Origin of the sequence: Bradyrhizobium canariense (genome assembly GCF_018130465.1) — a bacterium.
Lineage (GTDB): Bacteria > Pseudomonadota > Alphaproteobacteria > Rhizobiales > Xanthobacteraceae > Bradyrhizobium > Bradyrhizobium canariense_C.
This window is the reverse complement of sequence record NZ_JAFCKJ010000008.1, coordinates 54488-167118: the sequence shown is the minus strand read 5'-3', so window position 1 is coordinate 167118 and position 112631 is coordinate 54488. Positions and strand designations below refer to the sequence as shown.

106 protein-coding genes, 2 tRNA genes and 2 pseudogenes (2 of these 110 running past the window's edge) are annotated in these 112631 nt (G+C 64.6%); 39 read left to right on the top strand and 71 right to left on the bottom strand.

What is annotated here, in order from left to right; all coding sequences use genetic code 11:
* On the bottom strand, positions 1-914 hold the 5' portion of the coding sequence (locus JQ591_RS21815; RefSeq protein ID WP_211398042.1) for a polysaccharide deacetylase family protein. Its footprint begins 130 nt before the window's first position; only the first 914 of its 1044 coding nucleotides appear in the window; its start codon is at positions 912-914; the stop codon falls past the left edge of the window.
* 125 nt (positions 915-1039) lie between these two features.
* On the opposite strand from JQ591_RS21815, the gene JQ591_RS21810 reads away from it, so the two are divergent.
* Positions 1040-2221 (top strand): GNAT family N-acetyltransferase, encoded by a 1182-nt coding sequence (locus JQ591_RS21810; RefSeq protein ID WP_211398041.1) that lies wholly within the window; start codon positions 1040-1042, stop codon positions 2219-2221.
* 11 nt (positions 2222-2232) lie between these two features.
* Here the strand turns inward: JQ591_RS21810 and JQ591_RS21805 are convergent, their stop codons facing one another.
* A complete protein-coding gene (locus JQ591_RS21805) occupies positions 2233-4509 on the bottom strand; it encodes a GumC family protein (RefSeq protein ID WP_211398040.1) in 2277 nt (758 codons plus the stop codon).
* Positions 4510-4711: 202 nt separating this feature from the next.
* Between JQ591_RS21805 and JQ591_RS21800 the strand changes: the two genes are divergently transcribed.
* The 3 genes from JQ591_RS21800 (at position 4712) to JQ591_RS21790 (ending at position 8929) form a co-directional block, all read left to right on the top strand.
* On the top strand, positions 4712-5845 hold the full coding sequence (locus tag JQ591_RS21800) for a glycosyltransferase family 4 protein (RefSeq protein ID WP_211398039.1): 1134 nt from the start codon (positions 4712-4714) through the stop codon (positions 5843-5845).
* 120 nt (positions 5846-5965) lie between these two features.
* Positions 5966-7516 carry an undecaprenyl-phosphate glucose phosphotransferase gene (locus tag JQ591_RS21795; protein ID WP_211398038.1) on the top strand — a complete coding sequence of 517 codons (1551 nt, stop codon included), beginning with the start codon at positions 5966-5968 and terminating at the stop codon, positions 7514-7516.
* Positions 7517-7672: 156 nt separating this feature from the next.
* Positions 7673-8929, top strand: a complete 1257-nt coding sequence (locus JQ591_RS21790) for an O-antigen ligase family protein (RefSeq protein ID WP_211398037.1) — start codon at positions 7673-7675, stop codon at positions 8927-8929.
* Here JQ591_RS21790 and JQ591_RS21785 read toward each other — a convergent pair.
* Entirely contained in the window at positions 8898-9374 is a 477-nt protein-coding gene (locus tag JQ591_RS21785) for a MarR family winged helix-turn-helix transcriptional regulator (RefSeq protein WP_211398202.1), read from the bottom strand. The two genes, JQ591_RS21790 and JQ591_RS21785, sit on opposite strands and share 32 nt — an antisense overlap.
* A gap of 146 nt (positions 9375-9520) precedes the next feature.
* On the opposite strand from JQ591_RS21785, the pseudogene JQ591_RS35690 reads away from it, so the two are divergent.
* Positions 9521-9631 (top strand): annotated as a pseudogene (locus tag JQ591_RS35690) (NAD(P)-binding protein); the annotation flags it as partial.
* A 101-nt stretch (positions 9632-9732) separates the two neighbouring features.
* Here JQ591_RS35690 and JQ591_RS21775 read toward each other — a convergent pair.
* Genes JQ591_RS21775 through JQ591_RS21765 form a run of 3 tightly spaced genes read right to left on the bottom strand, consistent with a single transcriptional unit; the run spans position 9733 to position 12532 of the window.
* On the bottom strand, positions 9733-10911 hold the full coding sequence (locus JQ591_RS21775; protein WP_211398036.1) for a saccharopine dehydrogenase family protein: 1179 nt from the start codon (positions 10909-10911) through the stop codon (positions 9733-9735).
* A 14-nt stretch (positions 10912-10925) separates the two neighbouring features.
* Positions 10926-11708 (bottom strand): DUF169 domain-containing protein, encoded by a 783-nt coding sequence (locus tag JQ591_RS21770; protein WP_211398035.1) that lies wholly within the window; start codon positions 11706-11708, stop codon positions 10926-10928.
* 56 nt (positions 11709-11764) lie between these two features.
* A complete protein-coding gene (locus tag JQ591_RS21765; protein ID WP_211398201.1) occupies positions 11765-12532 on the bottom strand; it encodes a YdcF family protein in 768 nt (255 codons plus the stop codon).
* 159 nt (positions 12533-12691) lie between these two features.
* Here JQ591_RS21765 and JQ591_RS21760 point away from each other — a divergent pair, with 159 nt between their 5' ends.
* From JQ591_RS21760 to JQ591_RS21750, 3 genes are all read left to right on the top strand, one after another.
* Positions 12692-13633: an acetamidase/formamidase family protein gene (locus JQ591_RS21760; RefSeq protein ID WP_211398034.1), complete on the top strand. Its 942-nt coding sequence runs from the start codon at positions 12692-12694 to the stop codon at positions 13631-13633.
* A gap of 199 nt (positions 13634-13832) precedes the next feature.
* On the top strand, positions 13833-14030 hold the full coding sequence (locus tag JQ591_RS21755) for a hypothetical protein (RefSeq protein ID WP_007603456.1): 198 nt from the start codon (positions 13833-13835) through the stop codon (positions 14028-14030).
* 73 nt (positions 14031-14103) lie between these two features.
* Complete coding sequence (locus JQ591_RS21750) at positions 14104-14595, top strand: GcrA family cell cycle regulator (RefSeq protein ID WP_211398033.1); 492 nt, start codon at positions 14104-14106, stop codon at positions 14593-14595.
* Positions 14596-14944: 349 nt separating this feature from the next.
* On the opposite strand, the gene JQ591_RS21745 is transcribed toward JQ591_RS21750, so the two are convergent.
* Positions 14945-16501 carry a porin gene (locus tag JQ591_RS21745; protein ID WP_211398032.1) on the bottom strand — a complete coding sequence of 519 codons (1557 nt, stop codon included), beginning with the start codon at positions 16499-16501 and terminating at the stop codon, positions 14945-14947.
* Positions 16502-16906: 405 nt separating this feature from the next.
* On the opposite strand from JQ591_RS21745, the gene JQ591_RS21740 reads away from it, so the two are divergent.
* Positions 16907-17413 (top strand): MarR family winged helix-turn-helix transcriptional regulator, encoded by a 507-nt coding sequence (locus JQ591_RS21740; protein ID WP_211398031.1) that lies wholly within the window; start codon positions 16907-16909, stop codon positions 17411-17413.
* A 65-nt stretch (positions 17414-17478) separates the two neighbouring features.
* Here JQ591_RS21740 and JQ591_RS21735 read toward each other — a convergent pair whose 3' ends face one another.
* The 3 genes from JQ591_RS21735 to JQ591_RS21725 all read right to left on the bottom strand — a co-directional run bounded on the left by JQ591_RS21735 (position 17479) and on the right by JQ591_RS21725 (position 20879).
* Positions 17479-18591: an alpha/beta hydrolase family protein gene (locus JQ591_RS21735; protein WP_211398030.1), complete on the bottom strand. Its 1113-nt coding sequence runs from the start codon at positions 18589-18591 to the stop codon at positions 17479-17481.
* Between the two features lie 264 nt (positions 18592-18855).
* The gene (locus JQ591_RS21730; RefSeq protein WP_211398029.1) at positions 18856-19827 is read right to left on the bottom strand and encodes an SDR family oxidoreductase; all 972 of its coding nucleotides are present in this window, start codon (positions 19825-19827) and stop codon (positions 18856-18858) included.
* A 143-nt stretch (positions 19828-19970) separates the two neighbouring features.
* A complete protein-coding gene (locus JQ591_RS21725; protein WP_211398028.1) occupies positions 19971-20879 on the bottom strand; it encodes a dihydrodipicolinate synthase family protein in 909 nt (302 codons plus the stop codon).
* A 331-nt stretch (positions 20880-21210) separates the two neighbouring features.
* Here JQ591_RS21725 and JQ591_RS21720 point away from each other — a divergent pair, with 331 nt between their 5' ends.
* The gene (locus tag JQ591_RS21720; RefSeq protein WP_007611067.1) at positions 21211-21450 is read left to right on the top strand and encodes a hypothetical protein; all 240 of its coding nucleotides are present in this window, start codon (positions 21211-21213) and stop codon (positions 21448-21450) included.
* A 137-nt stretch (positions 21451-21587) separates the two neighbouring features.
* Here JQ591_RS21720 and JQ591_RS21715 read toward each other — a convergent pair whose 3' ends face one another.
* Positions 21588-22472 (bottom strand): alpha/beta fold hydrolase, encoded by an 885-nt coding sequence (locus JQ591_RS21715; protein ID WP_249137438.1) that lies wholly within the window; start codon positions 22470-22472, stop codon positions 21588-21590.
* Between JQ591_RS21715 and JQ591_RS21710 the strand changes: the two genes are divergently transcribed.
* The 3 genes from JQ591_RS21710 to JQ591_RS21700 all read left to right on the top strand — a co-directional run bounded on the left by JQ591_RS21710 (position 22453) and on the right by JQ591_RS21700 (position 25486).
* Entirely contained in the window at positions 22453-23325 is an 873-nt protein-coding gene (locus JQ591_RS21710; RefSeq protein ID WP_249137437.1) for a TetR/AcrR family transcriptional regulator, read from the top strand. The two genes, JQ591_RS21715 and JQ591_RS21710, sit on opposite strands and share 20 nt — an antisense overlap.
* 173 nt (positions 23326-23498) lie before the next feature.
* A complete protein-coding gene (locus tag JQ591_RS21705) occupies positions 23499-24515 on the top strand; it encodes a hypothetical protein (RefSeq protein WP_211398025.1) in 1017 nt (338 codons plus the stop codon).
* Between the two features lie 143 nt (positions 24516-24658).
* Positions 24659-25486 carry a hypothetical protein gene (locus JQ591_RS21700; protein ID WP_211398024.1) on the top strand — a complete coding sequence of 276 codons (828 nt, stop codon included), beginning with the start codon at positions 24659-24661 and terminating at the stop codon, positions 25484-25486.
* 526 nt (positions 25487-26012) lie between these two features.
* Here JQ591_RS21700 and JQ591_RS21695 read toward each other — a convergent pair.
* The 7 genes from JQ591_RS21695 to JQ591_RS21665 form a co-directional block, all read right to left on the bottom strand.
* Positions 26013-26090, bottom strand: a tRNA-Pro gene (locus JQ591_RS21695).
* Positions 26091-26200: 110 nt separating this feature from the next.
* Positions 26201-26776, bottom strand: a complete 576-nt coding sequence (locus JQ591_RS21690) for a MerR family transcriptional regulator (RefSeq protein ID WP_211398023.1) — start codon at positions 26774-26776, stop codon at positions 26201-26203.
* A gap of 27 nt (positions 26777-26803) precedes the next feature.
* Positions 26804-27145, bottom strand: a complete 342-nt coding sequence (locus JQ591_RS21685) for an integration host factor subunit alpha (protein WP_179950105.1) — start codon at positions 27143-27145, stop codon at positions 26804-26806.
* A gap of 133 nt (positions 27146-27278) precedes the next feature.
* The gene (locus tag JQ591_RS21680) at positions 27279-28259 is read right to left on the bottom strand and encodes a beta-ketoacyl-ACP synthase III (RefSeq protein WP_211398022.1); all 981 of its coding nucleotides are present in this window, start codon (positions 28257-28259) and stop codon (positions 27279-27281) included.
* A complete protein-coding gene (gene plsX / locus JQ591_RS21675; protein ID WP_211398021.1) occupies positions 28256-29317 on the bottom strand; it encodes a phosphate acyltransferase PlsX in 1062 nt (353 codons plus the stop codon). The genes JQ591_RS21680 and plsX overlap by 4 nt, the downstream gene beginning before the upstream one ends.
* 298 nt (positions 29318-29615) lie before the next feature.
* Positions 29616-30179, bottom strand: a complete 564-nt coding sequence (locus JQ591_RS21670) for a YceD family protein (RefSeq protein ID WP_211398020.1) — start codon at positions 30177-30179, stop codon at positions 29616-29618.
* The gene (locus tag JQ591_RS21665) at positions 30176-30727 is read right to left on the bottom strand and encodes a ubiquinol-cytochrome C chaperone family protein (RefSeq protein ID WP_211398019.1); all 552 of its coding nucleotides are present in this window, start codon (positions 30725-30727) and stop codon (positions 30176-30178) included. Before JQ591_RS21665 ends, JQ591_RS21670 begins: the two co-directional genes overlap by 4 nt.
* A gap of 98 nt (positions 30728-30825) precedes the next feature.
* Between JQ591_RS21665 and JQ591_RS21660 the strand changes: the two genes are divergently transcribed.
* Positions 30826-31311 (top strand): outer membrane protein assembly factor BamE, encoded by a 486-nt coding sequence (locus tag JQ591_RS21660; RefSeq protein WP_211398018.1) that lies wholly within the window; start codon positions 30826-30828, stop codon positions 31309-31311.
* Between the two features lie 96 nt (positions 31312-31407).
* The gene (locus JQ591_RS21655; protein ID WP_211398017.1) at positions 31408-32409 is read left to right on the top strand and encodes a Bug family tripartite tricarboxylate transporter substrate binding protein; all 1002 of its coding nucleotides are present in this window, start codon (positions 31408-31410) and stop codon (positions 32407-32409) included.
* Positions 32410-32584: 175 nt separating this feature from the next.
* Here the strand turns inward: JQ591_RS21655 and JQ591_RS21650 are convergent, their stop codons facing one another.
* The 12 genes from JQ591_RS21650 to JQ591_RS21595 form a co-directional block, all read right to left on the bottom strand.
* On the bottom strand, positions 32585-34705 hold the full coding sequence (locus tag JQ591_RS21650) for a sodium-translocating pyrophosphatase (protein ID WP_211398016.1): 2121 nt from the start codon (positions 34703-34705) through the stop codon (positions 32585-32587).
* 235 nt (positions 34706-34940) lie between these two features.
* Positions 34941-35939: a thiamine-phosphate kinase gene (thiL, locus tag JQ591_RS21645; RefSeq protein WP_211398015.1), complete on the bottom strand. Its 999-nt coding sequence runs from the start codon at positions 35937-35939 to the stop codon at positions 34941-34943.
* Between the two features lie 138 nt (positions 35940-36077).
* Positions 36078-36575 (bottom strand): transcription antitermination factor NusB, encoded by a 498-nt coding sequence (gene nusB, locus JQ591_RS21640; protein WP_211398014.1) that lies wholly within the window; start codon positions 36573-36575, stop codon positions 36078-36080.
* A 2-nt stretch (positions 36576-36577) separates the two neighbouring features.
* A complete protein-coding gene (gene ribH / locus JQ591_RS21635; RefSeq protein WP_027518327.1) occupies positions 36578-37069 on the bottom strand; it encodes a 6,7-dimethyl-8-ribityllumazine synthase in 492 nt (163 codons plus the stop codon).
* 72 nt (positions 37070-37141) lie between these two features.
* Positions 37142-37765, bottom strand: a complete 624-nt coding sequence (locus tag JQ591_RS21630) for a riboflavin synthase (RefSeq protein WP_211398013.1) — start codon at positions 37763-37765, stop codon at positions 37142-37144.
* A 1-nt stretch (position 37766) separates the two neighbouring features.
* A complete protein-coding gene (ribD, locus tag JQ591_RS21625; RefSeq protein ID WP_211398012.1) occupies positions 37767-38915 on the bottom strand; it encodes a bifunctional diaminohydroxyphosphoribosylaminopyrimidine deaminase/5-amino-6-(5-phosphoribosylamino)uracil reductase RibD in 1149 nt (382 codons plus the stop codon).
* Positions 38912-39394 (bottom strand): transcriptional regulator NrdR, encoded by a 483-nt coding sequence (gene nrdR, locus JQ591_RS21620; protein WP_007603426.1) that lies wholly within the window; start codon positions 39392-39394, stop codon positions 38912-38914. Before nrdR ends, ribD begins: the two co-directional genes overlap by 4 nt.
* A gap of 41 nt (positions 39395-39435) precedes the next feature.
* Positions 39436-40734 carry a serine hydroxymethyltransferase gene (gene glyA, locus JQ591_RS21615; protein ID WP_211398011.1) on the bottom strand — a complete coding sequence of 433 codons (1299 nt, stop codon included), beginning with the start codon at positions 40732-40734 and terminating at the stop codon, positions 39436-39438.
* 260 nt (positions 40735-40994) lie between these two features.
* Positions 40995-41216 carry a hypothetical protein gene (locus JQ591_RS21610; RefSeq protein ID WP_211398010.1) on the bottom strand — a complete coding sequence of 74 codons (222 nt, stop codon included), beginning with the start codon at positions 41214-41216 and terminating at the stop codon, positions 40995-40997.
* A 61-nt stretch (positions 41217-41277) separates the two neighbouring features.
* On the bottom strand, positions 41278-41514 hold the full coding sequence (locus tag JQ591_RS21605) for a hypothetical protein (protein WP_211398009.1): 237 nt from the start codon (positions 41512-41514) through the stop codon (positions 41278-41280).
* A 201-nt stretch (positions 41515-41715) separates the two neighbouring features.
* Positions 41716-42234, bottom strand: coding sequence for a transcriptional regulator LdtR (gene ldtR, locus JQ591_RS21600; protein ID WP_007603420.1), 519 nt, complete (start codon positions 42232-42234; stop codon positions 41716-41718).
* A 501-nt stretch (positions 42235-42735) separates the two neighbouring features.
* Positions 42736-43245 (bottom strand): DUF6163 family protein, encoded by a 510-nt coding sequence (locus JQ591_RS21595; RefSeq protein WP_211398008.1) that lies wholly within the window; start codon positions 43243-43245, stop codon positions 42736-42738.
* A gap of 136 nt (positions 43246-43381) precedes the next feature.
* Between JQ591_RS21595 and hemB the strand changes: the two genes are divergently transcribed.
* The 3 genes from hemB (at position 43382) to JQ591_RS21580 (ending at position 46222) form a co-directional block, all read left to right on the top strand.
* Complete coding sequence (hemB, locus tag JQ591_RS21590; RefSeq protein ID WP_211398007.1) at positions 43382-44443, top strand: porphobilinogen synthase; 1062 nt, start codon at positions 43382-43384, stop codon at positions 44441-44443.
* A gap of 329 nt (positions 44444-44772) precedes the next feature.
* Entirely contained in the window at positions 44773-45312 is a 540-nt protein-coding gene (locus JQ591_RS21585) for an RDD family protein (RefSeq protein ID WP_211398006.1), read from the top strand.
* 133 nt (positions 45313-45445) lie between these two features.
* Positions 45446-46222, top strand: a complete 777-nt coding sequence (locus JQ591_RS21580; RefSeq protein WP_211398005.1) for an arginyltransferase — start codon at positions 45446-45448, stop codon at positions 46220-46222.
* Between the two features lie 127 nt (positions 46223-46349).
* Here the strand turns inward: JQ591_RS21580 and JQ591_RS21575 are convergent, their stop codons facing one another.
* Positions 46350-47702, bottom strand: coding sequence for an Nramp family divalent metal transporter (locus JQ591_RS21575; protein WP_211398004.1), 1353 nt, complete (start codon positions 47700-47702; stop codon positions 46350-46352).
* A gap of 166 nt (positions 47703-47868) precedes the next feature.
* Here JQ591_RS21575 and JQ591_RS21570 point away from each other — a divergent pair, with 166 nt between their 5' ends.
* On the top strand, positions 47869-49113 hold the full coding sequence (locus JQ591_RS21570) for an MFS transporter (protein ID WP_211398003.1): 1245 nt from the start codon (positions 47869-47871) through the stop codon (positions 49111-49113).
* Positions 49114-49267: 154 nt separating this feature from the next.
* Here the strand turns inward: JQ591_RS21570 and JQ591_RS21565 are convergent, their stop codons facing one another.
* A complete protein-coding gene (locus JQ591_RS21565; RefSeq protein ID WP_211398002.1) occupies positions 49268-50527 on the bottom strand; it encodes an adenylate/guanylate cyclase domain-containing protein in 1260 nt (419 codons plus the stop codon).
* Positions 50528-50704: 177 nt separating this feature from the next.
* Between JQ591_RS21565 and JQ591_RS21560 the strand changes: the two genes are divergently transcribed.
* Positions 50705-51862 carry an MFS transporter gene (locus tag JQ591_RS21560; protein ID WP_211398200.1) on the top strand — a complete coding sequence of 386 codons (1158 nt, stop codon included), beginning with the start codon at positions 50705-50707 and terminating at the stop codon, positions 51860-51862.
* Between the two features lie 31 nt (positions 51863-51893).
* A complete protein-coding gene (locus JQ591_RS21555; RefSeq protein ID WP_211398001.1) occupies positions 51894-52085 on the top strand; it encodes a hypothetical protein in 192 nt (63 codons plus the stop codon).
* On the opposite strand, the gene JQ591_RS21550 is transcribed toward JQ591_RS21555, so the two are convergent.
* The 3 genes from JQ591_RS21550 to dmeF form a co-directional block, all read right to left on the bottom strand.
* Positions 52082-52960, bottom strand: a complete 879-nt coding sequence (locus JQ591_RS21550) for a DMT family transporter (protein ID WP_211398000.1) — start codon at positions 52958-52960, stop codon at positions 52082-52084. The two genes, JQ591_RS21555 and JQ591_RS21550, sit on opposite strands and share 4 nt — an antisense overlap.
* A gap of 82 nt (positions 52961-53042) precedes the next feature.
* Positions 53043-53888, bottom strand: coding sequence for an N-acyl homoserine lactonase family protein (locus tag JQ591_RS21545; RefSeq protein ID WP_433995210.1), 846 nt, complete (start codon positions 53886-53888; stop codon positions 53043-53045).
* A 124-nt stretch (positions 53889-54012) separates the two neighbouring features.
* On the bottom strand, positions 54013-54957 hold the full coding sequence (gene dmeF, locus JQ591_RS21540) for a CDF family Co(II)/Ni(II) efflux transporter DmeF (protein WP_211397998.1): 945 nt from the start codon (positions 54955-54957) through the stop codon (positions 54013-54015).
* A gap of 195 nt (positions 54958-55152) precedes the next feature.
* Between dmeF and JQ591_RS21535 the strand changes: the two genes are divergently transcribed.
* Positions 55153-55971, top strand: coding sequence for a chromate resistance protein ChrB domain-containing protein (locus tag JQ591_RS21535; protein WP_211397997.1), 819 nt, complete (start codon positions 55153-55155; stop codon positions 55969-55971).
* Positions 55971-57356 carry a chromate efflux transporter gene (gene chrA, locus JQ591_RS21530; protein WP_211397996.1) on the top strand — a complete coding sequence of 462 codons (1386 nt, stop codon included), beginning with the start codon at positions 55971-55973 and terminating at the stop codon, positions 57354-57356. The genes JQ591_RS21535 and chrA overlap by 1 nt, the downstream gene beginning before the upstream one ends.
* A gap of 330 nt (positions 57357-57686) precedes the next feature.
* On the opposite strand, the gene JQ591_RS21525 is transcribed toward chrA, so the two are convergent.
* The 13 genes from JQ591_RS21525 to rpoZ all read right to left on the bottom strand — a co-directional run bounded on the left by JQ591_RS21525 (position 57687) and on the right by rpoZ (position 71910).
* Positions 57687-59231: a GMC family oxidoreductase gene (locus JQ591_RS21525; RefSeq protein ID WP_211397995.1), complete on the bottom strand. Its 1545-nt coding sequence runs from the start codon at positions 59229-59231 to the stop codon at positions 57687-57689.
* A gap of 4 nt (positions 59232-59235) precedes the next feature.
* On the bottom strand, positions 59236-60786 hold the full coding sequence (locus JQ591_RS21520; RefSeq protein WP_211397994.1) for an ABC transporter substrate-binding protein: 1551 nt from the start codon (positions 60784-60786) through the stop codon (positions 59236-59238).
* A 255-nt stretch (positions 60787-61041) separates the two neighbouring features.
* Entirely contained in the window at positions 61042-63300 is a 2259-nt protein-coding gene (parC, locus tag JQ591_RS21515) for a DNA topoisomerase IV subunit A (protein ID WP_211397993.1), read from the bottom strand.
* Between the two features lie 60 nt (positions 63301-63360).
* Complete coding sequence (locus tag JQ591_RS21510) at positions 63361-63636, bottom strand: hypothetical protein (RefSeq protein WP_211397992.1); 276 nt, start codon at positions 63634-63636, stop codon at positions 63361-63363.
* 100 nt (positions 63637-63736) lie between these two features.
* Positions 63737-64489, bottom strand: a complete 753-nt coding sequence (recO, locus tag JQ591_RS21505; RefSeq protein WP_211397991.1) for a DNA repair protein RecO — start codon at positions 64487-64489, stop codon at positions 63737-63739.
* A gap of 125 nt (positions 64490-64614) precedes the next feature.
* Positions 64615-64995: a hypothetical protein gene (locus tag JQ591_RS21500; protein WP_211397990.1), complete on the bottom strand. Its 381-nt coding sequence runs from the start codon at positions 64993-64995 to the stop codon at positions 64615-64617.
* 21 nt (positions 64996-65016) lie between these two features.
* Positions 65017-65943, bottom strand: a complete 927-nt coding sequence (gene era, locus JQ591_RS21495) for a GTPase Era (protein ID WP_007611165.1) — start codon at positions 65941-65943, stop codon at positions 65017-65019.
* Positions 65933-66799: a ribonuclease III gene (rnc, locus tag JQ591_RS21490; RefSeq protein ID WP_211397989.1), complete on the bottom strand. Its 867-nt coding sequence runs from the start codon at positions 66797-66799 to the stop codon at positions 65933-65935. Before rnc ends, era begins: the two co-directional genes overlap by 11 nt.
* On the bottom strand, positions 66796-67560 hold the full coding sequence (gene lepB / locus JQ591_RS21485) for a signal peptidase I (RefSeq protein WP_211397988.1): 765 nt from the start codon (positions 67558-67560) through the stop codon (positions 66796-66798). The genes rnc and lepB overlap by 4 nt, the downstream gene beginning before the upstream one ends.
* 249 nt (positions 67561-67809) lie before the next feature.
* The gene (gene acpS / locus JQ591_RS21480) at positions 67810-68229 is read right to left on the bottom strand and encodes a holo-ACP synthase (protein ID WP_211397987.1); all 420 of its coding nucleotides are present in this window, start codon (positions 68227-68229) and stop codon (positions 67810-67812) included.
* Positions 68226-68978, bottom strand: coding sequence for a pyridoxine 5'-phosphate synthase (locus tag JQ591_RS21475; protein WP_211397986.1), 753 nt, complete (start codon positions 68976-68978; stop codon positions 68226-68228). Before JQ591_RS21475 ends, acpS begins: the two co-directional genes overlap by 4 nt.
* A 45-nt stretch (positions 68979-69023) precedes the next feature.
* Positions 69024-71309: a RelA/SpoT family protein gene (locus tag JQ591_RS21470; protein WP_211397985.1), complete on the bottom strand. Its 2286-nt coding sequence runs from the start codon at positions 71307-71309 to the stop codon at positions 69024-69026.
* A 208-nt stretch (positions 71310-71517) separates the two neighbouring features.
* Entirely contained in the window at positions 71518-71910 is a 393-nt protein-coding gene (gene rpoZ, locus JQ591_RS21465; RefSeq protein ID WP_007603391.1) for a DNA-directed RNA polymerase subunit omega, read from the bottom strand.
* 330 nt (positions 71911-72240) lie between these two features.
* On the opposite strand from rpoZ, the gene JQ591_RS21460 reads away from it, so the two are divergent.
* Together JQ591_RS21460 and JQ591_RS21455 are read left to right on the top strand one after the other, a co-directional pair.
* Positions 72241-72885: an NYN domain-containing protein gene (locus JQ591_RS21460; protein WP_211397984.1), complete on the top strand. Its 645-nt coding sequence runs from the start codon at positions 72241-72243 to the stop codon at positions 72883-72885.
* The gene (locus JQ591_RS21455; RefSeq protein ID WP_211397983.1) at positions 72866-73540 is read left to right on the top strand and encodes a uracil-DNA glycosylase; all 675 of its coding nucleotides are present in this window, start codon (positions 72866-72868) and stop codon (positions 73538-73540) included. The genes JQ591_RS21460 and JQ591_RS21455 overlap by 20 nt, the downstream gene beginning before the upstream one ends.
* Here JQ591_RS21455 and JQ591_RS21450 read toward each other — a convergent pair.
* Genes JQ591_RS21450 through dapA form a run of 4 tightly spaced genes read right to left on the bottom strand, consistent with a single transcriptional unit; the run spans position 73537 to position 76028 of the window.
* Positions 73537-74130: a peroxiredoxin gene (locus JQ591_RS21450; RefSeq protein ID WP_211397982.1), complete on the bottom strand. Its 594-nt coding sequence runs from the start codon at positions 74128-74130 to the stop codon at positions 73537-73539. The genes JQ591_RS21455 and JQ591_RS21450 overlap by 4 nt on opposite strands.
* A gap of 4 nt (positions 74131-74134) precedes the next feature.
* Positions 74135-74608 (bottom strand): SsrA-binding protein SmpB, encoded by a 474-nt coding sequence (gene smpB, locus JQ591_RS21445; protein WP_027567292.1) that lies wholly within the window; start codon positions 74606-74608, stop codon positions 74135-74137.
* A 59-nt stretch (positions 74609-74667) separates the two neighbouring features.
* Positions 74668-75111 (bottom strand): large conductance mechanosensitive channel protein MscL, encoded by a 444-nt coding sequence (mscL, locus tag JQ591_RS21440; protein WP_283817860.1) that lies wholly within the window; start codon positions 75109-75111, stop codon positions 74668-74670.
* A gap of 26 nt (positions 75112-75137) precedes the next feature.
* Positions 75138-76028, bottom strand: coding sequence for a 4-hydroxy-tetrahydrodipicolinate synthase (gene dapA, locus JQ591_RS21435; protein ID WP_211397981.1), 891 nt, complete (start codon positions 76026-76028; stop codon positions 75138-75140).
* 293 nt (positions 76029-76321) lie between these two features.
* Here dapA and JQ591_RS21430 point away from each other — a divergent pair, with 293 nt between their 5' ends.
* Positions 76322-78748 (top strand): transglycosylase SLT domain-containing protein, encoded by a 2427-nt coding sequence (locus tag JQ591_RS21430; protein WP_211398199.1) that lies wholly within the window; start codon positions 76322-76324, stop codon positions 78746-78748.
* Between the two features lie 537 nt (positions 78749-79285).
* On the opposite strand, the gene JQ591_RS21425 is transcribed toward JQ591_RS21430, so the two are convergent.
* Positions 79286-80896 (bottom strand): porin, encoded by a 1611-nt coding sequence (locus JQ591_RS21425; protein WP_211397980.1) that lies wholly within the window; start codon positions 80894-80896, stop codon positions 79286-79288.
* Between the two features lie 506 nt (positions 80897-81402).
* Positions 81403-84018, bottom strand: a complete 2616-nt coding sequence (locus tag JQ591_RS21420; protein ID WP_211397979.1) for a tetratricopeptide repeat protein — start codon at positions 84016-84018, stop codon at positions 81403-81405.
* 614 nt (positions 84019-84632) lie between these two features.
* Between JQ591_RS21420 and JQ591_RS21415 the strand changes: the two genes are divergently transcribed.
* Positions 84633-84725 (top strand) — tRNA-Ser (locus JQ591_RS21415).
* A gap of 444 nt (positions 84726-85169) precedes the next feature.
* Here the strand turns inward: JQ591_RS21415 and JQ591_RS21410 are convergent.
* The 9 genes from JQ591_RS21410 to JQ591_RS21370 form a co-directional block, all read right to left on the bottom strand.
* Positions 85170-85436 carry a hypothetical protein gene (locus JQ591_RS21410; RefSeq protein ID WP_211397978.1) on the bottom strand — a complete coding sequence of 89 codons (267 nt, stop codon included), beginning with the start codon at positions 85434-85436 and terminating at the stop codon, positions 85170-85172.
* A 1594-nt stretch (positions 85437-87030) separates the two neighbouring features.
* Positions 87031-88515, bottom strand: coding sequence for an Asp-tRNA(Asn)/Glu-tRNA(Gln) amidotransferase subunit GatB (gene gatB / locus JQ591_RS21405; protein ID WP_211397977.1), 1485 nt, complete (start codon positions 88513-88515; stop codon positions 87031-87033).
* The gene (locus tag JQ591_RS21400; protein WP_211397976.1) at positions 88512-89420 is read right to left on the bottom strand and encodes an FkbM family methyltransferase; all 909 of its coding nucleotides are present in this window, start codon (positions 89418-89420) and stop codon (positions 88512-88514) included. The genes gatB and JQ591_RS21400 overlap by 4 nt, the downstream gene beginning before the upstream one ends.
* The gene (locus tag JQ591_RS21395) at positions 89417-89722 is read right to left on the bottom strand and encodes a hypothetical protein (RefSeq protein ID WP_211397975.1); all 306 of its coding nucleotides are present in this window, start codon (positions 89720-89722) and stop codon (positions 89417-89419) included. The genes JQ591_RS21400 and JQ591_RS21395 overlap by 4 nt, the downstream gene beginning before the upstream one ends.
* Complete coding sequence (gatA, locus tag JQ591_RS21390) at positions 89713-91188, bottom strand: Asp-tRNA(Asn)/Glu-tRNA(Gln) amidotransferase subunit GatA (protein WP_211397974.1); 1476 nt, start codon at positions 91186-91188, stop codon at positions 89713-89715. Before gatA ends, JQ591_RS21395 begins: the two co-directional genes overlap by 10 nt.
* A complete protein-coding gene (locus JQ591_RS21385) occupies positions 91185-91397 on the bottom strand; it encodes a hypothetical protein (protein ID WP_211397973.1) in 213 nt (70 codons plus the stop codon). The genes gatA and JQ591_RS21385 overlap by 4 nt, the downstream gene beginning before the upstream one ends.
* An 18-nt stretch (positions 91398-91415) precedes the next feature.
* Complete coding sequence (gatC, locus tag JQ591_RS21380; RefSeq protein ID WP_211397972.1) at positions 91416-91703, bottom strand: Asp-tRNA(Asn)/Glu-tRNA(Gln) amidotransferase subunit GatC; 288 nt, start codon at positions 91701-91703, stop codon at positions 91416-91418.
* Between the two features lie 168 nt (positions 91704-91871).
* The gene (locus tag JQ591_RS21375) at positions 91872-92948 is read right to left on the bottom strand and encodes an NAD(P)H-dependent flavin oxidoreductase (RefSeq protein ID WP_211397971.1); all 1077 of its coding nucleotides are present in this window, start codon (positions 92946-92948) and stop codon (positions 91872-91874) included.
* Between the two features lie 19 nt (positions 92949-92967).
* Positions 92968-93945 carry an NAD(P)H-dependent flavin oxidoreductase gene (locus JQ591_RS21370; RefSeq protein WP_211397970.1) on the bottom strand — a complete coding sequence of 326 codons (978 nt, stop codon included), beginning with the start codon at positions 93943-93945 and terminating at the stop codon, positions 92968-92970.
* A 95-nt stretch (positions 93946-94040) separates the two neighbouring features.
* Here JQ591_RS21370 and JQ591_RS21365 point away from each other — a divergent pair, with 95 nt between their 5' ends.
* A complete protein-coding gene (locus JQ591_RS21365) occupies positions 94041-94931 on the top strand; it encodes a LysR family transcriptional regulator (protein ID WP_211397969.1) in 891 nt (296 codons plus the stop codon).
* Here JQ591_RS21365 and JQ591_RS35380 read toward each other — a convergent pair.
* Positions 94918-95132 (bottom strand): annotated as a pseudogene (locus tag JQ591_RS35380) (hypothetical protein). The gene JQ591_RS21365 and the pseudogene JQ591_RS35380 overlap by 14 nt on opposite strands.
* Before the next feature lie 46 nt (positions 95133-95178).
* Here JQ591_RS35380 and ruvX point away from each other — a divergent pair.
* Both ruvX and JQ591_RS21355 read left to right on the top strand, forming a co-directional pair.
* On the top strand, positions 95179-95670 hold the full coding sequence (ruvX, locus tag JQ591_RS21360; protein WP_211397968.1) for a Holliday junction resolvase RuvX: 492 nt from the start codon (positions 95179-95181) through the stop codon (positions 95668-95670).
* Between the two features lie 3 nt (positions 95671-95673).
* A complete protein-coding gene (locus tag JQ591_RS21355; RefSeq protein WP_211397967.1) occupies positions 95674-96597 on the top strand; it encodes an AEC family transporter in 924 nt (307 codons plus the stop codon).
* Here the strand turns inward: JQ591_RS21355 and JQ591_RS21350 are convergent.
* Both JQ591_RS21350 and JQ591_RS21345 read right to left on the bottom strand, forming a co-directional pair.
* Positions 96594-97364, bottom strand: coding sequence for a CPBP family intramembrane glutamic endopeptidase (locus JQ591_RS21350; RefSeq protein ID WP_211397966.1), 771 nt, complete (start codon positions 97362-97364; stop codon positions 96594-96596). The genes JQ591_RS21355 and JQ591_RS21350 overlap by 4 nt on opposite strands.
* A 47-nt stretch (positions 97365-97411) precedes the next feature.
* Positions 97412-98182, bottom strand: a complete 771-nt coding sequence (locus JQ591_RS21345) for a M15 family metallopeptidase (RefSeq protein ID WP_211397965.1) — start codon at positions 98180-98182, stop codon at positions 97412-97414.
* A gap of 203 nt (positions 98183-98385) precedes the next feature.
* Between JQ591_RS21345 and JQ591_RS21340 the strand changes: the two genes are divergently transcribed.
* The 4 genes from JQ591_RS21340 (at position 98386) to JQ591_RS21325 (ending at position 102659) form a co-directional block, all read left to right on the top strand.
* A complete protein-coding gene (locus JQ591_RS21340; RefSeq protein WP_211397964.1) occupies positions 98386-99333 on the top strand; it encodes an aspartate carbamoyltransferase catalytic subunit in 948 nt (315 codons plus the stop codon).
* A gap of 5 nt (positions 99334-99338) precedes the next feature.
* Complete coding sequence (locus JQ591_RS21335) at positions 99339-100640, top strand: dihydroorotase (RefSeq protein WP_211398198.1); 1302 nt, start codon at positions 99339-99341, stop codon at positions 100638-100640.
* Between the two features lie 65 nt (positions 100641-100705).
* Positions 100706-101302, top strand: coding sequence for a glycerol-3-phosphate 1-O-acyltransferase PlsY (gene plsY, locus JQ591_RS21330; protein WP_211397963.1), 597 nt, complete (start codon positions 100706-100708; stop codon positions 101300-101302).
* Between the two features lie 145 nt (positions 101303-101447).
* Complete coding sequence (locus JQ591_RS21325; protein ID WP_211397962.1) at positions 101448-102659, top strand: patatin-like phospholipase family protein; 1212 nt, start codon at positions 101448-101450, stop codon at positions 102657-102659.
* Here the strand turns inward: JQ591_RS21325 and JQ591_RS21320 are convergent.
* Complete coding sequence (locus JQ591_RS21320) at positions 102651-103895, bottom strand: amidase (RefSeq protein WP_211397961.1); 1245 nt, start codon at positions 103893-103895, stop codon at positions 102651-102653. The genes JQ591_RS21325 and JQ591_RS21320 overlap by 9 nt on opposite strands.
* A gap of 90 nt (positions 103896-103985) precedes the next feature.
* On the opposite strand from JQ591_RS21320, the gene dprA reads away from it, so the two are divergent.
* Complete coding sequence (dprA, locus tag JQ591_RS21315) at positions 103986-105128, top strand: DNA-processing protein DprA (protein WP_211397960.1); 1143 nt, start codon at positions 103986-103988, stop codon at positions 105126-105128.
* Here dprA and JQ591_RS21310 read toward each other — a convergent pair.
* Positions 105125-105535 (bottom strand): winged helix-turn-helix transcriptional regulator, encoded by a 411-nt coding sequence (locus tag JQ591_RS21310; RefSeq protein ID WP_211397959.1) that lies wholly within the window; start codon positions 105533-105535, stop codon positions 105125-105127. The two genes, dprA and JQ591_RS21310, sit on opposite strands and share 4 nt — an antisense overlap.
* 83 nt (positions 105536-105618) lie before the next feature.
* On the opposite strand from JQ591_RS21310, the gene JQ591_RS21305 reads away from it, so the two are divergent.
* Positions 105619-106227, top strand: a complete 609-nt coding sequence (locus tag JQ591_RS21305) for an FMN-dependent NADH-azoreductase (RefSeq protein WP_211397958.1) — start codon at positions 105619-105621, stop codon at positions 106225-106227.
* Positions 106228-106299: 72 nt separating this feature from the next.
* Here JQ591_RS21305 and JQ591_RS21300 read toward each other — a convergent pair whose 3' ends face one another.
* Together JQ591_RS21300 and JQ591_RS21295 are read right to left on the bottom strand one after the other, a co-directional pair.
* Positions 106300-106482 carry a hypothetical protein gene (locus tag JQ591_RS21300; protein WP_211397957.1) on the bottom strand — a complete coding sequence of 61 codons (183 nt, stop codon included), beginning with the start codon at positions 106480-106482 and terminating at the stop codon, positions 106300-106302.
* A 178-nt stretch (positions 106483-106660) separates the two neighbouring features.
* Positions 106661-107434: an SDR family oxidoreductase gene (locus JQ591_RS21295; protein ID WP_211397956.1), complete on the bottom strand. Its 774-nt coding sequence runs from the start codon at positions 107432-107434 to the stop codon at positions 106661-106663.
* A 119-nt stretch (positions 107435-107553) separates the two neighbouring features.
* Here JQ591_RS21295 and JQ591_RS21290 point away from each other — a divergent pair, with 119 nt between their 5' ends.
* Entirely contained in the window at positions 107554-108024 is a 471-nt protein-coding gene (locus JQ591_RS21290) for a winged helix-turn-helix transcriptional regulator (protein WP_211397955.1), read from the top strand.
* Positions 108025-108218: 194 nt separating this feature from the next.
* Here the strand turns inward: JQ591_RS21290 and JQ591_RS21285 are convergent, their stop codons facing one another.
* Positions 108219-108458 (bottom strand): hypothetical protein, encoded by a 240-nt coding sequence (locus JQ591_RS21285; protein ID WP_211397954.1) that lies wholly within the window; start codon positions 108456-108458, stop codon positions 108219-108221.
* Positions 108459-108685: 227 nt separating this feature from the next.
* Here JQ591_RS21285 and topA point away from each other — a divergent pair, with 227 nt between their 5' ends.
* The gene (topA, locus tag JQ591_RS21280) at positions 108686-111436 is read left to right on the top strand and encodes a type I DNA topoisomerase (protein ID WP_211397953.1); all 2751 of its coding nucleotides are present in this window, start codon (positions 108686-108688) and stop codon (positions 111434-111436) included.
* 7 nt (positions 111437-111443) lie between these two features.
* Positions 111444-112631, top strand: the 5' portion of a protein-coding gene (gene rnr / locus JQ591_RS21275) for a ribonuclease R (RefSeq protein ID WP_211397952.1). 1161 nt of this gene lie beyond the right edge of the window; the window shows 1188 of its 2349 coding nt (coding positions 1-1188); its start codon is at positions 111444-111446; the stop codon falls past the right edge of the window.

The window sequence follows — 112631 nt, the reverse complement described above, 5'->3', positions numbered from 1 at the left end:
CCCTCCGCATCCACGACGCCCGGGATCGTCGACACCGCGCTGGCAAAGCCGGCCTCCTCCGCCATGACGACATGGCTGCGCCGGAACGAGGCGCGATCGCCGAACGGAAAGGCGAGATGCCGGATATCGCGATGGAAGGCCGCTTCCGCCACCGCCTTGCCCATCGTCATCTCGCGCAGCGCGGCTGCATCCTTCATGTTGGCGAGAACGGGATAGTTCACGGTCGCACTGCCGATCGTCACCAGCGGATCGGCCGCAAGCCTCGCCAGATCCTCCCAATTCATCGATGCCTCGCGTGAGAGCGCGGCAAGGTCGATGCGGTAGCGCGTGCAGAGGTCTGCGATCGCAGCCGACACATCCGCCGGCGGCAGCGAGCGCAGCCAGGCCTCGACGAACGAAAACAGCGCCTGCTTCTCGGCATTTTCAGTAACGGTGAAGCGTTGCTCCTTCTCGCCCATCATCAGGCTGACACGGCTCTCGCGCGCGATCACCTGTTCGAGTCCGAGCCACCAGGCCTCTCCGACGCCATCGGGGAACGCCGTGGGCACATAGATCGTGAAGGGCACGGCGTGGCGCGCCAGCACCGGATAGGCGAAGTCGATCAGATCCTTGCAGGCGCCGTCGAAGGTGAGTGCCACGAAGCGCCGGTGTTCCGGCAGCGTCACCGCGCGCCGGCAGACCTCGTCCATGCCGCAAAAATCATACTTCCACCGCTTCAGCGCGCGAATGGCGCGATCGAGGAAATGCGGCGTGATCTCGTTCTCGCGCAGCGGCTGAAACCCGCCGCGCCGCCGCGGCCGCACATGCGCAAAGCGCAGGATGGCGCCGGCACCACGACTGCGCAGCGCAGCCTGGCCCGTGAACCAGGTCAGCTCAAGGCGCAGCCGCTCCAGCCATCTGTCGTCGGATGCCAATATCCCACCTCGCGCCCGGGATCCATTCGCTCTCCTATAGTCATTACCCTTTGTTGACATTTCTTTGCAAAGGTCGGCCACAGGCCGAATTACGCATATTTTTGATTTCTCGACAGGTTTCGCGAATGACCATGGCTGCCGCGATGCAAAGCCGGACGGCAGAAGCGCCAGCGCGGTCGAAAGCGAGCCGTATCGCGCATGTCGATATCGTCACCGATCTCGGCGCGGCCGAGGCCGTCTGGCGCGCCTTCGAGCAGCCCGGTCACCTCTTCACGCCCTATCAGCGATTTGATCTGCTGAGTCCCTGGCAGCGTCTGGTCGGCGAGCACGAACGCGCCCGCCCATTCATCGTCATTGCCCGCGACGCCGAGCATCAGCCGCTCCTGCTGCTGCCGCTCTCACTGCGCCAGAACCACGGCGTGCGCACGGCCTGCTTCATGGGCGGCAAGCATACCACTTTCAACATGGGCCTGTGGAACGCCGGGTTTGCAGCGCAGGTCGCCAGCGCCGATCTCGACGCGCTGCTCGCGCCGCTGCGCGAGCATGCCGACGTGCTCGCACTGACGCAGCAGCCGCTGCACTGGCACGACCAACAGAACCCGTTTGCGCACCTGCCGCGCCAGACCGCGATCAACGGCTGCCCGCTGCTCGCGATGGAGCCGGGCGGCCCGCCGGCATCGCGGATCAGCAATTCCTTCCGCCGCCGCCTCAAGAGCAAGGAGAAGAAGTTCCAGGCGCTCGCCGGCTATCGCTATCACCTGGCGACCACCGACGCGGACATCACCCGCCTGCTCGACTGGTTCTTTCGCGTCAAGCCGGCGCGGATGGCCGAACAGAAGCTTCCCAACGTCTTCGCCGAGCCCGGCGTCGAGCAATTCGTCCGCAGCGCCTGCCTTGCGCTCCGCGGTGAAGGCCGCGTCATCGACATCCACGCGCTCGAATGCGACGACGAGGTGATCGCGATCTTCGCCGGCGTCGCCGACGGTCAGCGCTTCTCGATGATGTTCAACACCTACACGATGTCCGAGCACGCCCGCTACAGCCCCGGGCTGATCCTGATGCGCTACATCATCGACCGCTGCGCCGAGCGCGGCTACCGCTCGCTCGACCTCGGCATCGGTTCGGACGAGTACAAGCGGATGTTCTGCAAGGACGACCAGGACATCTTCGACAGTTTTGTTCCGCTAACGTCACGCGGAAAACTCGCGGCGATGGCGATGTCCTCGCTGAGCCACGGCAAGCGGCTGGTGAAACAGAACCAGATGCTGTTCGACCTCGCGCAGCGTTTGCGACGAGCGTTCGGGTAATCTGCCTTTGCCTACGCCGCCACGACGCGCGGCACGTCCCTCGCGTCCGACGGCTGCACCGGCCTGCTCAGCATCGTCACCTCGCGGAAGCCGACTGCGCTGAGCTGCTCGCACATCAGCGCGCGCGCATCCGGCGCCATCGACATATCGGGCACCACGACGGCGCGGGCATTCGCCGTCAGGAGCTCAGCCGGAAGGTCGGAGGCGCTGCCGGCATCGAGCAGCACGTGGTCGTAGGCGCGCAGCAACGCGTCGATCGCGAGCGTCACTCGGGGCGACTGCAACAGGCTGCGATCGAAGCCGGGACGGCCGGCCATGACCAGATGCAACCGCGAGAGCTTGTCCCGGGTGATGACTTGCGCGAACGACGCCTCGCCCTGCATCAGTTCGGCAAGGCCGGGCGCGGAGGCATCGACGGACACGGCGGCCATGGTCGGCGAGGACGCGGCGAGATCGACCACGACGACCCGCGCGTCGCGCGCCAGATGCCGGGCCAGGGTCAGCGTCGACAGCGTGATGGCTTCGCCGCTTGCGGTGCCGAGCACCGTGACTTTCTTCGCCTTAGCCCCGGCGGCGCGCAGGCTATCGGCCAGATGCTCGATCTCCGCGAATTCGCTGACGTCAGCATCGGCCGTCATCTCCGGCTGAAGCGGCGCAGGTTCTGCCGTGACCGGATCGACGATCGGCTCGACGACCATCGGTTGGGCAACCGATTCATAGCGCGCCGGCGCCGGCGTCCGCGTTTGCGTTTGCGTTGACGCGAACACCGCTACCGCACGGGGCGCGGTCTGGCGCAACAGCTCTCCGGTGACGACGACGCCGGACGAGAGCAGCAGCGTCGCGATCGTCGCGATCAGCACGATCGGCAGCTTCTTCGGATAGGCCGGCATGTTCGAGACGATGGCGCGCGAGATGATGCGGCCATCCGTCGGCGCGGTGTCGATGGTCTCGCGGGTGTTCGCCTCGCGGTACTTGGCGAGGTAGGTCTCGAGCAGGTCGCGCTGCGCCTTGGCCTCGCGCTCGAGCGCCCGGAGCTGCACGTCCTGGCCGTTGGTCGACGTCGCCTGCTTCTTGAGCTGATCGAGATTTGCCGACAATTCCTGAACGCGCCCGCTGGCAGCGCGCGCATCGTTTTCGAGCGTGCGGGCAAGCTTGGCAGCCTCGTCGCGGATCTGGGTGTCGAGGTCGGCGAGCTGCGCCTTCAATTCCTTGATGCGCGGGTGGTTGCCAAGCAGCGTCGACGATTGCTCGGCGAGCTGGGCCCGCAACGCCACGCGCTGCTGGGAGGGCGTGCGCATCGATTCCGAGTTCAGCACTTCCGACGACTCGATCGGCTTGCCGCTCTGTATCATCTCGCGGATCATGCGCGACTTGGACTCGGCATCGGCCTTCAAGGCGCGCGCATTGTTGAGCTGGGTGTTGATCTCGCCCATCTGCTGGTTCGACAGCGTCGTGTTGTTGGTGCCGATGAACAGGCTCGACTTGGAGCGGAATTCCTCGGCCTTCGCCTCGGCCTCGGAGACATTCCGTCGCAGCTCGTCGATCCTGCCGGCATACCATTGGCTCGCGTTCCGAGCCTGGTCCTGACGCGCGTCCTGCTGGAGCACCAGATAGCCGTCGGCGATCGAATTGGCGACGCGCACGGCGAGATCGGGATCGGCAGACTGGAATTCGATGACAATGACGCGCGACTTGTCGACGGCGTAGGCCTGGAGGCGCTCGTAATAGGCGTCCAGCACGCGCTCTTCCGGCGTCATCGAGAACGGATCGCGCCCGATGCCGACCAGTGCCGCAAGCGACTTCAGCGGCGAAATGCCTTGCAGCACGGGATCGAACTCGGGCCGTTCCGCAAGCTTGTTCTTCTTGATGATCTCGCGCGCGAGATCGCGCGACAGCACGAGCTGCACCTGGCTGGTGACGGCTTCGGCGTCGAGTGCCTGCCGTTCCTCGGCGCGATCGCTGTTGGGGCGCAGAAACACGTTCTCGCGGCCGTCGATCAGGATGCGGGATTCAGACTTGTAGCGCGGCGTGACGAGATTGACGATCGCGAGGGATGCGACGAGCGCCAGCACCGTCGGCACGATGATCCAGCCGCGCTTGCGCGCCAATGCCGCGCCGAGCGCGTGCAGGTCGATGTCGCCGGATTCGACTGGCGCCGGCCTCGGAGCAACGGGCGCAGGCTTTGCTTCAATCCTGGGCTCGAGTTCGGCCCGCTTGGCTTCGGCCTTCGAGACAGCCCGCTCGACCACCGCCTTGTCCTTGCCGGCACGCCAGAACGCTAAACGCATCGAACACTCCCGCAGGGCAACGCCACGAACCTACCTCAACCGGGGCGATTACACTCCATTAAGGTTGCCGCTGGGTTAATCGCGACGTCCGGCAGCTCGCGCAGGCGCGTCGGTCACCGTTTGTTAACCACGAGGGCTCTTAATCCGTCTCGATATTTCGTGAGATTGTTCGAGCATTCGCCGTCGAGCGCTGGTTTTGATCATGGCCCCCTCTCCCGACCAGCCGCTTCGCATCCTGCACGCCGTGCGCGCTCCGGTCGGCGGAATCTTCCGCCACATCCTCGACGTCGCCAATGGCCAGGTCGACCGTGGCCATCATGTCGGCATCCTCGCCGACAGCCTCACTGGCGGTGAGCGCGCCGACAAGGCCCTTGCCGAGCTCGCACCGCGGCTGAAGCTCGGCGTGCACCGGATGGCGATCCGCCGCGAACCGTCGCCCGACGATGTCCTGGTCTGGCTTCGCTTGCGGCGCCTGATCGCCACGCTCAAGCCCGACGTCATGCATGGCCACGGCGCCAAGGCCGGCGCCTTCATCCGCATGCGGCGGCGCGCCGACGACGCCATCCGCATCTACACCCCGCATGGCGGCTCGCTGCATTATCCCCTCAACACCCTCAAGGGCGAGTTTTACGCGCGGCTCGAGCGTACGCTGATGAGCGCGACCGACCTGTTTCTGTTCGAAAGCGCGTTTGCCCGCGACACCTATCAGCGCATCGTCGGCACGCCGAAGGGCGTGGTGCATTGCGTCTTCAACGGCGTGACGCCGGAAGAATTCGAACCTGTTATCATTGCCGACGACGCCACCGACCTCGCTTATGTCGGTGAGTTCAGGCACATCAAGGGCGCCGATCTGCTGGTCGAGGCGGTGGCGCGCCTGCACGAGGGCGGCAAGAAGGTCACACTGACGCTCGGCGGCGATGGCGAGGAGACCGCGGCGTTGAAGGCGCAGGTCGAGAGGCTCGGCCTCTCCAGCGCCATCCGTTTCATCGGTCACGTCAAGGCGCGCTACGGCTTCTCCAAGGGGCGGCTGCTGGTCGTTCCCTCGCGCGGCGATTCCATGCCCTATGTCGTGATCGAGGCCGGCGCCGCCGGCATTCCGATGATCGCGTCCAAGATCGGCGGTATCCCCGAAATCTTCGGCGCGGAGAACCCCGCCCTGTTCGCGCCGAGCAACGCGGAGGCGATGGCGGAGGCGATTGCGGCCGCGCTCGACAATCCGCAGGGAACCGCGCAGCGCGCCTTGTCCCTTCGCGAGCGCATCTCCGCGCATTTCTCCCAACAGGCGATGGTCGACGGCGTGCTCGCGGGCTACCGCGACGCATTTACCAATCATTAACCATCCTTAAGGCCGCTTTAGAGAATCTTCCGATTTGTCCGTTAGTCCAAAGGCCAGGGGATGCTCGCCTGGGGCGCAAGGACGCGGCCCGCGGGTTTTTTGGAATGGACGTGGACGCCCGTGGAACCGCTCAACGCACGCTCGATGCTCGATGCCGCGACCAGCGCCGCGGCGAAGCCGGCTGACCAGCCCTTTGTGGAGCGCCGCCAGCGGCTCTCGCCCGCCGCGCTCGACGTCGTCAACCAGAAGGTCGCCCGCGCCTATTCACCGATCGTGATCACCGGCTTCGTGCGCCTCGCCGATTTCGCGCTGCTGAGCCTCGTCGGCATCGCACTCTATCTCGGCTATGTCATGCCGCTCGCCGGCTCCTTCAGCTGGATTTATCCCGCGCAGATCATCGCCGTCGCGGTCTCCGCCGTGATCTGCTTCCAGGCCGCCGACATCTATCAGGTGCAGCTGTTCCGCGGTCAGCTCCGGCAGATGACGCGGCTGATCTCCTCCTGGTCGTTCGTCTTCCTGCTGTTCATCGGCATCTCCTTCTTCGCCAAGTTCGGCAGTGAAATATCGCGGCTGTGGCTTGCCGCCTTCTACTTCCTCGGGCTCGCCGCGCTCGTCTGCGAGCGTCTGGTGCTGCGCTCGCTGGTGCGCGCCTGGGGGCGCGAGGGCCGGCTCGACCGCCGCACCATCATCGTCGGCTCCGACCGCAACGGCGAACAACTGGTCGAGGCGCTGAAAGCGCAGGAGGATTCCGACATCCACGTGCTCGGCGTGTTTGACGACCGCAACGACAGCCGCGCACTCGACACCTGCGCCGGCGCGCGCAAGCTTGGCAAGGTCGACGACATCGTCGAGTTCGCCCGCCGCACCCGCGTCGATCTCGTGCTGTTCGCGCTGCCGATCTCGGCCGAGACGCGCATCCTGGAGATGCTGAAGAAGCTCTGGGTGCTGCCGGTGGACATCCGTCTCTCCGCGCACACCAACAAGCTGCGCTTCCGTCCCCGCTCCTATTCCTATATCGGCGAGGTGCCGACGCTGGACGTGTTCGAGGCGCCGATCACCGACTGGGACCTGGTGATGAAATGGCTGTTCGACCGCGTCGTCGGCAGCCTCGCGCTGCTCGTGGCCTTGCCGGTGATGGGATTGGTGGCGCTGGCGGTGAAGCTCGACAGCCCCGGCCCCGTGCTGTTCCGCCAAAAGCGCTTCGGCTTCAACAACGAGCGCATCGACGTCTACAAGTTCCGCTCGATGTACCATCATCAGGCCGATCCGACGGCCTCGAAGGTCGTGACCAAGAACGACTCGCGCGTCACCCGCGTCGGCCGCTTCATCCGCAAGACCAGCCTCGACGAGCTGCCGCAGCTCTTCAACGTGGTCTTCTCCGGCGATCTCTCTTTGGTCGGCCCGCGTCCACATGCGGTGCAGGGCAAGCTCCAGAGCCGCCTGTTCGACGAAGCCGTCGACGGCTATTTCGCCCGCCACCGGGTCAAGCCCGGCATCACCGGCTGGGCCCAGATCAACGGCTGGCGCGGCGAGATCGACAATGAAGAGAAGATCCAGAAACGCGTCGAGTTCGACCTCTATTACATCGAGAACTGGTCGGTGCTGTTCGATCTCGTCATTCTGCTGAAGACACCGATCTCGTTGCTGACCAAAAACGAAAACGCGTATTGAGTTTCCGTCATGCCCCGGCTTGACCGGGGCATCCAGTACGCCGCAGCGCCAGCCGTTTCCTGCAATGCGCGCCGCGGAATACTGGATCGCCCGGTCAAGCCGGGCGATGACAGCTGTGTTTGTGGTCTACCAGTTGCGTAAACGTATGAGCATGTGATGGCGTATGCGGCAACAGCCGGGGAGATGAATGCAGCGGTTCGCGCTGCGCCCGGCGTGCTGGCCCTCCAGCGCGCGCTGGTATGGCTGGTCGGCGCCTCCGGCGCGATCGTCTTCATCGAGCCGAGCCCCTACGAGATCGTGACGCTGCTGGCCACCGTCACCTTCTTCGCCACCGGCCTGCGTCTGCGGCTCGCCCTGATGCCGCTGGTGCTGATGCTGGTCCTGCTCAATGTCGGCTACACGATCAGCGCGATTCCGCTGTTTGAACAGTCCGAGGTCGTGAGCTGGATCGCGACCTCCTGGTACATGGCGGTGACGGTCGTGTTCTTCGCGATGATCACGTCGGAAGACACCGCGGCCCGGCTCGACATGCTCCGCCGCGGGCTCGTGGTCGGCGCGATGGTCGCCTCACTGTCGGCGGTCGCCGGCTACTTCCACCTGGTTCCCGGCGGAGACGACCTCTTCACACTGTACGGACGCGCGCGCGGCACCTTCAAGGACCCGAACGTGCTCGGCGCCTTCCTGATCCTGCCGGCACTGTTCTCGCTCCAGAGCGTGGTTTCCGACAAGCTCGGCAAGGCGTTCCGCAACGTCATCGCCTTCGGCATCATGTCGCTGGCGATCCTGCTCGCGTTCTCCCGCGCCGCCTGGGGCGGGCTGGTGCTGACATCCGCCTTCATGCTGGCGCTGATGGTGCTGACCAGCCGCACCAACGCGCAGCGCTCGCGCATCATCGTCATGGCGATCCTGGCCGCGGTGCTGGGCCTCGCGCTGATCGCGGTGTTGATGTCGTTCGATTCCACCGCCGAGATGTTCAAGCAGCGCGCGAGCTTCGACCAGAGCTATGACGAAGGCCGCTTCGGCCGGTTCGGCCGGCACATCCTGGGAGCGGAGATGGCGCTCGACCTGCCGTTCGGCATCGGCCCGCTGCAATTCCACCGCTTCTTCCCCGAGGACACCCACAACTCCTATCTCAACGCCTTCATGTCGGGCGGCTGGCTGTCCGGCATCTGCTATCCCGCGCTGGTCTTCACGACCGTCATCATGGGTATCAGGCACATCTTCGTCCGGGTGCCATGGCAGCGCGCCTATCTCGCGGTGTTCTCCGCCTTCGTCGGCACCGTCGGCGAAAGCTTCGTGATCGACACCGACCACTGGCGGCACTTCTGGATGATGCTGGGCGCGATGTGGGGCATGATCGCGGCTGCACAGATCTACAGGATCAAGGCTGCCGACGAAGCTTCTTCAGCTTGAGATCGGGGCGCTTCTCCGGCGGCGTATCGAGCAGGCCCTTCAGCGCCGCGGTCGCCGCCAGCACGCCCTTGTAGCCCTCATTGGCGAAGCGCAGCAGCAGGCGCAATTCCTGGTCGGAATAGCCGCCAAAAACCTTCTCCATCGCCTGCTGCATCGGCACGTAGAACTGACCGACCCTTTCTATCGCCTCCGGCACGACGGCAATGAAGACCTTGCGGCGATCGGCATCGTCGCGTTCACGACGCACCAGCCCCGCCTTTTCGAGCCGATCGACCACGCCGGTGATGGCGCCCGTCGTCAGGCCCGTGACTTCGGCGAGCCGGCCAGCGGTGACACGGCCTTCGAGATACAGGATGTCCATGCATTCCAGGTCGGAATTGGCAATTCCGGCAACGTTCGCAACGGTCTGGCCATAGAGGACGCCCTGCGCGGACGACCTGCGCATCGCCTCCTCGAGCTCCTGCAGCAGCGCAGCGCGCGCCTTCGTCCTTGACAAGGTCGGCCTCATATCTTAGTCGATATATATCTTAGTTACTAAGAGATTTAGCAACCGTAATTCTCCTAGCACCACGGAAACGTCGGGAGCAAGCCATGTCCTATCGTCCCCGCAAGGCCCTGATCATCGGCGCCGGCATCGCCGGGCCCGTGGCAGCGATCCTGCTGCGCCGCGCCGGCATCGAGTCCGCGATCTACGAGGCCTGGGCGGGCATCCAGTACGCCGCGGCCTCTCGATTCAATCAGTGCCGTCTCTGGAATACTGGATCGTCCGGTCAAGCCGGACGATGACAGGCAAGTGACCGCCTCTACTTCTCCACCGCAAACGTCAGCCCGGCGTGATCGACCAACCGCTTGATCAGCTTGTGCTGCATCGCCGCGCCCGGCGTCCAGAAGCCGGCTGGCACGTCTGTCGTGTCGCGCAGCATGCAGATGGCGCATTCGGAGATCATCTTCGAGGTCGAGCCGTAGCCGGGATCGCGGTCGCCGGTGACACCGGCGCGGACCGCACGGCCGTCGGGCGCGATCGCGACATAGAGCAGATCGAAGCGACCGTTCTCCCGCTCCTCCTTCGATGGCCCCTCGCCCGGCTTCGGCGCGTTCGGGCCGGTCTTCTCGGAATTGGCGGCCATCACGAGCTTGGCGTTGGCTTCGCCCTTCTCGCCGGGGCCGGTCAGGACCATCTCGTCGTAGACGAAGTCCTGGCCGTAGGGGAAGCCCATCAACATGTTGGAGCGATGGACGTTGCGGGTGTTGATCAGCGCCATCATGAACGGCGCGGCCCATGATTGCAGATCCTCCTCGAAGGCCGCCCTGTTTCCCTTCGGCTGCTTCGGACCGGTGAAGCCGGGCGTCAGCGCAAAGTGATCGTTGAGAATGGCGACAAGGCTGAGGTCCTTGGAGACCGCATCGAAGGTCGCCTTCGCGCTCGCCGCGGTGCCGCCCGAGAGCGTGCCGCGCATATCGCGCACGCGGCCCTTCACGCGCGCGGCGGGCGCGCCGAACACGCGCCTGGCCTCTTCCTGCACGAAGAACGCGCCGAGCTCGAACGGCACGGAATCGAAGCCGCATGAGAACACGATGCGCGCGCCGCTCTCTTTTGCAGCCGCCTCGTACTTGTCGATCATCTGCCGCATCCAGATCGGCTCGCCGCAGAGATCGAAATAATCCGTGCCGGTGGCGACGCAGGCGGCGAGCAGTTCCTCGCCATAGAGCTGATACGGGCCGACGGTGGTGATCACCGACATCGTCTGCTCCGCCATCGCCTTGAGCGAGGCCGCGTCGGATGCATCTGCGACAATCAGCGGCGTATTCCCGGGCGCGCCGACCGCGTCGCGCACCGACTTGAGCTTGCCGAGGCTACGGCCTGCCATCGCCCATTTGAGCGAATTGTCGCTCTTGTAATGCTGAGTCAGATATTCGGCGACGAGCTGGCCGGTGAAACCGGTCGCGCCGTAGACGACGATGTCGAATTTCGCAGAGCTCATGGTCGGCCTTTACTTTACTTCTTCGCGTAGCTCACGCCCATGCCGGCACGGACGTCGCTTTGAATACCATAGGGCGGGATCGGATAACGCAGGCCGTTCTTCGCCAGCGCCTTCATGCCCACAACCGCCTTGGCGAGATGTTCCGGCTTCAGGGCCATCAGCATCTCCTCGTCCGGCACGCCGCCATAGCGCCGTTCGGCATAGCATGGCAAGGACAGGCTGGGCTCACCACTCTTGAGCGCCCTGCCCCAGGAATCGGCGCAAGCCGTCTCGCCGACCACGCCCCATTCGAACTTCTTGTAACCGGTATATTGCAGCCCGTTGATCAGGATGATCATCTGCCCAGGGGTCGCATAGACGAGACAGATGTCTGGCGGATCGAGCCGCCCGCTCGCCAGCGGACTGACCGCGAGTGCCTGATATTGCCCGAACGGAACCACATCCAGCGCCTCCTGGCGCTTGCGTGCGTCCTCTGCCGTACCGTGCCAGACCCCGACATAGTTTTCGCCGGCGAGCCATTTCTCGTCCTGCGGAGCAAGGCCGATCACCGCGCGGCACTGCGCGCCCACGAGATCGTCGGCGGTGATGCCGACGGTCCAGCCCAGACGCGCCGCCATGCTGACGATCTGGTCGGTGGTGTGGACCGCATTCGGCCGCCGGATTTTCGGGATTGCCTCCATGTCCGCGGTGCGCGCGAACAGCTTCATGCCGATCACCGTGGTCTTCAGCCGCAGCAGGGTGTTGAGATCGGCGACGAGGCCGGCAAGATCGATGCTGTCTGCACTCTGCTGTTGCATGGCGTCCTCCCGGCCGGCAGTCGCGCGCCGGCGCTGTTATTGTTTCTTGAAGGGTTCTAGTCCTTCACCGGTCCCGGGAGCAACTCGCCAGTCCGGCCCATCAGGCGGTAGGCGACGAGCCCGATCCATTCACGCACGGCGACCTCGGTTCGGCCGAGCCCGTCCCCGCCGACATTGGTGAACGTGAAGAGATCGTCACGCCCGCCCATTCGCCAGTCCACGGGATAGGCTTCGACGTCAAATCCCGCCTTGCGAAAGATCCCCATCGAACGCGGCATGTGAAAGGCCGACGTGACCAAGAGCCAGCGTTCGCCCGGCTTCGGCGAGACCAATTGCCTGGTGAAGATCGCATTCTCCCAGGTGTTGCGGGAATCGCGCTCGAGGATCAGCCGCTCCTTCGATATGCCGAGACTTTCCAGGATCGGTGCGGAATAGTCGGCCTCCCTGGAATCGGTGTCGACGAGGTTCGCCGTGCCTCCCGTGAACACGACGCGCGCGTTCGGATAGCGGCGCGCGAGCTCGGCCGGCGCAAACAAGCGATCGGCTGCGTGCGAGACGACCGGTGTGCGGTGCGCCGCCGACAGATCGGTGTCGACGGAGCCGCCGAGCACGATGATGCCGTCGGGCGCACCGCGCGCCGGGTCCCATGCCGGAAACCGCGCCTCCAGCGGATAGAGCAGCAGATTGCCGAGCGGCGAGAACGCAGCCAGCGCCAGCAGGACCAGCGTGGTCACGGCGAGCTTGCGGCCGAGCGCGGAAAAACGCGTCGCCATCAGCAGCAGCGACAGGATTCCGAGCTCGACCAGGAGATTGATCGGCAGCAGCGCGGTGCCGAGGGTCTTGGAAAGAACGAAATACAGGGGAGCCTCGCTGGATGATCGTGCCATGTGCGGGCTTGACCGGCCCGTCCATCTTCAGAAATCTTCTTGAAAGAGGATCGATCGCCCGGTCAAGCCCGGGCCTGTGAAACGGACGGACGCCACATGACCCATCACCACCTGCATTCCAGCCCCGAGACCTGTCATTGGGGCTTCTTCGAGGCCGCGCTCAGGCCCGTCCTCACCATCGCGAGCGGTGACGAGGTGACGGTCGACACCATCAGCGGCGGTCCGGACATGCTGCCCGACCGCAGCAAGTTTCACATTCCGCCCGAGATGTTCGAGGTTCATGCCAAAAACGAGCGCATGCTGCCCGGCCATATCCTCACCGGCCCGATCGCGGTCGAGGGCGCCGAGCCCGGTGACGTGCTCGCGGTCGAGATCCTCGACGTCCAGCTCCGGCAGGATTGGGGCTGGAACATGATCAAGCCGCTGTCCGGCACCCTGCCCGACGATTTCCACGAGACGCGCATCCTGAACATCCCGCTCGACCGGTCGCGGATGGTCGGGCGCATGCCGTGGGGACTCGACCTGCCCCTCAAGCCGTTCTTCGGCGTGATGGGCGTTTCGCCGCCACCGGCCTGGGGCCGCATCTCCTCGCTCGTTCCTCGCGCCATGGGCGGCAATCTCGACAACAAGGAGCTTGGCGCCGGTGCGACGCTGTACCTGCCGGTGTTCGTCCCGGGCGCGCTGTTCTCCTGCGGCGACGGCCATGGCGTGCAGGGCGACGGCGAGGTCTGCGTCACCGCGATCGAGACCGCACTCCAGGGCCGCTTTCGACTGACGCTGCGCAAGGACCTCAGGCTCGATTATCCCCGCGGCGAGACGGCGACGCACTACATGACCATGGCGATGGACCCCGATCTCGACCAGTGCGTGGTGCGGGCGTTGCGCGACATGATCGTCCTGCTCGGCGAGCGGCGCAACCTGTCGCGCGAGGACGCCTATACGCTCTGCAGCCTGGCGGCCGATCTGCGGGTGACCCAGACCGTGAACGGCTCCAAGGGCATCCACTGCATGATCGAAAAGGCGATCGTGCACGGCTGAGCCGACCCGCCCACCCCTGACCGGTCGAGCCACGCCACCGCCCGCCTGTTCGCGCGGCGCGCCCTGCCATGCCCAATTTCCTTCGCGATTCCAACGGGCTGACCAATGGCCGCAGCCGGCATTTGACTTCTGCCTCCAAACCTAAATAGAGTCTTAATCGTTACTTTTATGTACCCGAGTAAGAGGCTAGCGTTCGGCCATGGCCACCGAAAAAGCCGAGACTGACCGCATTCCCGTAACCTTGGCGCTCTCGACCATCACCTATCTGGAGAAGCTGGTGAGACAGGGCACCCACGGCACCAGCGTTCCCGGCGTCGCACGGACATTGATCGAGGAAGGCATCCGTCTCGCCATCAAGGACGGGCTTTTGTCGATCCGCGACAATGGCAGGACGTGAGCGCGCGCCGAACGTGAGGCGGACGGATCTCGAGAGGCGGATGGCCGACATCTGCAACCTGGGACCGTTACACATGCCTGTTCTCTCACCCACTTCTTCACAGACCTGGACCGACGAACGAATCGAACTGCTGAAGCGGCACTTCGCGGCCGGGCTCTCCTGCCGCGAGATCGCCGCCGACATCGGCGTCAGCCGCAATGCCGTGATCGGCAAGCTGTCCCGCCTCAATCTGACGCGCGGCCGGACCATCGACGACCGCAAGGTTCAGGACAGGGGCTTGGCGCCTGCGCGCACATCGCGGACCGTGCCGCGGCTGCAATACGAGATGCTCGTCACGATCTATGGCGAGACCGGTGCGCCAATGGCCACCGGTTCGATCGACGACGGCAATCGCTGCTCGCTGCTGGAGCTTGCCGAGAATCGCTGCCGCTGGCCGATCTCGACGCCTGGCGCAGACGATTTCTGCTTCTGCGGCAACTCCGCGTCCGACGGCCAGTCCTATTGTGCCGGCCACAGCCGCCTCGCCTACCGGCCGAATTCCCGCGCGCGCGTCATGCGCGGCTAGAGCCAAGTCTTAGAGGCGAGCCCTAGAGCCCTGTCCCAAAACGAAAAACCTCCGGCAGGGCATTGCCGGAGGTTCCTGGAGGTTTAGCATCAAGTCAAGAGCCGCAACTTTCGTCATCGGCTGAGAACCATATAGCTTAGTAACTCAGGTAAGTAAATAAGTTTGGGGCCGATCGAATCGCATGGCTCGTCTTCGTCGCCCGCACGGGCTGCCGGATTTTCCGAAAGCCCATCTCGTAAAAAGCCCCTCTCGTAAAAAGCCCCGGCGGTGTCCCGCCGGGGCTGCGTCATATCCGAAGACCCAAGTCCGAAGACCGAAGTCGGAAGACCGAAGTCGGAAGACCCAAGGCTTACCAGTTGCGCTGGGCGCGAAGCAGCAGGCTGTAGGTGTCCTGGTCCTTCAGCTCATACGTGGCCGCAGGCTTGGCAACGCTCGTGAGCGCCGGCGTCGTGATCACGCCCGAGTACTTCTGGTCGAGGTGGCTGTAGGTGAAGTCAGCCGAGAAGGTCAGGTTCTTGACCGGAGTCCAGCGGGTGATGACACCGATCTGGCCGATGTTGAAGTCCGGGTTGCAGGTGCCGGTCAGGGTCGCGAACGCGGCGCTGCCGCAGATCATGCTCTTGGCCGTGCCGCTGTAGTTGACGGCAGCCCACGCACCATAGAGCGCCGAGTTCCAGTACGGGCTCCAGTTGTGGGTGTAGGCACCACGGAAGCCGTAGGTCTTGGTCAGCTCGAGGCCGCCGCCGGGACCGAACACCGCGTCAGACACGCCGGCAAAGCCGATGCTCTGATACGCGCCGCCCGAGCCGCCGAACATCGAGTAGCTGGTCGCTGCCAGCTCCTGGAAGTTGTAACGGCTCGCGCCATCGGTGTAGACGCCCGAGATGTTGACGACGTCGCCGGCACCGGTCGGGATGTTCTTGATCGACAGGGCGAGCTGGACGGCCCAGCCCCACTTGTCTTCCGGGTGACCCGTGGCTTCGCTCGCGCCGTAGTAGCCGACGTGGTTGTCGTGCGCTGCGACCGAGGCCTGGAACAGGCCCCAGGCCTGGTCGACGCGAAGCGTGCCGACGAGGTCGGGGGCGCGGGTGCCGCCGAGATCGTTGGAGCCGTAGGCACCGCCGAGGACGCCGGCGGTGGACATGCCGGCCGTGTTCCAGATGTTGGTCTGGAAGACCTGCGTCTGGTCCTGCGCCGAGACAATCGCCGTCACGCCCTGGCCGAAATCGGCCGTGTAGGTGAACTGGGTCACACCGTTGGTGGTGCCGCTGCCGCCGACGAGCTGGTCGAAGTTGTTGCCGGGATAGTTGATCCAGGGCGCGTCGAACTGCGACACGGCCTTACCCATGGTGAAGCCGGCGAACTGGATGAAGGCGTAGTAGACGCCGAGCGAGCCGCCCGAGGTCGTCCCGTCGGTGCCGTTGACGGCGCCACCGGACGAGCCGATCAGACCCGTGCCTGCGGCGTTGAGACCGAGCGTGCCGCTGTACTGAGTGGCACCCGTTCCCGAACCGGCGCCGACATAGTTGCCGGTCGTCCAGGTGAAGACCGCATCGAAATAGGTGCGGACAACGCCGTACTCGGTCGCAGTGCGCGTGTCGATGTTGAGATCTTCACGGGCGCGCATCGAGTAATAGTTGGTCAGGCGGTTGTTTGCCGCGAAGACGTTGCTGTACTGGGCGCTGTAGTTGCCGCCGGCGTTGAGCGCCACTTCGGCACGCAGATAGCCGCCCAGCTTGATGCAGGTGTCGCTGCCCGGGATGTAGTAGAAACCGGCGCCGTAGAGCGAGCAGACCTTCACGTACTCGACCGCCTTGGCCTTGAGCGGAAGATCAGCTGCCTGGGCTCCACCGACGGCGATCAGACCCGCCGCAGTGCCGAGCAAAAGGCTCTTCACCACTTTCATTGTAAAACCTCCAAGTTGTTCATTTTACGAAGACCGGACCGTGAGGCCCCCCAGATCCCCGTCTTTCAAATCCGCTCGGCCGCTTTGCGCTTTCGGACACACCCGCTTTCGACGCGAGGGACGTGAGCGAACCACCTGCAACGGGACGATCGAGTACCCCCCACCGTCACGAAGCAATATGCCTGCGCCGTTCACTAATCAAAATACCTTATTTGGTAAGCTTTGTGGTTTCGCTAAACCTGTGCCCCGTGCGCAACACCCCGGCGAAGCGATTCTATGAGCTGATCATCTTTGTAGTTTTAGTGACAAAATTAGCCTGCTCTGCACTTGCGTCAGAGCAGGCTTGCGTGGACTATGGCTTGCACGACACCGGCCGCAAACAAGTCAGATCACGGGAGTGACGCTGTGTCAGCGACGAGGAAAGAAGGGGCGCGCCTCCGCTCCATCGGCAATCTGGATATCATCAGGCGCTTCACCTGGGAGATATCGTCGATCAACATGTACCTGGAGGAGCTGCGTCAGTTCTGGGCGAGAACGCTCGGCATCAGCGGCCCGCAATGGCTGATCCTGATGGCGATCTCCGACCTCGACAAGGACGACGGCATTCCGGTCAACGTCGTCTCCAAGCTCCTCCACGTCGATCCCTCGTTCGTCACCACCCAGTCCAAGCTGCTCGAGAAGAAGGGCCTGTTGCGCCGTCGGCCCTCGCCGACCGACGCAAGGGTGGTGCGGCTGTCCCTGACCGAGAAGACGCAGAAGCACCTGGCGAGCCTCACCGAGCAGTACAAGACGATCAAGGAATTCGTCTTCCAGGAGTTCGACGAGAAAGAACTGACGGAATTCACCACCAAGCTCGCGACGCTGAAGACCCGTCTCGAAAAGGCCTGCGTCCGCCTGACCCTCGACTTCTGACGCGGACGCTATTGTTTGAGCATGATCTGTTCGGAAAACCGCTTCACACTTTTCCGGATCATGCTCTAGATGCGCCCCGCGGCGCCGAGCCGCGATTCGAGCCAGTCGAAGATGTATTCATTGGCAAGGCTCGGATTGTCCGCATGGGCCTGCGCCGCGCCGGTTTCGGCCGCGGTGAATACCTTCAACATCACATCCGAGCTGCCGAGCCGGGACGTCTGGACGATCTGGCGCGCCCGATCGGCCTTGAGCCAGCCGTCCTCACCCAGCGTGATCAGCACCGGACAGTCGGCGCTGGAAGCCATCAGCGGAGCATGCGGCACCGGGACGATGCTGACATTGCTCATCGCGAATCGGCTGGCGAAGAAGGCCCGCTCGTGCAGGTCCCACAGGCCGCCATCGCAGACGGCGGCGGCAAGCCGCGGCTCCTGCAACACCGCGCGCGCCACGAAGGAAGAGCCCCAGCCATCGGCGACGATCGCGACGCGCTCGAAATCGACGTCGCTGCACGTCTCCAGATAGTCCATGACGCACGGGATCGCACTCTCGAGATCACGGCGCCGCAACAGCGCGTCGAGATAATCGTCGCGCTGGTCGCCGAACAGGTCCAGCGCCAGCAGCGAGAATCCGCGCTCGCGGGCATGCGGCGCGAGCTTGAACAGGAACTCCTCCTTGCGGTGGCCGGGCTCGCCGATGCAGATCACGGTCGGGGCTCGCACTCTTCCCGAAGGCGCGGGCAGGAAATAGCCCTGCAACGAATGTCCGTCGAGCCAGGGTATCGTCACGACTTCCCCGGCGGGGTCGCGCGCCGCGAGGAAGCGGCGGGCGCAATCCTGCATCGCGAGTACCGCGACCCAGCGGCGCTCGTCCGCCGGATCGAGCGGCATTGCGGTCGCACTGTAGTAATTCATGGCGCGGAGCCAGTTGCGCTGCGCGGTCGCCCTGTGCCCCTCCGCGAACGCGGCCTCTGCACGGTGCCGATTGGCCTGCGCCAGCTTCTTCCACTCGCGGTGCCAGGACTGGTCGTCGCCCCGCTTCAGCTGCCGCGCGATCATCAGGCATTCGGCGATCGTGGCGCCGCCCTCCTGCGCCGCGGTGAGGAGCCTCGTGAACTCAGCGGAGATGTCCTCTCGCTCCGGGCAAAGGATCCAGTCGTCGGAGAGGCATGCGGGTATCATCGGGAGCTACGCTCTGGTCATCGCCTTACACATGACTGAGTAAACTATTTTGGTTCCCTGACCAAGCTGCCGTGCGCCCAATGAGAGCCGTTCGAGATCACCATCGCTTGAACGCAGGGACGGGTCGCATGCGTGACATTCCAATTCGTCATAAGAGACCGAGCACTTGCAGAAAATCTGGCAAGAGGTGGCACGTGAAATTGCCTGCGCGCCTCTTGCCATGATGAGCATCATACCTATATCGGCGCGCGCTCGACGACCGCCTCAGCCGAGCCGCCAGCCGACTTCCTGCGTAAAGCTTTCGTAGAAGGATCTTTCGTAGGCCTGCTCCGGCGTAGCACGAACGCGCTCGTCGAGGCGCTTTGCGTCCTCGCCCACGAGAATGCGCCATCGCTCCGCCTTGACCCCGTCGAGGATGATCCTGGCGGCCTGTGCCGCCGTCGTCGGCGCATCCTCGAGGAAGCTGCGGGCGCGCTCGGCGAACACCGCCTGAATGTCTTCGTCCGACATCTTGTCGGCATCAGGCACGCCGGCCGCGACCATGCGTTTGCGGGTCAGCGCGACCTCGTCGGCGCTGAGCCGGTCCGAGCCGTCGGCGCTCTGCACCTTGCGCGAATTGGAGACGATCGAGGTGCCGATGTGGCCGGGCATCACCACCGAGCATTTGACGTGCGGCGCGTGCAGGCGGAGGTCGTTGATCAGCGCTTCGGTAAATCCCTTCACGGCGAACTTCGCCGAGCTGTAGGCGGTGTGGGACTGGTTCATGCCGATCGAGGCCCAGAAGCCGTTGACGCTCGCGGTGTTGACGATGTGGGCCTCGTCCGCCGCGACCAGCATCGGCAGGAAGGTGCGGACGCCGAGATAGACGCCGCCCCAGCAGATGTTGAAGGTGCGCTCCCACTGCTCGCGCGTGTTGGTGAACAGGCTGCCGCCGCCACCGATGCCGGCGTTGTTGAACAGAAGATGGATCCGGTCGGTCTTCTGCTGCGCGGCGAGCTCGTCGCGGAAGCGCTTCAGATGGTCCTCGATCGAGACGTCGGCGACGTGGGTCGTGACGCGCAGGCCCTGCGGCAGCTTCTCGACCTCGCACATCCGCTTGGTCTCGGCCATCGCGGCTTCCGAGACGTCGCACATCGCGACGTTGCAGCCCTCGGCGACGAGCTGCCGCGCGAGCTCGCGTCCCATTCCCGTGCCGCCGCCGGTGATGACGGCGATCTTTCCTGCAAAATCCTTCATGGGACTTTCGGCCCCTCCCCTTGTCGGTATGTTTCTTCGTGGCTGTGCCGCGCATCGGAGCGCGCACAAAATGTAGCAGCGCCGCATCCGCAGGTAAAAGCGGATCGGCGCTGCCATGTTCATCAGTAATTTCGGGGCGCGGACTATTCGGCCGCCTCGACGCGCGGCCCGTTCAATGCGCCGAGGCCGTCCAGCGCCTTGCGGATCGCCGCCTGCTGCGCGGGCGATGCCTCCGGCATCGGCGCGCGCGGATAAGTCCTGGGCAGGCCCTGGAGCGTCTGCGCATAGCGCGTGCAGGCCGGCAGATTGTCGGCGATCACAGCGTTCCACAGCGTCAGCAGCTTCTTGTGCAGGTCGAGCGCGCGCGGATGGTCACCGGCCTTCACCGCATCCCACAGCGCGACGGAGGCATGCGGCGCCGCGGTCAGGATCGCGGCGATCGAACCATGGGCCCCCAATGTGTAGGACGGATACATCAGCGCATCGACCGCGCTGTAGATCAGCTTGTCCGGCGCCATCATCATGAGGTCCGCGAACAGTTTGAGATCCCCCGCGCTCTGCTTGACGCCGACCACCAACGGCACCTCGGTCATGATCCGCGTCAGCAGCGCCGGCGAAAGATAGGACCACGGCACCACATTGTAGATGATGATGGGCATGCCGGTCTCGTCAGCCATGGCACGGAAATGCGCCACCATCGCCTCGTCGTCCGGCTTGAACAAATAATGCACCGGCGTGACCTGGAGGGCGGCGACATTCATGTCGCGCACGAGCTTGCCGCGGCGGATCGCGTCGCGCGTGGAATCGACGATGATGCCGGCGATCACGGGAATGCGTCCCTTCACCGCCGCGACCGTCGCCTCCATCAGGTCGCGATATTCCTCGTGATCGAGCGTGTGCCCCTCGCCGGTCGAGCCGCCGGCCGCGACGCCATGCGCGCCGGCGCCGATCATCCAGTCGACCTGGGGCGCCACGAGGGAGTAGTCGATCTCGCCATCCTTCCGGAACGGCGTCGTCATCGGCGGGATCACGCCGGTCGGTCGTGCCTTCATGGTCTGCCCTCGCGTTTCCATATCCCCTGTGGCGGTCCCGCTCTTTTGGCGGGTGCCCACGGTCCTTCCGAGCCTACCGGTTGCGCGCGGCCTGTGAAGCGCCACCGGCGCGGCGCTGCCCCCGGAATTCCACATCCCTGCGCCTATCGCTCACCCGGTTCCCCGTATTTGCCCGGCTTCGGGTTAAGGGCAATTTTTTTACAATCCGAATCTTCAATGGACTCCGGACGCTGGGTCGAGTCGGCCAGGCCAGCGTGTTGTTCGTGTCACAGGCTCTGGCACTCCGCTTGCATCCTCTTCGTGGTCAGAAACTACCGATGAGGTGACTGGAATGTTCGTGACCGTCGTTGCCGTGCTCTGCCGGCTGAGTGCAGCCAGCTCAGGCAGTTGCATCGAGGAAATCGTGACCGACAGCAACATGACGCCCGAGATGTCGATGATGCAGTGTGCGATCGGCGCACAGGCCCCGTTGGCGAAATGGATGGGCGAGCATCCGATCTACCACGCCAACTGGCGGCTCGATCGCTACAAATGCGTGCCGGGTCACTACGAGATCAAGGGCCACGCCTAAGGCCCCGCAAAACTACTGATACCAAGACGACGGACGAGGAAACGCCCCGGGGGCCGCATGGTCTCTCCGCGCGGGCATCGACAGCGCCAGACCCCATTGCGGTGGCGCGCTTTGTGACAACGATCACACCTTCCCTTTCAGGCCACCGCCCGCAGAATGATCGCACGCGCGCGTCGCCCCTCCGGCGTCGGCATCAGCGCGTAATTGTGCGGCTGGTCACGGAGCAGATGCAGCTCGACCGGCACGCCCACCGCCCTCGCCCGCTCCGCGAGCTCGACGCTATCAGGGTAAAGCAGATCGCGCGTGCCCGAGAAGATCGTCATCGGCGCAAGGCCGCGGAAGGCGCCATTGAGCGGACTGACGAAGGGGTGGCCGACATCGAGCTCGCCGGCATAGAACCGCCCCGCCGCGAGTATCCCCGGAATATCCTGGATCGGATCGCGCGCCGCGATCGCGACCTGCTCCGGACGGCTGACCGACGCATCCGCCGCCGGCGAGATCAGCATCAGCCGGGACGGCTGCCGATGCCCGCGATCGCGCAGCCACTGGCATGCGGCGAGCGCGAGGCCTGCGCCGGCCGAATTGCCGACCACCGTGACCTTTGCGGGCCCTGCGTCTTCCAGCAGCATGCGCAAAAGCTCGGCCGTCGCCGGCACGACGTCTTTCGCCGTGGCGCGCGGCGCGAGCGGATAGATCGGGACGACACACACGACGCGCGCCTCACGCGTCATTTGGCCGATGAAGCGCCAATGCGCCGGCACGATCTCGTTGATGTAGCCGCCACCATGCAGGAACATGACGTAGTTGCAGCCCTCATGACCCGATGACGGCGCCGTGTAATAGACCGGCCACCCTCCCATCTTGGTCAGCGTCGCCTCGACGCCGCGCCCGAGCCCCGTCGGCTCAAACGAGGCCGGCTGCAAGGCAAGCTTCTGCACATGCGCCTGCACCGCTTCAGCCGAAGCGAGCTGCTCCTTATACGGAAGCTGCCGCAGCAGCAGGTTGAAGGCGCGGCTTTGCAAGCTCGGTGCGGGATCGCGCCGGGACGGCGCACTGAAGACGCATCCGCCCGGACAGAAATGCAAGGCCGACACAAGTCTTGCAACGCTCATGGCCACATCCCCATCTGGCTCTTTCGACACGGCGACAAAGAGGCTTGCCGACCCGCCGCCATTTGCCGCTATGATGCGAGCATTCACTCGCTTTTCCTACTCGCATTCAGATCACAAGGCCGTGGCCCGCAAACCGCCCACAAAGCCCCGGAAAAACGCCTCGCAGGGGCGTTCGCGCGCCACCGTCGACGCACTGGTCGAGGCAACTGCTCGCGTTCTGGTCAAGGAAGGTTTTGAGAAGGCGAGCACCAACCGCATCGCCGAGATCGCCGGCGTCAGCGTCGGCTCGCTCTATCAATATTTCCCCAGCAAGGAGGCGCTGGTCGCCGCCGTGATCGACCGTCACAACGAGGAGATCATGGCCATCGTCCGCACAGCCCTTATCGAAGTCGCCGACCTCGAGATCGAGAAAGCCGTGCGCAAACTCGTCACCGTCGCGATTGAAGCCCACCGCATCAATCCGAAACTTCATCGGGTGCTCGCCGAGCAAATCCCGCGCACGGGACAGCTCAAGGACGTCGAAGCCTTCAATCGCGAAGTCCACACCCTGGTGCGCGCCTATCTCGAAAGCCGCCGCAAGGAGATGCGCAAGATCGATCCGGGACTAGCCACCTTCATCTGCGTCAGCGCGATCGAAGCGGTCGCGCACAACACGGTGCTGAACCAGGCCGAGATGCTGTCGGAGAAGATGGTGCGGACGCTGGTGGACGAGACGACGCGGATGGTGGTGGGGTATTTGAGACCGTCACCGCGGATGGGTTAGCGACCAACTGTGACGTCCTACCTTTAGCAGAACATCACCGGTTACGCAGAGGTGCGTCTGAAGGCGCCCGCTGTCTTCGTACTCACGTGCTGTGGAAAACGCGCCCTCTTTGGTTGTACATGTTGAAACCCAAACTCTCCGCTTGTAGCGTTCTGGCTTTCTGGGGGGACGGCATGTTTAAGTTTGGTTGCGCCGCATTTGGCGCGTTTTTGGTTGCTGGCTGCAGCTCTGGCCCAAAGATTACAGCGGATCCGTTGGGTTTCAGTTCACTGCAAGCCGCCGTGGGCGGCGCACCGGTTTATTATCAAGCGATCGCCGACGACTACGCCAAGAACGATGCTCAGCTTGTATTTCTTTCGGGCGGCCAGTCGTGCGATACGCTGCCATTGGCCGCCATCAAATCATATCGATCGATCAATCTCGCTGTTCCCGTCCTCGATCAGAAGGGCAATCCAAAGCGAGACAAGAACGGCCACGTCGTGATGAGGTCGGCAACTGTAAGAGAGTATGAAGAATACCGGTTTGCGATCAAGGATAGCTCGCTTGCTCTGCTGAAGCAGTATGCGGACCGTATGCTGGGATATGCTCAGGACGCTGCGAATGGAGCGGCAATTCTGGACGACGTGTCCTCTTTGACGGCAGGAGCTGCCGGGCTGCCTTTTGTCGGGCCGGAGGCGCTGGTTTACAGCACAGCAGTCAATACCATGGTGAAAGTTTTTAAGCGTCTCGGACAATATGTTCAAGACGAGCAGATCCGGGCGGCCGCGCTCGAGCTTCAACCACAGATCCGAGCGATCATCACCGCACTGAAGAAGGATTACGGCGTTCTCGGTAGAGACGCACATTTGTTTCTGAACGCATGGCAAGCCTGCACAGAAGCGCGGTTTGAGTTGATGCGCTCTCTTACTCCGGCCAAAATGGTCGGAGGGACCATGCAAACTGCCGCGATCGTGGATTTGGATCAAGCTTTCGGCGCCTATCTAGACAAGAAGGCGAACCTGAAGGCAACCATTCCTAACGTCGATACTCAGCTGGATGCTATTGCCGCAGCCAATAAGAAACTAGCTGAAGGCACTATGAGCGTGATGGATGCCGTAAAAGAGATGCAGGGATTGGCAACCGACGTCTACAACGCCTATCAGGCAGCTAGGCCTCTTCAAAATGCCCCTCGCATAACTCTCAAACTATAGCCCATGACCGACGTCTATCGTGCTCGCTGACTACGTGCATTTCTTCTGACCTTGACAGCCCTAGGACATAGGTAGGCTAGTTGTCGCAGCTAATCTATTGCCCATGCTCGTCCCTCGCGCTTAGATTGCACGGGGGGCAATCTATGAATACTTTCCCGCTTCACCTGCTCTATAACTTCATCTTCCATTTGGTCGCGGTAGAACGCGATAGCGAATTTCGCATCAACGTTCTTCGAGCCTCAGCGCCAAATGACGCTGCAAGAAGGATTTTGGCAATAGAACCATCTCTTCGCGATGAAGATCGACGAGTGATGGACGTCATAATTTTTGTGGGCCGACAACTTTGTAGCCAAATGAAGCTGCCCGCGACTAATATTGCTGTGATGGCCTTAAGTGAGCTGACGAGCAAAGCTGAAGTCCACTACGAAGATTTCGTCAGCCGCACGCGCGCCATCAACTCAGCTCTGTGGCGAGAATTAGGCGACGCTACTTTGTATCTGCCCTCCGCCGAGAAGGTCACCGCCGCGAGCAAGATGAAGGTCGAGTGCGAGGTGATTTTTGCGGCGACGCCCGCGGTGAAAACAGACATCCTGGCTGGCCTGCAATGTTGGACATCGGATCAGAATGTTGCCAGCGTCTTCCACATGATGCGCGCAATGGAAATCGGGGTGCAAAAATTTGCAAGACGCGTTGGTGTCAAGATCGTTCAAGTGAGTCCCGGCAGGCACGTGCGTGAGCTCTCGTGGGGGCAAATATTAGATGCGATGAACGGGCCACTAAGAGCTCTTCCGCAAGGTACGATCAAACAGAAGAGACGTACGGAACAGTTGAAAGCGGCTCACTCATACCTTTACGGCATGAAAGATGCGTGGAGAAATCCAAGTATGCATTTTAGAGCGAGCGGATACTCTGACGCAGAGACCCTAGACATCATAAATCAGGTGCGGGCGTTCCTGCGCGAGCTTGGCTGACGGTAAGTGACGTAAACGCTTACCTCAGCGCTGTGGAGCCCATTGTAAGGGCGAATCGGATTCGCGAAGTGCGAGCGATGACAAGACGCGGAATAGCGAAGCACGAGCGGTCGAATATTGTGATTGCAAGACCCTGGCCGCATTTGACAGTTAGGTCCAGAAGGGACGTATGCTTAGAGCAATGCTTGGGACCAATCGCTGGAACCTAAAGGCCCTTGACGTTGCCCTAACCTGGCACCGGGCCTTGTGACAGGATCGCCCAGCAACTTGCAATCGACGCCCACCGCAACGCCCCTCACACGACTGGCATGATGACATCATGCCCCAGTCTTGTCCGACGCGCCAAATCGCCTTCGGAAAAACGTCATCCATTCAATGGCTTCGCTACTGTGCATGGGGTTGTTTTCGGCATTTTAGTTGACCAGCCACCGAAGCAGCCCCCGGGGACTGATCGCGGCGCGTGCGTCACGGGCGGGAGCAGGCTCCACGCCGACGGTCAATTCACCCGACAGATGATTTGGAAAAATGGTCGGAGCGAGAGGATTTGAACCTCCGACCCCTAGTCTCCCAGACTAGTGCGCTAACCGGGCTGCGCCACGCTCCGAACGTCGTTCCATTAGCTAGGATCGCTGCTTTGCGCAAGGCAAGGTCACACCATTTTGGTGCCTCTGCCGAAAGGCCCCGGAACTGCCCCCAAATTGAGTAAGTCCGGCGCTAGGCGTCCTTCAGCGCCTGATCCAGCATTTCGCGGCAGGCCACGAGGTCGGCGAGCACCCGTCCGAGGCGCTCCCGGTCGATGGCGCTGGGGCCGGCGGGCGCGGCGGGGGTGCCGCCCTTGCGGAAGGTGGTGAGGATTTCCTCGTCGTCGGTCTCCGAGAAGCGGAAGTCGATGCCCTCCTCCTCGCCCTGATAGTCGTCGTCGTCGCTGTCGCGGGCACCGCGGACGCCGGTCTCCTCCTCGGGCTCCATCAGGCTCGCGCCGACGGCGTCCTCGATGGCGCCGAACGAGACCGCGGCCGCGCTGTCGGCGAGGCCCTGCACCGATTTGACGCCGTGCTCCTTGAGGATCCGCTGCACCCCGCGGATGGTGTAGCCCTCCCCGTAGAGCAGGCGGCGGATGCCCTTGAGCAAATCGACGTCGTCGGGGCGGTAATAGCGGCGGCCGCCGCTGCGCTTCATCGGCTTGATCTGGGAGAATCGGGTCTCCCAGAACCGCAGCACGTGCTGCGGAATGTCGAGTTCCTGCGCTACTTCGCTGATGGTTCGGAACGCATCCGGCGCCTTGTCCAAATGCCAAATCCTTGTCCGGAAGGCGGATTACGCCTCGGGTTGCGCCTTGCTGGCGTCGCCATTGGTGCGGTGCTGGCCGTTGATCCGCTGCTTCAGGATCGCCGAGGGCTTGAACACCATGACCCGGCGCGGCGAGATCGGCACCTCGGTGCCGGTCTTCGGGTTGCGGCCGATGCGCTGGCCCTTCTTGCGGACCATGAAGGAGCCGAACGAGGAAAGCTTCACCGTCTCGCCTTTCTCAAGGCAATCGGTGATCTCCTTCAGCACGAGTTCCACGAAGGCGGACGATTCCGTGCGCGACAGGCCCACCTTCTGGTAGACGGCCTCGCACAGATCGACACGCGTTACGGTTTTACTTTGATCGGTCATCGCCCTGCCCCACATCACGGCGAACAATTGTTGTCTGAAATTATGAGCTTACGATACGGCGGTCAACAGCGCTCATCAATGCAGGCGCATCGATAATCCGCGCTGATTCGGGCAAAATTTTATCGACTGTGGCTTACCAGCGCACCAGCGCGGAGCCCCAGGTGAAGCCGCCGCCCATCGCTTCCAGCAAAACCAGGTCGCCGCGCTTGATGCGGCCGTCCTTGCGCGCCACCGACAGCGCCAGCGGAATCGAGGCCGCCGAGGTGTTGCCGTGAAGATCCACCGTCAGCACCACCTTCTCCGGCGCGATATGGAGCTTGTGCGCGGACGCGTCGATGATTCGCTTGTTGGCCTGGTGCGGCACGAACCAGTCGATGCTGTCGGCATTGAGCCCGGTCGCCTCGAAGGCGTCGACGATCACGTCGGTGATCATGCCGACCGCGTGCTTGAAGACCTCGCGGCCCTCCATGCGCAGATGGCCGACAGTCTGGGTCGAGGACGGGCCGCCGTCGACGAACAGCTTCGCCTTGTGGCGGCCGTCGGAGCGCAGATGCGTGGTCACGATGCCGCGGTCGGTCGCGGCCTTGCCCGGCTGCTCCTGCGCCTCCAGCACCACCGCGCCGGCGCCGTCGCCGAACAGCACGCAGGTGCCGCGGTCGTTCCAGTCGAGGATGCGCGAGAAGGTCTCCGCGCCGATCACCAGCGCGCGCTTGAAGGCACCGGTGCGCAGGAAATTGTCCGCCGTGGCGAGCGCGAACACGAAGCCCGAGCACACGGCCTGGAGGTCGAAGGCTGCGCCATGGTTGATGCCGAGGCCGTTCTGAACGGCAACCGCGCTGGCGGGGAAGGTGTTATCAGGCGTCGAGGTCGCGAGCACGATCAGCTCGATCGACTGCGCGTCCACGCCGGCGTCAGCGAGCGCAGCCTGCGCCGCCTTGAGCGCCAGATGCGAGGTGAACTCGCCCTCGGCCGCGATATGCCGCTCGCGAATGCCGGTGCGCTGCACGATCCACTCATCGGACGTGTCGATGCGCGCCGCCAATTGGGCGTTGGTCACCACCTGCTCCGGCAAATAAGAGCCGCAGCCCAGCACGACCGAACGAATTTGAGTCACGAAACAGCCTCCTGCGCGGCCTGCACGGAACTGAGTGCACCACCTTCGCGGTTGAGCATCTGATTGATCTTGTTGAGGAGATCGAATTTGACCATCTCATAGCCAACATCGATCGCATAGGCAAAGCCTTCGGAGCTGATTCCGCCATGGCTCTTGACCACGATCCCGTTCAACCCCAGCAACACGCCGCCGTTGGATTTGTTCGGATCCATCTTGTTGCGCAGGGCCTGGAAGGCGTTGCGCGCCAAGAGATAGCCGAGCTTGGACAGCCAGCTCCGCTTCATCTCGTTGCGGAGCAATTCCGCCATCTGCCGCGCGGTTCCCTCCGCGGCTTTCAGCGCGATGTTGCCGCTGTAGCCTTCGGTGACGATGACGTCGGCCACCCCCTTGCCGATGCCGTCGCCCTCGACGAAGCCGAGATAGTCGAGTTCGGGCAGGTTCCTGGCGCGCAGGATTTCGCCAGCCTCGCGAATCTCCTCGTGCCCCTTGATCTCCTCAACCCCGATATTGAGCAGGCCGACCGTGGGGCGCTTCTTGTTGAACAACACGCTGGCCATCGCCGCGCCCATGATGGCGAGCGACACCAGGTGGTGGGTATCGCCGCCGATGCTGGCGCCGAGGTCGAGGACGACGGAATCGCCGCGCTTGGTCGGCCACATGCCGGCGATCGCCGGACGGTCGATGCCGGGCAGCGTGCGCAGGTGGAAGCGCGACATCGCCATCAGCGCGCCGGTATTCCCGGCAGAGACCGCAACATCCGCCTCACCCTTTTTCACCGCATCGATGGCAAGCCACATGGAGGAGGTCTTGCGGCCGCGCCGCAGCGCCTGGCTCGGCTTGTCCTCCCCGCTGACCGCGACATCGGTATGGATGATCTTCGAGGCGGCCTTCAGCGCGGGGTGGCGGTCGAGCTCGGGCTCGATCTTGGCGCGGTCCCCGACCAGCAGGAATTCGATCTCGCGATGCCTGTGAAGCGAGATGGCGGCACCTGGAATGACCACGGCGGCGCCGGCGTCGCCCCCCATGGCGTCAAGCGCGATGCGAACCTTGCTTGGCATAAAAGTCCTGGAAACCTGGTCTGGTGCGGTCTTGAACGAGCGGGGCCGCAAATGGGTTCGCCACGAACATGGCGGACGGTCAAGCGCCACGCCGCACCCGGACCGGGGCGCGACAATAGCGTTTTGTTGTCCTGAAACAACCTCTTGCCCCCAGCCTTTTGCATTCGGGAAGATCCGGCCGCGGACGGGCGAATTCACAAGAAGTACATAGAAATCAAATAGATAATTCGACCTTTCAAACCGCCATCGCAAACACCTCGCGCCCCGTAGCAAAGCGGTCCCATGGGGAAGACGGCAGCTATTTGTCTTTCTTCTTGTCCTGAAGTGCCTTCAGGACCGCAAAGGGATGGTCCTCCGGATCGAGAGCGGCGACCTCGGCCTCAAACACGACCCCCGGCTTCCGCGGATAGGGATCGACCGCCAGGAACAGGACGTCGGTGGCGAGCCGGCCGAGGTCGATGATGCCATTGACGATGGCCTCTGGCGGGTCGACGACCTGCTCCTGATCGTCCTGCCTCTCCTCGACCAAGTCGGCCAGGCGGCGCACCTCGGCCTCGGGGGCGAATATCAGGTCCACCTCCTCCTCGATCTCGCTCTCCATCGGGTCAAGCGTGACCACACAGGTCTGGCCGATCCGGGCGTGGACGTGCCCCGTGACCTGGATCCGGCCGCCGCTCTTCGGCACGACATCGAAGGCGGCCTGGACAGAGAAGACCTCCCGCAAGCCTGCCGTCTCGGCCATGGCCTGCCGCTCGGCGGCCGATGCCTCGAGCTTGCGATGCAGGCCGGTGTCGGGGATCTGAGCAACGATGACGGGGACCCGCCAGGGATCGGGCCCGGATGCTGCAATCGGTCGGTTCATGTCGTGACATCCTCAGGGAGAGCTGGAGGAAACTTGAAGGACGCGCCCAGCAGTGCGGTCTCGCCGGTCCGGTCCAGATCCGCCTCGGTAGCCCTGGCATAGGCCGCCAGCCGCTGCGCCCGGTCCATGCCGGCTCCATTCAAGATATTCTTGCAGATCGCCGATGCCAGCGCCTCGCCGCCACCTTCCATGGCCTGGTCGTAGGCCTGGACCCGGCCGTAAAACGCCTCGCCGAAGGCCCGCATCCGCTTCGGCACGGTCTGGTCGCCAATCCCCATCTCGCGCAGATTGTCGTCCATGTCCTCGCAGAAGCGGTCGAACAGCGCCTGCGACAGCTCGGTGGCGCTCTGGACCGTGCGCAGGCGGCGCAGCAGCAGCCAGAGGTGCAGCAGCAACAGATCGAAACGCCCGTTAACGGTATCCGGCACGCCCAAGTCGCGGTAAAATATGGGTTCTCGCGCCTGCGTCACGATCATGCCATAGATGGCTTCAATGGTGCCCGGCGAGGCTAGCCGGGGTTTCCTGAAGTGATTGAACGGCCAAAGCATTGTGGTTTCCGCAAGCGGGTGCGCGCGTGTTGCATTCAGAGCCTCCGCCCGGTACTTCAGCGCCTCGCGCGACGCAAGGGGACGGAATCAGTTCCGCTATGACGATAACGAACCAGACCAGCCAGCGTGCTGACAAGCGGCGCGGCCTTCAAGCACGTTGGCGCGGCTTGCGCCTGTTCGCGGCCGCGGCCCTGGTTGGCGCTGCGCTTGCGGGCTGCACCGGCGAGCAGTTTCAGAAGGGTTACATCCTGCCGCCCAACGCGCTGGAGCAGATTCCGATCGGCGCGAGCCAGGACCAGGTGCTGATCGTGATGGGCACCCCCTCCACGGTCGCAACCCTCGACGGCGAGGTGTTCTATTACATCTCGCAGCGCTCCGAGCGCGTGGTCGCCTTCATGAACCAGAAGGTGGTCGATCAGCGCGTCATCGCAGTCTATTTCGACAAGAACCGGCGCGTGCGCCGGCTTGCGAATTACGGCCTCCAGGACGGCAAGATCTTCGACTTCATCAGCCGCACCACGGCGACGTCGGGCCAGGAGATGAGCTACCTCACGCCGATCTTCAAGCTGCTCAGCTTTAACTGAGCCTTCAGCCTGCGGCGTCGTGCCGCTTCGTGCGACTTGCCGTTGCGCGTCCGGTTCCATACGCTCCCTGCAAAACAAGAAGCAGGGAGTGGATTCGTGTCCAATAAATTGCTGTCCCGCCGTCGCGTGCTCACCGCTGCTGCCGGCATCTCGGCCGCAGCAATCCTGCCCCGATCGAGCCTGGCGGACTGGAAACCCACCGAAAACGTCCGCCTCGTCGTTCCGGCTGCCGCCGGCGGTTCGACCGACGTGATGGGTCGGCTTCTGGCCGCGCATCTGCAGACCGCATGGGGCCAATCGGCCGTGGTGGAAAACCGCTCGGGCGGTGGCGGTACGATCGGCACGGCCGAGGTGGTCCGCGCCAAGCCGGACGGCCACACCATCCTGATCGGCAATCCCGGCCCGAACGCGATCGCCTACAGCATCTTCAAAAACCTCACCTACAAGCCGGACCAGCTCCAGCCGGTCTCCAACATGATCCGGATCCCGAACATCGTCTCGGCGCATCCCAAGACCGGCATCAAGTCGATTGCCGAGCTGGTCGCCTATCTCAAGGCCAATCCGGACAAGCTCAGCTACGCCTCCTCCGGCGTCGGCCAGAGCCCTCACCTCACCGGCGCCTGGTTCCTGCAGCTCACCGGCCTGAAGATGACGCACATCCCGTTCCGCGGCGCCGGTCCCGCGCTCCAGGCGGCGCTCGCCGGCGACATCCAGATCCTGTTCGACAACCTCTATCCGAGCCTGCCGCAGGTGCAGAACGGCACACTCACCGGTCTCTGCGTCACCACGACCGAGCGCAGCGACCTTGCGCCGAACCTGCCGACCATGCGCGAGAGCGCGCCGGAGCTCGCGGCTTTCGACGTCTCGTCGTGGTTCTCGGTGTTCCTGCCGAAGGGTGTGCAGCCCGCCGTTCTCGAAGCGCTCAATCTCCAGGTGAAGGCGATGCTGGCGCGCGACGACATCAAGAAGAACATCGCCGCCATGGGCGCCCGCGCCGACTACGGCACGCCGCAGCAGTTTGCCGACTTCGTGGACGCCGAGACGAAGAAGTTCGCCGGCATCATCCAGAAGGAAGGGCTGCAGATGGACGTGCAGTAGCCACCACTTCCGTCATTGCGAGCGCAGCGAAGCAATCCAGGATCTCTCGGCAGAAAGACCCTGGATTGCTTCGTCGCAAGAGCTCCTCGCAATGACGGGGTGAGAAGCGTCCAACTTATCAAACAAAACCCCGCGGCTCGCGCCGCGGGGTTTTGTCTTGTGTCGTTGACGCCGCTCAGTGCGCGAGGATCGCGAGCAGCAGCAGCGCCACGATGTTCGTGATCTTGATCATCGGGTTCACCGCCGGGCCGGCCGTGTCCTTGTAAGGATCGCCGACGGTGTCGCCGGTCACGGCCGCCTTGTGGGCGTCACTGCCCTTGCCGCCGAAATGACCGTCCTCGATGTACTTCTTGGCGTTGTCCCAGGCGCCACCACCCGAGGTCATCGAGATCGCGACGAACAGGCCCGTCACGATCACGCCGAGCAGCATCGCACCGACGGCAGAGAACGCCGCCGACTTGCCGGCCGCGCCGCCGCCCGCGATCGCGTAGATCAGGAAGTAGACGACGATGGGCGACAGCACCGGCAGCAGCGAGGGGATGATCATCTCCTTGATCGCAGCCCTGGTCAGCAGGTCGACCGCCCTGCCATAATCAGGCTTGTCGGTGCCCTGCATGATGCCCGGCTTCTCGCGGAACTGCCGGCGCACTTCCTCGACGATTGCGCTCGCCGCGCGGCCCACAGCCGTCATGCCCATCGCGCCGAACAGATACGGCAGCAGACCGCCGAACAACAGGCCCACCACCACGTAGGGGTTGTTGAGCGAGAAGTCCGGTTTGACGCCGACGAAGTAGGCGTGGTGCGCGGAGTCCGCAACGAAGAATTTGAGGTCCTCGTTGTAGGCCGCGAACAGCACCAGCGCACCGAGACCGGCAGAGCCGATCGCGTAGCCCTTGGTCACCGCCTTGGTGGTGTTGCCGACCGCATCGAGCGCGTCGGTCGACTTGCGAACCTCCTTCGGCAGGCCCGCCATCTCGGCAATGCCGCCGGCGTTGTCGGTCACCGGGCCGAACGCGTCGAGCGCGACGACCATGCCGGCGAGCGCCAGCATGGTGGCGGTCGCGATCGCGATGCCGAACAGGCCGGCGAGGCTGTGGGTGACGAGGATGCCGGCGATGATGACGATCGCGGGCAGCGCGGTCGACTCCATCGAGATGGCAAGGCCCTGGATCACGTTGGTGCCGTGGCCGGTCACCGAGGCCTGGGCGATCGACTTCACCGGACGATAGTCGGTGCCGGTGTAGTATTCGGTGATCCAGATGATCAGCGCGGTGACGGCGAGGCCGACCACGCCGCACTCGAACAGCGCCATGCCGGTGTAGTCAACGCCGTCGAGCTTGCCGAAGCCGATCAGGTAATAGATCACGCCGGCGATGCCGACCAGCGACAGGACACCGGTTGCGATCAGGCCCTTGTAGAGTGCGCCCATGATCGACTGGCTCGGCCCGAGCTTCACGAAGAACGTGCCGATGATCGAGGTGATGATGCAGATGCCGCCGATGGCGAGCGGCAGCGTCATCATATTCATCAGGATCGGCGTCTTGGCGAAGAAGATCGCCGCCAAGACCATGGTGGCGACCGCGGTCACCGCATAGGTCTCGAACAGGTCGGCGGCCATGCCGGCGCAGTCGCCGACATTGTCGCCGACGTTGTCGGCGATGGTGGCCGGGTTGCGCGGATCGTCCTCGGGGATGCCGGCCTCGACCTTACCGACGAGGTCGCCGCCGACGTCCGCCCCCTTGGTGAAGATGCCGCCGCCGAGACGGGCGAAGATCGAGATCAGCGAGGCGCCGAAGCCGAGTGCCACCATGGCGTCGACGACGACACGGCTGTCGGGCGCAAGCTTCAGCGAATGGACCAGGAAGCCGAAATAAAGGGTCACGCCGAGCAGCGCGAGACCCGCCACCAGCATACCGGTGATCGCACCCGCCTTGAAGGCGAGCTCGAGCCCGCCGGCGAGCGACGTCGTCGCGGCCTGGGCGGTGCGCACATTGGCGCGAACCGAGACGTTCATGCCGATGAAGCCGGCCGCCCCCGACAGGATGGCGCCGATCAAAAAGCCGACGGCGACGTAGAGACCGAGGAGATAGGCAAGCAGTACGAAGATGACGATGCCGACGGCTGCGATCGTGGTGTACTGACGCCGCAGATAGGCCTGTGCGCCTTCGCGCACCGCTGCCGCGATCTCCTGCATGCGCGGCGACCCCGCATCCGCACTCAAAACCGAAGACGTCGCCCAGATCGCGTAGACGACGGAAAGCACTCCGCAGAGCACAATCAACCATAATGCTGTCATGTGATTTTTTGCCTCAGATCCTTGATGAACGTACCCCCGGCGCCTTTTGTTTTTCCGTCGTGCGGTGCGGCGCCTTGATTTTGAACAAGGCCGCCCTTGCCCGAAGGCGCGGCCCTAGTCGGTCACGACCTTGCCAAAATCAAATTGAGGGTGCAACGCCAGATAAGGCCGAAAAGCCGATCTCGGCAGGTATTTAGCCCGTCTTGAGAACCCGGAGGCCGGTTTGGAGCAATTCCTAGAAGTGGCTGTAGGACAGCCGCTTCAAGACCAGCTCCTGGCCCTGCCCGTCCAGGAAGCGCGGCCGCTCATGGCCCGCGACGATCGTACCGATGGCCGTGACGGCAAGGCCTGCCGCCCGCCCCAAGGCCATCAGCGCGTCGCTTTGCGCCGGCGGAACGGTGCACAGCACCTCGTAATCATCGCCCCCGGCAAGCAGCGTCTCAACGCAAACGAACTTGCCCGCGACCAGGCCGGCCGCAGCAGCCGAGAGCGGCACGCTCGCCACGTCGATCGTGGCCGAGACGCCTGATGCCGCACAGAGCTTCGTCAGATCTCCGGCAAGGCCGTCGGAGACGTCCATCGCAGCCGTTGCATGGTCACGCACGGCCTGCGCGAGAACATTGCGCGGCTGCGGCACGCGATAGCGCGAGATCAGCATCTCGCGCGCGTGCGGATCGGAGGCCAGTGCCCCCGCCACCGCGCCGCCCTTGAGCACATCGAGGCCAAGCGCGGCGTCACCGATCGTCCCCGTCACCAGGATACGGTCGCCCGGCTTGGCGCCGGTGCGGCCGACCATCCGCCCCTGCGGCACGCGGCCAAAGGCGGTGATCGAGATCATCTGCGGCCCCGGCGTCGACACCGTGTCGCCGCCGAGCAGCGGACAGGCGAAGGTGTTCGCATCCTCGCCGAGCGCGTCCGCGAACGGCCTGAGCCAGGCGTCCTCCTTGCTGCGCAGCGCCAGCGTCAGCACGAAGCCGGCCGGCACGGCCCCCTTGGCAGCGAGATCGGACAGGTTCACCCGCAGCGCCTTGCGCGCGATGGTATCGGGCGGATCGGTGGCAAGATAATGCACGCCCTCGACCACCGCGTCGGTGGTGACGACGATGTCCTCGCCGAGCGACTGCAGGACGGCGGCATCGTCGACCAGCCCCAACGCGCCGGGATCAGTCGCCAGCGGCTTGAAATAGCGCGCGATGAGGGAGTCTTCGGCGGAGGCTTCTGGTGCGTTCGTCATCGGCGCTAGCCCCAAACTCCACTGTCATCGCCCGGCTTGACCGGGCGATCCAGTACGCCGAGACGCCCGAAATCCATAACCGCTGCCGCGGCGTACTGGATCACCCGCCTTCGCGGGTGATGACAGCGGAATGTGTGATTACCCCCGCCCGAACTCGTCACCGCGAAACTGGCGGCCGATCTGGTCGAGCACCGCGTTGACCATGCCGGTCTCCTCGCGGTCGACGAAGGCATTGGCGACGTCGACATATTCGGACACGACGACACGGCCCGGCACGTCCTTGCGGTGTTCCAACTCGTAGGCCCCTGCCCGCAGCACCGCGCGCAGGATCGCTTCGATGCGCTTCAACGGCCAGCCCTTCGACAGCGCCTCGTCGATCAGCGGATCGAGCTTCTTCTGGTCGCGCACCACGCCGGAGACGACGTCGCGGAAGAACGCCGCTTCCGCCGGCAGATATGTGTCGCCCTCGACCTCGTTGCCGAGCCAGTGGCTCTCGAACTCCGCAAAAATGTCGTTGATGCCGGCGCCGCCGATGTCCATCTGGTACAGCGCCTGCACGGCCGCGAGCCGCGCCGCACCGCGCCGGTTCGCCTTCTTCTCCGTGCCAGCCGGCGGCTTTTTGCTGTGATCGGCCATGATCAAGCCCGCGCCAGCCGGCGTTTTATGCGCAGCATCGCAATCGCGGCGCGCGCGGCGTCGCCGCCCTTGTTGAGCTCGCTGGCGCGCGCCCGCGCCCAGGCCTGCGCCTCGGTGTTGACGGTGAGAATGCCGTTGCCGAGCGGCAGCTTTCGCGCCACCGCCAGGTCCATCAGCGCACGCGAGGACTCTTGCGAGACGATTTCGAAATGGATGGTGTCGCCGCGGATCACGCAGCCGAGCGCGATCGCGGCGTCATAGGGCTTGCCATTGGCAGCCGCGGAATCGATGGCGATCGCCACCGCCGCCGGGATCTCCAGCGCGCCGGGAACCGTGATGACGTCGTGCGTCAGGCCGGCCGCCTTCAGCTCGGCCACCGCGCCTTCGAGCATCGCGTCCTGGAGATCGTCATAGAACCGTGCCTCGACAATCAGCGCACGAGCGCCGGAAATGTCGGTCTGGTCCTTCAGGGGTGCGCGCCGCGCGTCTGCCATCGTCAAATCCGTTTCACAGGGGTTGGCGCTATGTAGTCGCCACCAGCGGGTAAGCCAAGTTTAAAGACGCCGTCACTTCATTTCCGTCAGCCGCGCCGCGTAGCGGGCCATCAGATCGACCTCGATATTGACCTCATCCCCCGCCTTCCAGCCGCCGATCGTCGTGACCGTCAGGGTGTGCGGGATGATCAGCACCGAAAAGGTCACGTCCTTCACCGTATTAACCGTCAGCGACACGCCGTCGAGCGTGATCGAGCCCTTGGTCGCGATGAACCGCGCCAACTCCCGCGTCGTGGCGAGCTCGAACCGCGCCATGTCGGGCAGGTTCTCGCGGCTGACGAGGGTCGCGATGCCATCGGCATGGCCGGCGACGATATGCCCGCCGAGCTCGTCGCCGATCTTGAGCGCACGCTCGAGGTTGAGCCTCGTGCCGACCCTCCAGTGCTTTGCGGTCGTCAGCGCCAGCGTCTCGGCCGCGGCATCGACGTCGAACCAGGTCCTTTGAGCAGAGTCTTTGCCGCCTTCGACGCCGGAAGCGACCACCGTCAGGCAGACGCCGTTGCAGGCGATCGAGGCGCCGTCGGCAATGGTGGTCTGATCGTAGCGGCAGGCGATGCGCAGCCGGTGCAACTGGCCCTGCGCCGTCGGCGTGAAGCCGACGATCTCGCCGATATCGGTGACAATGCCGGTGAACATGTCAGGTGCGCTCGTAGATGGTGAGAGTATCGTGCTCGAATGTCTCGCTAGCATGAACCTTGTAGGTCTGTGACTGCGTGATTTTCGACAGGGGCAATGCAGCGAGCGCATCCACCCCGTCGGCGCCCACCGCATCCGTGCCGCGGAACAGCCATATCTCGTCAGCGAGGTCAGCGGCGATGAAGGACGCCGCAACGCGGCTGCCGCCCTCGACCATCAGCCGCGTGATGCCCTTCCCGGCCAATGCATGCAGCACGGCCGCAAGATCGAGTCCCGAGGCGTTGCCGGGCGGCACGCGGATCACCTGCGCGCCGGCAGCACCGAGCCGTGTGGCGGCCGCAGCCTCCGCGAGCTCAGAACCCACCACCCACAGCGGCGTCTCGCGCGCGGAGCCCACGAGCTTGCTCGCGCCGGGAATGCGCAGGCTCTGATCGAGCACCACGCGCACCGGCGAGCGCGCCGCCATGCCCGGCAGGCGGCAGTTGAGCTGCGGATCGTCCGCCAGCACCGTGCCGATGCCGACCAGGATGGCGTCGCTCGAGGCGCGCAGGAGATGCGCGCGGTCGCGCGCCGCCTCGCCGGTGATCGCGACCGGCTTGCCGCCGGCCGCGCCGATCTTGCCGTCGGGCGAGACCGCGAGCTTCAGGATCACATGCGGGCGGTGATCCCTGATGCGGCGGAAATGCCCGGCGTGGTCGAAGGCGGCTTCGCGCGCGCACAGACCCACATCCACCATGATGCCGGCGGTGCGCAGGCGCGCATGGCCCTGACCGGCGACTTCCGGATTGGGATCCTCGATCGCGGCCACCACCCGCTTGATGCCGGCGGCGATCACTGCGTCGGCGCATGGTGGCGACTTGCCGAAATGCGAGCACGGCTCCAGCGTGACGTAGAGCGTGGCGCCGCGCGCGGCCTCGCCTGCGCGCCGCAGCGCTTCGGGCTCGCCATGCGGCCGTCCGCCAGGTTGGGTCCAGCCGCGGCCGACGATCACGCCGTCCTTGACGATGACGGCGCCGACGGCGGGATTGGGCCAGGTACGTCCCTGCCCGCGCCTGCCGAGCGCCAGCGCAAGCTCCATGAAGCGCCGATCGGCATCCCTGGACTCGCGCGCCTTCTGCGCGAATTGATCCTCCAGGATGCGGAAGATCATTTGCGGATCGCGGCGAGCCGCGCTTCCTCCTCACCGGAGAGCTCGCCGAGCACGTCAGCGAAATCCTTGGCCTCGCGGAAATTGCGGTAGACCGAGGCAAAGCGGACATAGGCGACGTCGTCGAGCGTGCGCAGATGCTCCATCACGGTCTCGCCGATCACCTCCGAGGAGATCTCGGCCTCGCCCCCGGTCTCGAGCTCGCGCACGATGGTGGAGACCATCTTCTCCACCCGTTCCGGCTCGACCTGGCGCTTGCGCAGGGAGATCGACACCGAGCGCATCAGCTTGTCGCGGTCGAACGGCACGCGGCGGCCGTTGCGCTTGATCACCGTGAGCTCACGCAGCTGCACCCGCTCGAAGGTGGTGAAGCGAAAATTGCAGGCGACGCACACGCGCCGCCTGCGGATCACGGAAGAGTCCTCGGTCGGACGCGAGTCCTTTACCTGCGTATCGAGACTGTTGCAGTTCGGGCAGCGCATCCGTTTACCTTGACCGGTTTTCTTACCAGTTCACTTGGGCCTTACTGATAGATCGGGAACCGGTCGGTGAGCGCCTTGACCCGTTCCTTGATCGCGGCTTCCACCAGCGGCGCCTTGCCGTCGGAAGATTGCGCGATCGCGTTCAGGACTTCGGCGATCATGCCGCCGACCTGCTGGAATTCGGCAACGCCGAAGCCGCGGGTGGTCGCAGCCGGCGTGCCCAGACGAATACCGGAGGTGACGAACGGCGACTCGGGGTCGAACGGAATGCCGTTCTTGTTGCAGGTGATGGCGGCGCGAACCAGCGCCTTCTCCGAGGCGTTGCCCTTCAGGCCCTTCGGCCGGAGGTCAACGAGCATCAGATGGTTATCGGTGCCGCCTGAGACAATGTCGAACCCGTGGCTCTTCATGGCCTCGGCCAGCGCCTTGGCGTTCTCGACGACGTTCTTTGCGTAGACCTTGAAGTCCGGACGCAGTGCCTCGCCGAAGGCGACCGCCTTCGCCGCGATCACGTGCATCAGGGGGCCGCCCTGCAGGCCCGGGAAGATCGCCGAGTTGAATTTCTTGGTCAGCGCCTCGTCATTCCACAGCATCAGGCCGCCGCGCGGACCGCGCAGCGATTTGTGGGTCGTGGTCGTGGTGATGTGCGCATGAGGCACGGGCGAAGCATGCACGCCGCCGGCAACGAGACCGGCGAAGTGCGCCATGTCGACCAGGAGGTACGCGCCGACGCTGTCCGCGATCTCGCGGAAGCGCTTGAAGTCCCAGGCGCGCGAATAGGCCGAGCCGCCGGCCACGATCAGCTTCGGCTTGACCTCCTCGGCCTGCTTGGCGACGGCGTCCATGTCGATGATCTGGTCCTCGCGGCGCACGGTGTAGTGCGCGGCCTTGAACCACTTGCCGCTCATGTTGACGGGGGAGCCGTGGGTGAGATGGCCGCCGGCCGCGAGATCGAGGCCCATGAAGGTGTCGCCGGGCTGCAGCAGCGCCAGGAACACCGCCTGGTTCATCTGGCTGCCGGAGTTCGGCTGCACGTTGGCGAAGTTGGCGCCGAACAGCTTCTTGGCGCGGTCGATCGCGAGGTTCTCGGCGACGTCGACCCACTCACAACCGCCGTAGTAGCGCGCGCCCGGATAGCCTTCCGCATATTTGTTGGTCATCACCGAACCCTGCGCTTCCAGCACGGCACGGCTGACGATGTTCTCGGAGGCGATCAGCTCGACCTCATGACGCTGCCGGCCGAGCTCGCCTTTGATGGCGGCTGCGATTTCCGGGTCGGCCTGCTCGAGCGAGGCGGTGAAAAACGAATCGGGCGCGGAGGCGGTTTTGGCGAAGGTCATCTTGCGAATATCTCCACCGCCGCAGCCTTTTGGCGGGCTACGGGCGGGTCTGGTGTGGTGATCGGAAGCGGCGAGCGCGATCTACCACATCGCCCGCAACAGGCCAAGTAGTTGCGGGTCGGACCGGAGATTTATGCAAGATATGGTGGGATTGGAGGTTTTGGACGACCGGGCGGCATCCGGTCGTCCAGGTCCGGGAACAGGTCCGGGAAGGTCCGTTTGGGCTTTAGAGCCGCGCGGTCCGACGGGATGGCCGCCCGCTAAAGCCCGGTATACCCCGCCTTCACGGGGTCCACGCTGCCGTCGAGCTCGCGCAGATAGGTCAGACCGCACACGGTCAACCTGTGGGTGTCCTTCTCGCCGGCTTCCATCAACGTATTGAGATAGTTCGTGACCTTGGCCCTCGCCTCCGCGCTCGCAGCTGACGTGCGGTTGGCGAGCAGGTCATAGGTCTGCATGATCCGGTCGATGGCAGCTTCCATGGCACCCTCTGGTTCTTGGCTGGCTTTTTGGCGATTTTCTTGCCGATTTTGGGAGTTTTGATCAGGCAACCGCTTTGGCCTCGGACTGCGCCTCGAACCTGCCGATGGCCTTGTTGGCCAGCCTGATCTTGTTGAATTCGCCGTGCTGGAGCAGCTTGATGACGATCTCGAGCAGGCGTTCGTCGGTGACGAGGGTGTCGCGGATCGCCCCGGAGCGGCGAAGATAGTTCGCGGCGATGGCATAGGCCTCGCTCACGAGTTCCACGTTCACCGCCCCCACGCCACGCTCGACCAGCATCGTCAGCCTCCGATCCGAAGGGGATAAGCGCTGAATCGGGAACTCGTTCCGGACGTTTGGCGATTTTTTTCGCAACCGCGAAATGACAAAACGCACCGGTCCGGGCAGAGCCGGGCCGGCGCGCTTGGGGAAGTTCAGGCACGTTCGGGAGGCTTGCCGGTCTTGTTGTGGGCCGGCTTGGCCAAGTCCCGTCGAAAGAGCTCAGAGACGATACAGGATCTGGTCGGTCCAGAACCGCTCGAGGCGGTGCAGCGACTTGTTGAGGGTCGAGAACTCCTCGCCCGAGATGCCGCCGACCTGCTCCACCGTCTTGACGTGCTTCTGGTAGAGCGAGTCCACGATGCGGCGAACTTCCTGGCCCTGCGGCGTCAGGCGGATGCGCACCGAGCGGCGATCGACGCGCGAGCGCTGATGATCCAGGAAGCCGAGCTCGACGAGCTTCTTCAGATTGTAGGAGACGTTGGAGCCGAGGTAATAACCGCGCGTGCGCAGTTCGCCCGCGGTCAGCTCCTTGTCGCCGATGTTGTAAAGCAGGAGCGCCTGCACCGAGTTGATGTCCGCACGACCGCGGCGATCGAACTCGTCCTTGATGACGTCGAGCAGCCGGCGATGCAGCCGCTCCACCAGAGTCAAGGCTTCCAGATAGAGCGTCTGCACCGAACCCTGCTGGCCGGAGACGCGCTCTGCGGTATCTGCCGCAGTTGCGACGGCTTTCATCATGACACTTCCCCTGTTGTCGTTTTTATCGACACTTATTCGACGAAACTTGTGTCCCGTCTGATAGGTGCAACTTAAGGGGCTCGTTTGAAGATCGGCTTAAATAAGAGAATAAAGAGATCATGAATTTAAGACAGTGAATTGCGGATTAAGCCTGTGCCACAAGCACTTTTCGCAACCGTCTGTTGACTCTCGCAAGGTCCTGTTCACCCTCCGTCCGCCCCGATTGTCGCATTCCAGAACAGCCCCGCCCCGTTTCGAAACGGCCGCGTAAGAGCTGTGGCGGAATGCACGAGGTCAATGAAAAGTTACCTCGAATTTTAGGCAACCAACGGTCAACCAAGTAGCGACAACCGCGCTCACGTGTCCCGGACTAGCGAAGCAAAGATCCGGGACCAAGGGGCCACAAATGAGCTCGTGGACAGATGGGCCCCGGCTCAGCAGCGCATCACAACGTGCTGCGCAGCGTCCGGGGCACGAGAGAGCGTGCGTTGAAATCGTCGCCTATGGCGGCCGTTCGCGTGCCGCCATCCAGGCGAGCGCGAGATAGGCGGCCAGCATGAAGGCCTCGACCCCGACCACGACCAGGCTGCCGCCGTAGATGCCCGGGAACATCAGCTCGATCACCGCCATCGACACCACGGTCGTCAGCCACACCACCGCGCCCCAGGGGGTGGCGAGCCAGAGGCCAACCGCGGCAACGAGCTCGATCACGGCGAAATAGACGGTGGCGGCCTGCCAGGCCATCGCCTGGTTCTCGAACGCCTCGTCCTCGCCGCCGACGAAGCCGGTGACCTGCGCCCAGTGATAGAGACCTTTCAGGATCGAGAGCAGTGCCATCACCCGCAGGAACAGCACGAGCCGGCGCGTCCAGACATTGTCGTCGGACTCAGTTCGCTCCGACGAGATCGCCGCCACCGACATTGCGTTGTCTCTGGCGTTGTCTCTGGCGTTGTCTCGGACGGCGTCCCTGGCGCTGTCGCGGGCCGCATCGCGGGTGGAGATCTCGGACATGGCCCCCTTCTGGCTGCTTTGCCCCGCAAAATCAATCGGCTGCGCCCAACCAGTTCTTTGCCTTGCGGCAGGTCAACCCGCGGTGGCGGGAACCATGCGAGCTGGTATAAGAATAATTCCAGCCGGAGGAAGAGTAATGGCGATCAAATACGGGCGTCCGATCGAATTGCGCGAGGTCTCGCGCCCGGATGGCGCTGGCGCCTCCCCTGCCCTCGATCTGACCGTCCGCCCGCGCCGCAACCGCAAGGCCGAATGGGCCCGGCGCATGGTGCGCGAGAACGTGCTCACCACCGACGATCTGATCTGGCCGCTGTTCCTGATCGACGGCAACAACAAGCGCGAGCAGATCGCCTCGATGCCGGGCGTCGAGCGTCTCAGCGTCGACCAGGCCGTGCGCGACGCCGAGCGCGCGATGAAGCTCACCATCCCCTGCCTCGCGCTGTTTCCCTACACCGACCCGTCCCTGCGCGACGAGGAGGGCTCGGAAGCCACCAACCCGAACAATCTGGTCTGCCAGGCGGTGCGCGCGATCAAGAAGGAGTTTCCGGAGATCGGCATTCTCTGCGACGTCGCGCTCGATCCCTTCACCAGCCATGGCCATGACGGCCTGATCACCGAAGGCAAGATTCTGAACGACGAGACGGTCGCAGTGCTGGTGCGCCAGGCCCTGGTGCAGGCCGAAGCCGGCTGCGACATCATCGCGCCCTCCGACATGATGGACGGCCGCGTCGCCGCGATCCGCGCGGGACTGGATCACGCAGGACTCATCGACGTACAGATCATGGCCTATGCGGCCAAATACGCCTCTGCCTTCTACGGCCCGTTCCGCGACGCCATCGGCTCGGCCAAGACGCTCACCGGCGACAAGCGCACCTACCAGATGGACAGCGCCAACACCGACGAGGCGCTGCGCGAGGTCGAGCTCGACATCTCCGAGGGCGCCGACATGGTGATGGTCAAGCCCGGCATGCCCTATCTCGACGTCGTCCGCCGCGTGAAGGACACGTTCGCAATGCCGACCTTCGCCTATCAGGTGTCCGGCGAATACGCGATGATCGCGGCCGCCGCCAACAACGGCTGGCTCGACGGCGACCGCGCCATGATGGAGAGCCTGCTCGCGTTCAAGCGCGCCGGCGCCGACGGCGTGCTGAGCTATTTCGCGCCGAAGGCCGCGGAGAAGCTGCGGGCGCAGGGGTAATGTCGTCCCGGCGCAGGCCGGGCACATCTGTCTCTTTATCGTCGTCCTGGCGAAAGCCAGAACCCATACCGCGTGATCTAGCGAGAGCACGTGGTATCGATACCGGCGAACGTACCAACTTCCAGTCTTCGCCAAACTTCTCCCTGGGGTAATGGGTCCTGGCTTTCGCCAGGACGACGCGGAGGGTGTGGCATGCCGACACCGTTCCTCCCCGCCTCGCCCCGCCCCCGAATCGCCGGAATATTTCGGCTTGTTAATCTCGGCGCCCTTGGCACGCGGACTGCCTGTTCCCATGTCGTGCCACGGGAGTTTCCCTCGGGAGGACGGTCATGTCGTATTCGGACTCGGGCAATACCTGGCGCAATGACGGTGGGGCGCAGCCGCACGCTTACGATCCCTATCTGCACCCGGAACTGTTCCGCGGCGTTGCGACGCGGCGGGTGTTCGCCTTCCTGATCGACATGGTCGTGATCTCGGTGCCGGTGATCCTCGGCTACCTCTTCATCGCGGTGTTCGGCGTGGTCACGCTCGGCCTCGGCTGGGCGCTGTTCTGGCTGGCCTGGCCGGCCTCCGTGATCTGGGCCATCGTCTATTACGGCGCCTGCATCGGCGGTCCGTCGTCCGCGACCATCGGCATGCGCGTGATGGATCTGGAGTTGCGCACCTGGTACGGCGCGCCCGGCTATTTCGTGCTCGGCGCCACCCACGCCGTGCTGTTCTGGGTGACTTTCTCGTTCCTGTCGCCCTTTGTGGTCCTGATCGGGCTGTTCAACGGCCGCAGGCGCTTGCTGCACGATTTCGTGCTGGGAACGGTCGTGATCAACAATTCCGTTCGTGCGCCGGTGCCGCAGGCCGCGAGGACCTACTGATCAACCAACCTGGATCAAGAACCTATCAACCTGGACCCGCTAAGCTGACCGATCTGACCTGCCGAGTAGACCGATTGACCGGGGGCTTTCGTAGCGCGATGCTGATGCACACTTTGGAGGCCCACGACGTCCCTTGACCCAGCACTCGCGCGACACCCCCCAATTTTACCTGACGGCGCCCTCCCCCTGCCCGTATCTGCCGGGCCGGCACGAGCGCAAGGTGTTTACGCACCTCGTGGGAGAGCGCGCCGGTGACCTCAACGACCTCCTGACCCATGGCGGCTTCCGCCGCAGCCAGTCGATCGCCTACCGGCCGGCCTGCGACCAGTGTCGCGCCTGCGTCTCGGTCCGGGTGGTCGCCAACGAGTTCCGGCCATCCCGCAACTTCCGAAAAGTCATCGCGCGCAACGCCGACATCATCGGCGAGCAGCGCAGCGCGGTGCCGACCTCCGAGCAATATTCGGTGTTCCGCGCCTATCTCGATTCCCGTCACCGCCATGGCGGCATGGCCGACATGACCGTGCTCGACTACGCCATGATGGTCGAGGACAGCCACGTCGAAACCCGCATCATCGAGTACCGCAAGCGCGGTCCCGACAGCGGCATCACCGGCCGTGGCGAGGAGCTGATCGCGGTCGCGCTGACCGACGTGCTCAGCGACGGCCTGTCGATGGTCTATTCGTTCTTCGAGCCCGGCGAAGTCAGCCGCTCGATGGGCACCTTCATGATCCTCGACCACATCGCCCGCGCTCGCCGGCAAGGCCTGCCTTACGTCTATCTCGGCTACTGGATCGAAGGCTCGAAGAAGATGGACTACAAGGCCCGCTTCCTGCCGCAACAGCGCCTTGCGCCCTCAGGCTGGCTGCGCATCGACGCACAGGGCGACGCAACGTCCGAGCCGCAGGATTAGCTCTCCGTCATGCCACGCGAAGGCGGGGCATCCAGTACGCCGCGGCCTCTCGGTTAAATAACAACTGTCTCTGGAATACTGGATCGCCCGGCTAAACCGGGCGATGACAGCAATCGAGGTAACGTCATTACCCGAACAGCGTATCCGCAAGCAGCTTGAGATTCAAAACCACGATCACGCCCGCGACGATCCATGCGATCGCCGCGACCCATGCGGGGATCACGAACTGGCCCATCTTGCGGCGGTCGGAGACGAAGCGGACCAGCGGGATCACGGCGAACGGCAGCTGCATCGACAGCACGACCTGGCTGAACACCAGCAGATCCGCCGTGCCGCGCTCGCCATAGATCGCGGTGACGATGATCACCGGGATGATGGCGATGCCGCGCGTCAGCAACCGGCGCGCCCAGCTCGGCAGGCGCAGGTCGAGAAAGCCTTCCATCACGATCTGGCCGGCGAGCGTCGCCGTCACCGTCGAGTTGAGACCTGAAGCGAGCAGCGCCACCGCGAACAGGGTCGAGGCGATGCCGAGGCCGAGCAGCGGCGACAGCAGCTCGAAAGCCTGGCCGATCTCGGCGACGTCGGAATGGCCGCTCTTGTGGAAGGTCGCGGCGGCAACGACGAGGATCGCGGCATTGATGAACAGCGCCAGCATCAGGGCGATGGTCGAATCCGTTGTTGCCCATTTGATCGCCTCGCGCCGGCCCGTGTCGTTGCGCTCATAGGCGCGCGTCTGCACGATCGAGGAATGCAGATAGAGATTATGCGGCATCACGGTGGCGCCGATGATGCCGATCGCGATGTAGAGCATCTCGGGGTTGGTGAAGATCTCGGTCTTCGGCACAAATCCCCTCAGCATCTCGGCAACCGGCGGCGCGGCCGCGGCAAGCTGGACCGTGAAGCAGACTGCGATCACGACGAGCAGTGCGATGACGAAGGCTTCGAGGAAACGGAAGCCACGATTCATCAGGATGAGCAGCAAAAAGGCATCCAGCGCAGCGATCAGCGCGCCGCCGATCAGGGGAATGCCGAACAGCAGTTTTAGGGCGATCGCCGTGCCGATGACTTCGGCGAGATCGCAGGCGATGATCGCCGCCTCGCAGGCGAGCCACAGCACGAAGTTCACCGCCGGCGAATAGGTCGCGCGGCACGCCTGCGCGAGGTCGCGGTCGGTGACGATGCCGAGCCGTGCCGCCAGCGATTGCAGCAGGATCGCCATCAAGTTCGAGAGCAGGATGACAGAGAGCAGCGTGTAGCCGAACTTGGACCCGCCGGCGAGGTCGGTCGCCCAATTGCCGGGGTCCATGTAACCCACCGAGACCAGATAGCCCGGGCCGACGAAGGCGAGCAGGCGCCGCCACCACGCCCCCGCGATGGGGAGTGCGACCGTGGCATTCACCTCGGCCAGGCTCTTGGTGGTCGGCGCGTCGGAGCGCCAGCCGGCGGCGTCTCGGGTCAGATCGGGAGAGCGAGCATCCATGGGGCGAGAATACCGAAGTCGAGCCTTATTGCAACTCATTTGCAACTGCATCTAGCCAAAAGGGTTCCCATTGGGCCGTTATTTGTCGCCCTGTCGGGAAGCGGGTGGGTTTGGCCGTCTTCGGAGGCGGATACTGGCGCCAACTCGACTTTGCAGGAAATGAGCCATGTCAAATCCCCCGCGCCTCCCCGAGACATTCAGCCGCCTCGCCTGGTCCAACCTGGCGGCACAGTCGGCCGAACAGATCGCGCTGGCCGCGGCCCCTATCGTCGCGGTGCTGACGCTCGGCGTCGCCGAAGGCCAGACCGGCCTGCTCCAGACCGCGCTGACCCTGCCCTTCGTCCTCTTCGCCATCCCGGCCGGTTTGCTGGCCGACCGCATCTCCCGCCGTTCGCTGATGGCGGGCGCCGAGGCGCTGCGGGCCGTGGCCCTTGCAGCGATCGTGCTGCTGCTCGCGCTCGGCGCGCTCAATCTGCCGCTGCTGGCGCTGCTTGGCTTTGCCGCCGTGTGCGGCACCGTCGTCTACAGCGTGGCCGCGCCGGCACTGGTGCCCTCGCTGGTGAGTTCGGACCTGTTGCCGGCGGCCAATGCGCGGATCGAGCTCGCACGCACCATCGCCTTCGCCAGCGGCCCTGCGCTCGGCGGCGCGCTGGTGGGGTGGTGGGGCGCGAGCCCGGCCTTCGGCTTTGCAGCCGCGCTGTCCGCTATCGCCGTCGTGCTGCTCTCCGGCATCTACGAGCCCGCCCGCTCGCCGGCACCGCGGCGGCATCCGTTCCAGGACATCCGCGAGGGCGCGGCCTTCGTGTTTCACCACCCGCTGCTGCGGCCGGTGTTCATTACCCAGTTCATCTTCAACACCGGATGGTTCCTGCAGATCGCGGTGTTCGTGCCTTACGCAGTACGTCACCTCGGCCTGACCGCCGCCGGCATCGGCACGGTGCTGACCATGTACGGCGTCGGCATGGTGATCGGCGCGCTGTTCGCCACGCGCGTGATGAAGCGCATCGCGTTCGGCACGGTTGTCGGCCTCGGCCCCGTCACCGGCTTCGTCGCCGCTATGGTGATGGCGCTGACGGTGCTGGTCCCCTCACCCTGGCTTGCGGCCTTGAGCTTCTTCCTGCTCGGCGTCGGGCCGATCCTGTGGGTGATCTCGACCACGACGCTGCGCCAGTCGGTGACACCGCCGCGCCTCTTGGGCCGCGTCTCCGCCATCAACATCATGAGCTACGGCGCGCGCCCGGTCGGCTCGGCACTCGGTGCGATCGTCGGCGGCATCTGGAGCGCGGAAGCGTGCCTCTATCTCGCCGCGGCCGTGTTCGGCGTGCAAGCGCTGGTCATTTGGCTCTCGCCCGCGGTGACGCTGGATCGGCAGCCGAACATGGTGGGCGATGAGGCGGCGGCGCGGTGTTAGGCAATTTCTCTGGCGTCGTCCTGGCGAAAGCCAGGACCCATTACCCCAGGCAGAAGTTTGGCAAAAGTCGCCAACTACGAGTCTTCGAAAAACTACAGTCGGTGATTATGGGTCCTGGCTTTCGCCAGGACGACATTGGAGGAAGCAGCCGGGCCTAATTCGCCAGATACCGCTCGTAACTCCCCGTCACCGGCTCGCTGGCGTCGACCTCCGGATCGAGCGTGTAGAGATCCTGCGCGCGGCCGATGCCACGGAGCGCGTAGCGGCCGGTGGAGACGAGGTAGCGGCGGCCGGCGGCGTCCAAGCCCTTGTAGAACTCCGCCGAGGCTAACAGCTCGCGGTCGACCGAGCGGCTCATCGAGGCGATCCGGCTGACCTCGTTCACGGTCGGACCCACCACGGTGAAATCGAGCCGGTCTTCGCTGCCGATATTGCCGTAAAAGACCTCGCCGACATGCAGGCCGATATAGGCCGACGTGATCGGACGGCCACCGGCCGCCCGGCGCGCGTTCAGCGCCGCGACGTTCTTGCGGGAGAGGTGCTCAGCGCGCAGCGCCGCGCGCCGCGCACGCGCCATGTCTTCACCGGTGAACATCGCGAGCACGCCGTCGCCGATCAGCTTCAACACGTCACCGCCCGCATCGTGGATGGCGTCGATCACGGCCTGTGCATAGTCGTTGAGGAACGGGATGATCTCATCAGGACTGATGCTCTCGCTGATCCCGGTCGAGCCGCGCAGATCCGAATACCAGAGCACGGCGTTGATGCGCTCGGTGACGCCGCGCGAGATGCGCCCGCCCAGCACCTGCTCGGAGGCGCCGCGGCCGAGATAGACCCGCCCCAGCGTGCGCGCGATGTCGACCTGCTGCGCCGACTTGATCGCAAGCCCCAGCACCGGCACGAGATCGCGCAGCGCCTCGAGCTCGCTCTCGGCGAAGCCGCTGTCGCGGCGCGTGGTCCAGCAGGAATAGAGGCAGTCCATCAGGCCAAGCGCGCCATTCTCACCGAAGCGGTGCACGAAGGCGAGATAGTGCTTGTGGCCCTTTTCGGCGAGTTCGCCGATCTGGGAAAAATCCATCGACGGCGCGTCGGCGAGATCGATCACCCTCTCGTCGTCGCCATGCTCGAGCATGTGGAAGAAAACCGAGCGGCGCCAGCTTTTGGCCGCGTCGCCTTCGGCGGTCGAACCGTATTCGAACGCGTCGCTCTCGTTGCTCTGCCGGTCGCTCCAGCGGAAGCCGCGACCCTCGTAGATCGGATGCAGCGTGTCGATCACGACGAGCCCGCGCGAGAGTTCCAGTCCTTCGGCGCGGCAGCGCTCGCAGAACCCGCGGAGCAGTTCGTTTTCGGGCAGGCCCGTGAGCCCCTGGCCGGTCAGCCAGTTCATCAGCGCGAGGCGGGAGGTCAATTGCATGCGCCATTATGCCGTGCATTCGTGACGAGCGAAAGGCGCAAGCCACGCGCTGGCCGTGCGCAAGGCTCGCGTCCCTTGCAGATCGAACATGCCGCGGCCGCGGTTGACGCACTCGCCGCGCGAGCGGCAAATGCCGGCGATGATGATTTTATCGGCCAGAATCGGACGCACGCGCGGATGAGCCAGCGCCAGCTTCCGATCATCCTGGCGCTCGGTACCACGCAGACCCTGGCCTGGGCCTCGAGCTACTATCTGCCGGCGCTGCTCGCCGATCCCATGGCGCGCGACCTCGGGGTCTCCTCCAACTGGATCTTTGGCGCGTTCTCGGCCTCGCTGGTGATCTCGGCGCTGCTCGGCCCGCGCATCGGGCGACAGATCGATCTCGTCGGCGGCCGGCAGGTCCTCTCGGTTTCGAACCTGACGATCGCCGCCGGCCTCATCCTGCTCGGCCTCTCGCAATCGGTGGCGGTGATGGCGATTGCCTGGCTCGTGCTCGGCATCGGCATGGCGATGGGGCTCTATGATGCCGCCTTCGCCGCGCTCGGCCGCATCTACGGCACCGAGGCCCGCAGGCCGATCACCGGCATCACGCTGATGGCGGGCTTTGCATCGACCGTCGGCTGGCCGCTCACCGCCTGGGGCCTCGCCCATATCGGCTGGCGCGACACCTGCTTCGCCTGGGCCGCGGCCAACATCCTGATCGGACTGCCGCTCAACTTCTTCTTGCTGCCGACGATCAAGGGCGCCAAGCAGGCTACGGCGACGGCGGAGAAGCCGCACCTTCCGCTCGACCGCACCATGGTGCTGCTCGCCTTCATCTTCGCCGCAGTCTGGACCGTCACCGGCGCGATGGCCGCGCATTTCCCGCGCATCCTGGAGACAACCGGCGCGACGCCGGTCGAGGCGATCGCAGCCGGTGCGCTGATCGGCCCCGCGCAAGTGGCCGCACGCGTTCTGGAAGCGGGCTTCCTCAGCCGCTTTCATCCGCTGTGGTCGACGCGGCTCGCCTGCCTCACCCACCCGATCGGCGCGGTGGTCGTGGCGATCTTCGGCGGCGCCGCCGCCAGCGCGTTTGCGCTGTTCCACGGCTCCGGCAACGGCATCCTGACCATCGCGCGCGGCACGCTGCCGCTGTCGATCTTCGGCCCCAAGGATTTCGGCTATCGCCTCGGCGTCATCGGCGCGCCGGCACGGATGGCGCAGGCGGTGGCGCCGCTGGCCTTCGGCCTGCTCATCGACGTCATGGGAGCCAAGGTGCTGATCGTCTCCTCCGCGCTCAGCCTCTCGGCACTGGCCGCGCTGTTCCTGATCCGCGCGCAACCGCGGCCGGATTGACCGGGCCGGAGCTTTCGCGCACAAGCGGAGCATGAGCGAAGACACGGGCCCGCCCCGCACATTCAAAGGTCTCTTGCGTTGGGCGACCACGCCGCCGCAGGCTTGGGGCGTCTATCTCCTCGCCATCATCCTTGTCTGGCTGATCTCCTTCTACGCCGGCACGCTGAAGCCGAAGAAGACGCCGGAAGCGAGCCCGCCGCCGGTCGCGGCACCGCGCAACTAAGCCGTCTTCGCTTCGCCGGTCGCAATCCAGATGCCGGCGAATACAGCGACCAGCCCGATCAGCAGATTTGGCGTGATCGGCTCGCCGATCAGCAGCGCGGCGAGCAAGGTGGCCGCGATCGGGTTGACCGTCATCGTATTGGCGACCCGGGTCGGCGTCGCGCGCGCCAGCGCCATGACCCAGAGGATGAAGGCGAGCGCACCGCCGCCAATGCCCAGATAAATGCCGGCAATCCACTGCCCCATCGTGAAGTGATCAAGCGCGGCGAAGCTGCCCTTCACGAAACCCGCCAGCACCAGCACGGCGGCGCCCGCACCCATGCCGACCGTGAGAAACCCGAGCGGGCTGGAGCGCTGCATCAGCGGCCGCGACAGCACGTTGTAGAACGCCATGCAGAACACGGCGCCGGTCATGATCAGCTCGCCGCGCCAGGCCCCGGGCGGGCTTTGCGCCAGGCCGGCGGCCAGCGCCGCCGCCACGCCGAGCACCGCGATGCCGACACCGATGACCTTGCGCGCCGTCAGCCGCTCGACGCCGAGGATCGCGCCGACCACCATGGTGTGGAGCGGCAGCGTCGCCAGCGCGAGACTGGCGCGCGCGGCGGTCGTGTAGGATACCGCGATGTTGTAGAGGATGAAGAACAGGCCGAAAAAGCAGATGCCGAGAAGCGCCACGGCCGGCCAGTCAGCCCGCTGCGGCCAACGCACGCCGAGCAGGAGCGCGCACGGCAGGAGGCAGAGAAAGCCGATCCCCCAGCGCAGGATCGCGAGCAGGATCGGATCGGCGCCGCCGACCAGATAGCGGGTGATCGCCGCGGCAGTGCCGCCGAGGCTGCTCGACGCCAGCGCGATCGCAACCCCGGCCCACTCCCCCACAATCGTCTCCCGTCACGGAGCTTTGCGCGGCGCCTTAGCACGATGCTGCTGCCACCGTCATGGCAACAGCTCGGCGCGAACGTCAGTCGTAAAACTCCGGCGACATCTTCTGGCTGTCGCGCTGGACCTTGTCGTGGTTGATCCAGAGCTGCGCCTTCTCCTTGCCGAGCGTGTCGGCGATCTTCTGCATCGAGGCCGCGCTCTGGTCCTTGTTGGCGTTCATGCTGGGCACACGGCGGTTGTCCCAATTATCCCTAAAGTGCACGGCATCACCCGACAGCACGACGGCGCCGGTCTTCGGCAGCTTCACCAGCAGCGATTGGTGCCCCGGCGTATGGCCGGGCGTCGACAGGATGGTCACGCTGCCGTCGCCGAACACGTCCTTGTCGCCCGCGAGCAGCTCGACCGGGTGCGAGGGCTTGAATCGCGGCTCGTTGTTGGCGCCGGGCCAGTCATACTCGGCCTTCTGCACGTAGAGCGTGGCCTGCGGGAACAGCTCGACATTGCCGGTGTGGTCGGGATGCGTGTGCGAGACGGCCATCGTCTTGACGTCATCCGGCTTGAGGCCGAGCTGTTCGAGCTGGGCGGCAAGCGTCTTCGGCCGGCGCCAGGTCACGGCCTTGGGATCGGCGGGCACCAGGCCGTTCGGCATCGCGGCGACCGCGTCGGCGATGCCGGTGTCCCACAGGAACCAGCCCTTGGCGTGCTTGATGAGATAGCAGCTGTCGACGAAGTCCATCGTCTTGCCCTCGTTCAGGCCAGGCGTCCAGCGCGAGATGTCGCCGGCGGTGCCCTCGCCGCAATTGAGGACGTAGAGCTTCTCGACACCGGTCTTTTCGGACTGCGCCAGCGCCGCATGACCGGACAGAACGAGTGCAGCGACGGCGAGAGCGAGCTTGATCCTTTTGATTCTTTTGATTCTTGGCATCATTCGTTCCTCCCTTGCAGCCATATCGACTGCGATGTCGGCTGTAACCGAGGATCAACCCCGGCCAGCTCGCAGAATTCCCGCCAAGCCATCGTCAGTGCGGGCAGGCTCAATGTGGGCAGGCTCAATGCGGGCAGGTCTCGACCTCGACCGTGACGTGGCTCAGCCCCTTCAGCCCGGCGAGCCGCCTCTTGTAGACGGACGGCTGCTTCGGCTGGTCCGACACCACCGAGAGCAGCACGGCGCAATGGCCCGGGCCGACCTGCCACAGATGCAGATCGGTGACGCGGTCGTCGCCGATCTCCATGCGCGCCCGGATCACACGTTCCAGCTTCTCGTCGGCGCGCACGTCGAGCAGCACCGCGCCTGATGTCTTGATCAGACCAAACGTCCAGCTTGCGATCACCGCACTGCCGATCAGGCCGACGGCCGGATCGGCCCAGACCCATCCCGAATACATCGCGGCCACGAGCGCGGCGATTGCCAGCACCGAGGTCGCCGCGTCCGCCATGACATGGACGTAGGCCGCGCGGAGATTGTTGTCGTGATGATGGTGGTGGTGATGATCATGGTCGTGATCATCATGCGCATGGCCGTGATGATGGTGATCGTGGCTGTCGCGCAGCAGCCACGCGCTGGCGAGATTAACGCACAGGCCGAGGGCGGCGACCACGATCGCCTCGCCATAGACGATCGGCACCGGCGTGATCAGCCGCAGCACGCTCTCATAGGCGATTTCGACCGCGATCAGGCCGAGGATGATCGCGCTGGCGAAGGCGGCGAGATCGCCGAATTTGCCGGTGCCGAAGCTGAAATGCGAGCTCCCCAGGTGCCGCCGCGCAAAGCGATACGCGAACGCGGCAATCCCCAGCGCCGCCGCATGCGTGCCCATGTGCCAGCCGTCGGCGAGCAGCGCCATCGAGCCGAACAGCGAGCCGGCGACGATCTCGCCGACCATCATGACCAGCGTCAGGATGACGACGAGCCAGGTGCGCCGCTCGTTCTGGTCGTGCTTGTCGCCCAGAAAGGCGTGGTCATGGGTCCATTGTTCGATGGAATGGGAATGCATCGAGAATTCTCCGGAAGGTCTGGTCCGTTGACCCGCAATATAGACCCGCGGGGTCCTCGGACAAAATCGGCGAAACGAGCCGATTGACAGGTCGGGGCCGTTTCGGTGTAATGAAGTTCATGGGGATTTGAGCGATCTCCCCACGAGGCGACATGCCCAAGTATCGCGTCCCGTTGTTTTTCACGAGGGCGCATCATGTCTTCCTACACGACGATATCACCTGAAAAAATGGCACGGTTGATCGGCACGGCGAATGCTCCTGTCCTGATCGACGTGCGCACCGACGAGGATTTTGCCGCGGACCGGCGGCTGATCCCGGGTTCGATCAAGCTCAGCCACGACAATGTTCCGGAATGGGGCGGCGAATTCGCCGGCCGCACGGCGATCGTCTCCTGCCTGCGCGGCGCCAAGCTCGCGCAGGGCACGGCGGCCTGGCTCAGGCAGCTTGGAGTCCAGGCCGAGACGCTGGAAGGCGGTTTCGAGGGCTGGAAGGACGCAAAGCTGCCGCTGCTCGACACAAGCAAGCTGCCGCCGCGCGACGCCAAGGGACGCACCGTCTGGGTGACCCGGGCGCGGCCCAAGGTCGACCGCATCGCCTGCCCCTGGCTGATCCGCCGCTTCGTCGATCCCAATGCGGTATTCCTGTTCGTGGCACCTGCCGAAGTGGTCGCTGTCGGCGAGCGATTCAACGCAGCCCCCTTCGACATCGAGAACGTGTTCTGGAGCCATCGCGGCGAGCTCTGCACCTTCGACGTGATGATCGAGGAGTTCGGGATTGCGGCGCCCGCGCTGCTCCGGCTGGCAACGCTGGTGCGCGGCGCCGACACCGCGCGACCCGACCTCGCGCCGGAGGCCCCCGGCCTGCTCGCGGCTTCGCTCGGGCTGTCGCGGATGTATGATGACGACCTCGAACAGCTCGAAGCCGGCATGCTGCTCTACGACGCGTTCTATCGCTGGTGCCGCGACGCTACGTCTGAGACCCACAACTGGCCGACCAACAAGGCGAAGGCGTAATGGATACCCGTAACGTTCAAGCAGAAGCTGATGCCGGTCACGGCATCAGCTTCAATGAAGCTTTCCGCGTCTGGCTCCGCGTCGCCTGCCTGAGCTTTGGCGGGCCTGCGGGCCAGATCGCGGTGATGCACCGCATCCTGGTCGAGGAAAAGAACTGGATCTCCGAAGGCCGCTTCCTCCACGCGCTGAACTACTGCATGCTCTTGCCGGGACCGGAGGCGCAGCAGCTCGCGACCTATATCGGCTGGCTGATGCACCGCACCGCCGGCGGGCTGATGGCGGGCGGGCTGTTCATCCTGCCCGGCATCATCGCCATCATGGGCCTGAGCTACATCTACGCCGCCTACGGCAATGTCAGCTTCGTCGAGGCGCTGTTCTTCGGGTTGAAGGCCGCCGTGCTCGCCATCGTCGTCGAGGCCGTGGTGCGCGTCGGCAAGCGAGCCTTGAAGAACCGCATCATGATTGCGCTCGCCGCGATTGCCTTCGTCGCGATCTTTTTCTTCGCCGTCCCCTTCCCCATCATCATCATCGCCGCAGGCATCATCGGCTATGCGGGCGCGAGAAGCGGCCGTCCGGAGTTCGCGCCGGCCGGTCACGGCCATGGCGGCAACAGCGCCGTGATCGACAGCATGCTCGGCGACGCCGTGCCCGATCATGTCCGACCCGATACGGGCCGCGCAATCCGCGTCGGCGCACTGTGGCTAGCGCTCTGGCTGGTGCCGGTGATCGCGCTGTTGCTCGCGCTTGGACAAGACAATGTCTTCAGTCACATCGCGCTGTTCTTCTCAAAAATGGCGCTGGTCACCTTCGGCGGCGCCTATGCGGTGCTGGCCTATGTCGCCCAGCAGGCAGTCGAACACTATCACTGGCTGAAGCCGCACGAGATGCTCGACGGTCTCGGCATGGCCGAAACCACGCCCGGCCCGCTGATCATGGTGCTCCAGTTCGTGGGCTTCATGGCCGCCTATCGCGATCCAAGCGGCCTGTCGCCGATGCTAGCTGCGACGCTCGGCGGATTGCTCGCGACCTGGGTCACCTTCACGCCCTGCTTCCTCTGGATTTTTGTGGGCGCGCCCTATATCGAGCGGCTGCGCGGCAACACGGGACTCGCCGGCGCATTGAGCGCCATCACGGCTGCGGTGGTCGGCGTGATCCTCAACCTCTCGATCTGGTTCGCGCTGCACACGCTGTTCCGCGAGACCGTGCCGGTGCACGCCTTCCCCTTTGCCTTCGACATGCCGGTGCTGACGAGCGTCGATGTACCGGCGCTCGTGCTGTCGATCGCGGCGGCAACCGCGATCTTCCGCTTCAAGCTCGGGATGCTGACGGTGCTGGCCGGCAGTTGCGCCGCGGGCGTGGCACTGCGGCTGGCGGGGGTGATCTAAAGGGTGGAATTTCCCTGGCGCACGGACCTGCGGGTGCCAGCCGGCGCCCGGCCTTCCCTGCGCCCTTGTCTTGATGAGGGCGTGAGACGGAGAGTAAACCTCGGGCAAACATGCCGCGAGAAGGCGATGACGTGTCTGCTGTTTGAAATGTGAATTGGGGAGCGATGGCCTCGCCGCTGGCTCCGTCATTGCGAGCGAAGCGAAGCAATCCAGACTGTCTCTGCGGAAAGATTCTGGATTGCTTCGCTCCGCTCGCAATGACGAGGAGAGAGCCGAGCACCACACCATCACCCCTCCCTGAGGAGATGGGTGGGTTTTGACGCGGTAGAACTACCTCATCATCATCCGCGCAATGGCTTCCCCGATCACCACCGTCGTGAAGTGGGTGTTGGCCCGGCAATCCGACGGCATGATCGAGGCGTCAGCGACGCGTAAGCCCGCGACGCCCTTCACCGTGCCATCGGGATTGACCACGCCATCGGCATCCCCAACGCCGCTCATGCGGCAGCTGCCGGCGGCATGCTGGATGTCTCCGGTTTCACGGCGCAGCAGCGCATCGAACTCCTGATCCGGCAGTGCCGCAGCCTGCGCCAGCGTCAGGTCGGTGTCGGTCAGCCTGATCCAGTCGGCGATGCCTGATAGCGCCGGCTGGGCCGTGATCACGGCCAGGCGTTTCACTGCATCCTTCATGCGCAGCATGTCGCGGGGATCGGCCAGCATGTTTTCCTCGACGACCGGATCGATCGCGGGGTCGGTTGAAGCCAGTTTTAGCGTTCCACGAGAATACGCGTTGAACAGCCCCGCCCCAATCGCCCCAGGCACGCCGATGCCGCGATGGTTGAAGGCGATCAGGATCATGTCCCGTTTGCCGCCGTCGGCGAGTCCCGACGAGTAGGTCACGCAGCAATTGGTATGACGCGTATCCGGATCGGTCGGCCGCAGGTTTTCGTTGAGCTGGATCGTGGCGCGAAACAGCGGGTGGTCGAAGAAGTGCTTGCCGACCGGCAGGTCGCGCTCGACCGCGATCCCCATCGCCTTCAGTTCATCCGCAGGTCCAATGCCCGAGCGCAGCAGGATCGCCGGACTGTGGATGGCACCGGCGCACAGCACGATCTGGCGCGCGCTGATCTCGCTGGTGCCCTGCCCCTCGATGTGAACACGGAGACCGGTCGCCCGGCCGTCGCTGATCAGCACGCGATCGACCAGCGCATGTCCGCGAATTTCCAGATTGGCGCGGCCGCGCGCGGGCTCCAGATAACCCTCGTTGGTGGTGATGCGGCGGCTGTCGCGGCTGTTGATGGGATAACAAGCGACGCCCTCGCCGTCGGGACCATTGACGTCGGCGCACCAGGGATAGCCGCTCGCCAGCGCCGCATCGCGCAAGCCGCGATCGATCGGCCCCCATTTTTCCGGAGGCGCCCGATAGACCGGCAGCGGTCCGCCGCGTCCGTGGCCGGCGGCGTCGCCGAATTCCAGATCATCCTCGATCACCGAGAACAACGGCATGACGTCCTTGGGCGACCAGCCGGTGCAGCCATTGGCGGCCCATTCGTCGAACGCATCGGCGACGCCGCGGATGGCGATCTGGCCGTTCATCATCGAGGAGCCGCCGAGCCCCTTGCCGCGCCAGTAGAAGCGCGGCTCCTGCCCCGCCACACGGCGCGTCAGAAGATCAGGCCATTGCCATTTCTCCTGGTACTCGCGCTTGTGGATGATCGGGATGGGATTTGGCGTCATCACTTCCCAAGGCGCCTCGTCGGCGCGCCAGTCCAGACCCGCTTCGAGCAGCAGGACGCGCCGCGCGGGATCTTCCGAGAGCCGTGCCGCAACAGCGGCGCCGGCCGAGCCGCCGCCGACAACAATGACATCGTACATGGCGCTACTTCTCAACATTCCAGAAAACCGGGATGGCGGACGGTATCAGACCGCGCAAGGTGGCGCGATAGGCGGCAGGCTGGGCGAATTGGCCCCACGGAATCGCGGGTGCCTGATCGTACATCACGGTCTGGATCTCGCCTGCGATCTTCTTGCGATCCTCCTCGGCGGGCGCCTTGGCAAAGGCCTCCATCAGCGGCGTGATGCGCGCATCGCACTGCCAGCCGGTGAAGTCGGCGCAGTTGAAGGCAACCATCACGTTGGTCAGCGGCGAGCCGAGGTCAAAACCGCCGGCGTGAACGCCATAGACGCTCCAGCCCTCCTTCTTGGCGCGGCGCGCCAGCACGCTGGCCCAGTCCATCACCTGGAGGTCGACATTGAAGCCGGCCTGCTTCAACCGCTCCGCCAGCACCTGCGCGGACACGCGCGGGGCTTCGAGATCGTTGGCCTCCATGACGACGACCGGCTCGCCGGCATATTTCGTTGCCTTCAGCGCGGCCTTCGCTGCTTCGATCGACGGCTTGGCGGCGGCTTCCGTGCCGGCCTTGCTGTCATAGGTGGTGCCGCAGGTGAAGTACGTCGCGCAAGGCGCCGCGTATTTGGCGTCCAGGCCGAGTGCGTCCAGCACCTCGCGCTGATCGACCAGCTTCCACAGCACCCGCCTGATCGCGGGATCGTCGAACGGCTTTGATGCGGCGTTGAGGCGATAGGCGCCCGCGAACATGTTGCCGCCGGTGAAATTGACGAGCTTGACCCGTGCGTTCTTTTCCATGGTCGGCAGCAGATCGAACGGTGCGTATTGCATGAAATCGACTTCGCCGGCCTGCAGCGCGGAGGCCGCGGTCGCACCATCCGGAATGACGCGGATCTCGAGCGTATCGAGGTTGACGCGCTTGCCGCCGGCGAGGAAGTCGGCGGGCTCGGGACGCGGCACATAGTCGACGAACTTCTTCAGGATCATGCGATCGCCGGTGCGGTGATCGGCCTTGCTGTAGACGAACGGGCCGGAGCCGACGATCTCGGTGATGCGCTGGTCGCCCGGTGTTTTCGCAATGCGCTCGGGCATCATGAAGGCGACCGGGCTGACGGGATTGCCGAGCGCGTCGATGACCAGGCCGGACGGCTCCTTCAGCGTCAGCACGAAGGTTTTTGCGTCCGTCGGCTCGAGCGACGCCGTGATCGCGAAGATGCGGCGGCCGAGCGCACTGCGGGTGCCCCAGCGGCGCAGCGAAGCCACGCAATCGGCCGCCGTGACCGGCTGGCCGTCATGCCACTTCAAGCCGTCGCGCAGCGTGAAGCTGTAGGTCAGGCCATCAGGCGAGACCTTCCAGTCCTGCACCATCTGCGGCTTGATCTCGCCCTTGGAGTCCTTCGCAAACAGCGTGTCGAACACCATGTAGCCAAACGTGCGCGAAATATAGGCCGTGGAGAAATGCGGATCGAGCGTGACGATTTCCGCCTCGAGCACCGCGACGAGGTTGCCTGCCGCATGCGCCGGCGGCACGACAAGCACGAGCCCGAGCAGCGCCGGAATGAAAGCCTTCAGTTTGGACATTGGTGCCTTTTGCCTGTTGACGAGCTGTTTGCTGTCGCCAGGAAAAGGCAATGTTCGTGCCCGTTCGAGGAAGGCACTTATGCGCTCACGGCTATCTGCCGCGCGTTTGCGCACCACACCCTCGCTGTCATCGCCCGGCTTGACCGGGCGATCTAGTACGCCGTGGCGCGTGAGTTCGAACCGAGAAGCCGCAGCCTACTGGATGCCCCGGTCAAGCCGGGGCATGACAGCTGTCGTGTGGCGACGGCCTGCGGACTACTCGATCACCTTGCCGAACTTGTTCGACTTCGGGAATCCCTTCGGCGGCAGACGACCGGCGTCGGCGCGGGTGCCTTTCCACTCGGCGAGCTCTTTCATCGTCGCGGAGAATTCGCGTCCCGCGGAGTCTTTCCAGGTCAGGCCCGCCTTGGCGTCGAACACGGCAATGTCGGAAAGGCCGCCGTCCTTGTACTTCTGCAGACGCACGCCGCGGCCGCGGGCCATCTCCGGCACCTGGTCGAGCGGGAACACCAGCATCTTGCGGTTCTCGCCGATGACCGCGACGGTGTCGCCGAGCACTTCGGTGACTGTGCGCGCCTCGTTCGGCATATCGACGTTGAGGACCTGCTTGCCCTTCTTGGTGGTGCCGACGCAATCGTCCTCGTTGACGACAAAGCCCTGGCCCTCGTGGCTCGCGACCAGGAATTTGCGTCCGCCCTTGTTGACGAACAGCACGACCGGAGCCGCCTCCGGCTCGAGGTCGATGAACTGGCGGATCGGCTCGCCGTGGCCGCGTCCGCCCGGAAGCTTGGCGACATCGAGCGAGTAGAACTTGCCGTTGGTGGCGAACAGCAGCAGCTTCGAGGTCGTTTCCGCGAAGAACGCGAACCCGAGCTTGTCGTCCTGCTTGAAGGCCAGCCCCGAGAGATCCTCAACATGGCCCTTGAGGGTGCGGATCCAGCCCTTGTCGGAGACGACGACGGTCACCGGCTCGCGCTCGACCAGGGCCTCCTCGATCGCGGCGAGATCGTGCTCCGGCGCATCGGCAAAAGTGGTGCGGCGCTTGCCGAGCGGGGTCTTCGGTCCGAACATGTCGCGGACCTTGCCGACCTGCTCGGCGACCTTCTTCCACTGCTCGGGCTCGGAGGCGAGGATCGCGTTGATGCCCTTGAGCTCGTTGCGAAGGTTCTTGTCCTCGGTGCGGATTTCCATCTCTTCGAGCTTGCGCAAGCGACGCAGCCGCATGTCAAGGATGGCCTCGGCCTGTACCTCGGTCAGCTTGAATGTCTTCATCAGAACCGGCTTCGGTTCGTCTTCGGTGCGGATGATCCTGATCACCTCGTCGATGTTCAGGAACGCGATCAGATAGCCACCGAGGACCTCGAGCCGGTTCTCGATCTGCGTCTTGCGGTAGTTGCTGCGCCGAAGCAGCACATCGCGCAGATGGTCGAGCCATTCGCGCAGACACTCCGCGAGTCCCACCACCTTGGGGACGCGGCCCTTGATCAGCACGTTCAGGTTCAGCGGAATCTTGTTTTCCAGCTCCGTCAGCCGGAACAGCGATTCCATCATCAGCGCCGGATCGACGTTCTTCGACTTCGGCTCGATCACGATACGGACGTCTTCGGCCGACTCGTCCCTGATGTCGCCGACCAGCGGCAGCTTCTTCTGGTCCAGCAGTTCGGCGATCTTCTCGATCAGGCGCGACTTCTGCACCAGGAAGGGTATCTCGGTGACGACGACGACCCAGGTGCCGCGTGTGCCCTCTTCCTGCTCCCATCGGGAGCGGACGCGGAACGAGCCGCGGCCAGTGGTGTAGGCTTCAGCGATCGCCTGCTTGGAATCGACGCAGATGCCGCCGGTCGGGAAATCCGGCCCCTTGACCCATTTCAGCAGCGCCTTGGATTTCGCGTCGGGCTTCTCGATCAGATGCAGCGCGGCGTCGCAGAGCTCGGCGGCGTTGTGCGGCGGGATCGAGGTCGCCATGCCGACCGCGATGCCCTGCGCACCGTTGGCGAGCAGGTTCGGGAAGCCGCCGGGCAGCACGACGGGCTCTTTCGACTGGCCGTCATAGTTGGGACGGAATTCGACGCCGTCCTCGTCGATGCCCTCGAGCAGAAGCCGCGCGACGTCGGTCATGCGTGCTTCGGTGTAGCGGTAGGCGGCGGGGTTATCGCCGTCGATATTGCCGAAATTGCCCTGACCGTCGACCAGCGGGTAGCGCGAGGAGAAATCCTGCGCGAGACGCACCATGGCGTCGTAGATCGCCTGGTCGCCGTGCGGATGGAACGAGCCCATCACGTCGCCGACGATTTTTGCGGATTTCTTGAAACTGGTGCCGGGGTCGAGCCGGAGCAGGCGCATGCCGTAGAGGATGCGCCTGTGCACCGGCTTCAGGCCGTCGCGGGCATCCGGCAGCGCGCGATGCATGATGGTGGAGAGCGCGTACGCAAGATAGCGCTCTTCCAGCGCCTCACGCAGCGGCACCTCGTGAATTTCGGCCGGTTCCTCCGGCGGAATCAATCGTTTTCCCATGCCGCCCGGTTAAACCGTGGAAGCGAATCGGGCAAGGATGGATTGGTTCCCTGTGGGCGGCTACTGCCCGGCCCAACCGGCGGTCACGGTCGATTGGGTCTTGGCCTGCGCCGTCACCGGCGCATTGGTCAGGCAGCGCCGGGCCGTCTCGATCTCGACCTCCGTCGCGCCCTTGGACCGGGCCCATGCCTCTGCTGCTGCAGCCGAATATTTGGCCACATAGAATCTGACGACGGTGCAGGAGGCACGGCGAAAGACGCCCGGCTGCTCACCCGCGAGGGCGTCCGGCGCCAGCGCGATCAGCGCCGCCGATATCACAAGTCCCTTGATCAGCATGAGGCTATCCCCGAATTGGAACCCCGAGGGCAAGTCCAGGAAACCCGGTTTTGTTCCGGCGACGGCTGACCCATTGGGGCAATGCTGAGCCGCGCCAGGCTCATGGCGCGGGAATCGCGGCCTTCGCCTGCTGTCGCGTCAGCGCGTTGATGAAGCCTGCCCGCGCGTCGGAATGGCCCTGCCCGCGCGGCTCCAGCACGTGGCGCAGCAGGAACAGGCCGGTCAGTCGAAAACCGTCCTGGAGATCCTCGTCGGTGAGGTCGCTGTGCACCTCGCCCTGGCGCAGGAACGGCGGCAGCCGCAACAGGCGGTCGCGCCACGGTTCGCCCGCCCCGCGTGACACCGCCCCGCCGGACTTCGGCGAGACATAGATCAGGTCGGTGGTCTCTCCGGTCACCGCGCAGTTTTCCAGCGCCAGCCCGAAACCGAGCTCGGCGAGCATCGCCAGCTCGAAATGGATCAGGTGCACGGCGGCGCTGCCGATGTCGTCGAAATCGTCCAGCGAATGTTCGAGCAGCGCCAAGAGGCTTTCGTGCGGATCGCGCTCCGGCAGCAACCGCGCAATCGAGGCGAGATGGGTGATGCCGTAGACGCCGTGGGATGATCCCAGCAGCGTCGCCGCCCGCAGCTTGAGGCCTTCGATGGCATAGGTGCCGAGATGCTCGTCGAGCCGCGCCCGCCACACCACGCCGAGGCTGTTGCCGGGCTGCAGCAGCGGCCGCATCCGCGAGCCGGCGCCGCCGCGGACGAGACCGAGATGGCGGCCGTGCGCGCGGGTCAGCAGCTCGACGATGGCGCTGCTCTCGCCATGCCGCCGCACCCCCAGTACGATGCCTTCGTCGGTCCATTCCATGGGTGAAGTCTAGCGGATTCCGGTCTTCAATCGTAGGGCGGATTAGTTAGCCGAAGGCGTAATCCGCCAATCGCGCGTGCGCTCCCGGATGGTGGATTACGCTCCGCTATCCACCCTACGCAGCCTCAGGCGTTGAACCAGCCCTGCGCGTCGCCGCGGAACGAGAAAGACAATCCCATCGCCGTCAGCACGCAGGAGACGATCTCGATGGCGCTGTCGAGCTCCATGCCCTTCTCGCCGATGATCTGGCCGAGCGAGATCACCGACAGCACGAGCGCTGCCGCCAGCACCCAGCGCGGCCAGTTCTTGCGCCAGCGCGCGGCGAGCCAGACGAAATAGACCAGCAGCAGGATCATGCCGCCGGCGAGCAGCGTCGCCGTCATGATCATCTGCTCGGTCATCTCGGCATTGGGCGTGCGGTCCTGCACCGCAACTGACAGCGCATCCAGCATCAACGACGCATAGAGCAGCGCTTCGAAGCGCCGGACGTTCGTGGGCACGCTCATCGGATACCGATCTATTCTTGCTTATTCTTTGGGAAATTCCAGGCCCATCTCGCGATAGCGATCGGGATCGTCGCTCCAGTTCTCGCGCACCTTGACGAACAGGAACAGGTGCACCGGCACGCCCAGGATCTCGCCGATCTCCTTGCGCGAGTCCGCGCCGATCGACTTGATGGTGGCGCCGCCCGCGCCGAGCACGATCTTGCGCTGGCTTTCGCGCTCGACGAAAATCGTCTGCTCGATCCGCACCGACTTGTCCTTGCGCTCCTCCCACTTGTCGGTCTCGACGGTGGACTGGTAGGGCAATTCCTGGTGCAGCTTGCGAAAGATCTTCTCGCGCGTGATCTCGGCCGCAAGCTGCCGCATCGGCGCGTCCGACATCTGGTCTTCGGGATAGAGGAACGGCCCCGGCGGCACGATCTCGGCCAGTGTATGCCGGAGGTCGTCGACGCCGTCGCCGGAGATCGCCGCGATCATGAAGGTCTTTGCGAAGGCCATGCGCTCGTTGGCAGCCTGCGCCAGCGCCAGCAGCTTCTCGCGCTGGACCAGGTCGACCTTGTTGATGACCAAAATCTTCTCGTGCTTGACGCTGGCGACCTTGGTGAGGATCGCCTCGGCTTCCTCGTCGATGCCGGCCTTGGCGTCCAGCAGCACGCAGACGAGGTCGGCGTCATGCGCGCCGCTCCAGGCGGTCGAGACCATGGCGCGGTCGAGCCGGCGCTTGGGCAGGAAGATGCCGGGCGTGTCGACCAGGATGATCTGCGCGTTGTTCTCGATCACGATGCCGCGGATCAGCGCGCGCGTGGTCTGCACCTTGCGCGAGACGATCGTGACCTTGGCCCCGACCAGCGCATTGACCAGCGTGGATTTGCCGACGTTCGGCGCGCCGATCAGCGCGACGAAGCCGCAGCGCGTAGCAGTGGGCGCCTCGCCGCTTGCTTCAACCGTCATTGCCGCCGCCAACGCCCTCACGTTCGATCATCACTGAAGCTGCCACCTTCTCTGCCGCGCGCTTGCTGCCGCCGATGCCTTCCGCCGGAGCGAGTCCCGGAAGATCGACCGCGACGCGGAATTGCGGATCGTGATGCGGGCCGGTGCGCTCGACCTCGCGATAGACCGGCGTCGGCAATCCCTTGCCCTGCGCCCATTCCTGGAGAACGGTCTTGGGATCGCGCAACGGACGCCGCGGCTTGTGCATGCGCTCGGTCCAGTTGCGCTTGACGAAATCGGCCGCCGCCGCGTAGCCGCCGTCGAGGAAGACGGCGCCGATCACGGCCTCGCAGATGTCGCCGAGCACGCTCTTGCGCAGGCGCGCGTCGGCGCTGGGGCCGACCGAGCCGAGCTTGATGTCGTCGAGCAGACCGAGCGACTTGGCGACATCGGCGCAGCTCTCCTTGCGCACCAGTTCGGCAAGTCGCTTGGACATCTCGCCTTCGTCGGCGTTCGGGAACGCGTGATAGAGCATGTCGGAGACGACGAGCCCGAGCACGTGGTCGCCGAGGAATTCCAGCCGCTGATAGCTGTCGCCGCGCTTGCGCCCGGACTTCAGCGCGGAGACATGCGTGATGCCTTGCATCAAGAGGTTCGGATCGGCAAAGCTGTAGCCGATGCGTGCCTCGAGCCCCGCGTTCGCATCCGAGCCCCTGGCCTTGCTGCTCCGCACCCGCTTCTTCTTTGCGGGCGTCTTGGTCTCGAGGGTCTTGGTCTCAAGGGTCTTGGTCTCAAGGCTCTTGGTCGCAGCTTCGCCGTCGGGGCCCGCTTGCGCCTCGGTCGGCAGGGTCGCGATGTCCTTGGCTTCGTCTTTCATCGGACGATTTTGAAAAAGCGATTCCAGCGCACCGCCCACGGCCAGCGCCAGAACATCCAGGCATGCTCGCCTTCGGCGATCGAGAAGAAGATCATCTGGGCGCGCCCGATCAAATTCTCCTGCGGCACGTAGCCGACCTGGCCGAGAAAGCGGCTGTCGGTGGAGTTGTCGCGGTTGTCGCCCATCATGAAGAAGTGGCCGGTCGGCACGGTGTAGACGTTGGTGTTGTCCACGTAGCCGTTGTCGGCGCAGTCCAGCGTCTCGTAGGACACGCCGTTCGGCAGCGTTTCCTTCCAGCGCTTCACCCGGGAGACGCCGCCACCTTCGGAGCCGCAGGGGTCCTCGCCGACAAATTCGCTCATGCGCTGACGCTCGACCGGCGTGTCGTTGATGTAGAGCAGCCCGTCCCGCATCTGGATGTGATCGCCGGGAAGGCCGATCACGCGCTTGATGTAGTCGGTGGAATCGTCCTTCGGCAGCCGGAATACGACGATGTCGCCGCGGTTCGGGTCCGAGCCCCAGATCCGCCCCGAGAACAGCGGCGGCGAGAACGGGATCGAGTAGTGGCTATAGCCGTAGGAATATTTCGAGACGAACAGATAGTCGCCGACCAGCAGTGTCGCCTTCATCGAGCCGGATGGGATGTTGAACGGCTGGAACAGGAAGGTGCGGATCACCAGCGCGATCAGGAGAGCGTGGATCACGACCCGGATCGTTTCGCCGACGCCGCTCTCAGTTTTCGTTCCTGAAGTCACGCTCATTGCTCTCTCAATTCCGGCCGGCGGTCATAGCGCGCCCCCCTCCCGCGAACAGCCTGTCGGTTCGCGGCCAAAGGAGATTGTCCTGATTCTGATAATGAGGGCCAATTCCGGCGTAAAGCCGAATTCGCCCGGCCCGATTTGCGTCCGCGGACTTTTAGACGGTTGTCGGAGCCCACGCAATCAAGGAACGCATCAAAACTGTATAAGTATTTGATTTTTAATGCGAATTATAAAATTACCGGAGCGGCGTCAGGGTTTGGCCAGTGGCACGGCGGAAATGATGACGAAGGCCTGTGCCAACGGCCAGTCATCGGTGATCGACAGGTCGATCTGCGCCGCGAACCCCTCCGGCGTCAGCGCCTGGAGCCGGGCCAGCGCCCCGCCCGTCAATTGCATGGTTGGCCGCCCTCCCGGCAGGTTGACCACCCCCATGTCGCGCCACCACACGCCGCGCCTTATGCCCGTGCCGAGGGCCTTGGAGCAGGCCTCCTTGGCGGCGAAGCGCTTGGCGTAGGTTGCCACCACCATCTTCTCGTTCTTGGCGCGCCGCTCCGCCTTGGCCCGCTCTGCCGCGGTGAAGATACGGTCGAGGAAGCGTTCGCCATGGCGCTCGATCACCTTGCCGACACGGGTGATGTCGATCAGATCGGAGCCGATGCCGATGATCATGCCCGGCTCCGGCCGCGGTCCATTGCCGCGCGCATGCTGCGGACCGTCTCGGCGAGACCGACGAACAGGGCTTCGCCGATCATGTAGTAGCCGATGTTGAGCTCCATGATCTCCGGCAATGCTGCGATCGTCTCCGCCGTCGCGTAGTCCAGCCCGTGTCCGGCGTGAACCTCCAGCCCCGCATCCTTCGCGAGCTTCGCCCCCGCCACGATCCGCCGCCATTCGGCCGCGGCCTTGTCGGTGTGACCGTCGACGACGGCGTCGCACCAGGCGCCGGTGTGGATCTCGATCACGGGCGCGCGCAGCCGCGCCGCCATCTCGATCTGGGCGGGATCGGCCGCGATGAACAGTGACACCCGGATGCCGGCATCGTTCAGCCGCGCGATATAGGGCGCCAGCGCATTGTGCTGGCCGACGACGTCGAGCCCGCCTTCGGTCGTCACCTCCTGGCGCCGCTCCGGCACGAGGCACACCGCGTGCGGCCTGGTGGCGAGCGAGATGCGCATCATGTCGTCGGTCGCCGCCATCTCGAAATTGAGCGGCTTGGATATCTCGGCTTTCAGCCGCGCCATGTCCTCGTCGCGGATATGCCGGCGATCCTCGCGCAAATGAGCGGTGATGCCGTCGGCCCCGGCCTCGATCGCCAGCAGCGCCGCGCGCACCGGATCGGGATTGCGGCCGCCGCGCGCGTTACGCAGGGTCGCGACATGGTCGACATTGACGCCGAGGCGGAGCGGAGGTGCAGGCATTTCAGGACTCACGGAATCATAGGGATAGACCAAGACGGAAGGCGTCTATCCATTAACACGTTCGGCGCGGGCGACGACCGCCTTCGCGCGCAGCTGGGCCAGGATCGCGCTCAAATGCTTGAGATCGTAGACTTCGAGATCGATCGTCGTCTCCGTGAAGTCCGGTGAGCGGCGCTGCATGCTGATGTTGTCGATGTTGCCGTCGTGCTCGGCGATCACGGTCGCGATCTGCGCCAGCGCGCCGGGCTCGTTGACGTTCTCGACCTTGATACGGGCCGGGAAGCGCTGCGGCGCGGAGTCCTCGATGTCCCAGCGCACGTCGAGCCAGCGCTCCGGCTCTTCCTCGAAATCCTTCAGGGCCGGCGCCTGGATCGGGTAGATGGTGATGCCCTCGCCCGGCGTGACGATGCCGACGATGCGGTCACCGGGCACTGCGCCGCCGTTCGGCGCGAACTTCACAGGCAGGTCGGAATTGATACCGCGGATCGGGATCGCGACCGGACTGCGCGGCGGTTCCGACGACTTCTCCTTGAGCTTGGCGGCAAGCCCCTTCTTGGCGCCGTAGCGCGCGATACGCTCCTCCTTGTAATCGGGATACATCGCACGCGCGACGTGGGAGGCCTTGATCTCGCCGCGCCCCACAGCCGCCATGACGTCCTCGATCGAGGTCCGCGCGAGTCGCGGCAGTGCGCCCTTGAGCTTGTCGTCGGCGTATTCGATCTTGGCACGCTCGAACAGGCGCTCGACGATGCGCCGGCCGAGACCGACATATTGATCGCGCACCGCCGTGCGCGTGGCGCGGCGGATCGCGGCGCGCGCCTTGCCGGTGACCGCGAGCGTCTCCCAGGCCGACGGCGGCGCCGCTTGCGCTTCCGAGGTCAGCACCTCGACCTCGTCGCCGTTCTGAAGCTCCGACGACAGCGGCGCAAACTGGCCGTTGATCTTGCAACCCACCGCGCTGTTGCCGACGTCGGTATGCACGGCATAGGCGAAGTCGATCACGTTGGCATGGCGCGGCAGCGCGATCAGCTTGCCCTTCGGGGTGAAGCAGAACACCTGGTCGTGGAACAGCTCGAGCTTGGTGTGCTCGAGGAATTCCTCGGGGTTGGCGCTCTCCGAGAGGATGCCGATGGTGTGGCGCAACCAGGCGAACGCATTGGACTCGCGCTTGAGGAATTCGGTCGGCGAGCCGGCGCCCTCCTTGTAGAACACGTGCGCGGCGATGCCGCGCTCGGCGATCTGGTCCATCGCCTCGGTGCGGATCTGCAGCTCGACGCGCTGGTTGCCGGGGCCGATCACGGTGGTGTGGATCGAGCGGTAGTCGTTCTGCTTCGGAGTCGAGATGTAATCCTTGAAGCGCCCCGGTACGACCGGCCAGGTGGTGTGGACGATGCCGAGCGCGCGATAGCAGGCCTCGATGTCGTTGACGACCAGGCGAAAGCCGAAGATGTCGGACAATTGCTCGAAGCCGACCGACTTGCGCTCCATCTTGGTCCAGATCGAGAATGGCTTCTTGCTGCGGCCGTAGACCCGCGCGCCAAGGCCCCTGTGCCGCAGATTGTTGGAAAGCTGCGCCTCGATCTCGCCGATCAGATTGCGGTTGCGCTCGGCGAGCGCATCGAGCCGCTGCATCACCACCGAATACGCTTCGGGGTCGAGGGTCCGGAAGGACAGGTCCTCCAGCTCCTCGCGCATTTCCTGCATGCCCATGCGCCCCGCCAGCGGCGCGTAGATGTCGAGCGTCTCCTCGGCAATGCGCCGTCGCGATTCCGGCGGCACGAAGTCCAGCGTGCGCATGTTGTGCAGGCGGTCGGCGAGCTTCACCAGGAGCACGCGGACGTCGTCGGCAATGGCCAGCAACAATTTGCGCAGATTTTCGGCCTGCTTGGCCTCCCGCGACACCAGCTCCAGCCGCTTCAGCTTGGTCAGGCCCTCGACCAGCGCGCCGATCTCGGGCCCGAAGATCTGGTCGATCTCGGCCCGCGTCGCCTCAGTGTCCTCGATCGTGTCGTGGAGCAGCGCAGCCACGATGGTGGCGTCGTCGAGCTTCAGGTCGGTCAGAATCGCCGCCACTTCGAGCGGGTGGGAGAAATACGGGTCGCCCGAGGCGCGGGTCTGCGAGCCGTGCGCCTTCATGGCGTAGACATAGGCGCGGTTCAGCAGGTCTTCGTCGGTGTTGGGATTGTAGGACCTGACGCGCTCGACGAGGTCATATTGACGCATCATGCGCGCGCGCGGCTTCGCCGGGCGTGCCACCGGCGCAGTCGGGGCCACTGCAACCGATTCGGTTGCGGCCTGCATCTGCGTTGGTCTGCGGCGCCGATATACCATGCCGTCCTGCCTTCAAACGGGCCACTACACAGCCCGTTGCATACATCTTAGCTCCGATCGCGCGCGTGTCCGATCAATTCAGTGACAGGGCCAGGCGCGAACCGATGACGCTATGGTAACCACGAAAACGCCAACAAAAGCAAAGGCCCGAACAACGGTTCGGGCCTTTGATAAGATCACAAGAAGTCGATGATCGCGACGGGACGATTTACTCGTCCTCCTCGGGCTGCTCCTCGGGCGGCGCGAGGCCTTCGAGACCCTTCAGGAGCTCTTCTTCCGTCATACGCTCAACGGCGACTTCGGTATCGTCCGCATCCACGCTCGCACCGGCGGAGCCAATCAGCGGCACCGTGTCCGGCTCGGGCTCGTCGACCTCGACGAACTTCTGCAGCGAGTGCACCAGCTCCTCGCGGAGGTCCTCCGGCGAAATGGTGGTTTCAGCAATTTCACGCAAAGACACAACAGGGTTCTTGTCGTTATCGCGGTCAACCGTTAGTTGTGAACCAGACGAAATCATGCGGGCACGGTGGGCGGCCAGCAGGACCAGGTCAAACCGGTTGTCGACCTTGTCGATACAATCTTCTACGGTGACGCGAGCCATGGACTGTCGCTCCGTTGTGGGTGGGACGAAATATGTGGATGATTGGCGCTAGTTATAGGGGACGGAAGGGTTTCGCAAGGCCAATTTGTGATTTGGCCTCGCCAAACGGCTCTGCTACCCCCACATTGGGGCTGGGATGGGTGGTTTCCCGGACTGCCAGCGACGGCGGCACCGGGTGTATGCAAGTCCGCCATAACTATACCTTGATTGCCCCGACTTCTCCGGATTTGCGGTTTCGACGGGTTTCGGCGGGACTTTAGAATTTGCGCGGCTTGCTGTCGCCGCGCCAACAATAAACGATCAATCACAAACTCTACGCGAGCAAACTGAATGTCACCTTCCTCAACCGACAAGATCGCGCTCTTTATCGACGGAGCCAATCTCTACGCGACGGCGAAAACTCTCGGCTTCGACATCGATTACAAGCGCCTGCTGAAGGAGTTTCAGAGCCGCGGGACGCTGCTTCGGGCGTTCTATTACACCGCCATCATCGAGGATCAGGAATACTCCTCGATCCGCCCGCTGATCGACTGGCTCGACTACAACGGCTACACCGTCGTTACCAAGGCGACCAAGGAGTTCATCGACGCCTCCGGCCGCCGCAAGGTCAAGGGCAACATGGACATCGAGCTCGCCGTGAACGCCATGGAGCTCGCCGAACACATCGACCAGATGGTGCTGTTCTCGGGTGACGGCGACTTCCGCTCCCTGGTCGAGGCCGTTCAGCGCCGCGGCGTGCGGGTCACCGTGATTTCCACGATCGCCAGCCAGCCGCCGATGATCGCCGACGAGCTGCGCCGCCAGGCCGACGTCTTCACGGATCTCGTCGAGCTGCAGTCCAAGCTCGGCCGCGACCCGTCCGAACGCCCCGCCCCGCGTGACCGCGGCGAGCGCGAGGCGCGCCACCACGCCCCGCAGTTCCTCCAGCGCGCGACCACCATGGCGCCGAGGGGCGATGACGACTTCGAGGAGTGAGGCGGCCCGGTCAAGCCGCCAGCCTCTCAGCCTCGTCCCCGACCGTGACTGTCCGCTCTGTCCGCGCCTGGTCGCCTTTCGCGAGGCGAACCGCGCGCGCGAGCCATCGTGGCATAATGCGCCGGTTGCGCCTTTCGGCGACATCAAGGCGCGCCTCCTGATCGTCGGCCTCGCGCCGGGGATGCAGGGCGCCAACCGCACCGGCCGTCCCTTCACCGGCGATTATGCCGGCGACCTGCTCTACGCTACGCTGCTCGAATACGGCTTCGCCAAGGGCAAATATCAGGCGCGTCCCGACGACGGCCTGAAGCTGGTCGACTGCCGGATCGCCAATGCGGTGCATTGCGTGCCGCCGCAGAACAAGCCGCTGCCGGTCGAGATCAACACCTGCCGGCAGTTTCTCGCGGCGAATCTCGCAACGATGCCGAACCTGCGCGCGATCGTCGCCCTCGGGCGCATTGCGCACGACACCGTGCTCAAGCCGCTGAATTTGAAGGGATCGCAAGCCCCCTTCGGCCACGGCGCCGTGCATCAGGCGGGCGCATTCAGGCTCTACGACAGCTATCACTGCTCGCGCTACAACACGAACACCCGCGTGCTGACGCCGGAGATGTTCCGCGCCGTGTTCGCGAAGGTGAGGGCTGATCTGGACTAGGCCTTGGACAAGCCCTTCGCCGGATTGGCCTTCAGCCAGTCCAGGACATCGCCGGCGTTCCGGTCGGGCGGAAACACCGGATAGAAAACATGCGTGATCCTGGCGTCGTCGACGATCAGCGCGAGGCGCTTGATCAGAGTCAGGCCTGCGACTTCCATGGTCGGCAAATTCAGGGCGCGCGTGAGCGCCAGCTTCTCGTCCGAGAGCACCGGAAACGGCAGATGCAGCCGCGAGGCCATCTCGGTCTGGTACGCGTTGCTCTGGGTCGAGAGGCCGAACACCTGCGCGGCGCCGGCGGCCTTCAGCTCGGCGAACAGATCGCGAAACGCGCAAGTCTGGGGAGTGCAACCGCGCGCGCCCGGGATCATGTCCCAATCGTCGACCAGCGCGATCTTGCCGGGCTCGCCGGTGCGCGGATAGGCGAACACCACGGTCCGGCCACGCAGCGCCGACAGCGCGACCGACGTGTCGTCAGTGGCGAGCAGGCTGACCGGCGGCAGCGTCATGCCTTTCAGGTGCGCGGCGCCGCCGTCGTCCGCTGGTGCGGGAATCCGGGTCCAGTCGACCTCGAGCAGGTTTCTCTGAGTCATCCCGCTATCCCCTCGCCCGCATCAACCGGCCCTTCTCCCGGCTCCAGTCGCGCTTCTTCTCGGACTCGCGCTTGTCGTGCAGCTTCTTGCCCTTCGCAACCGCGAGCTGCAATTTAGCCCGACCGCGCTCGTTGAAGTAAAGCTTGAGCGGGATCAGCGTCATGCCTTCGCGATCGACCGCGCCCATCAGCTTGTTGATCTGCTTGCGATGCAGCAGCAGTTTTCGCGGCCGCTTGGGCTCGTGATTGAAGCGGTTGCCCTGGAGATATTCCGGAATGGTGGCGTTGATGAGCCATATCTCGCCGTCCTTGGAATCGGCGTAGGATTCCGCGATCGTGCTCTTGCCGCTGCGGATCGACTTGACCTCGGTGCCGGTCAGGGCAATGCCGACCTCGATCGTATCCTCGATGGCGTAGTTGAAGCGGGCCTTGCGATTTTCCGCCATGACCTTGATAGGACGTTCGTTCTTATCGGCCATGGCAGACAAACCTGATCGAGATGCGCGGGGACGCTAACAGTTTGGATGAAGCGCGCGCGTCAAGACTTCTTGAGGAGATCGCGGATCTCGGTCAGCAGCTCGACCTCGGCCGACGGCTTTGGTGGAGCGGCAGGCTCCGCCTCGTCCTTGCGCTTCAACTTGTTCATGGCACGGATCACCAGGAACAGCACGAAGGCAATGATGATGAAGTTGATCGTCAGCGTGAGGAAGCTGCCCCAAGCCAGGACGGCACCCTGCTTTTTGGCGTCCGCGAGATTTGCGGCGGTGACCTTGCTCGAAAGCGGCGTGAAGTAGTTCGAGAAGTCGAGGCCGCCGGTAGCTGCGCCGATGATCGGCATGATCACGTCGCCGACCAGCGAAGTGACGATGGCGCCGAAGGCCGCGCCGATGATGACGCCGACCGCGAGATCGACGACGTTGCCCTTCATGGCGAACTCGCGGAACTCCCTGAGCATCCGCGTGCCCCTTTCCTCGACGCCCATGAACAGCTCCCCGATCGGCTAGCGCATCAGTTGATGAGGCCAGCATGAACCATCGCGCTGCGCACGGCAACGCGGGTCGGCTCGGAGACCGGCACCATCGGCAGCCGCAGCGTCTCGTCCAGCTTGCCGAGCAGCGACAGCGCATACTTGATCGGCGCCGGATTGCTCTCGATGAAGAGGTTGTTGTGCAGCGGCATCAGCTTGTCGTGCAGCTTCAGCGCGGTGGCGTGATCGCCCTTCGCCCAGGCGACCTGGAACTCCGAGCACAGCCGCGGCGCGACGTTCGAGGTCACCGAGATGCAGCCGTGGCCGCCATGGGCCATGTAACCGAGGATGGTCGCGTCCTCGCCCGAGAGCTGGTTGAAGTCCTCGCCCATCGCCGCGCGCTGCTGCGAGACGCGGACCATGCTGGCGGTGGCGTCCTTGACGCCGGCGATGTTCTTCAGCTCCCACAGCCGCTTCATGGTGTCGACCGACATGTCGATCACCGAGCGCGGCGGGATGTTGTAGATGATGATCGGAATCCCGATGGCGTCGTTGATCGCCTTGAAGTGCTGGTACATGCCTTCCTGGGTCGGCTTGTTGTAGTAGGGCGTCACGACCAGAACCGCGTTGGCGCCCGCCTTCTCGGCGTGCTGGGCGAGCTCGATCGCCTCCTTGGTCGAGTTGGAGCCGGCGCCGGCGACGACAGGCACGCGGCCTTTCGCTTCCTCGATGCACCATTCGACGACCTTCTTGTGCTCGTCATGGCTCAGCGTCGGGCTCTCGCCGGTGGTGCCGACCGGGACCAGGCCGTTGGTGCCCTCTGAAATCTGCCAGTTGACCAGGGAGCGGAACGCCGCCTCGTCCAGCGAGCCGTTCTTGAACGGCGTGACCAAGGCGGTGAACGATCCCCGGAATTTAGTCTTGGCTGCCATGGACTTCCTCCGTACGCGGCGATCTCGAGCAAGCCGCATTCATATCGGGTCTATCCCGCCGGTAAAAGACCCGCTTCCGCGTGACGCACCGTTTAGGCCGCGATTTTGCCGCGGTGGTGGTGCAAACCCGGCAAAGGTAGGCGGCTGTTGGTATTTTGTCCGCATATTCAATCAAATACAGCCAAATCTTGTACAATCGGGTCTTGAGCCATTTGACTGATTCGGGGCGACGAAACGCCGTGACCTCCTTTCCGCGTGCCACTTGGCGATCCACCGGTCTGGTCGTGTGCCTGATGGCAGCGCTGTCGATCGGCTGCGCCGCCTGGGCCAAGTCCAATGACAAGTCCAATGAGTCGACCGCGGAAGGGGCCAAAGACACCGCGAAGGATACCGCGAAGCCCGCCGCCAAGGACACTGCGAAGGGGGCGTCCAAGGGGGCGCCCAATGGGGCGTCGAAGGGAACCGGCAAGGAAACTTCGAAGGACGCCGCTAAGGGCGCAAGCAAGGGTGCGACCGGCGCCCCGGCCAAGGATGCCGCGAAGAAGCCTGGCAAGGATGCTGCCAAGGATGCGGGGAAGAAGGACGCGGGCAAGGAACCCGCGAAGGACAAGCTGAAGCCTGCAGCGGCCGCCGCGCCAAAATCAACGCCGACCGCCAACGGTTCGCCTCCCAAAGCCACCCCCGTGACGGCCACCGTCAGACCGACTGCCCCGGCCCCCGCCAAACCCGTCGCGGCTCCTGTCCTGGCTCCGGCGACCCGCCAGCATGCCGCCCCGCGCAAGCCGGTCACACCGGCCGCGGTTGCTGCGACCTCCTCGACGTCGCAAGCCGACAAGGACACGCTGGAGTCCGTCATCGAGCTCGTGCGCAAGCGCAAGTCGGGCGACGCCACCAATGCCGCGACCACGATCTCGGATCCCGTCGCGCGAAAACTCGCGGAATGGATCATTCTGCGCAGCGAGGACAATGGCGCGACCGTGGAGCGCTACCGCGCCTTCCTGTCGGCCAATCCGAGCTGGCCGTCGCAGACTTTCCTGCGCCGGCGCCTGGAGGCCGCGATGTGGGACGACAGGCGCGACGACCAGGTCGCGTGGTCGTGGTTCGAGAATGAATCACCCGTGTCCGCCAAGGGCCGCTTCACGCTCGCCAAGGCGATGCTCGCACGCGGCGACCGCGCCAACGCCGAACGTCTGGTGCGCGACGCCTGGCGTAGCGACCCGATGTCGGAGGACACCGAGAACAACGCACTCGACCAGTTCGGCGCGCTGCTGACGCCCGGCGATCAGAAGGCGCGGATGGACACGCTGCTCTACGGCAGCGAGAACGAGGCCGCACTGCGTGCTGCAAAGCGCCTCGGGGCCGGCTATGTCGCACTCGCCAAGGCCCGCATCGCCTCCCTCAAGAAAGCGCCGAACGCACGTGCGCTGCTCGAGGCCGTGCCGCGCGAGCTGCACGGCGATCCCGGCTTCATCTTCAGCAAGATCCAGCTGCTGCGCCGCGAGGAGAAATTTGCGGAAGCCGCCCAGCTCATGCTGTCGGCACCGAAGGATCCGGGCCGGCTCTACAATCTCGACGAATGGTGGATCGAGCGGCGCCTCCTGGCGCGCAAGATGATCGACACCGAGGAATTCCGCAGCGCCTATCTGATCGCGCGCGATGCAGCCCTGCCCTCGCGCGACATCTACAAGACCGAGCAGGAGTTCACCGCCGGCTGGATCGCGCTGCGCTTCCTCAACGATCCCGCGGCCGCCACCCAGCATTTTGCCCGCATCGGGATCGGCAGCGTCAATCCGACCACGCTGGCGCGCGCCGGCTATTGGCAGGGCCGCGCCGCCGAAGCGGCAGGCCGCCAGCAGGAGGCGCGCAACGCCTACGCACGGGCCGCCGAGCAATCCACCAGCTATTACGGCCAGCTCGCACGCGCCAAGCTTGGCCTGCCGCAGATCGAGCTCAACGGCCAGCCGCGCGGCCGCGGTGCCGAACGGCTGGAGATCGTGCGCGCCGCGCAGCTGCTCTACGAGCTCGACGAGCGCGAGATGGCGGTGCCCGTGCTCGCCGACATGGGCGAGAACGGCGATCCCGAAGCGCTTGCCGGCCTCGGCGAGCTCACCCAGCGCTACAACGACGCGCGCGGCATGCTGCTGCTCGGCAAGGCCGCGCTCAATCGCGGGCTGCCGTTCGATTTCTATGCCTATCCCGTCAACGGCATTCCTCAGTTCACGCCGATCGGTCCCGAGGTCGAGCGCAGCATCGTCTACGCCATCGCGCGGCAGGAGAGCGCCTTCAATCCCTCGGTCGTCTCGCCGGCGCAGGCCTATGGGCTGATGCAGGTGACGCCGGACGCCGCACGCTATGTCTGCAAGCGGCACGGCGGGACCTACGATCTGGGGCGGCTGAAGAACGATTCGGTCTACAACGCCACGCTCGGCTCGGCCGAGCTCGGTGGGCTGCTCGAGGACTATCGCGGCTCCTACATCATGACCTTTGCCGCCTACAATGCCGGCCGCGGCAGTGTGAAGAAGTGGATCGATCGCTACGGCGATCCGCGCGACCCGAAGGTCGACGCGGTCGACTGGGTCGAGTTGATCCCGTTCTCCGAGACGCGTAACTACGTGCAGCGGATCATGGAGAACCTTCAGGTCTACCGCGCCCGCTTCGGCGGCGGCACGCGGTTGCAGATCGAGGCCGATTTGCGCCGCGGCGCCGGCAGCGTGGAATAGCCGGTCATCCTCTCTCGATCTCTGCCGGGCCCCTTGGTGGCGCGCGCCATCGTCGCCGGGACTTGAGCCACCGAAGAGACTTGAGCCACCGAAGAAGCGTTGGAGCGCGATTGTCAGGCGGGCTTGCTCGACACGCGCCTTTGGCGGGTTGCCGGAATGTCGGGGCTGCCAGAACCTTGCGGGCCGCCAAGCTCTCGGGCGCTGCCAGGATCGCGGTCGGATTGGCGAACTCTCCGTTACCCGGCGGCTCGGGGATGAAGGCGTCGATCCCTTTCGATTGAACACCAGATAGGCGGGCGTTCGCAGGTCCGCGTTCGTCAACGACGGTCAGAACCGCGCGCTCTGGCCGCGGGGATGGTGTGCAACCCAGAGATCCCCTCTCCCGCAGCAGCTTCGATCAGGCCGCGACGAACGATCGGCCAACGGACAGCGACGCACCAACGCGACCGCCATGGAGCAGGAACAAAGCATCGCCGGCAAAAGAAAAAGCCCCGGCGGTTTCCCGCCGGGGCTCTCTGTCAACTCGTTAGACCGAGCTTACCAGTTGCGCTGAGCGCGGAGGAGCAGAACGACCGAGTCCTGATCCTTGAGGTCGTAGGTCGCAGCCGGCTTGGCCGGGACAGCGATCGTGGCGGCCGGGGTCACCGAACCAGCGTACTTCTGGTCGAGGTGGGTCCAGGCAACGTCCGCCGAGAACGTCAGGTTCTTGACCGGGGTCCAGCGGGTGATGAGACCCACCTGGCCGATCGCGAAGTCCGGGTTACAAGCGGTCACGCCAGCGAAGCCAGCACCGAACACGCCACCACCAGCACCACCAGCGCCGCAGAGCGTGGTCTTGGCGAGAGTGCCGTACTGCGCCTGAGCGTAGGCACCGTAGATCGCGGTGTTCCAGTAGGGATCCCAGTTATGGGTGTAAGCACCGCGGAAGCCCCAGGTCTTGACCGTTTCCTGCTGGCTGCCCGTGACGTACACGGTGTCGGGAGCGGTGGCGAAGCCGACGCTGCCGTAGTTACCCGTGCTCGTGGTTCCCCACATCGAGTAGGTGCTGCCCGCCAGGTTCTGGAAGTTGTAGCGGGTCGCGCCGTCGGTGTAGACGCCCGAAATGTTGATCACGTCACCCGCACCAGTCGGGATGTTCTTGATCGACAGAGCCAGCTGAACTGCCCAGCCCCACTTGTCGTCGGGGTGGCCAGTGGCCTCGGACGCGCCGTAGTAACCGACGTGGTTGTCATGCGCAGCGACCGACGCCTGGAAAAGGCCCCAGGCCTGGTCGACACGCACCATACCAACGAGGTTCGGCGAACGGGTGCCGCCGATGGCGTTGGAGCCATAAGCGCCACCGAGCATGCCGGCCGCAGTCGCGCCGGTCATGTTCAGGTTGCCGGCCTGATAGTACGAGGAAACGTCTTCAGCCGAGAACGCTGCCGTCACGCCCTGACCGAAGTCAGCGGTGTAGGTGAACTGGTTGACACCAGTGACCGTGCCGGAACCGCCGACGAGGCTGTCGAAGTTGTTGCCGGGATAGTTGGTCCAGGGCGCGTCGAACTGCGACACGGCCTTACCCATCGTGAAGCCAGCGAACTGGATGAAGGCGTAGTACACGCCGAGCGAACCGGCCGAGGTGTTGCCGTCGGTGCCGTTGACCGAGCCGGAGCCCGAACCGAACAGGCCCGTGGTGGTCGCGCCGGGGTTGGTGGCGGCAGCCAGCGTACCGCTGTAGGCGGTGGTGCCGGTGCCCGAACCGGTGCCGACGTAGTTGCCGGACGTCCAGGAGAACACGCCGTCGAAGAAGGTACGGACAACGCCGTACTCGGTCGCGGTGCGCGTGTCGATGTTGAGATCTTCACGAGCGCGCATGGTGTAGTAGTTCGTCAGACGGTTGCGGGAACCGTTGGCGCCCTGGCTCGAAACGTTCAAGCCGCCGCCGAAATCCGAGTTGGTGCCCAGCGCGACTTCAGCGCGCAAGTAACCACCCAGCTTGATGCAGGTGTCGGTGCCCGGGATGTAGTAGAAACCCGCACCGTACAGGGAGCAGATCTTCACGTATTCGACCGCTTTGGCCTTCACGGGGAGATCGGCTGCCTGCGCTCCGCCAACGGCGATCAGACCCGCCGCGGAACCGAGCAAAAGGCTCTTAACCAACTTCATGTTAAACCTCCAAGTTTGCCATAGGGAAGGTTCCGGATCCGCTGGGTGAAGACACCCTAAGGTTGGTTCCCTTGTCCCTTAAATTCACCGCTTAGTCGCTTCGCGCCTTCGGACACACCCGCTGAACGCGAGGGACTTAAGCGAACCACCTAAGACGGGACGACCTCGGGATGCCCCCCTCCGTCGCTCAGTCACAATTACCGAACGCCCTTGCACACACAACAACAGAACGCTTCAGAACGGGCCTATGGAGCGTGTTTTCCGACGGGTGTTGCACAAATAACACGCAGATGTGATCACAGCGCTCTTGTAACACATTGAATATATTGGATTTTTTAGACAGGTTCCATTTGCTGTCAAAAGTTCCGGCGCGGGCTCCCACATCCGCGGAGGCGCTCCGCTGTGGATCTGAGGCGTCCGAATCGTGGAATCAACCAAGGACTCAGCGCGCCCCACCGCTTCGGGAATTGGCTGACCTGACTAGCAAGCGGCCGCGACGGTCGTCCTCATCCGCGCGCTTGAACTTCGATATGATCCGGCGGCAAGCCGGCCTGATGTCGCTGATACATAGCCTCGTAAGCTGCCTCCAGCCGCCTTGCGTAGAGCGCCGCATCAAACGTTGATGCGGTCAGGTGGCTCCCTTGCAGCCTTCCGCGAATATCCGCCAGCTTCTGCTTATCGAGCGCCAGGTCGATCGCGAGTGCTTCATAATCCGCACGCGTTCGCGTGATCAGCTCAGGCAGGCCGACAGCGCTCAGCAAGCTCGCCGCCACGCGACCGGCGAAACTATTTCCAATGTGGGTCACCACCGGCAGACCAGCCCACAACGCATCGCTGGCCGTCGTATGTGCGTTGTAGGGCATCGTATCCAGGAAGAGGTCGGCGAGGCGATGGCGCGCCAAATGTTCCGATGAAGACGCAACGCGCCTTGCAAACACCAGGCGATCCGGGTCGACGCCCCGGCCCCTGGCTTCCTTCCGCAGATTCGATTTTGCGATCTCGCCCACGTCGGACAGCCACAAGACCGACTGGTCCACGCTCTTCAAGATATTCATCCAGGAGCCAAAGACAGCCGGATTGATCTTGTAGGCGTTGTTGAAGCAGCAAAACACAGTCCATTCCTGCCGCAAATCGTGATCAGCCCGATTGGGCGCAGCATCGTCGATTTTCCCAACGTGATTATCACGCGGCATAAAGCTGCCGGGCAAACGAACGACCTTCTCGTCGAAGAACTGGCTGTTTTGATCTGGCAGCACGATCTGATCGGCAATGATGTAATCGAAGAGCTCCCCGCTCCCCAACGTTCCCGCGAACCCGAGATAGTTGACGACGATCGGAGCCGGCCTGGACGCGAACAACGACAGCCTGGCATTCTGCGTATGGCCTGCAAGATCGACAAGGATATCGATCTGCGCATCGTCGATCGCCTTCAGGACTTCACCGTCGACCTTGTGCTCGCAATCAATAAAGCGATGAAACGACCTTTCCAGTCGCCTGCGCAGATCGCTGTTGTCGTCAGGGCCGATTGAAAACGCATACGTCTCGAAGCGGTCGGGATCGTGACTCTCGAAGATCTCGGCGGTGAGGTACCCGACCGGATGCTTGCGAAAATCAGGTGAGACATATCCGACCCGGATCTTGTCGTGGCTGCGGATTTCACCCCCTGACCTCGTCTTGGCGACATGCGGGAGCTTTGCCCTCACCCAGGCCCTGGCGCAGCTGAGCTGATCATCGGGAGAATCCGTCAAGGAAAGCAACGCAAAGGGAGAGCTATTGGCCTTCCCGAGCCGTATCGCTGCCGTCAACTGGCCGATCTCTTCGTCCAGATTGTCCCAATTGCACAGGTTCATCTTTGCAAGAAGGCGCAAACCCTCGATGCCCTCCAGGTCAGGCCTGATCGACACCGCCTTGTCGAAGGCGATGAAGGCTTCGTCATAGCGTCCGAGCTCGGTAAAGACATTGCCCCGGCCAATCCACGCCCCCTCGGTGTCGGCCTTGATCGCGAGCGCCTTGTCATACGCGGCAAGAGCCTCCTCGTAGCGCTTGAGCGCCCACGCCACGTTGCCACGACCGAGCCATGCCTCGGCGAGATCAGGCTTGATCGACAGCGCCCGGTCGTACGCAGCGAGTGCATCGTCGCGGCGCTTGAGCTCGGTCAGAACATTGCCGCGGCCAAGCCAGGCTTCCGCCAGATCAGAGCGGATCGACAACGCCCTGTCATAGGCAGCGAACGCCTCGTCAAGGCGCTTGAGATCGAAGGACACGTTGCCCCGGCCAAGCCACGCGTTCTCCAGGTCGGACTTGATCGAGAGCGCCTTGTCGTAGGCCGCCGAAGCTTCGTCGTAGCGCTTCAGGCTCCAGAGAACATGCCCCCGGGCAACCCACGCGCTCTCGAGATCAGGCTTGATCGAGATCGCCTTGTCGTACGCGGCAAGCGCCTCGTCGTGGCGCTTGAGATCGGTGAAAACTTCACCTCGGCCAACCCATGCACTCGGGAAATCCGGTCTGGCCGACTGCGCCTTGTCGTACGTGGCAAATGCGTCGTCGTACCGCCTGAGATTCCGGAGTGCATTGCCTCGACCAAGCCATGCCGTCTCCAGGTCGGGCCTGATCGACAGCGCCTTGTCGTAGGCGACGAGGGCATCCTCGTAACGCCTGAGCTTTTCAAGGCAACCGCCCTTGCTTGCATAGGCATCGGCAAAGTTCGGATTGTAGAATGTCGCCTTGTCGAATTGCTCGATCGCTTCCCCATAGCTTCTCGCGAACTCGGCGAGGATCGAACCTCTGTTGTGGTATGAAAGGGGATTGCGCGGATTCACCGCCAATGCGCGCGTGAAATAGGCCAGAGCTTCCTGAGGTCGATTCAGCGATTTGAGCGCATATCCATAATTGCTGAGGGCTTCGTCGCTGCTTCCGTTCAGGGCCACCGCTGCTCTGAGATGCACCTCGGCCTCGGCAAATCGACCTTGTACGAGCTTCACCACCCCCAGAAGGTGTTCGACCTCGAAGATGTTCCTGGACGCTTTTGCGATCTGCTGCAGTATTCTTTCCGCTTTGACCAAATCGTGGGCGTGAAAGGCTTCGACAGCACGTCGAAATTTGGTCTGCAGTTCACCCGCCAAGCCCATTCCTCCCTCAGAACGTCTGGTCAATCATACCATCGGCCCCGACATTGCAAGCTGCGACAGTAACGGCATGAGACCGTAGCGGCGTAGCCCGGCCGTTGCGGGACGAACGCGCGTGCCAGCCCCCGATTGCGGCGATGCCTGGTGCGACGGTCGCGACACCTGGTGCGACGGTCCGGCCAGCGAGTTATCCCGAACTGATGGCGAGAGGCCTTTCCCGCAGCCCTGACACGGGACCCGTCGACCGATTTGAGAGCGACCAATGCTACATAGCTTGTGGCGCTTGTGGCGAATCGCAGAAAGCGACAACCAAATCAATCACTTAATAGAAGCGGCTCCGCGACGAAGGCGACCGAGCCCTCGCGCAAGCCCTTCCCATCCAATTTAGAAGCAAAATCAATTGTTTATGCGGGCGAAGGCAGCGTTCATGTACACCAGAGCCATTCTTGCGACGGGCGCCAAACCCTCCAGCTTTGTGTCCGGGATCGCGACGATACGTTCTCGCTCCGAGAGCAAACCGCTTTGTTTCGGAAATCGCTGGGAATATTCGAGCGAAAACACACGCTTCCAAATTGACCAGCCCAAGTAATTAGATGCATAAGGCTCGCACCGGAGAGGTGGCCGAGTGGCTGAAGGCAACGCTTTGCTAAAGCGTCATACGGTCTCAAGCTGTATCGAGGGTTCGAATCCCTCCCTCTCCGCCACCCCGCGGCAGAATCAGAGATCTGTGCGTTCCTTCACCTGATAAGCGACCGTGCGGCGGCCGCGAAAGCCTGGCGCAAGGATCAGCGCGGCTGAGCTGAGCCCGATTCGCGTGCTCCTCATGTGCGCGCGCCTGGATGCCGGATCGTCATATCCGCCAATGTGAGGGCAATATCTGCACGGCCTCGTCGACGCCGGCCTTGCGGCGGCATGGAAAGGTCCGAGACCTCGAATATGTCGGGCAGAAGGCCAGCTTGTGCGGCCGTCCGAGTTCCAGATCCAATCGTGGGGGCGCGATCTGCATCGGCCGCCTCTGATCTACGCTTGGCCAATCTGGTCGGGATCGTTCACGCCGCGCCGATCCGGATGGCGTCACCACGAGGGAACCCGATTTAGCGAAAATCAGGTTCACCTGTTAAAGCGACGGCCGGGACGCGGTTCTTCGCTCAACGGGCGGAGACCCACGCCCTCGCCTCGCGCTGCGCGGCCGAAATATCGGCGTCCGACATCTGCCCGGCGACTTCCTGGCGCAGCGTCACGGCGTCCTTGCGGCCCTTCAGCGCGGCGAGGTTGAACCATTTGTGCGCGGCGACGAGATCGACGAGACCGGAGCGTCCGCTCGCCCAATACATGCCGCGCTCGAACAGCACGTCCGACAGCGCGCCAGCGTCAATCGGCGTCGCGGTCTCCAGATCGAAAGTACCCTGAAACATAACGCATCCCCTTTTTCTTATGCCGCCTCGTTCCCCCGAGCGCGGCTCCCGTCCAACTCTGATTTGCATGATCCCTTCTGGGATCGTGCGCTGTTCAACTCATCCCCAAGTCTTGTCGCCCAAGTCTTGTTGCCCAAGTCTCGTTGCCCAAGTCTCGTTGCCCAAGCCGTTTGCCGGCCTGTTGGAGATGATGATGGCGGGCAAATTTGAATGGCAGTTTAAGTATCGCGATGAAGCAGACGTAAACGAGCCCGCGCCGGGCGCGCACGGCAAATGCAAGAAGTCCTCGTTTTACAGGCACTTCTGCAATTCGTCAGATTCGGTTCACCTTGGGATTTTGGGAGAACGATAACCATCGCGCACGGTGCCGCGCGTCCTGTGGTTACAATTTGTGGGAGCCGCGCGCCGGAAAGGCCGCATGGTCGCCTCGCGTGGCGACGCCCGATGGCCGACGTGCCGTCCAGCGCAGAAGGTCTCTATTTGGAATCGGGGGACGGTTTCGGATTGCCCTGAGCGACGGCCGTCGCGGCAATTGACCATTCGCGGTCGCCCTCGCCTGCCCAAGCTCGCCTGCCCAAGGCAGGAGCAAGCACGTCGGCGCGGCCAGATCAGCAATGTCGGGATATGGGAATGCCGGCAATACCCCGGCCTCAAGAGAACGAGGGCGTCGGCGAACACGTCAGGACCAGATTCCACGTTGGCCCGAAGGCCGCCTGTGAAATTGCGGAGCCCCTTACGGAGAACCACACCGAACGAAGAAAACTTGTTTCTTCTGCCGGACCGGCCTTTGGCGGGCGAACCCGCTAAAGAAAACGATCCGACCGTTGACCTGATGTCTCGCCGACACCCTCTATCGTCGACCAGATCCTTCGAGAAGGCGCTGATGACGTGCCGGCTCTCTAGGAGCCGGCAACTTCAAAAAGCGAAGTTACTTCTTCTTGGCGACCTTGCGGGTCTTCTTCGCAGTCTTCTTCACTGCGGACTTCGCCTTCTTCGCCTTCTTCGCCTTCTTAGCTTTCTTGGCCATGTTGCCCTCCGATGTTTGAGATGGCTTAATCGCTGCATGCAGTCGGGGATCGAGTGCACACTCATCCCGAATACACCAACACAACGAAAAAAACAGCGTCTCGCTTAAAGAAGTGTTGACGAGCAAAGACGTGTGCGCTTGGCGAGCGCGATGCAAGCGCACTGCATGACGTGCACTTGCGTTCGCGGAGAGTGCCCGCAGCATCGGCGTCTGCTAGAGATGCAACTGCAGGAAAACACTATGCAGCAAGTATTTTTCTGCACGCACGCATCGCGCACGATCGCTGCAATGAAGCATCTTGCCGATCGCGCGAGCGCCTCGCGAAGGCGCTTCGCGGACTCTGAGTCGCGACTTTTGGCAACGAAAATATTTTCATGATTAACGGCGCGAGCGCTCGTCAGAGCGTGTGCAAGTCGCCGTTTTGCGCGAATCGCGTGACGGCGATTCGGTCGGCGTATCGCGCTCGATCCGGATGAAGTTCGCCGCCGAGGATGCGCGCGAGCGTCGCATCGCGAACCGAAAGCGAGGTGACGACGCGTGTCCGTCACCTCGTTCGAACGCGCGAGGTCAGATGCCGAGCTTGGACTTGAGCAGGTCGTTGACGCTCTGAGGGTTGGCCTTGCCGCCGGACGCCTTCATCACCTGGCCGACGAACCAGCCGAGCGACTGCGGCTTGTCCTTGACCTGCGCCGCCTTGTCGGGATTGGCCGCGATGATGTCGTCGACAACCTTTTCGATCGCCGAAAGATCCGTGACCTGCTTCATGCCGCGGCTTTCGACCAGCGCGCGGGGATCGCCGCCCTCCTGCCAGACGATCTCGAACAGATCCTTGGCGATCTTGCCGGAGATCGTGCCCTCGCCGATCAGGTCGATGATCGCGGCCAGCTGCTCGGCGCCAACCGGAGAGCCCGTAATATCCCGGCCCTCCTTGTTGAGACGACCGAACAGCTCGTTGATGACCCAGTTCGCGGCGACCTTGCCGTCGCGCGCGCGGTTGGCGAGCTTCTCCAGCACGGTCTCGTAGAACACCGCGCTCTCGCGCTCGGCGACCAGCACGCTCGCGTCATAGGCCGACAGGCCGAAGTCCGCGACGAAGCGCGTCTTCTTCTGGTCCGGCAGCTCGGGCAGCTCAGCCTTCAGCTCGTCGACGAAGCTTTGCGAGAACTCCAGCGGCAACAGGTCGGGATCGGGGAAGTAGCGATAGTCGTGCGCCTCTTCCTTGGACCGCATCGACCGCGTCTCGCCCTTGTTGGGGTCGTAGAGCCGGGTTTCCTGGTCGATCGCGCCGCCATCCTCGAGGATTTCGATCTGGCGCCGGGCCTCGTACTCGATCGCCTGCCCGATGAAGGTGATCGAGTTCATGTTCTTGATCTCGCAGCGGGTGCCGAGCGGCGCACCCGGCTTGCGCACGGAGACGTTGACGTCGGCGCGCAGGGACCCCTTCTCCATGTCGCCGTCGCAGGTGCCGAGATAGCGCAGGATCGAGCGCAGCTTGGTCACGTAGGCCTTGGCCTGCTCGGCGTCGCGGATGTCGGGCTTGGAGACGATCTCCATCAGGGCCACGCCGCAACGGTTGAGATCGACGTAAGACATGGTCGGCGACTGATCGTGCAGCAATTTGCCGGCGTCCTGCTCCAGATGCAGCCGCTCGATGCCGATCGTGGCGGTCCTGCCACCGTCCAGTTCGACCACGACCTCGCCCTCGCCCACGATCGGCGACTTGTACTGGCTGATCTGGTAGCCCTGCGGCGAGTCCGGATAGAAATAGTTCTTGCGGTCGAACACCGAGCGCAGGTTGATCTGCGCGTTGAGGCCAAGCCCGGTCCGGACAGCCTGCCTGACGCATTCCTCGTTGATGACGGGCAGCATGCCCGGCATCGCCGCGTCGACCAGGGACACATGCGAGTTCGGCTCTCCGCCGAACGCAGTGGAGGCGCCGGAGAACAGCTTCGCGCTCGACGTCACCTGAGCGTGGACCTCCAAGCCGATGACCATCTCCCAGTCACCGGTTGAGCCCTTGAGAAGCTTGTGGGGTGCGGCAGGTGCGTTCATGGCTTTACTGGTTCCTTTATTGGTCCCTTTACTGGTCCCTTGGCCGCTCGCGCTTCACCCGCTTCGAGAAGCCCGTTAAGCGACTGAAGCACATCGGCCGGCTGGCGCAGCGCGATCTCGCGGCGGCCCATCATCTCGATCTCTCCGAACAGCGCGTCGACCTCCGGCGAGGAGGCGAACACGAAGCCGTCGAACGACGTGCTCTGCTCCTCGAAATCGCTGGAGATCTCGACGCGGTAGCCATGCGCATTGAGACGATCGACGACCTCGTAATGGAGCGCCTGCGAATGGGTTGCAATGAAGAGATAATCGACGCGGCGCTTGGCGAGCACGCTCTCCGCGCCTTGCAGCATCTCGACCTCGAAGGCCTGGATATCGGCAGGCAAAATGTCGAGATGCTTGATCTTCCTGTCCCTGAAGAAGGCGTCGATCTCGAATTTGCCCTTGCCGACAAAGGCCTTGACGAACTCGCCCCGCAATCCGTTGCGCGCGAAATTATCCTGACCGGTCTTCAGGCAGGCGGGATCCGGCTCGACCAGGATGACCTCTGCCTTCGGCCGCGTCTTCTTGAGCCACATGGAATAGTGGCCCCAATAGGCGCCGAGCTCGATCATCGAGGGCGCCTCGCCCAGCCGCTTCAGCAATTCCTGGAAGACATATTCTTCCAGCGGCTCGTGGACGCCGCGATTGATCACAAGCACGCTGCTGAAGGGGCCGTAATAGGCTCCGGGCCCGATGCCCGGAACCTTCAGGCCGTTATGCAGATAGACCTGATCGCCTTCGACGAGGCCTGCCATCGGGACGCGTTCGATCAGGAGGTTGAGCGGATCGGAAACGATCTCGCGAAAACGGCCGAATAAATCTTCCGGCTTCGCCTTCGGCCCCGTGAAAGCAGGCTCGCTCATGCGGATGCACTCCCACCCAGCGTATCAGCGATGCGCTGCCATTCTGCTTCAAGCGAATCCGTTGCCACCGGCTGGCCAGCCTGGCGGTACCAATAGCCGGCATTGCCGAGGTCGCCCTCGACCCGGTGCAGATAGGCGTGCACCCAGGCGGCCTCGCGGCTGCTCTCGTCCTGGACGATCTTGTGCGCCTGGTCCCAATCGCCCTTGGCGGCCCACCACAAGCCGGCGAGCGGCGCGCTGAGATCCGGCGCCGGCGCGGCGTCGTCGAGGCTGGCGATATACGCCGCCATGTTCACCACCATTTCGCCGGCGTGAAACGGCCGGCGGCCTGCTCGATCACCTCGCCGAGCGAGAACAGCGTCTCCTCGTCGAAGGGCCGGCCGATCAGCTGCAGGCCGAGCGGCAGACCCTGCGCGTCCTTGCCGGCGGGCACCGCGATGCCCGGCAGGCCCGCCATGTTCACGGTCACCGTGAAGATGTCGTTGAGGTACATCTCGACGGGGTCCGCCCCACCCTTCTCGCCGATGCCGAAGGCCGCCGACGGCGTCGCCGGCGTCAGGATTGCGTTGACGCCCTTGGCGAAGCAATCCTCAAAGTCCTTCTTGATCAGCGTGCGCACCTTCTGGGCGCGCAAATAGTAGGCGTCGTAATAGCCGGCCGACAGCACATAGGTGCCGATCATGACGCGACGGCGGACCTCCGCGCCAAAACCTTCGGCGCGGGTGTTCTCGTACAGCTCGTTGATGTTCCGGCCCTGCTCGCGCAGGCCGTAGCGCACGCCGTCGTAGCGCGCGAGGTTGGAGGACGCCTCCGCCGGCGCGACGATGTAATAGGCCGGCAGCGCGTATTTCGTGTGCGGCAACGATATGTCGACGAGTTCGGCGCCGGCCGCCTTCAGCCAGGCCGCGCCCTCGCTCCAGAGCTTTTCAATCTCGGCCGGCATGCCATCGAGACGGTATTCCTTGGGAATGCCGATCTTCATGCCCTTCACGGACTTGCCGATCGCGGCCTCGTAGTCCGGCACGGGCGTGTCGACCGAGGTCGTATCCTTCGGATCGTGCCCGGCCATCGAGCGCAGCAGCATCGCGCTGTCGCGCACGCTGCGCGCGATCGGACCTGCCTGGTCGAGCGAGGAGGCAAAGGCGACGATGCCCCAGCGCGAGCAGCGGCCATAAGTCGGCTTGATGCCGACAGTCGCGGTGAACGCCGCCGGCTGCCGGATCGAGCCGCCGGTGTCGGTCGCGGTCGCGCCCATGCACAGCAGCGCCGACACGGCCGAGGCCGAGCCGCCGGACGAGCCGCCCGGCACCAGCGTCGTGTTGCTTCCCTCGCGCCGCCAGGGATTGCCGACGGGACCGAAGCATGAGGTCTCGTTCGCCGAGCCCATCGCGAACTCGTCATTGTTGAGCTTGCCCAGCATCACCGCGCCGTCGCGCCAGAGCTGCGAAGTGATGGTGGACTCGTAAGTCGGCACGAAATTGCCGAGGATTTTCGAGCACGCCGTGGTGCGCACGCCCTTGGTCGCGAACAGGTCCTTGATGCCGAGCGGGATGCCCGCGAGCGGACCGCCCTCACCCTTGGCGATCTTCTCGTCCACGGCCTTCGCCATGGCGCGCGCCTGGTCCGGCGTCTCCATGACGAAAGCATTGAGCACGCGCGCGGCTTCGATCGCGTTCAGATGCGCGTCGGTCAGCTCGAGGGACGTGAAAGTCTTGGCCGCGAGACCCTTGCGGGCCTCGGCGAGCGTCAGCGATGTCAAATCGGTCATTTATTGATCGGGCTGCAGAAGAAGGGAGACAGGGTCTTGTCGTTGGCCGGGTCGTCTTTTTTGGCGGACGCTTTGGCCGCCGCCTCGATCTCGTCGAGCACGGCATTGACGGCGATGTTGGGGTCGGCAGCCTTGCCCTGCCGCTCCATCTTGTCGAGATAGTTCATGTAGGCCTGATAGGCCTTCTCGTCGTCGCAAAGCATGCACATCGGACCAAGTCCTAAAAGTTACTCGACGACCTTGGGCACAAGAAAGAAGTGACTTTCGGTCGCGGGCGCGTTGGCAACGATATCGTCGGCGATCTCACCGTCATTGACCACATCCAGCCGCTTCTTCATCTGCATCGGGGTGACCGAGGTCATGGGCTCCACACCCTCGACATTGACCTCCGAGAGCTGCTCGACAAAGGCGAGCATGGCGTTGAGCTCGCTCTGCAGATGCGGAACCTCGCCCTCGGAAACCGCAATGCGCGCCAGATGCGCGATGCGGCGGACGGTAGCGGCGTCGACGGACATTATATAAGGCCTCTCACGGCAAAATCTAACTGCCGTATAGCAGAGGCCGGTTTTGCGCCGCAACCGGCGCTGCGCGCATGATCCGGAAAAGTGCGCAGCGGTTTTCCGAAAAGATCATGCGCAAACAATAACCTAAAGCGATGAGATCCTCCTGGACCTCATCGCGCCCTATCCAGCCAGCGCTTTCAGGCGGGCCAGGGCCGATTTGGCAAGATCCCGCGTCAATTCCGCCGCCGGGACCTCGCGGCCCAGGGCGATGGCCTGCCCGGCCCAGAGATTGGTGAAATCCACCCTGCCCTGCTTCTCGGCCGCAGCCTTCAGCGGCGCCAGCGCCGTCGCGGCATGCGGAAACGGCGGCGCGTCCGGCGAGATCGGGCCGGCTTCGCGCATCAAGCGGTTCTGGACGCCGCGCGCCGGCCGCCCGGTCATGACATTGGTGACGACGGTGGAATCGTCGCGTCCTTCGGCCAGTGCGGCCCGCCCCGCCGCAGTCACCTTGGACTCCGGACAGCGCAGATAGGCACTGCCGATCTGCACGCCGGAGGCGCCCAGCGCAAAAGCCGCCGCGATGCCGCGGCCATCCGCGATACCGCCCGCCGCAATCACCGGCACTTTCACCGCGTCGACCACCTGCGGCACCAGCGCGAAGGTACCGGGCTGCTCAGCAATCTTGTCGGTGAGGAACATGCCGCGATGGCCGCCGGCCTCCGCACCTTGCGCGATCACGGCGTCCGCGCCGTGCTGCTCGAGCCAGACCGCTTCCCTCACCGTCGTCGCCGACGAGATGACGAGACAGCCCGCCGCCTTGACCCGCTTGAGCAGCGCCTGATCCGGAAGGCCGAAATGGAAGCTCACGACCTCGGGCTTCAGCTCCTCGACAATCTCGCAGAAGCCAGCGTCGAACGGCGCGCGGTTGGCCGCATTGATTGGCGCCGCCGGATCGAGATCATGCTCGCGATAGTAACCCGCGAGGCGCTGCTTCCAGCGCGCCTCCGCTTCGGCCGTGAGCTCGACCGGCGTGTGGCAGAAGAAGTTCATGTTGACGGGAGCCCGGACGCGCTGGCGGATGATGTTGACCTGCTCGCGCGCCTTCTCCGGCGACAGCATCGCGCTCGGCAGCGAGCCGAGCCCGCCGCCCTCTGCCACGGCGATCACCAGCTCCGCATCCATCACGCCGGCCATCGGCGCCAGCACGATCGGCAATTCGGTCTTGAAGAGGTCGATCAATCGACGGTCAGGCCACATGGTTTTGATCTCTCGTGGTTCACGCTAGCGGTGCGATGGAATTACGCCGGCCGGTCAGCAGTTGCTCGGCCTCGGTCGCGATACGTTCGACGATTTCGGCGGCGGACGGAATATCATGGATCAGGCCGACAGCCTCGCCGGCAAAGACCGCGGCGACCTCGAAATTGCCCGCGGCCTTTGCCGCGGCATACGCGACGGTCACCTCGGCGGCGCGCTGCATCAGCTCGACCTCGCGGCCGGTCCAGCGCCTGATATGATCGTTGACCAGCGTTCGCGCGGTGAACGGAGCCGGCCAGAACAGGCTGCGCGACCAGTCGACAATGACGCCACGCACCGTGTCATTGGGATCAGCGTCGCGAATGCGCTGCTTCGCTTCCTCCGCGCCATTGGCCTCCACGCTCGCATAGAAGCGCGTGCCGATCAGCGCGCCGGAGGCGCCCAGCATCATCATCGCCGCCAGCCCGCGGCCGTCGGCAATTCCGCCGGCGGCAACGACCGGCACGCGCCCGGCCGCGAGATCGACGATAGAAGGCACGATGTCGACGGTGGTGCGCGATGCGCCGTGGCCGCCGGCTTCGGTACCCTGCGCGATCAGGATGTCCGCACCGGCGTCGAGCGCCTGGTTCGCCATGTCCTCGCTCTGCACCTGGCAGATCAAGCGCGCCCCGCGCGACTTGATGCGCGCCGCAAATGGTGCGGGATCGCCGAATGACAGCATGATCGCTTGCGGATTGGCGTCGAGTGCGATGTCGAGAAGTCTTGGTTGTTTTGCCAGGCTCCAGGTGATGAACCCGATACCGAACGAAGCAAAGCCACCGAGTTGCCTGGTCTCGGCCTCGAGCCGTTCCTGGTCGCCATAGCCACCACCCAGGATCCCGAAGCCGCCGGCCTCGCTGACGGCCCGCGTCAGCCGGCTGCCGGCGATCGTGTCCATCGGAGCCAGCAGGATCGGATACTTGATCCCCAGGAGCTGGGTCAGCGGCGTCGTGATCGGCATGGCTCCTCCACTCTCGACACCGACGTTAGGCCAGAATACCATTCTCTAAAATTGAATTCTAGCGAATGCTACCATCTCAAAAGAGAAACGATGCCATGGAACTCAGTGACATCCAGACCTTCGCCGCCGTCGCCCGTACCGGCGGCATCACGCGCGCTGCCGAAGAGCTCAACACGGTGCAGTCGAACGTCACCCAGCGCGTGAAGGCGCTCGAAGCCGAGATCGGCACGCCGCTGTTCGAACGCCATAGCCGCGGCATGACCCTGACCGGCGCGGGCAAAAGGCTTTTGCCTTACGCGCAACGGATGGCCGCATTATCGCGCGAGGCCGTCCTCGCCGCCCGCGACGACGGCGAGCCCAAGGGTCCGCTCGCGATCGGCTCGATGGAAACGACCGCAGCGGTGCGGCTGCCGCCATTGCTCGCGGACTTTCATCGCCGCTTTCCCGCGGTCCGGCTGAGCCTGCGTACCGCGCCCACCGCCGACCTCGTCGCTTGCGTGCTCGAAGGCACGCTCGACGGCGCCTTCGTCGCAGGTCCGATCGCGCATGCCGATCTCACCGCGACAAGCGCGTTCCGCGAAGAGCTGGTGCTGGTCAGCGCGCGGCGCTGGGCCACGCTCGCCGAGCTACGCGCCGGCACGCCGGAGTCCGGCCCGACCGCGCTGGTGTTCCGCACCGGCTGCACCTACCGTCAGCGGCTCGAGCAGATTTTTGTCGAGTTCGGCTGGCCGTCAGCCGCACGCTTCGAGCTCGGCACGCTCGACGGCATGATCGGCTGTGTCGCCGCCGACATGGGCGTGACGCTGCTGCCGCGCGCCGTCGTCGAACGCAGCGCGATCAACGGCAGCGTGTCGATCCACGCGCTCGGCGCCTCGCACGCCCGCGTCGAGACCCTGTTCATCCAGCGCTGCGCCGGACATCAAACCAGCGCGCTGAACGGGTTTGCCGCCTGCCTGAAGCAAGACGACGACGTCATCGCGGCCTGAGATGCCAGCGCCGCAGCGCCACGACGGCCCAGATCGCCTCGACCACGCCGACGGCCAGGCCCCTTGCAGGAAGCCGTAAGCCGAACCGAGCACGCAGGCCATTGCGAACAGCAGCACGAACCGGTGGCTGCGGTCTTCCAGGGCGTACGTGACCAGCATCGCCGTCACGGCGAACAGGCCAAATAGTGTCAGCGCATCCATGTTCCGGGTTCACTCCGCAGCGCGACGCGTGATATGCGCTAGTCCCATGCCGGCTCTTATCCTGCCTCTCGTCGATGCTGCAACCCACTGGCCCGAACGCGGCGGGTTGGTTGGACTCGATCTGGGTACCAAGACCATTGGCGTTGCCGTCTCCAATCCGGACCGCCGGTTAGCTACCGGCGTCGAGACGATCCAGCGCAAGGCGTTCAAGCAGGATGCGGCCCGGCTGCTCGCGATTGCCGGTGAACGCAAGGCCGTCGGCTTCGTGCTCGGCCTGCCCATCAACATGGACGGCAGCGAGGGCCCGCGCGCCCAATCGACCCGGGCGTTTGCCCGCAACCTCGCCGGTCTGACCGCGCTGCCCATCGGCCTCTGGGACGAGCGGCTGTCGACCGCCGCGGTCGAGCGCGAACTGATCGGCATGGACGTCAGCCGCGCCAAGCGCGCCGAAGTGATCGACGAGCACGCCGCGATCTTCATCCTGCAAGGCGCGCTCGACCGCCTCGCCAATCTTCGCGCAAACCCGGGGACCGACTGATCCATGGCCGTCGTGATCGCGGCGCTGCTTCCGGTCTTCATCCTCATCGTGCTCGGCGTGGTGCTCCGGCACAGCCTGATGCGGCTCGACACCCAATGGCACGGGCTGGAGCGGCTGACCTATTTCGTGCTTTTTCCGATGCTGCTGATCCAGACGCTGGTGAAGGCTGACCTGTCCAGGGTACCGGTCGCCGGCGTCGGCGGGGCGCTGCTGCTGTCGGCGCTCGCGATGTCGCTGCTCTGCCTCGCGCTGCGCCCGGCGCTTTCGCGGCTCGACATCGGCGGCCCCGCCTTCACATCGATCTTCCAGGGCGCGACGCGCTGGCAGACCTATGTCGCGCTGTCGGTCTCCGCCAACATGTTCGGCGATGTCGGGCTGGCGCTGGCTTCCGTCGCCATGGTCGCGATCATTCCGCTGGTCAACGTGTTCAGCGTCGCCGTGCTCGCGCACTATGCATCGCCTGAAAAGCAGTCCGCGCGCGCGATCGTCATGACGGTGATCCGCAATCCGCTGATCTGGGCCTGCGTCATCGGCCTCGTCATCAACGTCATTCATTTGCCGCTGCCGAAGATCTGGCACGAGGTTGCCGACGCGCTGGGCCGTTCCTCGCTCGCGATCGGCCTGCTCGTCACCGGCGCAGGCCTGCAGCTCAAGGGCCTGTTCCACCCGAGCGTGAGCGCGACGATCGGTGTCGCATTCAAGCTGGTGCTGATGCCGGTGATCGCGCTGGTGCTGGCGGTCTGGTTTGGACTGACAGGCGACAGTCTCGCGATCGTCGCGATCTGCGCGGCGGTGCCGACCTCCCCCAGCGCCTATGTGCTGGCGCGCCAGATGGGCGGCGATGCGCCACTGCTGGCGCAGATCATCACGCTGCAGACGATTCTCGCGGCGATCACGATGCCGATCGCGATCGCGCTGGTGGCCTAGCTCCCCAGCCACATCGTCAGCACCACCGCGGTGAGATTGTTCAGCGCGTGCAGCACGATCGTGAGCCATAGCGAATTGGCGCGATAGCGCATGTAGCCGAACCACAGGCCGATGGAGAAGACCTCGGCGAGGAAGTACATGTCGTACTGCAGGTGCACCACCGTCCACAGCAGCGACGACAGGATGATGGCGCCGGGCACGCGCAAAAAGCTCGCCGACCAGCCGCGAAAGAGAAAGCCGCGTGCGAGGATCTCTTCGGACATGGGCGCTGCCACGCTGAAGGCGAACAGCAGCATCACGGCGGCGCCCTTGTCGCGGCCCGATTTGAGCAGATCGGTCATGAAGCCCGGCGTCGCCTCGCGGCCCAGGCTCCGCGACATCGTCTCCCAGGCCACCACGATCACGATAAGCCCGACCGCACCGAACAGCAGCTGCTTCCAGGACGGCCAATGCAGCGCCAGATAATCGGCGAACGCGGCCTTCTTGATCCGGATGGGCAGCCACACCGCGGCAAGCGTTGCAGGCAGGCCCATGATCACCGACAGCGCCAGCGCCGCAGGCTCGCGACCGACGTCCTGCATCGATACGAGGCTCATCGGGGCACCGCGATCCCAGACCAGATAGACGATGGCACCGATCTGCCCGACGAACATTGCAGCAAAAATGACGACGCCCCATATCGCCGTGCCCCAGAACTTCCAGACGCGCGGCGCTTCGTGCGCAGGCGTCACGGTCAGCGGCGGATGATCGGGATTGAGCGAGTCCATCGAAGAGCTTTCATTGGGGAGGCATTCCGGGCTGGTCGGATTGTGATCTACTTCATCCGCGGCGGAATCGCGAAATCATAGGCCGCCCCGCCCGCCCCCGGCAGGGAAAAATGCCACCACTCTTTCGAATAGTTCACAAAGCCTTGCTTCGCCATCGCAGCCACGAGCCGCTTGCGCCAGGCGCGCTGGTCCGGATTGATCGACGGCGCGGCGGTATGCCCTTTCACGTCCGTGCAGTCGTAGCCAGTGCCCATGTCGACACTGCCCTCCGGCAGCCGCGCCTCCACCGGCGCGGTGCAGTCGGCATAGGTCTTTGACGGATCGTATTTGCCTGAATTGTCGGCCTTGAGATCGACCAGAGTGAGATCGAGCGCCGCGCCGGTCGAATGCTGCGAGCGGCTTGCGATGTAGCCAAGGCGGAACAGCTCGGTCTTGGGAATTTTGGGATTGTAGCGCCGCTCGGCGGCCGTCTCGTGGCCGTTCTGCGACCACCTGACCATGTCGAGCGAGGCCCTCGCCGGCCGGTAGCAGTCGAACATCTTCAGCGAGAGATTTTGCGCCGCCAATTCCTGCTGGACCGCCTTCAGCCGCAGCCCCACCTCCCGCTTCACCACGCATTCGCCGGCGCCGTAGCCGGCGAGCGGACGGCCGACGAAATTGTTCGAGGTGGCGTAGCGGATGTCCTGGACGATGCTGGGGTCGATGTCGCGCAAATAGACGAAACCGCCGGGAAGCGATTGGGCGTAGGCAGTGCTGATCGTGGTTGCGGCGAACAGCGTTGTTACAATTGTTTTCACGTGATGTTCCCCCGCCGTCATGGCCCCGGCTATCCACGTCCTTTTTACGTCAAATGGGATAGAGGATCGTGGATGCCCGGGACAAGCCCGGGCATGACGGCGAAAACGGCAGCAGCTCCGGACTTGGGGACGCGTCGTGACGCACCGACAGATCGGGGGATAACTCCCCGCCTCGGCTTTGGCTCTTGCCCCCCCAGCCATCCACGCCTATAGCTCTCGCTTTAATGACATCGAAATCGACCTTCGTCCTCGGCCACCGGCATTTGCTGGGCATCGAGGGCCTTTCCGCGGCCGACATCACCGGCCTCCTCGACCTGTCCGAAGAATATGTCGAGCTCAACCGCCAGGTTGACAAGAAGCGCACCGTCCTGCGTGGACGGACGCAGGTGAACCTGTTTTTCGAGGCCTCGACCCGGACCCAGTCCTCGTTCGAGCTCGCCGGCAAGCGGCTTGGCGCCGACGTCATGAACATGTCGGTGTCTTCCTCGTCCATCAAAAAGGGCGAGACGCTGGTCGACACCGCAATGACGCTGAACGCCATGCACCCGGATATCCTGGTGGTGCGGCACCACGCGTCAGGCGCGGTGGAACTGCTGGCCCGCAAGGTTGACGGTTCCGTGATCAATGCCGGCGACGGCGCGCACGAGCATCCGACCCAGGCGCTGCTCGACGCACTGACCATTCGCCGCAACAAGGGCCGGATCGAGGGCCTCGTGGTCGCGATCTGCGGCGACGTGCTGCATTCGCGCGTCGCGCGCTCCAATATCATCCTGCTCAACACCATGGGCGCCCGCGTCCGCGTCGTCGGCCCCTCCACGCTGCTGCCGCCCGGCATCGAGCGGATGGGCGTCGAGGTCGCGCGCGACATGCGCGAGGGGCTCAACGGCGCCGATATCGTCATGATGCTGCGGCTCCAGCGCGAGCGCATGAACGGCTCGTTCGTGCCATCGACCTCCGAGTATTTCCACTATTTCGGGCTGGACCAGAAAAAGCTCGCTTACGCCAAGCCCGACGCGCTCGTCATGCATCCCGGCCCCATGAACCGCGGCGTGGAGATCGACTCGGCCGTCGCCGACGGCGCGCAATCCCTGATCCGTGAACAGGTGGAAATGGGCGTGGCCGTACGCATGGCCGTGCTCGAAGCGCTCGCCCGCAACCTGCCGAACGCGTGATGCTCATGTTGACCGACCGCCGACCCATCCTGCTTGCCAACGCCCGCGTCGTCGATCCCTCACGGGATTTCGACGGTCCCGGCGACGTGCTGATTGCGGACGGCATCATCCGCGAAACCCGCCGCGGCATTGGAGCTGCCGGCGTCCCCGAGGGCACCGATGTCGTCAACTGCGCCGGCAAGATCGTGGCACCCGGCCTGATCGACATGCGCGCCTTCGTCGGCGAGCCCGGCTTCAGCCATCGCGAGACCTTTGCCTCGGCGAGCCAGGCGGCTGCGACCGGCGGCGTCACCACCATCATCTGCCAGCCCGACACGTCTCCGGTGATCGACAACTCGGCGACCGTCGACTTCGTGATGCGCCGCGCCCGCGACACCGCGATCGTCAACATCCAGCCGATGGCGGCGCTGACAAAGGGAATGCACGGCGAGGAGATGACCGAGTTCGGCCTTCTCAAGGCAGCCGGCGCGATCGCCTTCAGCGACAGCGACAAGAGCGTGACCAATGCGCAGGTGATGCGCCGCGCGCTGACCTACGCGCGCGATTTCGACGCGCTGATCGTGCACTACACCGAGGATCCCAACCTCGTCGGCGAAGGCGTGATGAACGAGGGCGAATTCGCGTCGCGGCTCGGCCTGATGGGCATCCCGAACGCGGCGGAGGCCGTGATGCTGGAGCGCGACATGCGCCTCGTCGCGCTCACCGGCGGGCGCTATCACGCGGCCTCGCTGACCTGCATCGACTCGCTCGACGTCCTGAAGCGCGCCCGTGACGCCGGCCTCGCCGTGACCGCCTCGGCCTCGATCAACCACCTTGCTCTGAACGAGAACGATATCGGCCCCTACCGCTCGTTCCTGAAGCTGTCGCCGCCGCTGCGCACCGAGGACGACCGCCGCGCGCTGGTCGCAGCCGTGGCCTCCGGCCTGATCGACGTCATCATGTCCGACCACAATCCGCAGGACGTCGAGGTCAAGCGCCTGCCGTTCGCGGAAGCAGCACCCGGCGCCATTGGGCTCGAGACCATGCTGCCGGCAGGCCTTCGCCTCGTGCACAATGACGAGCTGGACCTCAAGACGCTGATCCGCGCGATGTCGACGCGGCCGGCCGAGATCCTGGGCCTGCCCGGTGGCACCCTGCGTACAGGTGCCCCGGCCGACGTGATCGTGATCGACCCCGATGTCCCCTGGGTGGTCGATCCCGCCGACCTCAAATCGCCCTGCAAGAACACCCCGTTCGATGAAGCGCGCTTTACAGGCCGGGTGGTGCGCACCATTGTCGGCGGACGGACGGTATACGAGCATGTCTGACGTGCGAGATCATGCGTGGCGTCTCTGTTGTTCGACCATCAGACGTAGCCATTGGAGATCCGGCCATGGGGCTTGAAGCATTCCTGCCGGTGGCTTTCGTCATCGGCTACCTCCTCGGCTCGATTCCGTTCGGGCTGATTCTGACCAGGCTCGGCGGAACGCAGGATCTGCGCTCGATCGGCTCCGGCAGCATCGGCGCCACCAACGTGCTGCGCACGGGGCGCAAGGGCCTTGCCGCGGCAACCCTGCTGTTCGACGCGCTCAAGGGCACGGCGGCCGTGGTGATCGCCGGCTACATCGCCGGCCCCAATGCCGCGATGGTGGCCGGGCTCGGCGCCTTCCTCGGCCATCTCTTTCCGGTCTGGCTCAAGTTCAAGGGCGGAAAGGGTGTCGCGGTCTATATCGGCATCCTGCTCGGCCTGTTCTGGCCGGCTGCGGTGGTGTTCTGCCTGCTCTGGTTGGCGACCGCCTTCACCACACGCTACTCCTCGCTCTCGGCGCTGGTGGCGTCCTTCATCACGCCGCTGTTCCTGTGGTGGTTCGGCCACCTCGCGCTCGCTGCGCTGGCCGTGGTGCTGACGCTGCTGCTGTTCTACGCGCATCGCGAGAACATCAAGCGATTGCAATCGGGCAAGGAAAGCCGGATCGGCGAGAAGGGATAAGTCGGGAATCCACGGATACCGCGGCACCCCTTCTGCATTATATCTCAAATGCTGTTCGCAACTTGCAGCCGAATCACGGTTCTATGGGCGAACGGGTTCCTGGCCTGTCCCTGATGGTGGGAATGGCTCTACGCGGTTGCTCAGAATGAGCGAGAAGATTGTCGGCGCGCAAGACGAGGGCGATTTGCAAGGTGCTGCGCGCACCGCGGCAAGCCGGCTGCTCTCGACCACGGATATCTGGTCCGACGCTCCCTCGCCGTTTGTCGATCCAGAGCCTGCTTCCGTCTCGCCACCATCGCGCAGGCCCGATCCGATCGTGGACGCGCGGAAGCCGGTCGAAATTGTAACTGCCGCCGCGCCCATCGCGCATGATCAGGCGCCGAAGCAATGGCCGCCGCAAAAATTGTCGCTGGCGCTTCAGGGCGGCGGCACCTTCGCGGCCTTCACCTGGGGCGTGCTGGAGCGGCTGCTGGAAGAGCCATCCATCGCGATCGACACCATCAGCGGCGCCAGCGCCGGCGCTATCAACGCGCTGTTGCTCGCCTCCGGTTTCGCCGAGGGCGGCCGTGAAGGCGCGCGCGCGCGGCTGAACCGGTTCTGGATCCGGCTGATGCACGAGGCCTCGTTCCGATCGCTGATGCTGATCGGCGGCTTCTCGCCGGCGGGAAGCTCGGTCGCGTTCGGCCCGACGCTGCGCTCCGGCCAGTTCGATCCGTTCGATCTCGATCCGCTGCGGCAGGCGCTGTCGCGCGACATTAACTTTTCCGCCTTGCGCGACGCGCGCTGCCCGAAGCTTCTGATCGCGGCGACGCGGATCCGCGACGGACAGCAGCAGATTTTTCGCAATGACGCTGTTACCGCCGACGTCGCGCTGGCCTCGACTTGTCCACCGCTGGTTCATTGCGCGGTGGAGATCGACGGCGAGGCTTATTGGGACGGCGGCCTCGGCGGCAATCCGCCCCTGTTGCGGCTCGTGCAGGAGACGACGAGCGCCGAAATCCTGCTCGTGCAGGTCACGCCGGCGCGCGACAGCTACGTGCCGATCACGCTCGCCGCGATCGACCGCAGGCTGGACCAGATCGCGGCGAACGCCGCCCTCAATGCCGAGATCGCGGCGATGGAATGGGCGCAGTCGCAGGCCGCATCGTCGTTGCGGCTCTCCCGGATCGCCGCAGAAGATTTCGTCGACGGCCTGGCGCAGCGCTCGTCCACCGATCTCGGCCGCGGCTTCATTCGTGCGCTGCACCGGAGCGGCCGCGAGGCCGCCGAGCGCTGGCTCAAGCAAGGTGCAGCTAACAGCGCAGCGCCGGCCGCATCCGGCCAGCACATCGTTGCCGCCGAACCTGCGCTAGCCTGATTTCGCCAGCGCCTGCTCCAGGAACCACGCCGTCGCCAGCGCATGCGCGTCGTTGCCGAACCGCGCGATCACCTGCACGCCGATCGGCAGGCCATTGGCCTTGTGCACCGGCACGTTGACGCAAGGATTGCCCATCAGCGTCCAGAGCCTGTTGTAGCGGGGGTCGCCGGTGGAGGCGAGATCCTTGGCCGGCGGCGTGCCCGGCGCCGAATAGGTCAGCAGCACGTCGACGCCCTCGAACAATTCGCCAAGCTCGCGACGGCCACGACGGCTGATCCGGCGTGCGTCGTCATAGTCCTTGGGTGTGAGACCGACCGTCGCATCGAGACTGGCGCGCAGCATCGGCGCGATCTCGTCGTGGCGTTCGGAAAATTCCCAGGCGAGCGCGCGATGCGCCTCGAAGTCCTGGATGATCGGGTGGATGCGCCAGGCCTCCTGCACCGCCTGCGGCAGATCGATGGTCTGAACGCTGGCACCGGCGCGCGTCGCCGCCTTGATCGCGGCTTGCAGCCCCTCTTCGGCGGCCGGCTCCACGGCGCCGGCAAACTCCTGCCTGACCACGCCGATGCGTGGCGCCTTCGCCGGGACGATGCCCGAAAACTCCGTGCGGCCGGTCATCGCGAGCAGTCCGCGCGCGAGATCCTCCGCGCGCGCGCCGAACAGGCCGACCGTGTCGAGCGCCCACGAATAGCATTTGACGCCGACCGTCGGCAGCATCCGGAACGACGGCTTGATCGCGGCGGTCCCGCAATAGGCCGCAGGCCGGATCACCGAGCCGCCGGTCTGGGTGCCCAGCGCCAGCGGGATCATGCCGGCACCGACGGCCGCCGCCGAGCCCGAGGACGAGCCGCCCGGCGTATGCCCGAGATTGTGCGGATTGAGCGTCGGGGTCGGATCGCGCGAGGCGAACGCCGTGGTCGTGGTCTTGCCGATGACGGTGGCGCCCGCCCGCTTCAGCATCATCACGACCGGTGCATCCGCGCGCGGCTGCCAGCCACGATAGATCTCCGAGCCCATCTCGGTCGGAAAATCGGCGGTGTCGATGATGTCCTTGATCCCGACCGCGATGCCGCGCAGCGGGCCGGAGGCTTGCGCCTTGGCCGACTTGTCGTGGCGGACGAAAGCGCGGACGTCCTTCTCTTTGGCCTCGATCGCCGCGTGCGACTGGGCGATGGCGTCATCAGGCGAAAGCTCGCCCGCTTCGATGCGGCGCTGGAGGTCGGCGAGTGAGATCATGGCAATACCCTTCTTATTGGGATCGCTTTTAGCATCGAGGCGAGGTCGCGCAAGCGCACGGAGCTGTTGCCCACGCCCTCAGGTTGTTCCATGCTGCGCCTGCAAGGAGACGCCGTGGACGCTATCAACCGAAACGTGGAGCTGACCGAGGCTGACAGGATCGACCGCCTGCGGCTGATCCGCTCCGACAATGTGGGGCCGCGCACCTTCCGTTCGCTGGTCGATCATTTCGGCAACGCGCGCGCAGCGCTGGAGCGGCTGCCGGATCTCGCGCGCCGCGGCGGTGCGCAGCGATCGGCGCGCATCTGTAGTGCCGACGAGGCGAAGGCCGAGCTCGCCGCGAGCCGCAAGTTCGGCATCGCCTGGCTCGCGCCCGGCGAGGACGGTTATCCGGCGCGGCTGGCGATGATCGACGACGCGCCGCCGCTGCTTGCGATACGCGGCGATGTCGCAACGCTGATGCGGCCGATGATCGCGATCGTCGGCTCGCGCAACGCCTCCGGCGCCGGGCTGAAATTCGCAGGTGTGCTCGCCCGCGAGCTTGGCGAAGCCGGCTTCATCATCATCTCGGGGCTCGCCCGCGGCGTCGACCAGGCCGCGCATCGCGCGAGTGTGGAAAGCGGCACGATCGCCGTGCTCGCCGGCGGCCATGATTGCATCTATCCGCCCGAGCATGGCGATTTGCTGGGCTCGATCCTCGATCACCAGGGTGCTGCGATCTCGGAGATGCCGCTCGGCCACGAGCCCCGCGCGCGCGACTTTCCCCGCCGCAACCGACTGATCTCGGGCGCCGCGTTCGGCGTCGTCGTGGTGGAGGCGGCGCACCGCTCGGGCTCGCTGATCACCGCGCGCATGGCCGCCGAACAGGGCCGCGAAGTGTTCGCGGTGCCGGGCTCTCCGCTCGATCCGCGCGCCGCCGGCGCCAACGATTTGATCAAGCAGGGCGCAACCCTCGTCACCGAAGCCGCCGACATCATCAACGCGGTCGCGCCGATCATGGAGCGGCCGCTGATGCGCACCGCCAGCGAGCCCGACAGCGAGCCGTTCGAGAGCGATCCGCAAGGACACGATCGCGATCAGATCACCGGCCTGCTCGGCCCTGCCCCCGTCACGATCGACGACCTCGTGCGGATGTCCGGCGCCTCGCCTGCCATCGTGCGCACCGTGCTGTTGGAGCTGGAGCTCGCCGGCCGGCTCGAGCGTCACGGCGGCGGATTGGTGTCGCTGCTCTAGGGTTCGTTGCGCTGATCGAAATGCGCACGCGCGGCCTCGATCTGGACGAGATGCTCGATCGCCCATTTGCCGAGCGCCTCGACGGGTTGCGACAGCCCGCGGCCGAGATCGGTCAGCTCATAGTCCACGCGCGGCGGAATGGTTGGAAAGATCGTGCGCGTGACCAGGCCGTCGCGCTCCAGCCCGCGCAGCGTCAAGGTCAGCATCCGCTGCGAGATGCCGTTGATCATGCGCTTGAGCTCGTTGAAGCGCTTCGGCCCGTCGCCGAGCATCATGATCACGAACACGCTCCATTTGTCGCCCACGCGGGACAGCACCGAGGCGACGCCGCGGCAGTCCGCATGGTTGGGATCCGGCCTCGGTGAGGCAGGTAAATCGATGTGCGCGGGTTTCAGGGATGTGCTCATGGCTCAAAAAGGTGCGTTCTTGCGGGGATTTCGATAGTCACTCATGTAGCTCTGGTTACAAACTTATACCAGGGTGATCCCAAATGAAACTTCTCCATCTCGACTCCAGCGTGCTCGGCCCCCACTCCGTCTCCCGGCAGGTCTCCGCCGCCATCGTCGACCGTCTCAGGCAGGCGACGCCGTCGCTGGACGTCGTCTATCGCGACCTGACGCAGAGGCCGCTCGCCCATCTCTCCGGCTCGCATCTGGCGGCCGCGCAAGGCGCGCCTGCGCCGGCGGAACTCGGCCCCGACCTCGCCGCCAGCAAGGCCGCGCTGGACGAATTCCTTGCCGCCGACATCGTCGTGATCGGCGCGCCCATGTACAATTTCACGATTCCGAGCCAGCTCAAGGCCTGGATCGATCGCGTCCTGGTGGCGGGGAAGACCTTCAAATACGACGCAAACGGCCCGCAGGGCCTTGCCGGCGACAAGCGCGTGATCTTCGCGATCTCGCGCGGGGGCTATTACGGCGCGGGCTCGCCGGCCGCGTCGCTGGAGCACCTCGAAAGCTATCTGCGTGGCGTGTTCGGCTTCATGGGCATTCACAATCCCGAATTCATCAGCGCCGACGGCATCCAGGTCGGGCCGGAACATCGCGAGAAGTCGATCGCCAGCGCGCTCGAGGCGGCAACCACCCTGCGCGCGGCCTGAGCGAACGCACCAATCATCAGCCGCCGCAACAACGGCCGCGGCGGCTGATCGAGGGGTGCCCGATCAGCGACGTTAAAACCAGGCGCCCTGAATGCCCAGGATGACGGCGACAAGCGAAACGAACAGGCCGATGCCGGCAAAAAGAGCCACCCCGATGAACTCGGAGATGTCGGAACGCTTGGCGGGAATGGCGGAGTTGTCGGTGTAAACAGACGGTGCTGAAATCGGAGAAATAATACGAGCTGCCTTTGGCATATCGGGCTCCCTTGAAAATGAGGCTTAGTGACCCCCCCGCCCGTAAAAGTGTCTTGGCAGCGCAAGCGAAGGTTCAACGCCTCACGCAAGGTTCAGAAAATACAGCTCGCGAGGCGTGGGAACCGGCCGGCGCAACCGCCGAGGCTGTGCCGACCGATTCAATTTGCACTTCAATTGATCAACCGCGATAGATCGGCGCGCCGCTCGGAGAAGCCACCGCGCCGCCATCGACGAAGATTTCCTGACCCTGCACATGCGCGGAATCATCGGAAGCCAGGAACAGCACCGTCTTCGCGACGTGATCTGTTTCACCAATACGGCCGAGCGGCGTCGTCAGCGCGATCCGCTTCTCGAACGCCTTCTCGGCTTCCGGTGTGGCGGTTGCAGCCCCCCAGATCGGCGTACGGATCGCACCGGGCGCGACCACGTTGACGCGAATGCCGCGCGGCGACAGCTCCGAGGCCATGATCCGCGCCATCGCCCTCACGCCGGCCTTCGCCGCGCCATAGGCTGAGTAGCCGGGAATGCCGAGCACTGAGATCACCGAGCCGTTGAGGATGATCGAGGCATTGTCGTTCAGATGGGGGAGCGCGGACTGAACGGTGAAGAACACGCTGGTGAGGTTCGTGCTGATGACCTTCTCGAAAATCTCCGGCGTCGCCGAACCGAGCGGCGTGCCGCCGGCGATCCCGGCATTGGCGAACACGATGTCGAACTTGCCGAACTTTTCGGCCCCCTTCTTGATCGCAGCTTCGGTCGCGGCAATGTCGGTGGCGTCGGCGGCGAGCGCGAGCGCGTTCGGCCCGAGCTCCTTCGCGGCCGCCTCCAGCGTCTCCTTGTTGCGCCCGGTGATCACCACCTTGGCGCCCTCGGCCACGAACAGCTTTGCCGTTGCCAGTCCAATGCCGCTATTGCCGCCGGTGATCAGGGCCGTCTTGTTCTTCAGTCTCACGTTCGCCTCCAGTGGTAGCATCATAAAACCAATTTGCCATCTAGGGCATATGGTTTTATGATGCAACCACACAAGCGCGTGACTGATGTCAAAACGCACGGCACGACGGAACGAAGACGATGGTGAAACGAACGAGCTTCGAGGGCGACGCCTGCCCGATTGCGCGATCGCTGGAAGCGATCGGCGACTGGTGGTCGCTGCTGATCATCCGTGAGGCGCTGTTCGGCCTGCGCCGCTTCGGCGAGTTTCAGAGCAAGCTCGGCATGGCCAAGAACATCCTGTCGGCGCGGCTGCGTTCACTGGTCGACCACGGCATTCTGGCAACGGCCCCCGCCTCCGACGGCAGCGCCTATCAGGAATATGTGCTGACGGCGAAGGGCCGCGGCACCTTCCCGGTGTTGGTAGCGCTGCGGCAATGGAGCGAGGAATTCGACGATCGGCCTTCGGAGATCGCGACCATCCTGGTCGATCGCGAGAAAGGCCGCCCGGTGCGAAAGCTCGAGCTGCGCGCGGAGGACGGGCGGTTGCTCAGCTCCGCGGACACGACGCTGAAGCCAAGGCCGACGCCGCGGCGGCGGTCGACGGGATAGCCGCGCGCTGTCTCTCCAACGTCGTCCTGGCGAAAGCCAGGACCCATTACCCCAAGGAGGAGTTTGGCGGAGACTCGTCGCCCGGAATTCGCAACCGCGCTCAGGTCGATAGACCTCGCGGTATGGGTCCTGGCTTTCGCCAGGACGACTCCGGAGCGAGAGCGAGCGTAATCGATTCCGTTCGGTCTTCGCCGCTACGACAGCTTGCGCTTGCTCCGCAGCCGCAGATGCTCGTCGGCCTCGAGCTTGGTCATTCCCAGGAGATAATGCAGCACGTCGAGCTTGTGCCGCTCGGCGAGCTTGCGCAATGCCCCGACCTGCTCGGCGATGAAGGCGACCGCCTCCTCGACGCCGCCCTCCCCCGGTTCCTCGTGACGCGAGCCTCCCGCCGCGCGCGATGCGGCGCCCGCCCGTTTCTTTCCTGGCCTAGTCACCAGCCCCCACCCGAATCCATGCCCCGCAGAAACATTACGCCGACATCGGCCGCAACTCAAAGGTGGTATTTTGCAACTTTCTCGATATGAAACTTTTCCCATCGGGATGGCTTTCAACACCCCTCGATTTGACAGCGACGGCCTCACCACCCATGTTCGGGGCGAAAGGGCCGACCCGAATCTCATCGAATTCGGCCCAGAATTTCCCCATAAGTTACTGGAACTACATGAATATCGTCATTGTGGAGTCGCCGGCGAAAGCCAAGACGATCAACAAGTATTTGGGCTCGTCCTACGAGGTTCTGGCCTCGTTCGGCCATGTCCGCGACTTGCCCGCGAAGAACGGTTCCGTCGATCCCGACGCCAATTTCAAGATGATCTGGGAGATCGACCCCAAGGCGGCCGGCCGGCTCAACGACATTGCAAAGTCCCTCAAGAACGCTGATCGCCTGATTCTCGCCACCGACCCTGATCGCGAGGGCGAGGCCATCTCCTGGCACGTGCTGGAGGTGCTGAAGGAGAAGCGCGCGCTCAAGGACCACAAGATCGAGCGCGTGGTGTTCAACGCCATCACCAAGCAGGCGGTCACGGACGCCATGAAGAATCCGCGCCAGATCGACGGCGCGCTGGTCGACGCCTATATGGCGCGCCGCGCGCTGGACTATCTGGTCGGCTTCACCCTCTCCCCCGTGCTGTGGCGCAAGCTGCCAGGCGCCCGCTCGGCGGGCCGCGTGCAGTCGGTGGCGCTGCGGCTGGTCTGCGACCGCGAGCTCGAGATCGAAAAGTTCGTCGCGCGCGAATACTGGTCGCTGATCGCGACCCTGCTGACGCCGCGCGGCGATGCCTTCGAGGCCCGTCTCGTCGGCGCCGACGGCAAGAAGATCCAGCGCCTCGACATCGGCACCGGCGCGGAAGCCGAGGATTTCAAGAAGGCGCTGGAAGCGGCCGCCTACGCCGTCACCTCCGTCGACGCAAAGCCCGCGCGGCGCAATCCGCAGGCGCCCTTCACCACCTCGACGCTGCAGCAGGAAGCCAGCCGCAAATACGGCTTTGCGCCGGCGCACACCATGCGCATCGCGCAGCGGCTCTATGAAGGCATCGACATCGGCGGCGAGACCACCGGACTCATTACTTATATGCGTACCGACGGCGTGCAGATCGATCCGTCCGCGATCACCCAGGCGCGCACGGTGATCGGCGAGGATTACGGCAACGCCTATGTGCCGGACGCGCCGCGCCAATACCAGGCCAAGGCCAAGAACGCCCAGGAAGCCCACGAAGCGATCCGGCCGACCGACATGTCGCGCCGCCCCGACAGCATGAGCCGCAAGCTCGATTCCGACCACGCGCGACTCTATGAACTGATCTGGAAGCGCACCATCGCGAGCCAGATGGAATCGGCCGAGCTGGAACGCACCACGGTCGACATCACGGCGAAGGTCGGCGGCCGCACGCTGGACCTGCGCGCCACCGGCCAGGTCGTCAAGTTCGACGGCTTCCTCGCACTTTATCAGGAAGGCCGTGACGACGAGGAGGACGAGGACTCCCGCCGCCTGCCCGCGATGAGCGCGAACGACGCGCTGAAGCGGCAGTCGCTCGCCGTCACCCAGCACTTCACCGAGCCGCCGCCGCGCTTCTCCGAGGCCTCGCTGGTCAAGCGCATGGAAGAGCTCGGCATCGGCCGGCCCTCGACCTATGCCTCGATCCTCCAGGTCCTCAAGGACCGCGGCTACGTCAAGCTCGAGAAGAAGCGCCTGCACGGCGAGGACAAGGGCCGCGTCGTGGTCGCGTTCCTCGAAAGCTTCTTTGCCCGCTACGTCGAATACGACTTCACCGCCAATCTGGAAGAGCAGCTCGACCGCATCTCCAACAACGAGATCTCCTGGCAGCAGGTGCTGAAGGATTTCTGGACCGGCTTCATCGGCGCGGTCGACGAGATCAAGGATCTGCGCGTCGCGCAGGTGCTCGACGTGCTCGACGACATGCTGGGACAGCACATCTATCCGCCCCGCACCGATGGCGGCGACATCAGGCAATGTCCGAGCTGCGGCAACGGCCGGCTCAATCTCAAGGCCGGCAAGTTCGGCGCTTTCGTCGGCTGCTCGAACTATCCGGAATGCCGCTACACCCGTCAGCTTGCTGCCGACGGCGAGGCCACCGCCGATCGTTCGCTCGGCCAGGATCCCGACACGGGCCGTGACGTCTGGGTCAAGGCCGGCCGGTTCGGGCCCTACATCCAGCTCGGCGAGGCCAAGGATTATGCCGAAGGCGAGAAGCCCAGGCGCGCGGGCATCCCGAAGGGCACCTCGCCCGGCGATGTCGAGCTCGAGCTCGCGCTCAAACTGCTGTCGCTGCCACGCGAGATCGGCAAGCATCCGGAGACCGGCCAGCCGATCACCGCAGGTCTTGGCCGCTTCGGGCCGTTCGTGAAGCACGAGAAGACCTATGCCAGCCTGGAGGCCGGCGATGAAGTGTTCGACATCGGCATCAACCGCGCGGTGACGCTGATCGCGGAGAAGATCGCCAAGGGCCCGAGCCGCCGCTTCGGCGCCGACCCCGGCAAGGCGATTGGCGATCATCCCACCCTCGGCACCGTCACGGTGAAGGGCGGCCGCTACGGCGCCTATGTCACGGCGGGCGGCGTCAACGCAACGATCCCGAGCGACATCGAGAAAGACGCCATCACGTTGCCGCAGGCGATCGCGCTGATCGACGAGCGCGCGGCCAAGGGCGGCGGCAAGAAGCCGAAGAAGGCGGCGAAGCCGGCCAAGGCCAAGGCGAAGAAGCCTGCCGACGGCGATGCCGCGCCAAAAACCAAAAAGCCGGCCGCGAAGAAGGCGGCCAAACCCAAATCGGAATCCACCAGCAAGGCGCGCGCCGCCGTGTCGTCGTCGGCCAAGACTTCGGCCATCAAGACGTCACCGACCAAGGCAGCTGGCGCCAAAGCTCCGGCCAAGAAGAGTGCCGGCACCAATTAGAGGCTAAGTGAAACGCAAGAATGACCGTGGCTTTCCCGACAGAGCAGCCATCGTCGCCTTCATCAAGGCAAATCCCGGAAAGGTCGGAACCCGCGAAATTGCGCGCGAGTTCGGCCTGAAGAACGCCGATCGCATCGAGCTCAAGCGCATGCTGCGTGAGCTCGCCGACGACGGCCTCGTCAAGAAAAAACGCCACGCGATCTCAGAGCCGGACAGCCTGCCGCCGACGCTGGTCGCCGACATCACCGGCCGCGACGCCGACGGCGAGCTGGTCGCCTCCCCCACCGAATGGGACGAGGTCGAAAGCGGCGAACCGCCAAAAATCCTCATCACAATGCCGCGCCGGCCAAAGCCCGGCACCGCGGCCGGCGTCGGCGATCGCGCGCTGCTGCGCGTCGAGCGCGCCGACGAGACCGAAGGCCCGGCCTATCGCGGCCACATCATCAAGGTCTTCGACAAGACCAAGAGCCGTATCCTGGGCGTCTTCCGCAGCCTGCCCGAAGGCGGCGGACGGATCATCCCGGTCGACAAGAAGTCCGCCGACCGCGAGCTGAACATCGCCCCGACCGAGATGCACGGCGCGCAGGACGGCGATCTCGTCAGCGTCGACATCATCCGCTCGCGCGGCTTTGGGCTGGCGTCAGGCCGCATCAAGGAGAAGCTCGGCTCGGTCAAGTCGGAGAAGGCGATCAGCCTGATCGCGATCTACGCGCACGACATCCCGCTGCAATTCCGCCCCGCGGCAGAGCGCGAAGCCGAAGCGGCGGAGCCGGCCAACCTGAAGGGGCGCGAGGACTGGCGCGACGTCCCGCTGGTTACCATCGATCCGCCGGATGCCAAGGATCACGACGACGCGGTCCACGCGCAGCCGGACGACGATCCCAACAACAAGGGCGGCTTCATCGTCGACGTCGCCATCGCCGATGTGAGCTTCTACGTGCGGCCGGGCACCGCGCTCGACCGCGACGCGCTCGACCGCGGCAACTCGGTCTATTTCCCCGACCGCGTCGTGCCGATGCTGCCCGAGCGCATCTCCAACAATCTCTGCTCGCTGGTGCCGGGCGAGCCGCGCGGCGCGCTCGCGGTGCGGATGATCATCGCCCCGGACGGGCGGAAACGCTCGCACAGCTTCCATCGCATCCTGATGCGTTCGGCGGCCAAGCTGAGCTATGCCCAGGCGCAGGCCGCGATCGAC

Excerpts from the sequence above, each read along its gene's own strand:
- JQ591_RS21810 (WP_211398041.1), top strand. The coding sequence starts at position 1,040 with ATGACCATGGCTGCCGCGATGCAAAGCCGGACGGCAGAAGCGCCAGCG.
- JQ591_RS21805 (WP_211398040.1), bottom strand. The coding sequence starts at position 4,509 with ATGCGTTTAGCGTTCTGGCGTGCCGGCAAGGACAAGGCGGTGGTCGAG.
- JQ591_RS21800 (WP_211398039.1), top strand. The coding sequence starts at position 4,712 with ATGGCCCCCTCTCCCGACCAGCCGCTTCGCATCCTGCACGCCGTGCGC.
- JQ591_RS21790 (WP_211398037.1), top strand. The coding sequence starts at position 7,673 with ATGGCGTATGCGGCAACAGCCGGGGAGATGAATGCAGCGGTTCGCGCT.
- JQ591_RS21785 (WP_211398202.1), bottom strand. The coding sequence starts at position 9,374 with ATGCGCAGGTCGTCCGCGCAGGGCGTCCTCTATGGCCAGACCGTTGCG.
- JQ591_RS21775 (WP_211398036.1), bottom strand. The coding sequence starts at position 10,911 with ATGAGCTCTGCGAAATTCGACATCGTCGTCTACGGCGCGACCGGTTTC.
- JQ591_RS21770 (WP_211398035.1), bottom strand. The coding sequence starts at position 11,708 with ATGCAACAGCAGAGTGCAGACAGCATCGATCTTGCCGGCCTCGTCGCC.
- JQ591_RS21760 (WP_211398034.1), top strand. The coding sequence starts at position 12,692 with ATGACCCATCACCACCTGCATTCCAGCCCCGAGACCTGTCATTGGGGC.
- JQ591_RS21755 (WP_007603456.1), top strand. The coding sequence starts at position 13,833 with ATGGCCACCGAAAAAGCCGAGACTGACCGCATTCCCGTAACCTTGGCG.
- JQ591_RS21750 (WP_211398033.1), top strand. The coding sequence starts at position 14,104 with ATGCCTGTTCTCTCACCCACTTCTTCACAGACCTGGACCGACGAACGA.
- JQ591_RS21745 (WP_211398032.1), bottom strand. The coding sequence starts at position 16,501 with ATGAAAGTGGTGAAGAGCCTTTTGCTCGGCACTGCGGCGGGTCTGATC.
- JQ591_RS21735 (WP_211398030.1), bottom strand. The coding sequence starts at position 18,591 with ATGATACCCGCATGCCTCTCCGACGACTGGATCCTTTGCCCGGAGCGA.
- JQ591_RS21730 (WP_211398029.1), bottom strand. The coding sequence starts at position 19,827 with ATGAAGGATTTTGCAGGAAAGATCGCCGTCATCACCGGCGGCGGCACG.
- JQ591_RS21725 (WP_211398028.1), bottom strand. The coding sequence starts at position 20,879 with ATGAAGGCACGACCGACCGGCGTGATCCCGCCGATGACGACGCCGTTC.
- JQ591_RS21720 (WP_007611067.1), top strand. The coding sequence starts at position 21,211 with ATGTTCGTGACCGTCGTTGCCGTGCTCTGCCGGCTGAGTGCAGCCAGC.
- JQ591_RS21705 (WP_211398025.1), top strand. The coding sequence starts at position 23,499 with ATGTTTAAGTTTGGTTGCGCCGCATTTGGCGCGTTTTTGGTTGCTGGC.
- JQ591_RS21700 (WP_211398024.1), top strand. The coding sequence starts at position 24,659 with ATGAATACTTTCCCGCTTCACCTGCTCTATAACTTCATCTTCCATTTG.
- JQ591_RS21685 (WP_179950105.1), bottom strand. The coding sequence starts at position 27,145 with ATGACCGATCAAAGTAAAACCGTAACGCGTGTCGATCTGTGCGAGGCC.
- plsX (WP_211398021.1), bottom strand. The coding sequence starts at position 29,317 with ATGCCAAGCAAGGTTCGCATCGCGCTTGACGCCATGGGGGGCGACGCC.
- JQ591_RS21670 (WP_211398020.1), bottom strand. The coding sequence starts at position 30,179 with ATGAACCGACCGATTGCAGCATCCGGGCCCGATCCCTGGCGGGTCCCC.
- JQ591_RS21665 (WP_211398019.1), bottom strand. The coding sequence starts at position 30,727 with ATGCTTTGGCCGTTCAATCACTTCAGGAAACCCCGGCTAGCCTCGCCG.
- JQ591_RS21660 (WP_211398018.1), top strand. The coding sequence starts at position 30,826 with ATGACGATAACGAACCAGACCAGCCAGCGTGCTGACAAGCGGCGCGGC.
- JQ591_RS21650 (WP_211398016.1), bottom strand. The coding sequence starts at position 34,705 with ATGACAGCATTATGGTTGATTGTGCTCTGCGGAGTGCTTTCCGTCGTC.
- thiL (WP_211398015.1), bottom strand. The coding sequence starts at position 35,939 with ATGACGAACGCACCAGAAGCCTCCGCCGAAGACTCCCTCATCGCGCGC.
- nusB (WP_211398014.1), bottom strand. The coding sequence starts at position 36,575 with ATGGCCGATCACAGCAAAAAGCCGCCGGCTGGCACGGAGAAGAAGGCG.
- ribH (WP_027518327.1), bottom strand. The coding sequence starts at position 37,069 with ATGGCAGACGCGCGGCGCGCACCCCTGAAGGACCAGACCGACATTTCC.
- JQ591_RS21630 (WP_211398013.1), bottom strand. The coding sequence starts at position 37,765 with ATGTTCACCGGCATTGTCACCGATATCGGCGAGATCGTCGGCTTCACG.
- ribD (WP_211398012.1), bottom strand. The coding sequence starts at position 38,915 with ATGATCTTCCGCATCCTGGAGGATCAATTCGCGCAGAAGGCGCGCGAG.
- nrdR (WP_007603426.1), bottom strand. The coding sequence starts at position 39,394 with ATGCGCTGCCCGAACTGCAACAGTCTCGATACGCAGGTAAAGGACTCG.
- glyA (WP_211398011.1), bottom strand. The coding sequence starts at position 40,734 with ATGACCTTCGCCAAAACCGCCTCCGCGCCCGATTCGTTTTTCACCGCC.
- JQ591_RS21610 (WP_211398010.1), bottom strand. The coding sequence starts at position 41,216 with ATGGAAGCTGCCATCGACCGGATCATGCAGACCTATGACCTGCTCGCC.
- JQ591_RS21605 (WP_211398009.1), bottom strand. The coding sequence starts at position 41,514 with ATGCTGGTCGAGCGTGGCGTGGGGGCGGTGAACGTGGAACTCGTGAGC.
- ldtR (WP_007603420.1), bottom strand. The coding sequence starts at position 42,234 with ATGATGAAAGCCGTCGCAACTGCGGCAGATACCGCAGAGCGCGTCTCC.
- JQ591_RS21595 (WP_211398008.1), bottom strand. The coding sequence starts at position 43,245 with ATGTCCGAGATCTCCACCCGCGATGCGGCCCGCGACAGCGCCAGGGAC.
- hemB (WP_211398007.1), top strand. The coding sequence starts at position 43,382 with ATGGCGATCAAATACGGGCGTCCGATCGAATTGCGCGAGGTCTCGCGC.
- JQ591_RS21585 (WP_211398006.1), top strand. The coding sequence starts at position 44,773 with ATGTCGTATTCGGACTCGGGCAATACCTGGCGCAATGACGGTGGGGCG.
- JQ591_RS21575 (WP_211398004.1), bottom strand. The coding sequence starts at position 47,702 with ATGGATGCTCGCTCTCCCGATCTGACCCGAGACGCCGCCGGCTGGCGC.
- JQ591_RS21570 (WP_211398003.1), top strand. The coding sequence starts at position 47,869 with ATGTCAAATCCCCCGCGCCTCCCCGAGACATTCAGCCGCCTCGCCTGG.
- JQ591_RS21565 (WP_211398002.1), bottom strand. The coding sequence starts at position 50,527 with ATGCAATTGACCTCCCGCCTCGCGCTGATGAACTGGCTGACCGGCCAG.
- JQ591_RS21560 (WP_211398200.1), top strand. The coding sequence starts at position 50,705 with ATGAGCCAGCGCCAGCTTCCGATCATCCTGGCGCTCGGTACCACGCAG.
- JQ591_RS21555 (WP_211398001.1), top strand. The coding sequence starts at position 51,894 with ATGAGCGAAGACACGGGCCCGCCCCGCACATTCAAAGGTCTCTTGCGT.
- JQ591_RS21545 (WP_433995210.1), bottom strand. The coding sequence starts at position 53,888 with ATGCCAAGAATCAAAAGAATCAAAAGGATCAAGCTCGCTCTCGCCGTC.
- dmeF (WP_211397998.1), bottom strand. The coding sequence starts at position 54,957 with ATGCATTCCCATTCCATCGAACAATGGACCCATGACCACGCCTTTCTG.
- JQ591_RS21535 (WP_211397997.1), top strand. The coding sequence starts at position 55,153 with ATGTCTTCCTACACGACGATATCACCTGAAAAAATGGCACGGTTGATC.
- chrA (WP_211397996.1), top strand. The coding sequence starts at position 55,971 with ATGGATACCCGTAACGTTCAAGCAGAAGCTGATGCCGGTCACGGCATC.
- JQ591_RS21525 (WP_211397995.1), bottom strand. The coding sequence starts at position 59,231 with ATGTACGATGTCATTGTTGTCGGCGGCGGCTCGGCCGGCGCCGCTGTT.
- JQ591_RS21520 (WP_211397994.1), bottom strand. The coding sequence starts at position 60,786 with ATGTCCAAACTGAAGGCTTTCATTCCGGCGCTGCTCGGGCTCGTGCTT.
- parC (WP_211397993.1), bottom strand. The coding sequence starts at position 63,300 with ATGGGAAAACGATTGATTCCGCCGGAGGAACCGGCCGAAATTCACGAG.
- JQ591_RS21510 (WP_211397992.1), bottom strand. The coding sequence starts at position 63,636 with ATGCTGATCAAGGGACTTGTGATATCGGCGGCGCTGATCGCGCTGGCG.
- recO (WP_211397991.1), bottom strand. The coding sequence starts at position 64,489 with ATGGAATGGACCGACGAAGGCATCGTACTGGGGGTGCGGCGGCATGGC.
- JQ591_RS21500 (WP_211397990.1), bottom strand. The coding sequence starts at position 64,995 with ATGAGCGTGCCCACGAACGTCCGGCGCTTCGAAGCGCTGCTCTATGCG.
- era (WP_007611165.1), bottom strand. The coding sequence starts at position 65,943 with ATGACGGTTGAAGCAAGCGGCGAGGCGCCCACTGCTACGCGCTGCGGC.
- rnc (WP_211397989.1), bottom strand. The coding sequence starts at position 66,799 with ATGAAAGACGAAGCCAAGGACATCGCGACCCTGCCGACCGAGGCGCAA.
- lepB (WP_211397988.1), bottom strand. The coding sequence starts at position 67,560 with ATGAGCGTGACTTCAGGAACGAAAACTGAGAGCGGCGTCGGCGAAACG.
- acpS (WP_211397987.1), bottom strand. The coding sequence starts at position 68,229 with ATGATCATCGGCATCGGCTCCGATCTGATCGACATCACCCGTGTCGGC.
- JQ591_RS21475 (WP_211397986.1), bottom strand. The coding sequence starts at position 68,978 with ATGCCTGCACCTCCGCTCCGCCTCGGCGTCAATGTCGACCATGTCGCG.
- JQ591_RS21470 (WP_211397985.1), bottom strand. The coding sequence starts at position 71,309 with ATGGTATATCGGCGCCGCAGACCAACGCAGATGCAGGCCGCAACCGAA.
- rpoZ (WP_007603391.1), bottom strand. The coding sequence starts at position 71,910 with ATGGCTCGCGTCACCGTAGAAGATTGTATCGACAAGGTCGACAACCGG.
- JQ591_RS21460 (WP_211397984.1), top strand. The coding sequence starts at position 72,241 with ATGTCACCTTCCTCAACCGACAAGATCGCGCTCTTTATCGACGGAGCC.
- JQ591_RS21455 (WP_211397983.1), top strand. The coding sequence starts at position 72,866 with ATGACGACTTCGAGGAGTGAGGCGGCCCGGTCAAGCCGCCAGCCTCTC.
- JQ591_RS21450 (WP_211397982.1), bottom strand. The coding sequence starts at position 74,130 with ATGACTCAGAGAAACCTGCTCGAGGTCGACTGGACCCGGATTCCCGCA.
- smpB (WP_027567292.1), bottom strand. The coding sequence starts at position 74,608 with ATGGCCGATAAGAACGAACGTCCTATCAAGGTCATGGCGGAAAATCGC.
- mscL (WP_283817860.1), bottom strand. The coding sequence starts at position 75,111 with ATGGGCGTCGAGGAAAGGGGCACGCGGATGCTCAGGGAGTTCCGCGAG.
- dapA (WP_211397981.1), bottom strand. The coding sequence starts at position 76,028 with ATGGCAGCCAAGACTAAATTCCGGGGATCGTTCACCGCCTTGGTCACG.
- JQ591_RS21430 (WP_211398199.1), top strand. The coding sequence starts at position 76,322 with ATGGCAGCGCTGTCGATCGGCTGCGCCGCCTGGGCCAAGTCCAATGAC.
- JQ591_RS21425 (WP_211397980.1), bottom strand. The coding sequence starts at position 80,896 with ATGAAGTTGGTTAAGAGCCTTTTGCTCGGTTCCGCGGCGGGTCTGATC.
- JQ591_RS21410 (WP_211397978.1), bottom strand. The coding sequence starts at position 85,436 with ATGTTTCAGGGTACTTTCGATCTGGAGACCGCGACGCCGATTGACGCT.
- gatB (WP_211397977.1), bottom strand. The coding sequence starts at position 88,515 with ATGAACGCACCTGCCGCACCCCACAAGCTTCTCAAGGGCTCAACCGGT.
- JQ591_RS21400 (WP_211397976.1), bottom strand. The coding sequence starts at position 89,420 with ATGAGCGAGCCTGCTTTCACGGGGCCGAAGGCGAAGCCGGAAGATTTA.
- JQ591_RS21395 (WP_211397975.1), bottom strand. The coding sequence starts at position 89,722 with ATGGTGGTGAACATGGCGGCGTATATCGCCAGCCTCGACGACGCCGCG.
- gatA (WP_211397974.1), bottom strand. The coding sequence starts at position 91,188 with ATGACCGATTTGACATCGCTGACGCTCGCCGAGGCCCGCAAGGGTCTC.
- JQ591_RS21385 (WP_211397973.1), bottom strand. The coding sequence starts at position 91,397 with ATGTGCATGCTTTGCGACGACGAGAAGGCCTATCAGGCCTACATGAAC.
- gatC (WP_211397972.1), bottom strand. The coding sequence starts at position 91,703 with ATGTCCGTCGACGCCGCTACCGTCCGCCGCATCGCGCATCTGGCGCGC.
- JQ591_RS21375 (WP_211397971.1), bottom strand. The coding sequence starts at position 92,948 with ATGTGGCCTGACCGTCGATTGATCGACCTCTTCAAGACCGAATTGCCG.
- JQ591_RS21370 (WP_211397970.1), bottom strand. The coding sequence starts at position 93,945 with ATGCCGATCACGACGCCGCTGACCCAGCTCCTGGGGATCAAGTATCCG.
- JQ591_RS21365 (WP_211397969.1), top strand. The coding sequence starts at position 94,041 with ATGGAACTCAGTGACATCCAGACCTTCGCCGCCGTCGCCCGTACCGGC.
- ruvX (WP_211397968.1), top strand. The coding sequence starts at position 95,179 with ATGCCGGCTCTTATCCTGCCTCTCGTCGATGCTGCAACCCACTGGCCC.
- JQ591_RS21355 (WP_211397967.1), top strand. The coding sequence starts at position 95,674 with ATGGCCGTCGTGATCGCGGCGCTGCTTCCGGTCTTCATCCTCATCGTG.
- JQ591_RS21350 (WP_211397966.1), bottom strand. The coding sequence starts at position 97,364 with ATGGACTCGCTCAATCCCGATCATCCGCCGCTGACCGTGACGCCTGCG.
- JQ591_RS21345 (WP_211397965.1), bottom strand. The coding sequence starts at position 98,182 with ATGACGGCGGGGGAACATCACGTGAAAACAATTGTAACAACGCTGTTC.
- JQ591_RS21340 (WP_211397964.1), top strand. The coding sequence starts at position 98,386 with ATGACATCGAAATCGACCTTCGTCCTCGGCCACCGGCATTTGCTGGGC.
- JQ591_RS21335 (WP_211398198.1), top strand. The coding sequence starts at position 99,339 with ATGTTGACCGACCGCCGACCCATCCTGCTTGCCAACGCCCGCGTCGTC.
- plsY (WP_211397963.1), top strand. The coding sequence starts at position 100,706 with ATGGGGCTTGAAGCATTCCTGCCGGTGGCTTTCGTCATCGGCTACCTC.
- JQ591_RS21325 (WP_211397962.1), top strand. The coding sequence starts at position 101,448 with ATGAGCGAGAAGATTGTCGGCGCGCAAGACGAGGGCGATTTGCAAGGT.
- JQ591_RS21320 (WP_211397961.1), bottom strand. The coding sequence starts at position 103,895 with ATGATCTCACTCGCCGACCTCCAGCGCCGCATCGAAGCGGGCGAGCTT.
- dprA (WP_211397960.1), top strand. The coding sequence starts at position 103,986 with ATGCTGCGCCTGCAAGGAGACGCCGTGGACGCTATCAACCGAAACGTG.
- JQ591_RS21310 (WP_211397959.1), bottom strand. The coding sequence starts at position 105,535 with ATGAGCACATCCCTGAAACCCGCGCACATCGATTTACCTGCCTCACCG.
- JQ591_RS21305 (WP_211397958.1), top strand. The coding sequence starts at position 105,619 with ATGAAACTTCTCCATCTCGACTCCAGCGTGCTCGGCCCCCACTCCGTC.
- JQ591_RS21300 (WP_211397957.1), bottom strand. The coding sequence starts at position 106,482 with ATGCCAAAGGCAGCTCGTATTATTTCTCCGATTTCAGCACCGTCTGTT.
- JQ591_RS21290 (WP_211397955.1), top strand. The coding sequence starts at position 107,554 with ATGGTGAAACGAACGAGCTTCGAGGGCGACGCCTGCCCGATTGCGCGA.
- topA (WP_211397953.1), top strand. The coding sequence starts at position 108,686 with ATGAATATCGTCATTGTGGAGTCGCCGGCGAAAGCCAAGACGATCAAC.